The sequence below is a fragment of the Ruegeria sp. BC8 genome (assembly GCF_056535705.1).
On record NZ_JBQFIV010000002.1, the window covers coordinates 115,343 to 229,780 of the forward strand.

The 114,438-nt window shown below is 62.7% G+C and carries 103 protein-coding genes and 1 pseudogene (2 of these 104 only partly in view); 47 read left to right on the top strand and 57 right to left on the bottom strand.

Features of this window, described 5'->3' with window-relative positions; genetic code table 11:
• The 16 genes from ACR3EK_RS17785 to ACR3EK_RS17860 all read right to left on the bottom strand — a co-directional run.
• Positions 1-358: the 5' end (the start) of a nitrous oxide reductase family maturation protein NosD gene (locus ACR3EK_RS17785; protein ID WP_480634109.1), read on the bottom strand. Its footprint begins 899 nt before the window's first position; 358 of the gene's 1,257 nt are visible here — the first part of the coding sequence; its start codon is at positions 356-358; its stop codon lies beyond the left edge, outside the window.
• Between the two features lie 3 nt (positions 359-361).
• Positions 362-2,269 (bottom strand): TAT-dependent nitrous-oxide reductase, encoded by a 1,908-nt coding sequence (gene nosZ, locus ACR3EK_RS17790; RefSeq protein ID WP_480634110.1) that lies wholly within the window; start codon positions 2,267-2,269, stop codon positions 362-364.
• A gap of 14 nt (positions 2,270-2,283) precedes the next feature.
• Complete coding sequence (locus ACR3EK_RS17795; RefSeq protein ID WP_480634262.1) at positions 2,284-4,458, bottom strand: 4Fe-4S binding protein; 2,175 nt, start codon at positions 4,456-4,458, stop codon at positions 2,284-2,286.
• The gene (locus ACR3EK_RS17800) at positions 4,455-4,919 is read right to left on the bottom strand and encodes a DUF2946 family protein (protein WP_480634111.1); all 465 of its coding nucleotides are present in this window, start codon (positions 4,917-4,919) and stop codon (positions 4,455-4,457) included. Before ACR3EK_RS17800 ends, ACR3EK_RS17795 begins: the two co-directional genes overlap by 4 nt.
• 97 nt (positions 4,920-5,016) lie before the next feature.
• Positions 5,017-5,280 (bottom strand): hypothetical protein, encoded by a 264-nt coding sequence (locus ACR3EK_RS17805; RefSeq protein WP_480634112.1) that lies wholly within the window; start codon positions 5,278-5,280, stop codon positions 5,017-5,019.
• Positions 5,237-6,790: a cytochrome D1 domain-containing protein gene (locus tag ACR3EK_RS17810; RefSeq protein WP_480634113.1), complete on the bottom strand. Its 1,554-nt coding sequence runs from the start codon at positions 6,788-6,790 to the stop codon at positions 5,237-5,239. Before ACR3EK_RS17810 ends, ACR3EK_RS17805 begins: the two co-directional genes overlap by 44 nt.
• Positions 6,765-7,979 carry a heme d1 biosynthesis radical SAM protein NirJ gene (nirJ, locus tag ACR3EK_RS17815; protein ID WP_170529792.1) on the bottom strand — a complete coding sequence of 405 codons (1,215 nt, stop codon included), beginning with the start codon at positions 7,977-7,979 and terminating at the stop codon, positions 6,765-6,767. The genes ACR3EK_RS17810 and nirJ overlap by 26 nt, the downstream gene beginning before the upstream one ends.
• A 5-nt stretch (positions 7,980-7,984) precedes the next feature.
• The gene (gene ahbB / locus ACR3EK_RS17820; protein WP_480634114.1) at positions 7,985-8,467 is read right to left on the bottom strand and encodes a siroheme decarboxylase subunit beta; all 483 of its coding nucleotides are present in this window, start codon (positions 8,465-8,467) and stop codon (positions 7,985-7,987) included.
• A complete protein-coding gene (locus tag ACR3EK_RS17825) occupies positions 8,464-8,916 on the bottom strand; it encodes an Lrp/AsnC family transcriptional regulator (protein WP_480634115.1) in 453 nt (150 codons plus the stop codon). Before ACR3EK_RS17825 ends, ahbB (ACR3EK_RS17820) begins: the two co-directional genes overlap by 4 nt.
• A complete protein-coding gene (gene ahbB, locus ACR3EK_RS17830; RefSeq protein ID WP_480634116.1) occupies positions 8,913-9,902 on the bottom strand; it encodes a siroheme decarboxylase subunit beta in 990 nt (329 codons plus the stop codon). The genes ACR3EK_RS17825 and ahbB (ACR3EK_RS17830) overlap by 4 nt, the downstream gene beginning before the upstream one ends.
• Before the next feature lie 3 nt (positions 9,903-9,905).
• Positions 9,906-11,054, bottom strand: coding sequence for a cytochrome D1 domain-containing protein (locus ACR3EK_RS17835; protein ID WP_480634117.1), 1,149 nt, complete (start codon positions 11,052-11,054; stop codon positions 9,906-9,908).
• On the bottom strand, positions 11,051-11,401 hold the full coding sequence (locus tag ACR3EK_RS17840; RefSeq protein ID WP_480634118.1) for a c-type cytochrome: 351 nt from the start codon (positions 11,399-11,401) through the stop codon (positions 11,051-11,053). The genes ACR3EK_RS17835 and ACR3EK_RS17840 overlap by 4 nt, the downstream gene beginning before the upstream one ends.
• On the bottom strand, positions 11,394-12,155 hold the full coding sequence (cobA, locus tag ACR3EK_RS17845; protein WP_480634119.1) for a uroporphyrinogen-III C-methyltransferase: 762 nt from the start codon (positions 12,153-12,155) through the stop codon (positions 11,394-11,396). The genes ACR3EK_RS17840 and cobA overlap by 8 nt, the downstream gene beginning before the upstream one ends.
• 213 nt (positions 12,156-12,368) lie before the next feature.
• Positions 12,369-12,776, bottom strand: coding sequence for a cupredoxin domain-containing protein (locus tag ACR3EK_RS17850; protein ID WP_480634120.1), 408 nt, complete (start codon positions 12,774-12,776; stop codon positions 12,369-12,371).
• Positions 12,777-12,830: 54 nt separating this feature from the next.
• Positions 12,831-14,618, bottom strand: coding sequence for a NapC/NirT family cytochrome c (locus tag ACR3EK_RS17855; RefSeq protein WP_480634121.1), 1,788 nt, complete (start codon positions 14,616-14,618; stop codon positions 12,831-12,833).
• Positions 14,619-14,763: 145 nt separating this feature from the next.
• The gene (locus ACR3EK_RS17860) at positions 14,764-16,440 is read right to left on the bottom strand and encodes a cytochrome D1 domain-containing protein (RefSeq protein WP_170359698.1); all 1,677 of its coding nucleotides are present in this window, start codon (positions 16,438-16,440) and stop codon (positions 14,764-14,766) included.
• A gap of 233 nt (positions 16,441-16,673) precedes the next feature.
• On the opposite strand from ACR3EK_RS17860, the gene ACR3EK_RS17865 reads away from it, so the two are divergent.
• A complete protein-coding gene (locus ACR3EK_RS17865) occupies positions 16,674-17,867 on the top strand; it encodes an NnrS family protein (protein WP_480634122.1) in 1,194 nt (397 codons plus the stop codon).
• A 5-nt stretch (positions 17,868-17,872) separates the two neighbouring features.
• Here ACR3EK_RS17865 and ACR3EK_RS17870 read toward each other — a convergent pair whose 3' ends face one another.
• Complete coding sequence (locus tag ACR3EK_RS17870) at positions 17,873-18,979, bottom strand: Hint domain-containing protein (protein WP_480634123.1); 1,107 nt, start codon at positions 18,977-18,979, stop codon at positions 17,873-17,875.
• Positions 18,980-19,223: 244 nt separating this feature from the next.
• Here ACR3EK_RS17870 and ACR3EK_RS17875 point away from each other — a divergent pair, with 244 nt between their 5' ends.
• From ACR3EK_RS17875 to ACR3EK_RS17900, 6 genes are read left to right on the top strand one after another with little or no spacing between them, the layout of a single operon-like run.
• Complete coding sequence (locus tag ACR3EK_RS17875) at positions 19,224-19,673, top strand: c-type cytochrome (RefSeq protein ID WP_005977183.1); 450 nt, start codon at positions 19,224-19,226, stop codon at positions 19,671-19,673.
• Between the two features lie 15 nt (positions 19,674-19,688).
• Complete coding sequence (locus tag ACR3EK_RS17880) at positions 19,689-21,056, top strand: cbb3-type cytochrome c oxidase subunit I (RefSeq protein ID WP_170341159.1); 1,368 nt, start codon at positions 19,689-19,691, stop codon at positions 21,054-21,056.
• Between the two features lie 5 nt (positions 21,057-21,061).
• Complete coding sequence (locus tag ACR3EK_RS17885) at positions 21,062-21,871, top strand: AAA family ATPase (protein ID WP_480634124.1); 810 nt, start codon at positions 21,062-21,064, stop codon at positions 21,869-21,871.
• 8 nt (positions 21,872-21,879) lie between these two features.
• A complete protein-coding gene (locus tag ACR3EK_RS17890) occupies positions 21,880-23,802 on the top strand; it encodes a nitric oxide reductase activation protein NorD (protein ID WP_480634125.1) in 1,923 nt (640 codons plus the stop codon).
• On the top strand, positions 23,799-24,347 hold the full coding sequence (locus ACR3EK_RS17895) for a cytochrome c oxidase subunit 3 (RefSeq protein ID WP_480634126.1): 549 nt from the start codon (positions 23,799-23,801) through the stop codon (positions 24,345-24,347). The genes ACR3EK_RS17890 and ACR3EK_RS17895 overlap by 4 nt, the downstream gene beginning before the upstream one ends.
• Positions 24,348-24,351: 4 nt before the next feature.
• Entirely contained in the window at positions 24,352-24,627 is a 276-nt protein-coding gene (locus ACR3EK_RS17900; protein ID WP_480634127.1) for a cytochrome C oxidase subunit IV family protein, read from the top strand.
• Between the two features lie 59 nt (positions 24,628-24,686).
• On the opposite strand, the gene hemA is transcribed toward ACR3EK_RS17900, so the two are convergent.
• A complete protein-coding gene (gene hemA, locus ACR3EK_RS17905; RefSeq protein WP_480634128.1) occupies positions 24,687-25,910 on the bottom strand; it encodes a 5-aminolevulinate synthase in 1,224 nt (407 codons plus the stop codon).
• 179 nt (positions 25,911-26,089) lie between these two features.
• Between hemA and ACR3EK_RS17910 the strand changes: the two genes are divergently transcribed.
• Positions 26,090-26,791, top strand: coding sequence for a Crp/Fnr family transcriptional regulator (locus ACR3EK_RS17910; protein ID WP_093963736.1), 702 nt, complete (start codon positions 26,090-26,092; stop codon positions 26,789-26,791).
• 10 nt (positions 26,792-26,801) lie between these two features.
• Here ACR3EK_RS17910 and ACR3EK_RS17915 read toward each other — a convergent pair whose 3' ends face one another.
• From ACR3EK_RS17915 to ACR3EK_RS17940, 6 genes are all read right to left on the bottom strand, one after another.
• The gene (locus tag ACR3EK_RS17915) at positions 26,802-27,797 is read right to left on the bottom strand and encodes an ABC transporter ATP-binding protein (RefSeq protein WP_480634129.1); all 996 of its coding nucleotides are present in this window, start codon (positions 27,795-27,797) and stop codon (positions 26,802-26,804) included.
• A 1-nt stretch (position 27,798) separates the two neighbouring features.
• Complete coding sequence (locus ACR3EK_RS17920; RefSeq protein WP_480634130.1) at positions 27,799-28,827, bottom strand: Gfo/Idh/MocA family protein; 1,029 nt, start codon at positions 28,825-28,827, stop codon at positions 27,799-27,801.
• Positions 28,824-29,663 (bottom strand): carbohydrate ABC transporter permease, encoded by an 840-nt coding sequence (locus ACR3EK_RS17925; RefSeq protein WP_170341176.1) that lies wholly within the window; start codon positions 29,661-29,663, stop codon positions 28,824-28,826. Before ACR3EK_RS17925 ends, ACR3EK_RS17920 begins: the two co-directional genes overlap by 4 nt.
• A gap of 14 nt (positions 29,664-29,677) precedes the next feature.
• Positions 29,678-30,592: a carbohydrate ABC transporter permease gene (locus tag ACR3EK_RS17930; protein ID WP_093963180.1), complete on the bottom strand. Its 915-nt coding sequence runs from the start codon at positions 30,590-30,592 to the stop codon at positions 29,678-29,680.
• Between the two features lie 68 nt (positions 30,593-30,660).
• Positions 30,661-31,911 (bottom strand): ABC transporter substrate-binding protein, encoded by a 1,251-nt coding sequence (locus tag ACR3EK_RS17935; RefSeq protein ID WP_480634131.1) that lies wholly within the window; start codon positions 31,909-31,911, stop codon positions 30,661-30,663.
• Between the two features lie 32 nt (positions 31,912-31,943).
• Complete coding sequence (locus tag ACR3EK_RS17940) at positions 31,944-32,837, bottom strand: N-acetylmuramic acid 6-phosphate etherase (protein ID WP_480634132.1); 894 nt, start codon at positions 32,835-32,837, stop codon at positions 31,944-31,946.
• Between the two features lie 157 nt (positions 32,838-32,994).
• Between ACR3EK_RS17940 and ACR3EK_RS17945 the strand changes: the two genes are divergently transcribed.
• From ACR3EK_RS17945 to ACR3EK_RS17975, 7 genes are all read left to right on the top strand, one after another.
• Complete coding sequence (locus tag ACR3EK_RS17945) at positions 32,995-33,882, top strand: glucosamine kinase nucleotide-binding domain-containing protein (RefSeq protein WP_480634133.1); 888 nt, start codon at positions 32,995-32,997, stop codon at positions 33,880-33,882.
• Positions 33,879-34,646 (top strand): GntR family transcriptional regulator, encoded by a 768-nt coding sequence (locus tag ACR3EK_RS17950; protein ID WP_480634134.1) that lies wholly within the window; start codon positions 33,879-33,881, stop codon positions 34,644-34,646. Before ACR3EK_RS17945 ends, ACR3EK_RS17950 begins: the two co-directional genes overlap by 4 nt.
• A gap of 8 nt (positions 34,647-34,654) precedes the next feature.
• Positions 34,655-35,686: an SIS domain-containing protein gene (locus ACR3EK_RS17955; protein ID WP_170359722.1), complete on the top strand. Its 1,032-nt coding sequence runs from the start codon at positions 34,655-34,657 to the stop codon at positions 35,684-35,686.
• The gene (gene nagA / locus ACR3EK_RS17960) at positions 35,683-36,834 is read left to right on the top strand and encodes an N-acetylglucosamine-6-phosphate deacetylase (protein WP_480634135.1); all 1,152 of its coding nucleotides are present in this window, start codon (positions 35,683-35,685) and stop codon (positions 36,832-36,834) included. Before ACR3EK_RS17955 ends, nagA begins: the two co-directional genes overlap by 4 nt.
• A 151-nt stretch (positions 36,835-36,985) precedes the next feature.
• Positions 36,986-37,903 carry a dihydrodipicolinate synthase family protein gene (locus ACR3EK_RS17965; protein ID WP_480634136.1) on the top strand — a complete coding sequence of 306 codons (918 nt, stop codon included), beginning with the start codon at positions 36,986-36,988 and terminating at the stop codon, positions 37,901-37,903.
• Positions 37,904-37,906: 3 nt separating this feature from the next.
• Entirely contained in the window at positions 37,907-39,403 is a 1,497-nt protein-coding gene (locus ACR3EK_RS17970; RefSeq protein ID WP_480634137.1) for an aldehyde dehydrogenase, read from the top strand.
• Complete coding sequence (locus ACR3EK_RS17975) at positions 39,400-40,740, top strand: NAD(P)/FAD-dependent oxidoreductase (protein ID WP_480634138.1); 1,341 nt, start codon at positions 39,400-39,402, stop codon at positions 40,738-40,740. Before ACR3EK_RS17970 ends, ACR3EK_RS17975 begins: the two co-directional genes overlap by 4 nt.
• Positions 40,741-40,782: 42 nt before the next feature.
• On the opposite strand, the gene ACR3EK_RS17980 is transcribed toward ACR3EK_RS17975, so the two are convergent.
• Positions 40,783-42,333, bottom strand: coding sequence for a trimethylamine methyltransferase family protein (locus tag ACR3EK_RS17980; RefSeq protein ID WP_480634139.1), 1,551 nt, complete (start codon positions 42,331-42,333; stop codon positions 40,783-40,785).
• 161 nt (positions 42,334-42,494) lie between these two features.
• On the opposite strand from ACR3EK_RS17980, the gene ACR3EK_RS17985 reads away from it, so the two are divergent.
• A complete protein-coding gene (locus ACR3EK_RS17985) occupies positions 42,495-44,120 on the top strand; it encodes a GMC family oxidoreductase (RefSeq protein WP_480634140.1) in 1,626 nt (541 codons plus the stop codon).
• 40 nt (positions 44,121-44,160) lie between these two features.
• Complete coding sequence (locus tag ACR3EK_RS17990; RefSeq protein WP_480634141.1) at positions 44,161-45,126, top strand: cation efflux transmembrane domain-containing protein; 966 nt, start codon at positions 44,161-44,163, stop codon at positions 45,124-45,126.
• Here the strand turns inward: ACR3EK_RS17990 and ACR3EK_RS17995 are convergent.
• The 5 genes and pseudogenes from ACR3EK_RS17995 to ACR3EK_RS18015 form a co-directional block, all read right to left on the bottom strand.
• Positions 45,120-45,785, bottom strand: coding sequence for a D-lyxose/D-mannose family sugar isomerase (locus ACR3EK_RS17995; protein WP_170359737.1), 666 nt, complete (start codon positions 45,783-45,785; stop codon positions 45,120-45,122). The genes ACR3EK_RS17990 and ACR3EK_RS17995 overlap by 7 nt on opposite strands.
• An 18-nt stretch (positions 45,786-45,803) precedes the next feature.
• Positions 45,804-46,730, bottom strand: a complete 927-nt coding sequence (locus ACR3EK_RS18000; RefSeq protein ID WP_480634142.1) for a carbohydrate kinase family protein — start codon at positions 46,728-46,730, stop codon at positions 45,804-45,806.
• A 39-nt stretch (positions 46,731-46,769) separates the two neighbouring features.
• Positions 46,770-47,813, bottom strand: coding sequence for a glucokinase (locus ACR3EK_RS18005; protein ID WP_480634263.1), 1,044 nt, complete (start codon positions 47,811-47,813; stop codon positions 46,770-46,772).
• Positions 47,799-49,097 (bottom strand): annotated as a pseudogene (locus ACR3EK_RS18010) (GH1 family beta-glucosidase); the annotation flags it as partial. The gene ACR3EK_RS18005 and the pseudogene ACR3EK_RS18010, both read right to left, overlap by 15 nt.
• A 2-nt stretch (positions 49,098-49,099) precedes the next feature.
• Entirely contained in the window at positions 49,100-50,131 is a 1,032-nt protein-coding gene (locus ACR3EK_RS18015; protein ID WP_480634143.1) for a LacI family DNA-binding transcriptional regulator, read from the bottom strand.
• 231 nt (positions 50,132-50,362) lie between these two features.
• Here ACR3EK_RS18015 and ACR3EK_RS18020 point away from each other — a divergent pair, with 231 nt between their 5' ends.
• The 9 genes from ACR3EK_RS18020 (at position 50,363) to ACR3EK_RS18060 (ending at position 61,511) form a co-directional block, all read left to right on the top strand.
• Positions 50,363-51,631: an ABC transporter substrate-binding protein gene (locus ACR3EK_RS18020; RefSeq protein ID WP_480634144.1), complete on the top strand. Its 1,269-nt coding sequence runs from the start codon at positions 50,363-50,365 to the stop codon at positions 51,629-51,631.
• Between the two features lie 63 nt (positions 51,632-51,694).
• Positions 51,695-52,702, top strand: coding sequence for a carbohydrate ABC transporter permease (locus tag ACR3EK_RS18025; protein WP_170359279.1), 1,008 nt, complete (start codon positions 51,695-51,697; stop codon positions 52,700-52,702).
• 10 nt (positions 52,703-52,712) lie between these two features.
• Positions 52,713-53,861, top strand: coding sequence for a carbohydrate ABC transporter permease (locus ACR3EK_RS18030; RefSeq protein ID WP_170391627.1), 1,149 nt, complete (start codon positions 52,713-52,715; stop codon positions 53,859-53,861).
• A 9-nt stretch (positions 53,862-53,870) separates the two neighbouring features.
• Positions 53,871-55,526, top strand: a complete 1,656-nt coding sequence (locus ACR3EK_RS18035; RefSeq protein ID WP_480634145.1) for an alpha-glucosidase — start codon at positions 53,871-53,873, stop codon at positions 55,524-55,526.
• 3 nt (positions 55,527-55,529) lie between these two features.
• Positions 55,530-56,612 carry an ABC transporter ATP-binding protein gene (locus tag ACR3EK_RS18040; protein WP_480634146.1) on the top strand — a complete coding sequence of 361 codons (1,083 nt, stop codon included), beginning with the start codon at positions 55,530-55,532 and terminating at the stop codon, positions 56,610-56,612.
• Positions 56,613-56,963: 351 nt separating this feature from the next.
• On the top strand, positions 56,964-58,088 hold the full coding sequence (locus ACR3EK_RS18045) for an extracellular solute-binding protein (RefSeq protein ID WP_170341229.1): 1,125 nt from the start codon (positions 56,964-56,966) through the stop codon (positions 58,086-58,088).
• Positions 58,089-58,212: 124 nt separating this feature from the next.
• A complete protein-coding gene (locus ACR3EK_RS18050; protein ID WP_093963159.1) occupies positions 58,213-59,325 on the top strand; it encodes an ABC transporter ATP-binding protein in 1,113 nt (370 codons plus the stop codon).
• 12 nt (positions 59,326-59,337) lie between these two features.
• Positions 59,338-60,258, top strand: a complete 921-nt coding sequence (locus tag ACR3EK_RS18055) for an ABC transporter permease (protein ID WP_170341829.1) — start codon at positions 59,338-59,340, stop codon at positions 60,256-60,258.
• Positions 60,255-61,511, top strand: coding sequence for an ABC transporter permease (locus tag ACR3EK_RS18060; protein WP_170435571.1), 1,257 nt, complete (start codon positions 60,255-60,257; stop codon positions 61,509-61,511). Before ACR3EK_RS18055 ends, ACR3EK_RS18060 begins: the two co-directional genes overlap by 4 nt.
• Positions 61,512-61,553: 42 nt before the next feature.
• Here ACR3EK_RS18060 and ACR3EK_RS18065 read toward each other — a convergent pair whose 3' ends face one another.
• The 10 genes from ACR3EK_RS18065 to ACR3EK_RS18110 form a co-directional block, all read right to left on the bottom strand.
• The gene (locus tag ACR3EK_RS18065) at positions 61,554-63,473 is read right to left on the bottom strand and encodes a beta-galactosidase (RefSeq protein ID WP_480634147.1); all 1,920 of its coding nucleotides are present in this window, start codon (positions 63,471-63,473) and stop codon (positions 61,554-61,556) included.
• Positions 63,470-64,330, bottom strand: coding sequence for an SMP-30/gluconolactonase/LRE family protein (locus ACR3EK_RS18070; protein ID WP_480634148.1), 861 nt, complete (start codon positions 64,328-64,330; stop codon positions 63,470-63,472). The genes ACR3EK_RS18065 and ACR3EK_RS18070 overlap by 4 nt, the downstream gene beginning before the upstream one ends.
• A complete protein-coding gene (locus tag ACR3EK_RS18075; RefSeq protein WP_480634149.1) occupies positions 64,327-64,932 on the bottom strand; it encodes a 2-dehydro-3-deoxy-6-phosphogalactonate aldolase in 606 nt (201 codons plus the stop codon). The genes ACR3EK_RS18070 and ACR3EK_RS18075 overlap by 4 nt, the downstream gene beginning before the upstream one ends.
• A complete protein-coding gene (locus ACR3EK_RS18080) occupies positions 64,929-65,822 on the bottom strand; it encodes a 2-dehydro-3-deoxygalactonokinase (RefSeq protein ID WP_480634150.1) in 894 nt (297 codons plus the stop codon). The genes ACR3EK_RS18075 and ACR3EK_RS18080 overlap by 4 nt, the downstream gene beginning before the upstream one ends.
• Positions 65,823-65,826: 4 nt before the next feature.
• Entirely contained in the window at positions 65,827-66,594 is a 768-nt protein-coding gene (locus tag ACR3EK_RS18085; RefSeq protein ID WP_170365985.1) for an SDR family NAD(P)-dependent oxidoreductase, read from the bottom strand.
• Positions 66,594-68,300 (bottom strand): IlvD/Edd family dehydratase, encoded by a 1,707-nt coding sequence (locus tag ACR3EK_RS18090; RefSeq protein ID WP_480634151.1) that lies wholly within the window; start codon positions 68,298-68,300, stop codon positions 66,594-66,596. Before ACR3EK_RS18090 ends, ACR3EK_RS18085 begins: the two co-directional genes overlap by 1 nt.
• A 55-nt stretch (positions 68,301-68,355) precedes the next feature.
• The gene (gene melA, locus ACR3EK_RS18095; RefSeq protein WP_480634152.1) at positions 68,356-69,696 is read right to left on the bottom strand and encodes an alpha-galactosidase; all 1,341 of its coding nucleotides are present in this window, start codon (positions 69,694-69,696) and stop codon (positions 68,356-68,358) included.
• 22 nt (positions 69,697-69,718) lie between these two features.
• A complete protein-coding gene (locus tag ACR3EK_RS18100) occupies positions 69,719-70,567 on the bottom strand; it encodes a carbohydrate ABC transporter permease (RefSeq protein ID WP_093963150.1) in 849 nt (282 codons plus the stop codon).
• A gap of 1 nt (position 70,568) precedes the next feature.
• Entirely contained in the window at positions 70,569-71,492 is a 924-nt protein-coding gene (locus tag ACR3EK_RS18105) for a carbohydrate ABC transporter permease (RefSeq protein WP_480634153.1), read from the bottom strand.
• A 91-nt stretch (positions 71,493-71,583) separates the two neighbouring features.
• Entirely contained in the window at positions 71,584-72,843 is a 1,260-nt protein-coding gene (locus tag ACR3EK_RS18110) for an ABC transporter substrate-binding protein (protein WP_093963148.1), read from the bottom strand.
• Between the two features lie 142 nt (positions 72,844-72,985).
• On the opposite strand from ACR3EK_RS18110, the gene ACR3EK_RS18115 reads away from it, so the two are divergent.
• From ACR3EK_RS18115 to ACR3EK_RS18140, 6 genes are all read left to right on the top strand, one after another.
• Positions 72,986-73,780 (top strand): IclR family transcriptional regulator, encoded by a 795-nt coding sequence (locus ACR3EK_RS18115; RefSeq protein WP_170367390.1) that lies wholly within the window; start codon positions 72,986-72,988, stop codon positions 73,778-73,780.
• The gene (locus tag ACR3EK_RS18120; RefSeq protein WP_170372752.1) at positions 73,777-74,835 is read left to right on the top strand and encodes an ABC transporter ATP-binding protein; all 1,059 of its coding nucleotides are present in this window, start codon (positions 73,777-73,779) and stop codon (positions 74,833-74,835) included. The genes ACR3EK_RS18115 and ACR3EK_RS18120 overlap by 4 nt, the downstream gene beginning before the upstream one ends.
• A 170-nt stretch (positions 74,836-75,005) precedes the next feature.
• Positions 75,006-75,965, top strand: a complete 960-nt coding sequence (locus ACR3EK_RS18125) for a dihydrodipicolinate synthase family protein (protein WP_480634154.1) — start codon at positions 75,006-75,008, stop codon at positions 75,963-75,965.
• A complete protein-coding gene (locus ACR3EK_RS18130) occupies positions 75,956-76,891 on the top strand; it encodes a 4-hydroxyproline epimerase (RefSeq protein ID WP_480634155.1) in 936 nt (311 codons plus the stop codon). Before ACR3EK_RS18125 ends, ACR3EK_RS18130 begins: the two co-directional genes overlap by 10 nt.
• A complete protein-coding gene (locus tag ACR3EK_RS18135) occupies positions 76,888-78,126 on the top strand; it encodes an NAD(P)/FAD-dependent oxidoreductase (RefSeq protein WP_480634156.1) in 1,239 nt (412 codons plus the stop codon). The genes ACR3EK_RS18130 and ACR3EK_RS18135 overlap by 4 nt, the downstream gene beginning before the upstream one ends.
• Before the next feature lie 7 nt (positions 78,127-78,133).
• Positions 78,134-79,159, top strand: coding sequence for a trans-3-hydroxy-L-proline dehydratase (locus tag ACR3EK_RS18140; protein ID WP_480634157.1), 1,026 nt, complete (start codon positions 78,134-78,136; stop codon positions 79,157-79,159).
• On the opposite strand, the gene ACR3EK_RS18145 is transcribed toward ACR3EK_RS18140, so the two are convergent.
• Positions 79,156-80,172 carry an Ldh family oxidoreductase gene (locus ACR3EK_RS18145; protein WP_480634158.1) on the bottom strand — a complete coding sequence of 339 codons (1,017 nt, stop codon included), beginning with the start codon at positions 80,170-80,172 and terminating at the stop codon, positions 79,156-79,158. The genes ACR3EK_RS18140 and ACR3EK_RS18145 overlap by 4 nt on opposite strands.
• 132 nt (positions 80,173-80,304) lie before the next feature.
• Here ACR3EK_RS18145 and ACR3EK_RS18150 point away from each other — a divergent pair, with 132 nt between their 5' ends.
• The 4 genes from ACR3EK_RS18150 to ACR3EK_RS18165 all read left to right on the top strand — a co-directional run bounded on the left by ACR3EK_RS18150 (position 80,305) and on the right by ACR3EK_RS18165 (position 83,494).
• Positions 80,305-80,994: a GntR family transcriptional regulator gene (locus tag ACR3EK_RS18150; protein ID WP_170359319.1), complete on the top strand. Its 690-nt coding sequence runs from the start codon at positions 80,305-80,307 to the stop codon at positions 80,992-80,994.
• Between the two features lie 66 nt (positions 80,995-81,060).
• Positions 81,061-81,630 (top strand): RNA polymerase sigma factor, encoded by a 570-nt coding sequence (locus ACR3EK_RS18155; RefSeq protein WP_480634159.1) that lies wholly within the window; start codon positions 81,061-81,063, stop codon positions 81,628-81,630.
• Complete coding sequence (locus ACR3EK_RS18160) at positions 81,627-82,358, top strand: hypothetical protein (RefSeq protein WP_480634160.1); 732 nt, start codon at positions 81,627-81,629, stop codon at positions 82,356-82,358. The genes ACR3EK_RS18155 and ACR3EK_RS18160 overlap by 4 nt, the downstream gene beginning before the upstream one ends.
• A 56-nt stretch (positions 82,359-82,414) precedes the next feature.
• Entirely contained in the window at positions 82,415-83,494 is a 1,080-nt protein-coding gene (locus ACR3EK_RS18165; protein WP_480634161.1) for a helix-turn-helix domain-containing protein, read from the top strand.
• Here the strand turns inward: ACR3EK_RS18165 and ACR3EK_RS18170 are convergent.
• Complete coding sequence (locus ACR3EK_RS18170; protein WP_480634162.1) at positions 83,467-84,357, bottom strand: LysR family transcriptional regulator; 891 nt, start codon at positions 84,355-84,357, stop codon at positions 83,467-83,469. The genes ACR3EK_RS18165 and ACR3EK_RS18170 overlap by 28 nt on opposite strands.
• Before the next feature lie 106 nt (positions 84,358-84,463).
• Here ACR3EK_RS18170 and ACR3EK_RS18175 point away from each other — a divergent pair, with 106 nt between their 5' ends.
• Positions 84,464-85,342, top strand: coding sequence for a phytanoyl-CoA dioxygenase family protein (locus ACR3EK_RS18175; RefSeq protein ID WP_480634163.1), 879 nt, complete (start codon positions 84,464-84,466; stop codon positions 85,340-85,342).
• A 37-nt stretch (positions 85,343-85,379) separates the two neighbouring features.
• Here the strand turns inward: ACR3EK_RS18175 and ACR3EK_RS18180 are convergent, their stop codons facing one another.
• Positions 85,380-86,684 (bottom strand): UDP-glucose dehydrogenase family protein, encoded by a 1,305-nt coding sequence (locus tag ACR3EK_RS18180; RefSeq protein WP_170367380.1) that lies wholly within the window; start codon positions 86,682-86,684, stop codon positions 85,380-85,382.
• A 161-nt stretch (positions 86,685-86,845) separates the two neighbouring features.
• Between ACR3EK_RS18180 and gmd the strand changes: the two genes are divergently transcribed.
• Both gmd and fcl read left to right on the top strand, forming a co-directional pair.
• Positions 86,846-87,970 (top strand): GDP-mannose 4,6-dehydratase, encoded by a 1,125-nt coding sequence (gene gmd, locus ACR3EK_RS18185; RefSeq protein ID WP_170341303.1) that lies wholly within the window; start codon positions 86,846-86,848, stop codon positions 87,968-87,970.
• A gap of 10 nt (positions 87,971-87,980) precedes the next feature.
• Entirely contained in the window at positions 87,981-88,958 is a 978-nt protein-coding gene (gene fcl, locus ACR3EK_RS18190) for a GDP-L-fucose synthase (RefSeq protein ID WP_480634164.1), read from the top strand.
• Positions 88,959-88,991: 33 nt separating this feature from the next.
• Here fcl and ACR3EK_RS18195 read toward each other — a convergent pair whose 3' ends face one another.
• The 8 genes from ACR3EK_RS18195 to ACR3EK_RS18230 all read right to left on the bottom strand — a co-directional run bounded on the left by ACR3EK_RS18195 (position 88,992) and on the right by ACR3EK_RS18230 (position 99,967).
• The gene (locus ACR3EK_RS18195; RefSeq protein ID WP_480634165.1) at positions 88,992-90,068 is read right to left on the bottom strand and encodes a DUF2793 domain-containing protein; all 1,077 of its coding nucleotides are present in this window, start codon (positions 90,066-90,068) and stop codon (positions 88,992-88,994) included.
• 255 nt (positions 90,069-90,323) lie between these two features.
• Complete coding sequence (locus ACR3EK_RS18200) at positions 90,324-91,760, bottom strand: mannose-1-phosphate guanylyltransferase/mannose-6-phosphate isomerase (protein WP_480634166.1); 1,437 nt, start codon at positions 91,758-91,760, stop codon at positions 90,324-90,326.
• A gap of 72 nt (positions 91,761-91,832) precedes the next feature.
• Complete coding sequence (galU, locus tag ACR3EK_RS18205; RefSeq protein ID WP_093963131.1) at positions 91,833-92,726, bottom strand: UTP--glucose-1-phosphate uridylyltransferase GalU; 894 nt, start codon at positions 92,724-92,726, stop codon at positions 91,833-91,835.
• Positions 92,727-92,943: 217 nt separating this feature from the next.
• Positions 92,944-94,749, bottom strand: a complete 1,806-nt coding sequence (locus tag ACR3EK_RS18210; protein WP_480634167.1) for an ABC transporter ATP-binding protein — start codon at positions 94,747-94,749, stop codon at positions 92,944-92,946.
• 1 nt (position 94,750) lies between these two features.
• On the bottom strand, positions 94,751-95,680 hold the full coding sequence (locus ACR3EK_RS18215; protein WP_480634168.1) for an ABC transporter permease subunit: 930 nt from the start codon (positions 95,678-95,680) through the stop codon (positions 94,751-94,753).
• 12 nt (positions 95,681-95,692) lie between these two features.
• Positions 95,693-96,616 carry an oligopeptide ABC transporter permease OppB gene (gene oppB / locus ACR3EK_RS18220; RefSeq protein WP_170367374.1) on the bottom strand — a complete coding sequence of 308 codons (924 nt, stop codon included), beginning with the start codon at positions 96,614-96,616 and terminating at the stop codon, positions 95,693-95,695.
• Between the two features lie 68 nt (positions 96,617-96,684).
• Positions 96,685-98,313: a peptide ABC transporter substrate-binding protein gene (locus ACR3EK_RS18225; protein ID WP_093963729.1), complete on the bottom strand. Its 1,629-nt coding sequence runs from the start codon at positions 98,311-98,313 to the stop codon at positions 96,685-96,687.
• Between the two features lie 418 nt (positions 98,314-98,731).
• Complete coding sequence (locus ACR3EK_RS18230; RefSeq protein WP_480634169.1) at positions 98,732-99,967, bottom strand: lytic murein transglycosylase; 1,236 nt, start codon at positions 99,965-99,967, stop codon at positions 98,732-98,734.
• A 139-nt stretch (positions 99,968-100,106) separates the two neighbouring features.
• On the opposite strand from ACR3EK_RS18230, the gene ACR3EK_RS18235 reads away from it, so the two are divergent.
• From ACR3EK_RS18235 to ACR3EK_RS18250, 4 genes are read left to right on the top strand one after another with little or no spacing between them, the layout of a single operon-like run.
• Entirely contained in the window at positions 100,107-101,069 is a 963-nt protein-coding gene (locus tag ACR3EK_RS18235; RefSeq protein ID WP_480634170.1) for a cytochrome ubiquinol oxidase subunit II, read from the top strand.
• A complete protein-coding gene (locus ACR3EK_RS18240; protein WP_480634171.1) occupies positions 101,066-103,156 on the top strand; it encodes a cbb3-type cytochrome c oxidase subunit I in 2,091 nt (696 codons plus the stop codon). Before ACR3EK_RS18235 ends, ACR3EK_RS18240 begins: the two co-directional genes overlap by 4 nt.
• Positions 103,153-103,785 carry a cytochrome c oxidase subunit 3 gene (locus ACR3EK_RS18245; protein ID WP_093963125.1) on the top strand — a complete coding sequence of 211 codons (633 nt, stop codon included), beginning with the start codon at positions 103,153-103,155 and terminating at the stop codon, positions 103,783-103,785. Before ACR3EK_RS18240 ends, ACR3EK_RS18245 begins: the two co-directional genes overlap by 4 nt.
• Complete coding sequence (locus ACR3EK_RS18250) at positions 103,778-104,104, top strand: cytochrome o ubiquinol oxidase subunit IV (protein ID WP_254435610.1); 327 nt, start codon at positions 103,778-103,780, stop codon at positions 104,102-104,104. Before ACR3EK_RS18245 ends, ACR3EK_RS18250 begins: the two co-directional genes overlap by 8 nt.
• 7 nt (positions 104,105-104,111) lie before the next feature.
• Here the strand turns inward: ACR3EK_RS18250 and ACR3EK_RS18255 are convergent, their stop codons facing one another.
• Positions 104,112-104,474, bottom strand: a complete 363-nt coding sequence (locus ACR3EK_RS18255; RefSeq protein WP_170341325.1) for a fluoride efflux transporter FluC — start codon at positions 104,472-104,474, stop codon at positions 104,112-104,114.
• Positions 104,471-104,842 (bottom strand): fluoride efflux transporter FluC, encoded by a 372-nt coding sequence (locus ACR3EK_RS18260; protein WP_244952444.1) that lies wholly within the window; start codon positions 104,840-104,842, stop codon positions 104,471-104,473. The genes ACR3EK_RS18255 and ACR3EK_RS18260 overlap by 4 nt, the downstream gene beginning before the upstream one ends.
• A 224-nt stretch (positions 104,843-105,066) precedes the next feature.
• On the opposite strand from ACR3EK_RS18260, the gene ACR3EK_RS18265 reads away from it, so the two are divergent.
• Genes ACR3EK_RS18265 through ACR3EK_RS18280 form a run of 4 tightly spaced genes read left to right on the top strand, consistent with a single transcriptional unit; the run spans position 105,067 to position 110,946 of the window.
• The gene (locus tag ACR3EK_RS18265) at positions 105,067-106,812 is read left to right on the top strand and encodes a thiamine pyrophosphate-dependent enzyme (RefSeq protein WP_480634172.1); all 1,746 of its coding nucleotides are present in this window, start codon (positions 105,067-105,069) and stop codon (positions 106,810-106,812) included.
• 24 nt (positions 106,813-106,836) lie between these two features.
• A complete protein-coding gene (locus ACR3EK_RS18270) occupies positions 106,837-108,417 on the top strand; it encodes an FMN-binding glutamate synthase family protein (protein WP_480634173.1) in 1,581 nt (526 codons plus the stop codon).
• Positions 108,418-108,472: 55 nt separating this feature from the next.
• Positions 108,473-109,018, top strand: a complete 546-nt coding sequence (locus tag ACR3EK_RS18275; protein WP_480634174.1) for an RNA polymerase sigma factor — start codon at positions 108,473-108,475, stop codon at positions 109,016-109,018.
• On the top strand, positions 109,015-110,946 hold the full coding sequence (locus ACR3EK_RS18280; protein WP_480634175.1) for a vWA domain-containing protein: 1,932 nt from the start codon (positions 109,015-109,017) through the stop codon (positions 110,944-110,946). Before ACR3EK_RS18275 ends, ACR3EK_RS18280 begins: the two co-directional genes overlap by 4 nt.
• 17 nt (positions 110,947-110,963) lie before the next feature.
• Here the strand turns inward: ACR3EK_RS18280 and ACR3EK_RS18285 are convergent, their stop codons facing one another.
• The 4 genes in view from ACR3EK_RS18285 to ACR3EK_RS18300 are tightly spaced (at most 5 nt apart) and all read right to left on the bottom strand, a layout consistent with a single transcriptional unit that may run on beyond the window.
• Complete coding sequence (locus ACR3EK_RS18285) at positions 110,964-111,620, bottom strand: ABC-type transport auxiliary lipoprotein family protein (protein WP_170365932.1); 657 nt, start codon at positions 111,618-111,620, stop codon at positions 110,964-110,966.
• A complete protein-coding gene (locus ACR3EK_RS18290; RefSeq protein WP_170444973.1) occupies positions 111,617-112,933 on the bottom strand; it encodes an MlaD family protein in 1,317 nt (438 codons plus the stop codon). The genes ACR3EK_RS18285 and ACR3EK_RS18290 overlap by 4 nt, the downstream gene beginning before the upstream one ends.
• Positions 112,934-112,938: 5 nt before the next feature.
• The gene (locus ACR3EK_RS18295; RefSeq protein WP_170341340.1) at positions 112,939-113,754 is read right to left on the bottom strand and encodes an ABC transporter ATP-binding protein; all 816 of its coding nucleotides are present in this window, start codon (positions 113,752-113,754) and stop codon (positions 112,939-112,941) included.
• A gap of 1 nt (position 113,755) precedes the next feature.
• Positions 113,756-114,438, bottom strand: the 3' portion of a protein-coding gene (locus tag ACR3EK_RS18300) for an MlaE family lipid ABC transporter permease subunit (RefSeq protein ID WP_480634176.1). 442 nt of this gene lie beyond the right edge of the window; only the last 683 of its 1,125 coding nucleotides appear in the window; its start codon lies beyond the right edge, outside the window — the gene reads right to left on this strand; its stop codon occupies positions 113,756-113,758.

Sequence of the window (114,438 nt, forward strand, 5' to 3'; positions counted from 1 at the left end):
TGTTTTCCACCACGGCCACGCGGGCCGTCTTGGTCAGCTGGATGCCGCTGTCGATCTCACCATGGTCCGACCCCGACCCGATCACGGTCAGGCCGCGCAGAGTGACGCCGGGCCCGGTCACGGTGATGACGCTACCGGTGCCCTGACCGTCGATGGTGGCCTGGCCCTGTCCGTCGATGGTGACGGGCCGGTCCAGAACCAAGCGTTCGGCATAGACGCCGGGGCTCAGGCGGAGGGTGTCTCCATCCGCCGCCTGCGCCAGTGTCTCGGTGATGGCCCCCGCCCGGTTGGGCACGTCCCAGTCCGCCGCCCAAAGCGGCGAGCCGAGCAGAAGCGGGATGAGCAGGGGCCAGCGCATGGGTCAGGCTCCCTGCGGTTCGACCAGCATCCGGCCGCGCATTTCCATGTGCAGCGCGTGGCAGAACCACTGGCAATAGAACCAGTGCACGCCCGGACGGTCGGCGGTGAAGGTGATCGAGGCGGTGGCCTGCGGCGCGACCTCGAAGGCGATGCCGTAGTTGCCCAGGCAGAAGCCGTGGGTCACATCGTCCACGTCATCCAGGTTGGTGACGTAGATCGTGACCTCGTCGCCCTGTTTGACGGTGAACTTCTCGAGGCTGAAGGTCGGGGCCTGCGAGACCATGTAGACCCGCACCTTGTTGCCGTCGCGGATGGGCTCTTCGGCGCCTTCCTCCAGATCGACGCCATCGGCCTCGGCCTGTTTGCGCGCATCTTCCCAGGTCGGGTCGTTGCGGTCCCAGACGTTGACCGGGTTGACGATGTCGCGGCGCACGATGATCGAGTCATGCGGCTCGGCAAAGGTCGGGCCGTCATGCACCACCTTCATCTCGTCGGTCGAGATGTCGATCACCTGCTCGTTCTCGGGCTTGAGCGGGCCGGTGTTCAGGAACCGGTCTTTCGAGAACTTGTTCATCGAGATCAGCCACTTGCCGTCCGCGTCTTTGGTCTCACCCATCGAGGTCGAGTTGTGGCCCGGCTGGTAGTGCACGTCGACCTTCGAGATGATCGGGTCCACGTCCTCGCCATTATAGGCGCGGATGGCCTTGTCGATGTTCCATTTGACGATCTGGCTGTCCAGGAACAGCGTGGTGAAGGCATTGCCCTGACCGTCATAGGCGGTGTGAAGCGGGCCAAGGCCCAGCTGCGGCTCGCCCACGATGCACGAGCGCGGATCGGCGTCGCTTTCGAACAGCGCGTCCAGCTTGGTCACGTCCATGATCGACACGGTCGGCGACAGCTTGCCGTTGATGCAGACGTGCTTGCCGTCCGGAGCGGTGTTGATGCCGTGCGGCGAGTTCGGGATCGGGATGTAGCGGGTGTACTTCTTGTTCGACCCCTTGCGTCCGTCCAGAACCTTGACGCCCTTGATCTCCTGATAGTCGCCCGCGGCGATGCCGGCCTCGATTTCCTTGAGGTTGAAGACAACGACGTGGTCCATCTCGCTCTCGGTCATCTCGGCCAGGTTCATGCCCATTTCCGAGTTGTACGAGGTCGAGAAGGCGTATTTGCCCTGATAGTCGCAATCGGTGTTGTCGAGGTTGCCCGACACCATCACTTGCCAGGCGATCTCCATCGTGTCACCGTCGATGGCGGTGAAGATGTTGACGTATTGCGACGGATCGTCCAGCACGCTGCCGTCGTTGATCAGCGGGGTTTCGTCCTCGCCATTGGCAAAGACATAGCCGGTGCGCGGGAATTTCTGCGGGCGGAGACCGTGGATCGCCTTGGCGTTGGGGATCTCGATGATCTTGTCGCATTTCATCACGTCGCAGCGCACGCGGGCCAAGCGTGTGTTGGCCTTGTCGTTCATGAACAGATAACGGCCGTCATAGGTGCCGTCGGTGAACGACATGTGCGGGTGGTGCAGGTCGCCGTTATCATAGGTTTTCATGCCGCGCTTGGCCAGGAACTCCTTGGTTTCCGGCAGAAGGCCTTCGGTCATGATCTTCAGCGACTCGTTGGTCTGGCCCCATCCGGTGGCCGAGCAGCGGTTGAACACCGGCACCCGCATCAGTTCGCGCATGGACGGGAAGCCCATGATGCGCAGCTCGCCAGTCTGGCCCGAAGACCAGAAGCCGTAATATTCGTCCAACTCGCCTGGCGCCAGTTCGACCTTGGCCGCGGCGCTGGCCTGTTTGGCGGTCATCACCGTGGACCCAAGGCCGGTTCCGGCCAGCACGGCCCCGGTGGCCGTGGCCCCCAGCATCCCGCGGCGGGTGATGTTCAGTTTGGTGTCGTGGTCCGACATGGTCGTTCCTCCTTTTAGGAAACGGTTTGCGGTTTGGCGTTCGGATGGTTCGCCGGTGGTTGTCCGAGGGGGGTCTTGATCTTGACCGACCCGGTCTTGGCCCGCCGTTTCAGTTGGCGGATGACGACGGGACATTTGCTCTCGGACTGGTAGAGCACCTGACAATGCAGGCAGGTGACGCACTCGTTCGGGTTGATCTCACCGGCGGGGTGGATGGCCTGAACGGGGCATTCGTTGGCGCAGGTCTGACAGGGGTTGCCGCAATCCTTGTAGCGGCGCAGCCAGTCGAACATGCGGATACGGGCGGGGATCGCCAGCGCCGCGCCCAGCGGGCACAGATAGCGGCAATAAAACCGTTCGATGAACAGGCCGATCACCAGCAGACCCACGGCAAAGACCACGAAGGGCCAGTCGCGCATGAATTTCAGGATGATCGCGGTCTTGAACGGCTCGACCTCGGCGTATTTCTCGGCCAGAGGGATCGACACCATGCTCAGGCCGAACAGCGCCAGGAAGATCATGTACTTGATCGGCCACAGGCGCTCGTTCAGGCCCCAGGGTAGGGTCCATTGCGGCACTTTCAGCGCGCGGGCGATCTTGTTGGTCAGCTCTTGCAATGCGCCGAAGGGGCACAGCCAGCCGCAATAGGCCCCGCGCCCCCAGAACAGCAGCGCGGCGGCCACGGCGAACCATTGGATGAACACCAGCGGGTCCAGCAGGAAGGCATCCCAGGTGAAACCGCTGCGCAGGCTGCCGGCCAGCGCCATGATGTTCACCACGCTCAGCTGCGCATTGGCGTACCAACCGATGAAGAACAGCGTCATCGTCAGGAACCCGATGCGGAACCAGTAAAAGACCCGCGCGTTCATCGTGGCGTGGAACTGGAAGAAGAAGGTGATCGTCAGCACCAGCAGCATGGCTCCCAGCACGGCGATCTCGATCTGGCGGTCCTTCCAGATGCGCTGCCACAGGGCTGACTTGGCGGCGGCCTCGCCGGTGGCATCGTCCACGACCTTGGGCGCGGGCGCGACCGGCAACAGGTACTGTTCGGGCAGAATGTAGCCCAGATCGAAGGTCAGGAAGGTCTTTTCCACCGCGCCGATGGCCCGCTGCACCAGCAGTTGCAGGCGGAATGGCTCGGTCGGGTCGAACTCGGCATCGGCAGGGATCTTGAAGATGTCCAGCTCGGTAAAGCTGGGCGCGTCCTCGGCGGCCACCGTGCCCAGGCGGCGATGCTGACGGTCGAAGAACCGCACCGAATTGTCGCCCTGGATCAGTTGGATCCGGTCGAAGATCCCGCCGCGCACATAGCCCGAGCCCTTGAAGCTGTACTTGCCACGGCCCAGCACCAGGATGGCGTGTTCGCCCTCGTCCAGCCAATTGACCAGGTTCTGGTACTCGGCCTCGCCCAGCAGCGACTTGCCGATCGAAGGCACCGAGACCAGCGCCACATGCATGTCGATGAAGGTGTCCTCGGGGTTGCCCTTCTCGGGGCGTTTGATCGCGCGCTGGTCGCCGGTGGCCTCGAAGGCGGCGTTGACCTGACCCACGTCCAGCGTCAGCCGCCGGATCGAGCCGTCGCCCGAGAGCGTGGCCCAGTCATGGGTGTCGGCCTTGGCCATGTCGACTTCGCGCTTGGGTCCGTCCGCCTGAACCTCGGACAGCCCACCCAGACCCATGGCACGGGCCACCTTGATCCCGGCGCGCACGACGCTGTCGTCGATGACCATCACCGTCACCGTCGCACCCGAGATGATGTCCAGATCATGCCCCTCGCCGCCGGTCTCGACCTCGCGCTTGAGGTCCAGCCCGGCATAGCCTTCGGTCAGCTCGACCATGCGCGCGTTGGGAATGCCGATCAGAACGATGGGTTCGGAATGTTTGACCAGCTTGACGCCGGTCAGCACCGCATCACCGTCGATGGCGGCGACGACGTGAATGGGCTTGCCGGAATAGCCGGTGGTGCCCACGAAATCGGATGTGAGAAAGGCCCAGGCGACGGTTTCACCGCCCTTCAGCACCGGGGCCACCGGCACGTCTTCACGCACCGGACCAATGGCATCGGCACCGGGCGCCAGTTCGGCGGGTTCGATCTCGGGCAGGAAGCTGGCCAGGCTGTCGGCCCGCGCGCCAAGCGCCAGCAGGCAGAACAGGACAAGGGCAACAAGGAAATGGGCTGCGCGGGTCACGACCACGGCGCACCTCCTTCAATTCGGGTTGACGCCATGGACGCGCGCGGCGCGCGTTCGGTTCTGATTTCGGGCGCGGCCGGGGGCGCGCGGGTTTCGGGCCACAGCCGTCGGGACTCGTACGGTTCGATCAGATCGGGAAATTTACACCGTGTGATCTGTACAAATTCGGGCTGCTGCAGCTGCGGCAGGTCCGGGACCGGTGCCGCCGCCGCAATTGCGCACAGGGCGCAATCGGCACATTTCGGGCAGGGCGCGGTCGGGTCGCCGGTGTCGTCTTCCAGGTCCACCTGGACCCAGACCGCTCCTGCCTCCGAGCAGATCTCCATCCAGGTGCCCTGGCCGGGACTCGCCAGCGCTGGCCCAAGCACCTGTAACATCAAAAGAAAAATGCCCGCCAGCCCGGCTGCCACGCGTGTCGCGCGGACAGGGAGGCTGTGGTTTTGGCGGGCGGCGGGCATGGAGACTCCGACTCGGATTTGATGTTGCCCGAGTCGTAAGGGATCGCGGATACCGGCTACTTGACTTCGGTTAGGCGCCGCGAAATTCCGGCCTTGCTCAGCCCTCGGCCTCATCCATCAGCCGCCGCACCCAGCGCCCCGCCAGCCAGCTGGCCGGAACCCCAAGGGGCACACACCAGATCAGCGCGGCCACCGGTGTCACGGCGCCGAAACCCAGCGCATGGGCGATCAACCCGGCCAGAAACAGGTTGATGGAGACGGTCAGCGCCGTCGCCGGATACAACAGAATGGCCAGTTTCCAGACCGGCCAGCGCCCGTCAGTGGCTGGTGCCTTCCGAGAAGGTGATCTTGTTCCAGACATTGTATTTCCCCGAAGGTTTGCGCATCGGCAGGCGTTTGATTTCCTCGAGCGTCTGCGCGTCATAGACGATCACCGCGCCGTCATCCTCCCAGACCGACACCAGCGAATGGGCGCCGTCGCGGGTGAATTCCACATGCGCCACGGTCTTGCCCGGCGCAGGCCGCAGGGTTTTGACGATCTCGAGGCTCTGCTTGTCGATCACATGCATCGCATCCTTGTTGGGGCCGAAGAACACGTCGGCCCAGACATAGGGCGAGTTCTCGTGGCTGCGCATAAAGAAGCCCGGGCCTTCGGTCTCGATCCGCTTGATCGTTTCCCATGTGCTCATGTCGATGACCGAGATGGTGCCTTCGGTCAGGTGCGGCGTGGCCATCACCGTGGTGCCATCGCGCTGCCAGGTGATGCCCGAGCCCAGATGCGGCATGCCGGGCAGGTCCAGATCCGCCACTTTCTGCCCGATCACAAGGTCGATAACCTGACCGCCCTTGCCATCGCGCGACGCGCCCATGACGTATTCATAGCTTTGGTCGAAAAAGAAATCGTCCAGATAGTCGGGCGTGGTGATCTTGCGGACGGGGAAGGGGTCGGGGTTCTTGAACTGCCCCTCGATCCGGAAATCATGGCCCAGCCCAAATTGCGGCGGGTTGTCGCCGTAGAACACTTCCCAGATCTCGGGCACGTCCTTGAGCGCCAGCACGAAGCTTTCGCGCGGCGGGGCCTGGTACACGGCCGAGACCCGGCTGGGTTTGCCCTGCTTGCCCTTGACCTCGACCACCTTGGCCACCGACAGATCCTCGGTCGACAGCAGGGTCAGGCTGTTGGGCAGATAGTTCGCCACGGCCAGCCACTTGCCGTCGCCCGACATGGCGATGTTGCGGCTGTTCAGGCCGGCGCGGATGCGGCCCACCTGTTTCAGCGCCCAGATGTCGTATTTCTGGACCCAGCCATCCCGCGACATGATGAACACATAGCGCCCGTCGGGGCTGAACTTGGGGCCGCCATGCACGGCAAAGGGGGTTTCGAACCGGTCCAGCACCTCGAACGTGTCGCCGTCCAGAACGCTGACATGGTGATCGCCGGTTTCCACAACCAGCGTGATGTTCATCGGGTCGCTGTCCCAAACCGGCGCATCGACCGGTGCGTAATCGGCATCCAGCGTACGGCTGGCCATGATCTGTTCGGCATCCCATTGGGGGTCGATCTCCAGCGGAGATTTCAGCCAGCCCGCCAGTTCCTCGATCTGCAGCGCGTCCAGTTCGTGTGCGAAGGCGGGCATTTGGGTGGCCGGGCGCCCCTCGGCGATGACGGCGGCCACGCGGGGGCCGCGCATGCGTTTGAGCGTTTCGGGGATCAGTGCCGGACCGACGCCGCCCAGCCGCGCCTCGCCATGGCAGCTGGCGCAGTGCTCGGCGTAATCTGATTGAGCATCAGCCCAAGCCGTTCCAGCCAACAACACCGAGCACAAAGTACCGAATTTGAGTGCCTTAAAAGAACTGATGCGCCGGATCATGGCTTTTCCCCCGGAAAGGCGTGACCTGCAGGCGCTCGCCGGCACCGTCCACGCCGATTTCATCATTGGTCAGGTAGCAGGCCGGGTCTTCGGCCCACGGGTCGCCGGTCAGTTGCAAGGCCCGGATGCGGGTATTGCCGCCGCAGACATCCTGCAACCGGCAGGCGCCGCACCGTCCTTTCAACGGGCGCGGCCGCGTGCGCAGCAGGGCCAGCATCGGGTCATCCCCGGTCCACAACTCGGAAAACGGAGTGAGCTTGACGTTGCCGACCGTGTAGTCCGACCAGTAGGTATCGGGATGGACGCGGCCAAGGTTGTCGATATTGGCCACGCCCAGACCGCTGGAATTGCCGCCCCAATGGGCCAGATGTTCGCGCACATGCGCGACGGTATCGGCGTCGAACCGGGCGGCGGCCCAGTTCAGGAAATACCCAGCATCCGCGTCGTTGTTGCCGGTCACGATGTCCAGCGGGCGTCCGCCCGAGGCGGCCTCCCATGCGCGGTTCAGCAACAGGTCGAGCCCCTGCCGGGTGCGCTGATGTTCCGCGTCCTCGCCCCGGTTCTTGTCGCCGCGCCCGGCATAGACCAGATGCGAGAGATAGAACTTGTCCACCCCCTCGTCGTCGCACAGTTTCAGCAGGTCGGGCAGGTGGTGCTGGGTGCCTTCGGTCAGGCAGAACCGCAGGCCCACCTTGATGCCGCGTTTCTTGCATTCGCGCACGCCGCGCAGGGCGTCATCAAAGGCGCCCTCGACCCCGCGGAACCAGTCATTCGTGGCCCCGATACCGTCGAGCGAGATGCCGACATAGTTGAAGCCCACATCGGCGATCATGTCGGCCGTTTCGTCGTGGATCCGCGTGCCGTTGGTCGACAGGGCCAGCATCGGCACCAGCTGACGCGCGCGTCGGGCGATGTCGAAGAAATCGAACCGGTCCAATGGCTCCCCGCCCGAGAGGATCAGGGCCGGGACGCGAAACTGGCCCAGATCCTCAAGGGTGACCATGGCTTGCTCGTGGCTGAGCTCGCCCGGGAAGGCCACATCCGCAGACACGGTGTAGCAATGGCGGCATTTCAGGTTGCAGCGCCGGGTCAGGTTCCAGATCACCACCGGCTTCACCGGTCCGGGGCGGCGTTTGCGCACCGGCGTCGGGTTGACAAGCTGCTGCATGTATTCGGTCAGGCGGAACATTGGTCTCAGCCTTTCGCTTTCAGGCGCAGCCCGGTTTTCTTCAGGATGCGCGTGGAATAGAGGATGTCGCTGCCCCGGCAGGCCGGTCCAAGGATTGCGGCGATCCGGCCGCGTTTCTGTTCGACCTCATCGGGCGAGCTGCCGTGAACCATGGCGAACAGGTTGTAGGGCCAGTCGGGCAGAGCGCGGGGCCGTTCGTAGCAATGGGTGACAAAGGGTAGCGCTCCGATTTGCGCGCCGAGTTCGCCGATCAGGTCGTCCTGCACGTCCCAGACCGTCATGCCGTTCGATGTCATGCCCAGCTTGTAGTGGTTGGGGGCCGCGGCGATCCGCCGGATCACTCCGCGCGCCTTCAGCGCGGCCAGCCGATCCAGCAGGGCGGCTTCCTCGATCCCCAGATCGTCGGCGACCTGCGCATAGGGCGCGGGCACCAGGGGCAGCCCGCCCTGCAGCGCCTCGATGATCCGCCTGTCGGTTGCGTCGATCATGCTGCCACCCGGAAGCCGATGAAAAATTCCTGCAGTTTCGGGAACCGGTGAACCGTGAGTCCCGTCTCGCGTTCGATCGCGTCGGCCGTGGCGGTGATCGCCTCGGGCGTTTCGGTCGCCAGAACGAACCACATGTTCAGCCGGTGCGTGCGTTCATAATTATGCGCCACCTCAGGGTGCGCATTGACTTTGGTCAGGACGGTTTCAAACTCGGCCTCGGGCACCGCCATGGCGCACAGGCAGAAATCCCCTCCCATGGCGGCGGCGTCGAAGAACGGGCCGAACCGGGTGATGACCCGATCGGCCTTCATCCGCGCCAGCCGATCCAGCAGGTCCTGCTCGGTGATCCCCAGTTCAGCCGCTACGTCGGCATAGGGGCGGGGGGTGAGCGGCAGGTCTTCCTGCAATCGGTTCAGCAGGCGGCGGTCGGTGTCGTCCAGCGGGGTCATGCGGCGGCCTCTTTCGGTTTGATCAATGCGCCGGTCTGCTTGAAGCAGCGGGTCGAGAACAGAACCTTGTGCGCAGCGCCCGCCAGTTCGGGCAAGGCGGCGGCGCCGGCCAGGATACCCCGCGCCTCGGAGCGCGACCGGGCGTGGATCATGGAGTAGAGCCGATAGGGCCATACGCCCTCGACCGGCTGGCGTTCATAGCACAGGGTCACGCCGGGATGCGCGGCCAGTGCGGGGCCCGCGTGGTCGATCCGGTCGGCGGGCAGGTCCCACACGACCATGGCGTTGGCCGACCACCCCAACGCCCGATGCCGCACGATGACCCCAAGGCGTGAGATGACGCCTGCTTTGTGCAACCCCCGGATACGGTCCATCACGTCTTCGGGGGCCCGGTTCAGGGATTGGGCCAGCGCCGCATAGGGATCGGCCATCAGCGGCAGCCCCGCGCTGAGCGCCTGCAGGATGTCGCGGTCGCCTTGCCGCAGAACGCTCCGGTCGACCGCACGCGGCCGTGGCACCCGGCGCGAACAATCGGACATGCGAAAACCCAGATCGACGTTGAACGGGCGGACCAGACGCAGGTCCAGCACGCGCAGCCCGGTGCGGTCGCTGATCCGGGCCAGGGTGGCGTCCACATGCGCTCGGTCGGGGCCAGTGGCTACGAACCACAGGTTCCAGTCATCCTCGCGCTGGTAATTGTGGTTCACGCCCGGCTCGGCGTCGATCAGGGCGGCGATCTGTTCCACCTTGTCCTCGGGCGCGGCGACGGCGGCCAGCGTGCTGGCCGAGGCCACGCCGGGCGCGACCGTCGCGCCGACGCGGGTGATGCGCCCGGCGGCGCGCATGCGGTCCAGGCGGTCGATCACTTCGGCCTCATCCAGCCCCAGCGCCGCGGCCAGCACTTGGAACGGCCGGTCGGTGACGGGAAAATCGCGCTGCCAGTCATCCAGCAGCCTTCGGTCGATCGGGTCGGTGATATGGCACATCGCTTACAGCCCCGTTCTGTGCGCACGCGCGGTGAAGAAGATGCCCGAGGGGCTGTCGGCCGGGATTTCCCGCAGCTTTTCAAAGCTGTGGGTGTCATAGACCATGATCTTGTTGGCATCGCGCACGCTGATCCAGACCTCGTGCCCACGCGGGGTGAACTCCATGTGCAGCACCGCCGGGCCGGGTTTGAACTCGTGGATGACCTGTTTGCTGACCGTGTCGATCACCTGGATTGTGTCGTTCAGCGGGTGGGCGAAGTTCACCCAGACCTTCCGGCCGTCGGGCCGCGCCATGGCAAAGACGGGCTGGCCATACGTCTGGGTGCGCCCGGTTTCCGTTAGTGTGTCGGCATCGACCCAGAGCACCTGGTGATGGCCGACGGCCGGCAAGACGAATTCGGCGCCCGTATGCGCCCAGCCTTCCAGATGGGGCATCTTGTAGACGGGCATCTCTTGTTGGCCGCGCCCATATCCGGGCAGTACCCGGATCGGTTCGGGGGTGTCTGCCCACAGGTCCAGCGCGGTCAGCCCGTCCTGCCCGAACAGGCCGGTGATGTAGGTGCGGCCATTGGCGGTGATCAGCGCGTCATAGGGGTTTTTGCCCATGTCGGTGATCTTGGTGATCTGTGGGTCGGTGCCGCGCGCGAAATCGGCGATCCAGGTTTCGCCCGTATCCCACATGGTGAACACGAAACGGCGGCCGGGCGCATCGACCAGGCCGATGGTCTTGCTGCCGGTGGGGATGTCGGCCACCAGATCCAGCGTGTCGGCGTCAAAGACGCGCACCCCGCCGGGTTCATAGTTCGACACCGCCACCAACGTTCCGTCGTCAGAGATCGCCCCGCCGATGGCGTTTCCGGCCTGCACGACCCGCTTGGCGATCTGACGGGTCACGATATCGACCTTGGTCAGCCCACCATCGCGCCCGAACACATAGGCGAAGCGTTCGTCGGCCGAATAGACCAGCGAGGCATGGGACAGATCGCCCAGTCCTTCGATCCGGGCCAGCGCGGCGCGGTCGGACTGATCGACCAGCAGGACCGAGCCGGTGGCCCGTTCGATCACCAGCCCCAGGTCTCCGGTGGCGGTGGGTTCGGCATGGGCTGCGGTCACCAGCAACGAGGCCGCGAGGCTAAGGACAAACTGTTTCATTGCGCCTCCGGTTTCAGCAGATAACGGGCGATCCATTCGGCCTCTTCCTCGCTGATGAGGGGCCGCCACGGCGGCATGGCCGTGTCGGGGATGCCGTCCAGGATTACGCCGGTCAGGATTTCGGGGTCATAGTGCTGCAGGTTTCCCGCGCGCAGATCGGGGCCCAACCCGCCTTTCAGAGTCAGGCCGTGGCAGGACCCGCAATCCTGATGCAACAGACGCTGCAGCGCGTTGGGGTCCAGCGTGTCGGCGGCAAAGGCCGAAGTGGCCACCAGCACGGCGGCGGTCAGCACCGCGCGCCCGGGCCAGTCCCGGCGGGCTGGGTCAATGGGCAGAGTTCTAGCCATGAGCGTGCTCCAGCAGCTCGGCAACCGGCCGTTCGGCATAGAGCGACACGACCTTGCCGATGATGAACAGGGTGGGGGCGGCCAGACCGGCCGCGCGCACGTCGGCGGCGACACGGTCCAGACGCGAGACAAGGCGGCGCTCGTCCGGGGTGGTCGCCTTGCCGACGGCCAGGACGGGGGTCGATCCCGGCAGGTTCTCGGTCATCAGGCCCATGGCGATCTGGCCGATATTTGCGACGCCCATGTAGATGACCAAGGTGGTGTCAGGGTCCGCCAGGCGCTTCCAGTCGAGGTCCAACACCTTGTCGGCCTGACGATGGCCGGTGACATATTGCACCGATGTGGCCAACCCGCGATGGGTCAGCGGCACGCCGGTCGAACAGCTCGCCCCCTGCGCCGCGGTTATCCCGGGCGCGTATTCCACGGCAATGCCATGGTCCATCAGAAACGCCGCCTCTTCCGAGCCGCGGCCAAAGATCATCGGATCGCCCCCCTTGAGGCGGGCAACCCTGTGGCCCGCGAGGGCCTGTTCCAGCAGGATCTGGTTGATCCGGTCCTGCGGCACGGTATGGCATTTGGGCGCCTTGCCCACGGGGATCAGCCGCGCACCGGGGGCGTGCATGGCCAGGATCTCCTCCGAGACCAGACGGTCGTAGACCACCACATCCGCCTCGCGCAGCATACGCAAGGCGCGCAGGGTCATCAATTCGGGGTCTCCGGGTCCGGCGCCGATCAGAAAAACCTTACCGCTCATGGTGCAATCTCGCTTGGTCTGAATGTCATCGGGACCCGGGTGTTCCGGTAGGTTCCGAGCGCGGACAGAGCGGCGGATCGGGACGTTGCTGGGATGGCCGGGCGTGTCATGGCCGCAGACTGGCGCATTCGCAAAGAGGCCTCCTTGACATAAGTTAAGGAGCGCGGGATTTGCGCCCGCGCTCCTTTAGTTTGCCTGTATGTCTGCCTGCGTTCAGGGCTCGACGGTGACCATGCCGACCATGTTCTGCGTTTCCCAATGCGGGCCGCACAGATAGTTCTGCGGGCCGGGTTCAAGGAACGTCATCTCGACCGATTCCTCGGGGAAGATGCGGTCGGATTCGGGCCGGCTGCCGTCCTTCAAAAGCACCGAATGGCTGGTGCGCTTGTCCACGTTGACCCAGCGCACCGTGGTGCCGGGCTTGACCGTGATCTGGGCCGGGCAGAAGTGGTACTTGTACATCAGCACCACCTCGGCATCCAGCACGGCGTCGGAAGGATCGCCGAAGAGTTCGACATAGCTTTCCTCGGCCTCGGCGCAGATCTGGTCGGCTTCATCGGCTAGGGCTGGCAGAACCATCGCCAGGGTCAGGACTGCGGTCAGAAGGGGCTTGGTCGTCATGGTCGCGTGTCTCCTCGGCCGTGGAAAAGGGGCCGTATCGCCGGCCCCTTTTCGTTACTGTTTGACCACGTTGATGTCGGCGCTGTCGTCATCCAGCGCGAGGCTGGTGTTCAGCGTGACGTGGTGGAACCGTGCGGCCGAGTGGTCATCGTGGATGGCAAAGCCCACCGTGTAGGTCTTGCCCGGCTCCAGCGGCACGTCGCCCGGTGCGCCCGAGTTCAGCGGCCGCGAGAACACCACCGTCCACATGCCGCCCGACAGGCTGGCCGAGGCCGAGATCTCGCCATCGTTGACCGCGCGCTGTTCCAGCAGATAGCCATTGGTGGCGCTGCCGTCGGCATAGACGCGCATCAGGTCAAGGAATGTGCCGTCCTGCAGGTATTGCGCGATCTGCTCTTCGGCCTGCAGCTTGTCCCAGCCGCCTAGCGGCTTGCCGCGCCGGCCTTTGACTTCGACCTCGGTGCGGCTTTCGCTGATGTACTTGGTGACGGTGTCCTTGGCCGTCAGGCGTGCGGCCACGTCCGGGTTGGCGGCGATGGTTTCGGCATCGGGCGCAAAGGGCATATAGGTGTTGTCGGCGTGGCACGAGGCCCAGCACCCCACCTGTTCGCCCAGCTCGATCCCGGTGCCGGTGATCATCATGGCGACCTTGATCGGGTTGTCCGGGTCCATCTTACCGCCGTCGACGAAGGGCGCGGGATTGTGGCCCGCATCCGCCCATTGCAGCCGGATATACAGGTTTTCGTCGTCATGCGCGGCCTGAATCGTAGCGTCGATCACCCCGCGCTTGCCGGGGATGGGGGTCGGTTCGAGATCACCGCCAGCGACGATCTTGTTGCCGATCGCGTCCAGCTCCTTGGCGTGGCAGGTCGAGCACTGGTCGCCACCCTTGGTCAGCGGACGGGCGCCGCCATGGGTCTTGCCGTTCTGCACCCATTCGAAAGAAGCCTGTCCCGGATAGAACAGCTTCAGGTCGGTGCTGGCCACGGCGTTCCAGTCGATGTTGCCACCAACGTCGCTGCCGCCCGAGGCCGCGGCGTCGGTTGCTGTGCCATCGGCCTTGGCGCGTTCCTCGGCCAAGGCGGTGTCGACCGCTGCAGCGATCTGCGCCTGCACCGCCTCCTGCTGGGCTTTGCGGGCGGCTTTCTCGGCTTCGGCCTCGGCGGCCTCCTTGGCTTCGATCCGTTCCAGGCTGGCCAGGTATTCCGGCGGGATCGGACGGGCGAAGGCCGGGTTCGGGGCTTCGAGCTCTTCCAGAAAATCTTCGGGTGCGCGGTCACGGATGTTCGAGTGTGCGATACCCTTGTGGCAGTCGATGCAGGTCTGGCCGACCTCCATCGCGTTCAGGTGCTGCTGCCGCGCGCGTGGCTTTTGGAACTCGGGCATCATCGACTCGAAATCGTGGCAGTTGCGGCATTCGCGCGAGTCGGTCTTTTTCATCCGCTGCCACTCGTTCATTGCCAGATGGATGCGCTTGGCCTCGAATTTCTCGGGCGTGCTGATCGAGCCGACCATCTTGCCGTACAGCTCTCTCGAGGCTTTGATCTTGCGGATGATCTTGTGTGTCCAGTCCTTGGGCACGTGGCAGTCCGAACAGACCGCGCCCACGCCCGAGCGGTTCACGTCATGGATCGTGCCCTTGTACTCGGTGTAGATATAGTCGCGCATCTCATGGCACGAGACACAGAATTTCTCGGTGTTGGTGGCTTCCATGGCGGTGTTGAACCCGCCCCAGAAGATGATGCCGGCGACAAAGGCCGCGGCGATGCCGGCCACGGGCATTCCCCACAGGAAATACCGGCGCCAGATCGGTTTTTTCTTTTCCGGTTCGGACTGGGTCATGTCCAGGCTCCGTTTTGGCTGTCATGTCTGGCCTTGGATTTCAGGCCGGTTGGAATGGCGGTTGGGATGCCGGGCAGGGCGCCGCGGACAAACGTGGAAAGGGCGGGCGAGGGGCCCGCCCTTTCCTGTGCTTGCTGCCAACCCGTCAGGTGACGTGGTTCGAGCGGTTGTAGACGTTGAACTTGCCGGTCGGCGCATAGAGCCCGTCGATGCGGCCGATCTCTTCCAGCGTCTTGGCGTCGAAGATCACGATCTGACCGTTGGGTTCCTTGGAGTCCGACAGGTTCCACTTGGAGACCCAGACCTCGGTGCCGTCGGCATTGAATTCAAAGTGAACGGCGGCACTGCCTTCGTCCTCGGTGATCTGGATCGTTTTCACGATCTCGCCGGTCTCTTTCGAGATGACCTGCACCGACTGCTGGATTTCCGGCTCGGGGTGTTTGGTCTGGTCAGCCCAGATGTAGTCCGAGTTCGGGTGGGTGCGGACAAACAGGCCGGGGCCGTCCGTCTCTACTTCGTAGCAGACCTTCCAAGCCTGATCCGGGTGGCCTTCGGGGTCGTTGCCCCAAACGGTCACGGTACCCACACCCAGGTGGGTCGTGCCGGCAACCGGTCCACAGTTCGGATCGACCCAGTTTGCGCCCGGTCCGGGGTGCGGCAGGGCAGCGGTGTCGATCATCGCCTCCAGCTTGTGGGTCTCGGTATCGACGACCACCATTTTGTTCGACGCGTTCGCGGCGATCTGGAAATAGCGGCCCGTCGGGTCAAAGAACCCGTCATGCAGGAACTTGGCGCTGTCGATCTTGTCGATGCGCAGGTTGTCGAGGTCCGTGTAATCGACCTGCCACAACTGGCCCAACTCTTTCACGGCGACGATCCAGGTCGGTTCGTTCGGTGTCGTGTAGATCGCGGCCACGCGGCTTTCTTCGACATAGTCGCCGTCCACGTTCACGCCGCGGGTCGAAACGACCTTGAGCGGTTCCATGGTTTTGGCGTCAACGATCGCGAAGTGCGGCGGCCAGTAACCACCACCGATGACGTATTTGCCATCGCCGGAAACTGCGACGTCGCGGGCGTCATAGGCGATCTTGACCTCAGAGACCAACATCTTGTCCGGCGTCTGCCAGAGGTCGATTTTGGTCATCTTGCCGTCGCGACCCATGGTGTACCAGAAACGGCCGGGATGTTCCGGTTCGGTCAGGCTGTGGTGTTCGGACGCTTTCAGAACGTGCACGGCATAGCCGGTGGGGATGTGGGTCAGCACCTCTTTGGTGTCGCCGTCGATTACGGCCACCTTGCCCACGTCACGTTCGATCACGACGAAGAAGTTCTCCCAATTGCGACCATGCAGAGGCTCGGTCGGATAGTCTGCCTCTTCGACATAGACCTTGCGGGTCGCCTTCATCTGTTCCAGCGACATTTCCGGCGGCTTGGGCGGGTCCATCATGATGTAGGTCGCCATGTCGCGGATCTGCTCCTCGGTCATGATGTCCGAGAAGTTGTTCATACCGCCTTCGGTGCCCCACGCGATGATCTTTTCAAGGCGCTCCTGGCCCAGTTGCAAGGTGCCGCCTTCGGTCACGGTGCCGTCGGCTGCGGTTTTCTTCCAGTGTGGCTCGAGGTTCTTGCCGGTGGCGCCCTTGCGCAGCACGCCGTGGCAGCCGGCACATTGTTCGAAGTAGAGCTGTTTCGAAGCCTCGAAGGCTTCGTCGCTCAGGGTTGGCTCTTCGGCGAATGTCGGAGCAGCGACGCTGCCCAACAACATGGCCAGACCGACCCTGAAGGCGCGGCCGGTGGTGTAATGGCTGATTCCAAGTGACATGATCACTCTCCGTTTGCTGGTGAGGCAGGCCGGACACTGCGCCGGGACGGGCGTCTTCTCCTTGACGAAAGTCAACGGAGGGGGTGTTCAGACGGAAATGACGCGGAAAAAAGCCATGAAAATAAGTGCTTTTTGGGGTCATGTTTTCGCCGACGCTTGATTTTGGTTAAGGGGCGCGGGTCCGCCGGTTGCTAGTGCTTGGCCATCGAACAGCTTGGCCAAGGAGAGCAGGCATGCCATCGGCAATCACGCGCGTTATGGGTGAGGGGTTCCGGGTCTTTTTTCTGTTTGCAGGTCTTTACGGCGTGTTTGCCGGTCTGGCCTGGGGGGGGTGGCTGGCAACGTTGGCCGGGATTGAAATGTGGACCGAAGCGCCCTCTGCCATGAGCCCGCCGATGTGGCACGCGCACGAGATGATTTTCGGCTATGCCAGTGCCGCACTGGGCGGGTTCTTTCTGACCGCCGTTCCCAACTGGACCGGTGCCCCCGAGGCGCAGCGTTTGTTTATTGCCGTTGCAGCGGCGCTGTGGCTGGCCGGGCGCGTGGCACTGTGGTTTTCAGGTATGATCGACCCGGTGATTGTCGCGGTGCTCGACCTCGCCTTCGTGCCGGTTCTTGCGGCCAAGATCGCCACCCAGCTGATCCGGCGTCCCAAGCCGCAGAACATGATCTTTCTTCTGTTGTTGGCCTACATTTGGGTTTCAAATCTGTTGACCCATCTGGACTGGATCGGTGTGACGGCCGGAACCTTGGATGTCGGCCTCCGCACAGGACTGCTGGCCTTGTGTTCCATGATCGCCATTTTGGGAGGTCGGATCACTCCGGCCTTTACGCGCAACGCAATGAAGCGCGCAGGCGTGCCCGAAGCTGAGTGGCCTGTCAGTCGTGATTGGATGGAAAAAACCAACATGGTGCTGGCCCTGCTGCTGCCCGCTGTGATGCTGATCTTCGGGGCCGGGCACGCGGTCGCGATTTTGGCGCTGGTCCTCGGAGCGATACAGGGCTTGCGCCTGTCAGGTTGGCGGGGGGCTTGGGCTGTCCGGCAGCCGATTCTGTTTGCGCTGCATCTGGCCTTGGGGATGCTGGGCCTTGGACTGGTTCTGTGGGGAATGGGCTTGTTGGGCCTCGGCAGTGAACTTGGTGCGCTGCATGTGTTGGGCATCGGCTGCGTCGGTGGCATGACGCTGGCGGTCATGAGCCGCGCGGCGCTTGGCCATAGCGGACGGGCGCTGGTCGCCCCCGCGCCGGTGGTCGTCGCCTACGGAGCTATGGCTCTGGCTGCGATTCTGCGCTGGATTGGGTCCGGGTTGGACGCGCAATTCTTGACTGCCATGCTGGTTGCCGACGGGCTGTGGATCAGCGCGATGGCGCTGTATGTGGTGGCGATGTGGCCGGCCTTGGTGGGTCCGCGTGCGGTACCGTCCTGAGCGGCTCAGGTCCGGTCGATCAAAGGTCGCGCGTTTTTGACATGCCGATGGATCATGTGCCGCGCACGCTTGCCGGTTTCGGGAATGGGCCGAGCGGCGATCGGGACATGATCCGGGTCGTCAAGCTCGGGGAAAATCTCGAAGATCTCGTCTCGGGCATCGCGGCCAATGCTTTTGAGTGCTTCGGGCCCGGTGTACAGGCTTTCCGACGGAGCCCCTTCGGCGGTCACGATTTCATGGCGGTCGAACAGAATGTGGTAGTACGTCACGCTGCTGACGGTTTCATCGGCATGAACGCCGGGAACGCCGACCAGCTTGTGGGCTGGGATCAGCACCTCTTGGGCGTCGAACATGCGCACGGCAATCGCCGAGCGAACCAGCATCCGGTGCTGCGGAGAGACCCGCAGGTCACGCCGCGGCAGGCCGGCCCCCAGCGCTCCGGCTGACACGCAGATCGGACGCAGGCGTGGGTTGGCCTGCAAATCGATCGACGTCAGGATGCGCGAGCCGATCCAGCGAATCGGTTGCGGGCCGTGATCGAGCGTCAGAACCAGGTCGCCTTCGGCCAGATCTTCTATCGCCTTGGCGCCGGTGGGTGTTTCGATCAGCGTACCGGCGGTAAAACAGGGCACGTCGACAATGGCTGTGGGATCGGTGGTGTCCGGAGCGTTTGAAGGGGTCACATTCGAACGAATGAAGGAATAGGCGGTACCGGGTACCAAAGGTTCGGACGTGATGTATCCGACAAGATTTCCTTCAACCTCGACCCGGAAAACATCGATCGTACCGCCGCCCGGTTTGGTCAGGGCATAGGATTCTTCCAGATAGATAGCGCCGGAATCAAAGGTGGTTGATCCGTCAAGGCTGGTGACGACGCCTGTCTGTGTCAGGTCATCGCCGACTTCGTTGTTGAAACGGTCGCCGTTGAAATCAGTTCCGTTGTCCGGATCTCCGTTCACGAGCGTTCCACCGGCCGCGTCGGTTACGTCAAATACCCGGCGATCGGTGTTCGGATCATAGCCTGAACTCAGAGTGATGGTACCGGAGTTAAACCCGGTAAAACTAAGTGAAATCACCCCTGGCGCGTAGCCGATATAGGAATAGTTCGCCATCTCTTACTCGTTCACTCGCTCAATCAAAGACACCGGAACAGCACATCACGGACCCGGAAACTCCATCTGACTTCGCACCCTGATAACAGCGGTTCAAGGCGATTTCGGGGCATTTCACGCTTATTTTAAGGGAATGTAGCCTATTGGCCGAGTGCCAGGACAGAGTCTTGACTTTCGTTAAGGCGGCAAACCGCCCATCCCGCCATTGTCCCCCCACCAGCAAAGCGGCGCAAAGGAGAGCGCAATGCGAGAAGTCATGACCAAGAGCATGGCCCGCAACATATTCTATGGCGGGTCACTGTTCTTCATTTTAATCTTTCTGGCCCTGTCGGCCCACTCACACCTGTACATCGTCAATTCGCCGAACTCGGCGAAGCTGGATGAGAGCGTGATCCGGGGCAAACACGTCTGGGAAAAACACGCCTGCATCAACTGTCACTCGATCATGGGTGAGGGTGCCTATTTCGCCCCGGAGGTCGCCAACGTGATGACCCGCTGGGGCGTTCTGGACGACCCGGAATCGGCCTTTGAATCCCTCAAGGGCTGGATGGAGGCGCAACCCACCGGCATTCCCGGTCGCCGGCAGATGCCAAGGTTCAACCTCAGCGACGAAGAGATCCGTGATCTGGCCAACTTCCTGATCTGGACGGACAATATCGACGCTCAGGACTGGCCCCCGAACGACGCGGGCTGAGAAGGGAACGGAGCAATGAAATACGAATCCCAAAAAGTGGCCTATGCCTATTTCGCATTCGCAATGGGCCTGTTCGCGATCCAGGTGATCGGCGGTCTGCTGGCCGGCTGGATCTATGTATCCCCCAACTTTCTGAGCGAGCTTCTGCCGTTCAATATCGTGCGGATGCTGCACACCAACGCGCTGATCGTGTGGTTGATCACCGGCTTTTTTGGCGCGGCCTATTTCCTGATCCCCGAAGAGGCCGAGCGCGAGATCCACTCGACCAAGCTGGCCTATATCCAGCTGGCGATCCTGATCTTGGGTACGCTGGGTGTGGTGCTGACCTATGTCTTCAACCTGTTCGAAGGCAACTGGCTGCTGGGCAAAGAGGGGCGCGAGTTCCTTGAACAACCCAAATGGGTCAAGGCCGGCATCGTCGTGGCGGCGCTGATCTTCCTCTACAACGTGTCGTTGACCGTTCTGAAGGGCAAGAAGACCGCCATCACCAACATCCTGCTGCTGGGCCTCTGGGGTCTGGCGCTGCTGTTCCTTTTCGCCTTCTACAACCCGGGCAACCTGAGCCTCGACAAGCAGTACTGGTGGTACGTCGTTCACCTGTGGGTCGAAGGCGTGTGGGAGCTGATCATGGCCTCGATCCTGGCCTACCTGATGCTCAAGCTGACCGGAGTTGACCGCGAGGTGGTCGAGAAATGGCTGTATGTCATCGTCGCCGCCGCGTTGTTCTCGGGCATTTTGGGCACCGGCCACCACTACTACTGGATCGGTACGCCGGGTTACTGGCAGTGGATCGGGTCGATCTTCTCAAGCCTCGAGGTGATCCCGTTCTTTGCGATGATGGCCTTTGCGTTCGTCATGGTCTGGAAGGGCCGTCGGGACCACCCCAACAAGGCCGCGCTGCTGTGGTCGCTGGGCTGTGCCACGCTGGCCTTCTTCGGCGCAGGCGTCTGGGGCTTCCTGCACACGCTGCACGGGGTGAACTACTATACCCACGGTACGCAGATCACGGCGGCGCACGGGCACCTGGCCTTCTACGGCGCCTATGTCTGCCTCAACCTGGCGATCTTCACCTATGCGATGCCGATCCTGAAGAACCGTGATCCGTACAATCAGGTGCTGAACATGGCCTCGTTCTGGCTGATGACCGGCGGCATGGTCTTCATGACCTTCGTGCTGACCTTTGCCGGCACCGTCCAGACGCACATGCAGCGCGTGGTGGGTGACTACTACATGGATGTGCAGGATCAGGTCGCGATCTTCTACTGGATGCGCTTCGGCTCCGGTCTGGTCGTGGTCATCGGTGCGCTGCTGTTCATCTACTCGATCTGGGTTCCGCGCAAAGAGGTCATCGAACCCGGCGTCGTGGAAACCCCGGCGGAGTGATGGATATGGACGGCTCCATGAAACTGGGAACGGGGGCGGCAGACGCCCCCTTCTACCTGCCCCAGGGCGACGAATGCGACGTGTTCGCCGCCGCCTATACCAACAAGCTGCCGGTCCTGCTGAAAGGGCCGACAGGTTGCGGCAAGACCCGCTTCGTGTCCCATATGGCCGCCAGTCTGGGTCGGCCGCTCTATACCGTGGCCTGCCACGACGACCTGGCCGCGGCCGACCTGATCGGGCGCTACCTGCTGAAAGGCGGCGAGACCGTTTGGGTCGACGGCCCCCTGACCCGCGCGGTGCGCGAGGGCGCGATCTGTTACCTGGACGAGGTGGTCGAGGCGCGCAAGGACGTGACCGTGGTGCTGCACCCGCTGACCGACGATCGTCGGATCCTGCCGATCGACCGCACCGGGGAAGAGCTTGAGGCCGCGCCCGGCTTCATGCTGGTGGCCTCCTACAACCCCGGCTATCAGAACATTCTGAAAACCCTCAAACCCTCGACCCGGCAACGGTTCATCTCGCTGGAATTCGACTTCCCCGCGCCTCAGATGGAGGCCGAGGTGGTCGCGCAGGAAAGCGGACTGCCGCTGGACCGCTGCAAGCCGCTGGTGCGGCTGGCGGGCAAGCTGCGCGGGCTCAAGGGTCAGGACCTCGAGGAAGGCGTATCCACCCGCCTGGTCGTCTATGCCGCGACTCTGATCGCGCAGGGCATGTCCACCGACCGCGCCATCCTTGCCGCCATGATCGAACCTCTGACTGATGACGAGGATATCAAACGCGGGCTCCTCGATCTTGTCACCGCCGTCTTTGGGTGAGGCCGGCGATGGTCAGGATCGACTTTGAGCCATGGGAACCCGAAGAAACCATCGGGAAACTGTGGCACAGCCTTGCCAGCCGCCTTGATGCACCAGAGGTGCACGAAGGAGCCGCGGTCGACCTGTCGCAGGTCGCGGGGCGGCTGGCCGTTCTTTTCCGGGGGTTGGGCGGCAGTCCGGGCGTCGAACTGCGCCCGGTTTCGCCCGAGCTCTCGCGCCACCGGCTGGGCTGGCGGCGCAAGCTGGCCACCGAGGTCGAACTGATCCCACGCGCCAGTTTCGACGGCGAGGTCCTGCGCCTGCCCGACCGGCTGGCGGTGTTTCCCGCACGCGAGGCCAATGGCGCGCTGTATGTCTGGCTGGCGGCGGTGGCCGCCCATGCCGGAACCCGCATCGACGAGGACGATCCTTTGCGCGCCGATCTGCGCGCCCTGCAGGCGGCCCGCGCGATGGTCGCCGCAACGCTCGAGGACGCGCCGGGCCTGTGCCCGCTTTACACCGAACTATGCAAGGGCGTGCTGTATCAGCGCAATCTGCCCGGCCTGCCCCCGGCCGAGGCCGCCGTCGAAGACCTGATCCGCCGGATGCTGGGTGATCCGGCGCCCCTGTCCGCCCGCGCCCAGGCCTATGACGCCCTGGGCGACGACGTGGCCGCCCCGCGCGGGTACCAGCCGTTCCGCCCGGTGCCCCTGTGGCCCGAACTGCGCGCGGTCGCCTTTTCCGAACACACGGAGGTCGAAAGCCGCGACACCGACGGCCCACCCGAGGAATCGGGGGAAAAGACCCACCGCGCCCGCCGCCGCAAATCCGACCAGGCCGAGCGGCAGGACAGTCTGATCCTGCACAAGTTCGAGGCGATCCTCAGCTGGGCCGAATTCCTGAACCTCAACCGCCGGATCGACGATGACGATCCGGACAACGCGAAAAAGGCCGCCGACGATCAGGACGAAATCGGGCTGGGCCAGATATCGAAGGCGCCGCCGACGCGGCTGAAGCTGCATCTCGATCTCGCGCCCGAAGACGTGAACCGCGAGCGCCTTTCGGGGCGTGTGCTGTACCCGGAATGGGATGTGCGGACGGGGCAGTATCTGCCCGATCACGTCAACGTTCTGACTTCGGATGCCGAGATTCGCGAGGATGCCGCCGATTTCGGCAAGGACCCGGCCACCGCCCGCCGCATCCGCGCCGTCAAACGCCAGTTCGAGGCGCTGCGTCCCGGCCGGGTGATGACCCGCGGCCATCTGGACGGCGACCAGCTGGATATCGAGGCCGCCGTGCGTAGCGCCGTGGACCGCCGCGGCAATGGCGAAAGCAACGAGCGCATCTGGATGCAATCCCGTCCCGAGGCGCGCGACCTGGCGGTGTCGATCCTGCTGGATGTCAGCCGATCGACCGAAAGCGCGGTCGCGGGGCGTGCGGTGATCGATATCGAACGCGAGGCACTGGCGGCGCTGGCCTGGGGTCTGAACGCCTGCGGCGACGATTTTGCCATCCACGCCTTCAGTTCGCTGAAACGCCAGCGGGTCTATGTGCAGCGCTGCAAAAAGTTCAGTGAGCCCATGACCGCCACCGTGGAGCAGCGCATCGCGTCGCTGCGGCCGGGCCATTACACGCGGCTGGGGGCGGCGATCCGGCATGCCTCGGCCGATCTGTCGGCGCAGGCCCGCAAACGTCGGCTGCTGCTTGTGATCACGGACGGCAAGCCCAATGATCTGGACCACTACGAGGGCCGCCACGGCATCGAAGACACCTGCATGGCCGTGCGCGAGGCGCGCCGGGCGGGGCAGTCGGTGTTTGGCGTGACCATCGACAAGACCGGCAAAAGCTGGTTCCCGCGCATGTTCGGGCAGGGCGGGTTCGCGGTGATCCCCGACCCCAACCGCCTGACCATGGCCCTGCCGCAGATCTATCGCCAACTGGTCGGCGCATGAGCGATACATCCCTGATCGACGAGCTGCCCGGCGAATTGCTGATGTGGGTTCTGATCGTTTCGGAACTTTTGGTGTTCGGGGCCGGTCTCATCGCCTTCATGGGCGTCCGCCTGACCGACCCGGCAGGCTTTGCCGAGGCGCAATCGCATCTCTACCGCACCGGGGCCGCGCTCAATACGGGGGTTCTGGTCACCTCGGGTTTTTTGGCGGCGCAGGCGCTGTGCTGGCGACAGGCGGCGCGCCGCGGCGCCGCGCGGCTGGCCCTGATCGGCGCAGCCCTGCTGGGCGTGATTTTCCTGATCATCAAGGGCGCGGAATATGCCGGCAAGGCCGCGCAGGGCATCAGCTACGAGACCCACCCGTTTTTCCTGTTCTACTACCTTCTCACCGGGTTCCATGCCGCGCATGTGCTGGCCGGGGTCGCCATTCTGCTGCTGGTCGCCTGGCGCGACGATCCCCGCAATATCGAGGCCGGCGGTCAGTTCTGGCACATGGTCGATCTGGTCTGGATCCTGCTGTTTCCGGTGATCTACCTGTTGGGGTGACGCGATGCCGTGGTTTTTCTTTGCCCGAGACACCCATGCGGATCGCCTGACCCCCGCCTGGGCCGGCCTGATCGCGCTCAGCCTGGCCTCGGCCCTGCTGACCCTCGTTCCCGTTGGGCCTCGGCTGGTCGGGGGCGGCATTCTGCTGCTGGCCTTGTTCAAGGCCCGCATCATCCTGGCGCGGTATCTCGACCTTGAACGCAGCCCGGCCTGGCTGCGGGGCTTCACGATGGTGCTGAGCAGCTTTGCGGCACTGATCTTCGCGCTCTACCTGGTCTGAGGCAAAAAAGAACCGCCGCGCACAGGGGCACGGCGGCTTGCCAGTTCAGGGACAGAAATCTATTGCGCGGCCATCGGCATGCGGGCGATCTGGCACCGTTGCCACAAAGCCGACAGCGCGCCGACCAGATGGTCGATATCGGCATCGGTATGCACGGGCGAGGGCGTGATGCGCAGCCGCTCGGTTCCTTTGGGCACGGTGGGATAGTTGATCGGCTGGATGTAGATGCCGAATTCTTCCAGCAGCGTGTCCGAGATGAACTTGCACTTGACCGGGTCGCCCACCATCACCGGGATGATGTGGCTGGGGTTGGGCAGATGCGGGATGCCCTCGGCGTCGAGCCGGGCGCGCACCTGGGCCACGCGCGCCTTCTGCAGGTCGCGTTCCACATTCGACTGCTTCAGATGCCGGATCGAGGCCGCCGCCCCGGCGGCGATCGCCGGGGGCAGGGCGGTGGTGAAGATGAAGCCGCTGGCAAAGCTGCGCACGAAGTCGCACAGCGCGGCCGACGCGGCGATATAGCCGCCCACCACGCCGAAGGCCTTGCCCAGCGTGCCCTCGATCACGGTCAGACGGTGCATCAGACCCTCGCGCTCGGCGATGCCGCCGCCGCGGGGACCATAGAGGCCGACGGCATGGACCTCGTCCAGATAGGTCATGGCGCCGAATTCATCGGCCAGGTCGCAGATTTCCTTGATCGGAGCGATGTCGCCGTCCATCGAATAGACCGATTCAAAGGCGATCATCTTGGGCGCCTCGGGGTCGGCGGCGGCCAGCTTGGCGCGCAGGTCGTCCAGATCGTTGTGCTTCCAGATCACCTTCTGCGCCCGCGAATGGCGGATGCCCTCGATCATCGAGGCATGGTTCAGCGCGTCCGAGAACACGATCAGGCCGGGGATCTTTGCCGCTAGCGTCCCCAGCGCCGCCCAGTTCGAGACGTAGCCGGAGGTGAACAGCAGCGCCGCCTCTTTCCCGTGCAGGTCGGCCAGTTCGTGTTCCAACAGGACGTGGTCATGGGTGGTGCCGGAAATGTTGCGGGTGCCGCCCGCACCGGCGCCGCAGCGGTCCAGCGCATCATGCATCGCCGCCAGAACCGACGGGTGCTGGCCCATGCCCAGATAGTCGTTCGAACACCAGATGCGCACGTCCCGTGCCGCCGCGCCATCGGTCTGGCGGGCATTGGGAAAGGCGCCGCATTTGCGCTGCAGGTCGATGAAGACACGATAGTTGCCCTCGGCCTTCAGGTCGCTGAGGCTCTGGCTGAAAAAACGCTCGTAATCCATGTCTCGATCTCCCCGGAAAACTGGCTGTTGGCGGGCAGACTATGGGCGCGCGCACGCCGGGAACATGACAATAGTCAAGCGACGCCGGGAAAAGGGTGGTGCGCGGCGCGCGGGTTTGGCATAGGCTGGCGCAGGGATGGATGAGCCGGGTTTGCGGCCGGACAAAAGGGGATGCCTTCGTGGCGCATGAAGCACAAAAAGCCATTGCGCGGCAGTCGCTGCTGCTCAAGAGCCTGCCGGATCAGCATGTCGAAACTCTGCTGAGCCACGCAATCTGGCGCCAGTATGACCGTGGCGAGACGATCTTTGTGCAGGAGGAAAGCGCCCAGGCCGTGCATGTGGTGCTGGCCGGATGGGTCAAGCTGTTCCGCATGTCGCCCACCGGGGCCGAGGCCGTGGTCAGCGTTTTCACCCGCGGCGAAAGCTTTGGTGAGGCGGTGGCGCTGCGCAACGTGCCCTATCCGGTTTCGGCCGAGGCGGTCTCGGCCTGCGAGATCATGCACATTCCCAGCCCGGTGCTGATTTCCTTGATGAAGACCGACCCCGAGATCGGGATCTCGATCCTGGCTTCGACCTTCACACATTTGCATTCGCTGGTGTCCCAGCTGGAACAGCTCAAGGCCCAGACCGGGGCGCAGCGGGTGGCCGAGTTCCTGCTGAACCTGTGTGACTGCGACGAAGGCGCCTGCGAAGTCGAGCTGCCTTATGACAAGATGCTGATCGCCGGGCGTTTGGGCATGAAACCCGAAAGCCTGAGCCGTGCGTTTTCGCGGCTCAAGGCGGTGGGGGTGAAGATCAACCGCAACCACGCGGAAATCTCGGACATTCCGCAGCTGCGAGATTATGCCGACAGCGACCCGGCCGACAATTGGGGGCGCTGAACGCGCCCGGTCAAACCCGCAACCCGTCCTCTCCGAAGGTCAGTGCATTGGCCGGATCATAGTCGATGCCGACCTGCGTCCCCGGGGACACCTGATGCTGACCAAAGGCCCGAACGGTAAAGGGCTTGTCGGTACCGATATCGACCAACACGTTGGTATCTGCGCCAAGGTTTTCCACGTGAACGACTGTGCCTGACAGCGGACCCGTCTGCCCAAGGCGAGCGTATTCAGGGCGAATGCCGATGAGTTGCTGGCCAGATCCACCGATCCGATCAGCGGGCACGAAATTCATCGCCGGAGACCCGATGAACTCGGCCACAAACCGGTTGGCGGGGTTGTTGTACAGCTCCATCGGGCTGCCGATCTGTTCGACCCGGCCGTCCCGCAACACGACGATCTTGTCCGCCAAAGTCATCGCCTCGGTCTGGTCGTGTGTCACGTAGATCATGCTGGCGTCGATCTGGCGGTGCAGGTTTGCGATTTCGACCCGGGTGTTCAGGCGCAACGCGGCATCCAGGTTCGACAGCGGTTCATCGAACAGGAACAGTTTGGGGTTGCGCACGATCGCGCGGCCGATCGCGACGCGCTGGCGCTGACCGCCGGACAACTCGGCCGGGCGACGTTCAAGATAGGGATCCAGCGACAACATGCGGCTGGCTTCGGTGATGCGGCGCGCGATTTCGTCCTTGGGATGCCCGGCCTGCTTCAAGCCCAGTTCCATGTTCCCCCGAACAGTCAGATGCGGATACAGCGCATAAGACTGGAACACCATTGCGATGCCGCGCTTGGCGGGTGGGACCTCGTTGACGGTCTGGCCATCGATTTCGACCGTTCCCGAGGTCGCCTCTTCAAGCCCCGCAATCACGCGCAGCAGGGTGGACTTGCCGCATCCCGAGGGGCCTACAAAGACCACGAATTCGTTTTCCTCGACGGTCAGGTCGATGTTTTTCAGCACGTTTACCTGTCCGAAGGACTTGCACACATTGGTCAGTTTCAGGGCGGTCACGTCACGTCTCCTTCAGGTCGACCGGCTGGCCGGATCGAATGCTTTGGTCGGCGGCAAGGCAGATCCGCAGGGATTGCACCGCGTCATTCATATGGCGGGTCAGGTCGATGTCCTGCGCGATGGTTTGCAGCATGTAGGCTTGTTCGGCGTCGCACAGTTCCTGGTGGCCGGGTTCGCCATCCATCTCGATCATGGTGTCGCCGCTGGCTTTGTGCACCAGAATGCCGCCTACCTTCGTGTGGCCGTCCACATCGTCGGATGCGCCCTTGTTGCCCTCGGTTATGGAAACCGCGCCATTGGGTGAAACGATATCTTTCACGAAGAACGCCGTTTCGGACATCATAGGACCCCAACCAGCCTCGTACCAACCAACCGAGCCATCTTCGAACACCACCTGGAACTGGCCGTAATTGTACATGTCGGGCGCGATCTCATCCGACAAACGCAGGCCCATGCCGTTGACCCGAACGGGCCGGGCATCGGTAATCTGGCACATGACGTCGACGTAATGCACACCGCAGTCCACGATGGGTGAGGTGGTTTGCATCAGCGCCTTGTGCGTCTCCCATGTCGGGCCGTCGGACTGCTGATTCAGGTTCAGGCGAAAGACATAGGGGCCGCCCAGGTCGCGCGCCTCGGATATCAGCCGCATCCAAGAGGGGTGATGCCGAAGGATGTACCCAACCACCAGCTTGCGGTTGGCTTCAGTGGCCTTCTCGACGACACGGCGTGCGTCCGCGACGGTGGTGGCCAAGGGTTTCTCGACGAACACATGCGCACCGGCGTCCATTGCGGCACAGGCATAATCGGCATGGCTGTCGGAATAGGTGGCAATCACGGCCAGATCAGGGTTGGTGACCGCAAGCGCCGTATGGAAATCGGTGAAGACCGGATACCCCTGCAAATCCGGGTGATCCACTGTCCCGGATCGGTTCACCAGACCCACGATCTGGGCGTCGGGATGGTGATGATGCGCCAGCGCGTGGCTGAGACCCATGTTGCCCAAACCTGCGATCAGAACCCGGATCATTTGACCGCCCCCGAAGTGATCCCGCGGATCAGTTGCCGCGAGAAGATGACATACAGAACCATGACCGGCAGGATCGCCATGCTGAGCGCGGAAAGCACCGCGTTCCAGTCGGTGACGAACTGCCCGATAAAGACCTGGCTACCGAGGGTCAGGGTCTTGGTCTCTTCGGCCGGGGCCAGGATCAGCGGGAACCAAAGATCGTTCCAGATAGGTATCATGTTGAACACGGCCACGGTCGCCATCGCCGGACGTACCAGCGGCAGAACAAGGCGGAAGAAGATGGTATATTCGCTCAGCCCGTCGATGCGGCCTGCATTCTTGAGGTCGTCGCTGACTTGCCGCATGAATTCGGACAGGATGAATACGGCCAGCGGCAGGCCCTGTGCGGTGTAGACGAGGATCAGCGCCATCAGCGTGTTGACCAGACCGGTCGCCACCATCATGTCCAGGATCGCAACCGTGCCGATGCGGATTGGAATCATGATGCCCAACGCAAGGTACAGGCCCATCAGCGTGTTGCCCTTGAACCGGTATTCGCTGAGCGCGAAAGCCGCCATTGCACCGAACAGCAGGATCAGGAACAGCGACACGACGGTGACAATCATCGAATTCTGGAAATACAGGAAGAAGTCGCCCTGTTTCATCACCGTCTGGTATCCGATCATCGAGAACGAGTCGGCATCCGGCAGCGCCAACGGTTCACGGAAGATCGCCTTTCGCGATTTGAAGCTGTTGATCACGATCACGAAGACCGGAAACAGGGCGATCAGCGTATAGAGGATCAGCGCGCCATGCATGGCTGCGATGTTGAAGCGGTTTCTGCGGGCTTTGTTCATTCTCCTCGGGCCCCTCAGAACTGATACCGGCGGATGCGGGTCTGGATCAGGAACAGATAGATGCAGACCCCCGTCAGGATGATGGCGAACATGCCCGTTGCGATGGCCGATCCCATATGCGGGTCACCGAGCTGCAATTGGAACCCGAAGAAGGTCCGGTACATGAACGTGCCAAGGATGTCGGTCGAGAAGTCCGGCCCCGCCAGAGCACCTTGGGATGCGTAGATCAGGTCGAACGCATTGAAATTACCGACAAACGTCAGGATCGAGATGATGCCGATCGAAGGCAGGATCAGCGGCAGCTTGATCTTCCAGAATGCGGACATGCCGGTGATGCCTTCGACTTCGGCAGCCTCGAGGATCTCTTCGGGGATCGACAGCAGGGCGGCATAGATCAACATCATCGGAATGCCCACGAACTGCCAGACCGAAATCAGGGCCAGCGTGGTCAGCGCGTATTCCTCTTTGCCCAGCCAAGGCGCGAACAGAGATTTGAGTCCGACCGCGGCCAGCATATCGGGGGCGATGCCCCAGATCGGCGACAGGATCAGCTTCCAGGCGAAGCCAACGATCACGAAGGACAGGATCGTCGGGATGAAGATGGCCGAACGGTAAAACGCCGCAAAGCGCAGGCGTGGGTGGCTGAGGATCGCCGCCAGTGCGATCCCGATCGGATTCTGCACCAGCATGTGGATGAAGAAGAACCAGAAATTGTTGCCCAGTGCGTTCCAGAACGCATCCGACCAAATCGGGTCGCCGAACAGGGTTCGGAAGTTGTCCAGGCCTACGAACACTCGGGCCTGATCGACCTCGGTGTAAAGCGCCAGCCGCAGCGTGTTGAACAGCGGAAAGACCATGACGGCCGAGTAGACCAGCACTGCGGGTGCCAGAAACACCACGATGTGCCATTTGATCCGGCGATTGCCCATGTTGTTCCTCGAAAGCTCAGGGTGGCTCTGGCCGCCTGGCCAGAGCCGTTTGCGTCACGAAAGACGGGTTACTGGTGCGGGGCGTACCAGCTGGCCAACCCGTCCTGCAGGCGCTTGCCGGCGTCCTCGGGCGATTCTTCGCCCTTGATCACCTGAGCCGATGCGTTCCAGGTCTCGTTCTCAAGGTTGGGCGTTCCACGCGACAGGATCTGATAGGTGGACCGGATGGTCGAGTTGCACTCGTTCCGCCAGCTCACGAATTCCTGTGCCAGTGGGTCCTCCATCGCTACATCGAAGCTGGAGAGAGAGAAGAAGCCGGGCAGGGCGTTTGCATAGATCTGCGCGAATTCCTCGGACCCGACCCAGTTCAGGAAGGTGCGTGCCGCATCGGCGTTGGGCGACGCTGCGTTCAGGCCAATGGCGATGTCGGTGTGATCCGAGATATAGCACTCGTCCCCGGCATTCTGGACCGGCGGCTTGAAAGCGCCCTTCTCGAAATCGGCCAGGTTGTTGAAGCCGCTGATCTCCCAGCTGCCGGCCGGATAGATGGCGGCGCGGCCCAGCGTGAATAGGTTCTGGCTGTCGGGATAGGTCTGCGCTTCGAACCCGTCGCCCAGATAGGCGCCCCATTTGGCCAGCTGGCGGTAGGGGGCGACCCACGGCTCGTCCGTCAGTTTCTGAGAACCTTCGATCAGGGCGAGGCGACCTTCTTCGCCCTTCCAGTAGTTCGGCCCGATGTTGTTGTAACCCATGGTGGCGGCTTCCCACTGGTCATTGGTGCCCATGGCCATGGGGATATAGGTGCCGTCTTCCTTGATCTTGTCCAGAACGGCAAAGAACTCGGTTTCAGTTTCCGGAACCGACAGGCCCAGCTCGTCGAACGCGTCCTTGTTGTAGATGAACCCATGGATCACCGAGGCCATTGGCACGCAGAAGGTGGCCGAGCCGTCATCGGTCTGCCACGCTGATTTGGCGACGTCCGAGAAATTCGCCATTCCTTCCAGATCAGAAAGATCGGCCAGCTTGCCTGCCTCGTACAGGCCAAGTGAGGTGTCGAAGGGACGGCAGGTGATCAGGTCTCCGGCCGAACCGGCATCCAGTTTGGCGTTCAGGGCGGCGTTGTATTCCGCGGGTGCCGACGGGGTGAACTTGATCTTGATGTCGGGATGCTTGGCCTCAAAGGCCGGGATGATCTTTTCCTGCCACAGGGCCAGGTCGTCGTTGCGCCAGCTCTCGATGGTCAGCGTGGTTTCGGCCATTGCCGCACCGGCCAGGGCCGATGACGCCAGAAGCACGGCGGTCAGTGTGGTTGTTCTCATGATGTATTCTCCCTTTTGGTCTTCTTCTTGGTTCAAATCTGGTTCAACGCAGGGCGCAGATGGCCGCCCGATGCCGTCAGCAGGTCACTGGCCTGCGCCGGTGTTGCGGCGCCGGCGGCCAAAAGTACGGCAAGCTTCAGGTTGCCTTCGGCACGATCCAGGGCATCAGCGGCGTGCTGAGCTGTGGCGCCGGTTATGTTCCGGATGATTCCTTCTGCGCGCTGACGCAGCTTGGCATTGTCGGCCACCACGTTGACCATCATGCCGTCATGCACATGGCCCAACCTGACACCCATGAGGGTCGAGAGCATGTTGAGCGCCGCCTTTTGCGCGGTTGCGGCGCCCAGTCGGGTCGATCCGGCAATGACTTCGGGCGGGGTGTTCAGGCAAATTGCGCAATCGGCGTGCTCGAACAGCAAAGCGTCGGCGTTGTTGGCAATGCAGATGGTTTTGGCGCCGCGGGACCTTGCAATTCCGGCAAAGGTCAACGGGTAAGGCGTGGTGCCGCTGGCGGATATCGCGATCACCGTGTCCGTGGGGCGGAGGTCGGCGGCTGCGATTTCGGCAGTTCGGGTGTCATCTTCGGTGTGACCCGGCATCTCTGCCCCGGTCGGTATGCCGCCGGCCATGCAGATGGCGATCGACTCTGGAGTCAGGCCGAATGTCCCCGGTATCTCCGCCCCATCGGCCAAGCCCATCAGCCCGGACGACCCGGCGGCGGCATAATAGAGCCGCCCCCCGGTGCGGATGGTTTCTGCCATCAATGCCGCACCTCTTGAGATATCCTGAAGGCATGCATCCAGCCCGTTCAGTGCGGCTTTCTGCGCATCCAGCAGCAGGCGCAGAACTTCGGCGTCCGGGCGCAGGTCCAGTCCCTCGGATTCGTCGCGCAGCATTTCGGTTTGCGGCAGCATGTGCGGCGTCATGTGATTCCCCTTTGGCATCGAAGATAATACCTATATAATACCTTTTGTCTACCATTCGTTTTAAATCGCGAAATATCGACCGATAAGCATGAAAAATCACGATCTCGGCACACAAGAGGTCTTTTTTTCAGACAAAAGGTATCGTAAAGGTATCTATATGGATGAGTCCCTCCAATATCTCATTGCAATTGACGGTGGCGGTACACGCTGCCGGTTTGCCATGGTCGGCCCCACCGGGCGGCATGATCTGATTCTGGGAAGCGCCAATGTCTATTCCGATCGTGCGGCGGCTATCTCAACGCTGAATGCCGGGCTGCGGGCTCTGGCCGAGCGTGCTGCGATGCCCGAAGCGGCTTTGACCGGGATTCCGATCTACGCAGGGCTGGCTGGCGTGACCGACGCGGACACCGGTGCTGAAATCGCACGGCACCTGCCATCGCGCATTGTGCAAGTCGAGGATGACCGTCGCTCGGCCGTGGTTGGGGCGTTGGGTCCGGTCGATGGATGTTTGATCGGGATCGGCACAGGATCGTTCCTGGCCCGGCAAAGTGATGGCGAAATCCGGTTGCTTGGCGGATACGGCGCGCTCATCGGTGATGATGCGTCCGGATATTGGCTGGGAAAGCAGTTGCTGCGGCGGGTGTTGCTTGCAGCGGACGGAATAATCCCCGACAGCGCGCTGATGCGGTCCATACGCAGACGTTTTGACGATGACCCGATGCAGATCGTGCGATTTGCGGGGCAGGCGCGGCCGGCCGAAATCGCAGACTTCGCGCCCGAAATCATTGCGGCGGCTCAAAAAGGCGATGTGGCGGCCGTAGCCCTGATGCGCGAGGGCGCCGACTATGTCGCTGCAGGGCTTCAGGCCCTTGGTCGCGATGCTGCCGAGCCGGTCTGTGCAGTGGGCGGGGTGGCATCGCATTACATCGACTATCTTTCCACCCAGGTGCAGAGCGCGATGATCGAGCCGGCGGGCACCGCCCTTGACGGGGCGCTGCAGCTCGCCGCACAGCTGGCCGAGCGCGCCAGATTGGGGGCAGCATGACCGCCGAAACGATCGAAACTTTCCTCAGGGCCGGTGACTGGATGCAGCAGGCCGTGGGGCCTCGGTACGTTCGGCTGCGCAAGCGGATCGAAGAGGGCATCGAGAATGGTCTGCTGGCGGAAAGTGCACCGCTCCCGGCCGAACGCGAGATCGCAAACCTTACGGGCCTTTCTCGCGTCACCGTGCGCCGGGCGATGCAGGATCTGGTAGATCGGGGAATCGTCATTCAGCGCCAGGGCTCGGGCAGTTTCGTGGCCGACGGAACGCCTCGGGTCGAGCAATCCCTGTCACGGCTGACCTCGTTCACCGAGGACATGAACCGACGCGGTCTTGAATCCTCTAGCGAGTGGCTCGAGCGCGGTGTTCACACTCCGTCGCCCGAGGAGGTGATGGCGCTGGCCCTGTCCTCGGGCGAAGCGGTCGCGCGCATCTCGCGCCTGCGTATGGCCAACGATCGGCCCATGGCGATCGAACGGGCCTCGCTGCCGATCGACATTCTGCCGCGCCCGCAGGAGGTCGAAGCCTCATTGTACGAAGTCCTGGAACGGGATGGAAACCGGCCGGTACGGGCGCTCCAGCGGATTTCGGCGATCAATCTGGACATCGCCGACGCGGGTTTGCTTGGGGTCGAACCCGGTGCGGCCGGGCTTCGCATCGTTCGTACATCATACCTGTCCAATCGGCGGGTCGTTGAATTCACTCGGTCGATCTATCGCGGCGACGCCTATGATTTTGTCGCCGAATTGCGGTTGGCCAACAGCTAGGACACATCATGCAACAGCAGATCACCCGGATGCGCCGGGAAATTGATGAAATCCCCGTGGCCGTAGAAAGGCTTCTGAGTCGGGGCCAGACCGACATTGAGGCGGTCGCCTCGGTTGCCCGCGAACTGGACCCGACATTTGTCGTGACGGTCGCACGCGGGTCTTCCGATCACGTCTGCACCTATCTCAAATACGCGTCGGAGATCCTATTGGGTGTGCCGGTGGCCTCGGTCGGGCCGTCGATCGGATCGATCTACGACTCGGTTCTGCGCATGCGTCAGGCGATGTGCCTGTCGGTGTCGCAATCCGGCAAAAGCCCTGACATCGTGGCCATGGCTCGCAATGCCCGGCGCGACGGCGCATTGACAGTAGCGTTGACCAACGACGCGGCTTCACCGTTGGCCGAAGTCAGCGATCACGCCATAGATATACAGGCAGGCCCCGAACTGAGTGTTGCGGCCACCAAGACATTCGTCACATCGGCGGTGGCCGGCTTGTGGCTGTTGGCAGAGTGGGGGCAGGATGCGGCGTTGCTGGCGGCGTTGCGCGACCTGCCCGAGCAGCTGGATCAGGCGGCCCGGATCGATTGGCCCGAAGTGCGTGACGCTATCGGTGCTCACCCGTCATTGTTCACGCTTGGCCGAGGTCAGGCACTGGCTGTATCGAACGAAGCTGCGCTGAAGTTCAAGGAGACCTGCCAGTTGCACGCTGAAAGCTATTCCTCGGCCGAGGTTCTGCACGGGCCGGTGTCCATCGTCGAGGACGGTTTTCCGGTACTCAGCTTTGCAGCGGCAGATGCGGCGGAGCCTGCGTTGGCGGAGGTGGCCGACGCAATCAGCGCCAAGGGTGCCCGTGTCTTTGCGACCACGGACAGGGTTACTTCCGCGACCCGCATTCCGCATGTCCGCACGGGGCATTCCCTGACTGATCCGCTGAGCCTGATCGTCTCCTTCTACGCGATGGTCGAGGCCTTTGCCGCCTCGCGCGGGATCGATCCGGACGCACCGCGGCATCTGAACAAGGTGACGGAAACCGTATGACCAGCGAACTGCAGGCTCTGGCGGGCGCGGACATTCTGACCCCTGCAGGTATCCTGCAGGATCATGCCCTTCTGTTCGCGGAAGGGCGTATCGAGGGCGTGACGCCTGTCTTCGAAACTCCCGGAACAGCGAGGGTGTCGCGGCTGGACGGTGGCCTGCTGGCTCCGGGCTTCATCGATCTGCAAGTGAATGGCGGCGGGGGGGCGATGTTCAACAACGCCCCAAATCTGGAAACGCTCCGCACCATGTCGCGGGCGCATGCCCGTATCGGAGCAACGTCGATCTTGCCAACGCTGATCACGGATACGCCTGAGGTCACGCGCCAAGCCATTGCGGCCACGATCGCGGCCGTGAACGAGGGTGTTCCCGGCATTGTCGGGCTTCATCTGGAAGGCCCGCACCTGTCCCAAGCCCGCAAGGGTGCACATGATGCTGCCCTGATCCGACCGATGGCGCAGGCTGATCTGGATTTGTTGCTGGACACAGCCGCGCAGTTGCCGGTTCTCAAGGTTACGGTGGCGCCGGAAAGCGTGACCGATGATCAGATACACGCCATGACCCAAGCGGGGATCGTCGTCTCGCTGGGCCATACGGATGCGAGTTTTGAAACCTGTCAAAAAGCGGCTCAGGCCGGCGCGCGTTGCGTCACACATTTGTTCAATGCTCAGAGCCAGATGGGTAACCGAGAGCCCGGCGTCGTAGGCGCAGCGTTGGCGCTTGGCGAGCTGTCTGCGGGCCTGATCGCTGATGGAATTCACGTCCATCCGGTTTCAGTGCGCAATGCCATCCGGGCCAAAACAGGGCCGGGTTGTGTTTTCCTTGTCAGCGACGCGATGGCGACCGCCGGGTCTGATATCGACAGCTTCCTGCTGAACGGCCGTCAAATCTTGCGCGACGGCAACCGGTTGACCCTCGCCGATGGAACGCTCGCCGGTGCGCATCTCGAGCTGTTGGACGCGGTTCGCAACGTGGTTGCATTCGCGCAACTGCCTTTGCAAGCTGCTTTCGACATGGCGACTCGGTTGCCTGCGGATTTGATCGGCAGATCAGATCTTGGCCGTTTGGCGGCCGGTGCCCGCGCCACTGTGCTGCATGTCTCCGACCACGGGCTGCTCCAGGTCTGGCAGGAAGGTCACGCACTCAGCTGACGGTATTCAGGCCGACTTATGGTCGACTGATTTTTTCGACATGTCGGACCCTGGGCCGTTCATGTCGGGAATCTACATTGTGCACATCTTGTATTTTTCTTAGCTTTGGTGTCGGGCGCAAGCTTCACGCGTGCCCGGCAAGAGGATTGAGATGACGCCCGTGTTCAGATTTCAGGGGATATATACCCCGGTGGTGACGCCCTATGCGGATGATTTCAGCGTCGATTGGGATGCCTTGGCCGAGGTGATCGAATACCTGGTCGAGAATGGCGTGCACGGTCTGATCTCGGGCGGGTCCACCGGCGAAAACTATGCCCAGACGGTCGATGAAAGGCTGGAACTGGCGCGTTTTACCCACCAGCGTTTGAAGGGTCGGCTACCTTTGGTGGTCGGGACCGGTGCGATGCTGACGTCGGATTCGATCGCGTTGGCCCAAGGCGCGCGCCAGATCGGGGCCGATGCCATCCTGCTGGCCAGCCCGCCCTATTCGGTGCCGACCGACCGGGAAAACGCCCTGAATGCGCTGGCCATCGACAAGGCGGCGGATTTGCCGGTGATGCTGTACAATTATCCGCACCGCACCGGCACGATGATGGGGGCGGAGTTCCTCGACCGTGTGGGGCGCAGCCGCAATTTCTGCGGCATCAAGGAAAGCTCGGGCGACATCAACCGCTTACACATGCTGGCGCGGGACTATCCGCATATCCAGCTGGGCTGCGGCATGGACGATCAGGCGCTGGAATTCTTCGCCTGGGGCGCGCCGTTCTGGGTCTGTGGCGGGTCGAATTTTCTGCCGCGCGAGCATGTGGCGCTTTATGAGGCCTGCGTGTTGCAAGGCGATTTCGCCAAGGGCCGCCGGATCATGTCGGCGCTGATGCCGTTGATGCGAGTGCTCGAACAGGGCGGTAAGTTCATCCAGACCATCAAGCATGGGGTCACGATGAACGGCATCCCGGCGGGCGCGGTTCGGCCGCCTCTGAAGGGGCTGAACAAGGATGACAAGCGCGCGCTGGAACAGGTGACCCGCGTGTTGAAACGCAAGATCGCAGACATCATGGCGGAGGGCTGAGGCATGGGCTTGCTGACACGGGACGAATACGCATCCATCGCCGCCGGGCTGGACCTGCCCACCGGCGCTTTCATCGACGGCGGCTATCGCCCGGCGATCTCGGGCGCGGTGTTTCCCACGGTGAACCCGGCCACAGGCGCGGTGCTGACCGAGGTCGCGGCCTGCGCCGCCGCCGATGTGGACCTGGCCGTAGAAAAGGCGCGCGAGTCCTTCGACGACGGCCGCTGGTCGCGCCTGCACCCGTCGGCGCGCAAAGATGTGTTGATTCGCCTGGCCAAGCTCATGACCCGCAATGCCCGCGAACTGGCGGTGATGGAAAGCATCGACAGCGGCAAGACCATCTTTGACTGCGAAACCGTGGATGTGCCCGAGGCGATCCACTGCCTGAAATGGCACGCCGAGGCAATCGACAAGATTTACGATCAAGTCGCGCCCGCCAGCGACGACCACATCGCGATGATCCTGCGCGAACCGATCGGGGTGGTTGGGCTGGTGCTGCCGTGGAACTTCCCCTTGCTGATGCTGGCCTGGAAGATCGGCCCGGCGCTGGCGGCAGGGTGCTCGGTGGTGGTAAAGCCGGCGATGGAAACCCCGCTGACCGCGCTGCGTCTGGCCGAACTGGCGGCCGAGGCCGGGCTGCCGCGCGGGGTTCTGAACGTGGTTCCGGGTGGCGGCGCCGAGGTGGGCGAACCCATCGGGCGGCATATGGATGTCGACATGGTGTCCTTCACCGGCTCGACCGTAACGGGCAAGAAATTCCTGTCCTATGCCGCCGAAAGCAACGCCAAGGAGGTGGTGCTGGAAATGGGCGGCAAGAACCCGGCCATCGTGCTGGAGGATGCCGAGAACCTCGACCGGGTTGCCGCCCATGTGGTGAACGGGGCGTTCTGGAACATGGGCGAGAACTGCTCGGCCACGTCGCGCCTGATTGTGCACCGTGCGGTCAAACCCGAGTTGCTGGAGCGCGTCGCCCATCATGCCCGCCAGTGGAACGTGGGCGACCCGCTGGACCCTGCAACCCGGCTGGGCGCGCTGGTCAGCAAAGACCATTTCAACAAGGTCTGCGGCTATCTGGACAAGGCGCCGTCAGTCCTTCTGGGTGGCAAGGCCGAGAACGGGTTCGTCGAGGCAACCGTGGTCGAGCTGCCGGACAATGACGCGCCGCTGGCGCGCGAGGAAATCTTTGGGCCGGTCCTGTCGGTGATCGAGGTCGCGGGGTTCGATGAGGCCATCGCGATGGCCAATGACACGCCATATGGGCTGTGCGCGTCGCTATTCACCGCCAATGCCAAGCGTGCCCTGCGCGGTGCCCGCGCGATCCGGGCCGGAACCGTGACGGTGAACAGCTTTGGCGAGGGCGACATCTCGACCCCGTTCGGCGGCTACAAGCAGTCGGGCTTTGGCGGGCGGGACAACGGGCTGCATGCGCATGACCAGTACACGCAGCTGAAGACGCTGTGGATCGACCTGTCGGATGATGCCGACGAGGCGGTGGATTGACGCGTTTCACCGCTTGCCGCCTGCCGGTTCAGCGCGGCCCGGCGGCGTGGAATGCCCTGCTGGGCCCGCAACCTCCCGCGCGGCAGCTTTCAGGCAATATCACCGCCGATTTCACCATCGTGGGCGCCGGTTTTGCCGGGCTGTCTGCTGCGCGGCGTTTGCGGCAACTGGCGCCCGATGCGCGGATCGTGGTGCTTGAAGCCGGGCGTGTGGCGGAAGGCGCGGCGGGGCGCAACTCGGGCTTCATGATCGATCTGCCGCATGATCTGGCCTCGGACGACTATGCCGGGGCGGGCGATGACCGGGCGATGATCAGGCTGAACCGGCAGGCTATCGCCTTTGCCCGTGCGGCGGTCGAGGAATACGGCATTGACCCCAACTATTTCGATCCGGCGGGCAAAGTGAACGGCGTGGCCAGTCCGGCGGGACATGCGCACAACCAAAGCTATGCCCGCCATCTGGACAGCCTCGGCGAGCGGTCCGAGATGCTGGACCGGCAGCAGATGCAGGAACTCACTGGGTCCGGGCACTATGTCTCGGGGCTGTACACGCCGGGCACGGTCATGCTGCAGCCTGCGGGCTATGTGCGCGGTTTGGCGGCGGGGTTGGCGGCCGATGGGGTGCAGATTTTTGAAAACAGTGCGGTCACGGGGTTCCAGCGCGACGGGGCGGGCTGGCGCGTGCAGACTGCGCAAGGGCAGGTGTCGACCGGTCGGCTGATCCTGTCGGTGAACGGCCATCTGGAAAGTTTCGGGGTGGAGCGTGGCCGGCTGATGCAGCTGTTTCTGTTCGCGGCGATGACGCGAGAACTGGAGGCCGATGCCCTGGCCCGGGTGGGTGGCCAGCCGCGCTGGGGCGTGACTCCGTCCGATCCGATGGGCACCACCATGCGCCGGATCGACACCGGGCAGGGCGGCAACCGGATCATCACCCGCACCTGCGCCGTGCTGCGCCCGGGCATGGAGGCGCGGGCAGCGGACCTGCGGCGCGCAGCTGCTGTGATGCGGCGCAAATTCGACCGGCGATTTCCGCAGCTGCGGGGCATCGCGATGGAGTACGAATGGGCCGGTCATCTGTGCCTGAGCCTGAACGGCGTCTCTGTCACCCGCGAGATCGAGACCGGCGTTTATTCCGCCTGCGTCCAGAACGGGTTGGGTACCGCGCGCGGCACCCTGACCGGGATCGCCGCGGCCGAAACGGCCTGTGGCGTGCGGTCCGGGATCAGCGAGCATTTCGGAGCCGAGGACCGTCCCAAACGCCTGCCGCCCCGACCGTTGTCTGAGGTCGGCGCCAACATGGTGCTGCGCTGGAAGGAATGGCGCGCGCGCAACGAATGAAAAAGGCCCGCCTGACAGGCAGGCGGGCAAGTGGAGTGTTTCCTAACAGTGCTGGTTCAACTCGTCGGCGGCGGGGATCTCCCGCTCGCGCCGGGCGATGTAGTCGCGCAATGCCTCGTCGGTGGCCGGGTCCAGGCGGGGCTCTTGATACTCGGCCAGCAGCTTGCGGGCGTGGTTCAGGGCGCGCTCGGTGATCTCGACCTCGCCCTCGGCCACCCATTGTTCGATCGAGTTGTTGTCGAACAGTTCGGGCATGAAGAACGCCTCCTGGAAATTGTCCTGCGTGTGCGGATGGCCCAGGTAATGCCCGCCGGGGCCGATATCGGATACGGCCGCAACGGCCTCGTCGAAATCGTGCCACTTCGGGCCCTCGGCCATGCGGTAGGCCATGGCGCATTGCTCGGCATCGACAACGAACTTGGCGGTCGAACAATGCATCCCGGCCTCGTTCCAGCCCGCCGAATGCCAGATATAGTTGGCCCCGGCATGGATCACCGCCGACAGCGTGGTGGCGGATTCATATCCCGCCTGCGCATCGAATGTCTTGGCCCCGCCCAGCGTGTTCGAACTGCGCCACGGCACGCCGTAGTGCCGGGCCATCTGGCCGATCATGAAGTTCATCAGGCTGATCTCGGGCGTGCCCGCCATCGGCGCGCCGGACTTCATGCTGACGGTCGACAGGTAATGCCCATAGATCGCCGGACAGCCACGCCGGATCACCTGCGTATAGGCCAGCGCGCTCAGCGCCTCGGCGTTCAGCTGCGCGACCGTCGCCGGCACGCTGGCCGGCGTGTTGGCCCCGCCCAGCACGAAGGGCGAGCACAGCACCGGCTGGTTGCGGCGGCAGAAGGCGCGCATCGCCCCCAGCATGGTCTCGTCCCAGACCAGCGGCGAGTTGCCGTTGCAGTTGCCGGTGGTGACGGGGTGATCCTCCATGAACTCTTCGCCGAACAGGATCGCGCACATCTCCATCACGTCCTCGGCGTTTCTGGGCGAGGTGGTCATGCCCATGAAGGTCTTGTCGGAATACTTCATCGACGAATAGGTGATGCGCAGGTGGCGTTGGCTGATCGGGTGATCGTAGGGCTCGACGATGTGGTGGGCGCTGGAATGCAGCGCGGGCAGCATGTGGCTGAGCTTGTGGAACATCGCCAGATCGTCCAGCGTCGGGTTGCGGCGCACGTCGTCGAGGTCGCGCAGAAACGGCGCGCCGGTCATCGGCACGAAAATCGCGTGCGGACCGCCCAGGCGCACATTCTTGCGCGGGTCACGGGCGTGATAGATGAAGTCCGAGGGGATCGTCGCGATCAAGTCGCGGACCAGCCCGCGATCAAGATACACCCGCTCGCCTTCAACTTTGGCTCCAGCCGCCCTCCAGTCAGCCAGCGCGATCGAGTCGCGGAACTGCACGCCCACGTTTTCGAGGATGTCCATCGAGGCCGCGTCGATCCGCTCGACCTGTGATCCGTCCATCACCTCGCACAGCGGGATGTTGCGGGTCAGGCCCGGCAACATGTCAAAGCAGGGTGCGGTGCGCAGGGCGCGGCGGGCGGCGCGGCCTCCGGTGCGGACGCGGATGGCGGTCTGGGTCATTCTGGGCCTCCTTTGCCACCAGTCTGGCCGCCGACCGGGGGCGCGACCTGCAGGATTGCGAAATACTGTTGCGGAATGCGACATCGGACCCGTGCATTGCCCGCAACAGCTGCTAAGCTGCGCTCCGCATGATCAGGAACAATGCACAGAGCAGACCGAGAATGAATTCCGCCACATCTGAAACCGCCCGGCTTGAGGGTGAATACGACTATATCATCGTAGGCGCAGGTACCGCAGGCTGCGTGCTGGCCAACCGGCTGACCGAGAACCCTAAAACACGGGTTCTGCTGCTCGAGGCGGGCAAGTCGGACAACTACCACTGGGTCCACATCCCGGTGGGGTACCTGTACTGCATCGGCAATCCGCGCACCGACTGGATGATGAAAACCGCGCCCGAGCCGGGGCTGAACGGGCGGTCGCTGGTCTATCCGCGCGGCAAGGTGCTGGGCGGGTGCAGCTCGGTCAACGGGATGATCTACATGCGCGGGCAGGCGGCCGACTATGACCATTGGCGGCAGCTGGGCAACACGGGCTGGGGCTGGGACGACGTGCTGCCCTATTTCCTGAAATCCGAAGATCATCACGCCGGCGGCAGCGAAATGCACCGGGCCGGCGGCGAATGGAAGGTTCAGAAACAACGGCTGAGCTGGGAGATCCTGAAGGCCGTGCAAGCCGGCGCGCGTGAGATCGGCATCCAGCCGCGCGCCGATTTCAATGACGGCAACAACGAAGGCTCGGGGTTTTTCGAGGTCAACCAGAAGAACGGCGTGCGCTGGAACACGGCCAAGGGATTTCTGCGCCCCGCGATGAAACGGCCCAACCTGCGGGTCCTGACCGAGGCCGAGACGCTGGGCCTGATCCTCGAAGGCAAGACCGTGCGTGGCGTGCGCTTTGCCCGTGGCGGCATCGAATACCGGGCCCTTGCCCGGGCCGAGGTTCTGCTGGCGGCGGGGTCGATCAACTCGCCCAAGCTGCTGGAGCTGTCGGGGATCGGCGACCCTCAGGTGCTGGCGGCGCAGGGGATCGCGGTTCAGCATGAAAGCGCGGGCGTGGGGGCGAACCTGCAGGACCACCTGCAGATCCGAACCGTGTTCAAGGTGCGGAACGCGAAAACCCTGAACACCATGGCCAACAGCCTGTGGGGCAAGGCGCGCATCGCGGCGCAATACGCCCTGACCCGGTCGGGTCCGATGGCGATGGCGCCCAGCCAGTTCGGCATGTTCACCAAGTCCGACCCGATGCTGGCCACGCCGGATCTGGAATATCACGTGCAGCCGCTGTCGACCGACCGGCTGGGCGACCCGCTGCATCCGTTCCCCGCGATCACCGTCTCGGTCTGCAATCTGCGGCCCGAAAGCCGGGGCCACTGCCACATCACAACACCCAATCCGAAGGCCCAGCCCGAGATCAGGTTGAACTACCTCTCGGCCGAGCGTGATCGGCAGGTGGCGGTCAAATCCGTACAGCAGGCCCGGCAGGTGATGGCGGCGCGGGCGCTGGCACCGTATCACCCGCAAGAGGTTCTGCCCGGTCCCGAGATCAACGACCAACAGGGCCTGCTGGAAGCGGTGGGCGATATCGCCACGACGATCTTTCACCCGGTCGGCACCTGCCGCATGGGCAGTGACGCCGCCGCGGTGGTCGATCCAGGGTTGCGCGTTCGGGGTCTGGAGGGGCTGCGGGTGGTCGATGCCTCGGTCATGCCGAAGATCGTCTCGGGCAATACCGCCTCGCCCGTGATCATGATCGCGGAAAAGGCTGCCGACATGATACGTGGACGGGCATGAGCACGGCACAGGGGCTTGCGCCTTGGCCTGCCGGACATAAATGACCGCCAGCCTCATCAACCGAGAAGCTGAACCGATGCAGGACACATTGATTTTTGAACGCCGGTCGCTGAACGCGGCAAAATGGGCCAGCCTGTTCATGGCAGGCGCCGGGGTTGTGGCCGGGTTGCTGGCAAACTCCGATGCGCTGTTGCTGGACGGGCTGTTCTCGGGACTCAATTTCGCAACGGCTGTGGTGGCGGGATGGGTCGCCGCCTCGATCCGGCGCGCCCCGGACCAGAACCGCCCCTTCGGATACGAGATCGACGAATCCGTCTTCGTGATGTTCCGCAGCCTGCTGCTGTTCGGGATCATCGTGATGGCAGCCGGTTCGGCGGTGAACCGTCTGCTGGCCTATGCCAGGACGGGCGAAGCCGCGCCGGTGGTTCTGGAATGGATCCTGATCTATGCCGGGTCGATGGCGGCGATCTGTCTGGCGCTGTTCGCCTATCATCGCTGGAACTGGCGCCGCACGGGAAAGACCAGCGATCTGCTGCGGGTCGAGTCCCGGGCCGCGATGGTCGACGGGGTGCTGAGCCTTGGGGCCGGGGCGGCGTTTTTTGCGATCACCCTGCTTGAGGGCGGGCCGCTTGCAGGTCTGGTTCCGGTGTCGGATGCGCTGGTGGTGTTGCTGCTGTGCTTGGCGCTGCTGCCGCAGCCCATCAAGGTGTTTCTGGGCGCGCTGCGCGATATCGTTGGCGTGGCGCTGCCGGCCGATGCCCGGTCCGAGATCATTGGGCAGGCCCGCCGGATCTGTGCAGACAGCCCGTTTCAGGTGCTGGACGTGGCGACGGTGCGCAGCGGGCGGGCGCTGTTCCACCTTGTCTATCTGAAACCCGCCGAACCCGTGACGATCGAAGCCTTCGAGGCCATCCGCGACCGGCTGGCCCAGGCCGCAAGCCCGGGCCGGGTCGCGTTGACGCTGGCCTCGGATCCGCCCTTTGGCGCGGCCCCGCGCGTTCAGTAATCGGCGACCAGCAGGAATTCGGGCGCGGTGTCTTCCTCGATCGTGGCAAAGCGCGGGATCGGCTGTTCGAACACGTTGTCGGTGCGGTCGTCATTGACGGTCGAGACCTCGCCGATCAGACAATCGCCCTTTTCCGCCCAGAAGGCGTGCCAGATGCCGGGCATCAGCGTGACGCTTTCGCCCGGTTTCAGGCGCAGATGCTCGCCCGGCTGGATGGTCACCGGGCAGGCGTCGCTGGGTACGGTGACAGGGGTGTCGCGGTCGATGCTGCCATCGGGGGCCGAGGCGTAGATCTCCATCACCAGATCGCCGCCGCCGCGGTTGATGATGTCCTCGGCCTTGACGATGTGGCGATGCATCGGCGACAGCTGTTTGTCACGCGAAATCAACAACTTCTCGGCATAGAGCATGCCCCGTCCTGCGCTCAGGTCCTTTTCGTCGCCATTGCGCAGGGTGAACAGGAACAGGCCCAGTTCGTCGAACCTGCCCTGGCCGTAATCGGTGATGTCCCAGCCAAGGCCACGGGCGCGGATGCCGGCGGCCTGCGGGCTGCGCATCTGCTCGGGCGTCCAGTCGGCAAAGGGCGGCAGCGCAAAGCCGAACGAATTGATGAAGGCCTGCGCCTCGGCCTTGATGCGGTTGATCTCGGATCGTTTCATATCGGTGCTTTCGATGACTTACAGCTCGTGTGCCCAGGGCGGGTTGGCCCCGGCGCGGGATACGGTGACGGCAGCAACCTTGCCGCCCAGTTCCAGCGCGGCGCGCAGGTCGTCGGGCGAGATCGCACGGAGCGCCTGTTTGGTCAGCAGCCCGGTGCGGTGCAGTTGCGCCAGTACCCCGGCGTTGAACGTGTCGCCCGCGCCCACCGTGTCGACCACCTGAACCGGCGTGACCGGCACTGAAACCGTGCGGCCATCGGCCAAATACCCGGTCGCGCCCTGGCTGCCGCGCGTGACGATCACCACGGCGGGGCCGGCCTGCAGCAGCAGCGGCACCTTTTCTTCCAGCGTTTCAGGGCCGGGGACGATCCAGTCCAGATCTTCGTCCGAGACCTTGACGATGTCGGCCTGCGCGATCATCCGGTTCAGCCGGGTGCGATAGCGGGTCTGGTCCTGGATGAAGCCGGGGCGGATGTTGGGGTCGATCATCACCGCGCGCTCGGCCCCGTGACGGTCCAGCAGGGCGGCATAGGCATCGGCGCAGGGCTCGCAGGCCAGGCTGATGCCGCCGAAATACAGCGCCGAGGTCGCGGTCAGCTGGTCCGGCATGTCCTCGGGGCGCAGCATCCGCCCGGCCGAGTTTTCATCGACGAAGGAATAGGTGGCGTGCCCGTCCTGCAGTTGTACGAAGGCCAACGTGGTCGGACGGTCCGAAAGAACAACCTGCGAGCCATCCACATGACTGTCTTTCAGGGCCTGCGCCAGTTGCTGGCCGAACATGTCGCGCGACAACCCGGTCAGCATTCCGGCAGGCGCACCCAGCCGGCCCAGGGCGATGGCGGTGTTGAACACCGCGCCACCCGAATGCGGCACGAAACCTTGCGCGCCCGAAACCGTCGGCTCCGCGATCATGTCGATCAGGGCCTCGCCACAGCACAGGATCATGTCCCGGCTCCTTCCTTCTGCAAAGATCTGGCGGTGAGTTTACCGCGCGAGCGCATTTTTGCAGAAGTTGTTAGCGCCAACAATGCCAAATTCAGCCTGTTCCGACACATAAACGCCAAAGCCTTGCCGCAGCGCGTCGAACCGGCCGCCGGCGTTGAAGGCGGCCAGGAAGTCGTCGCCGAACAGCCAGCGGTTCTTCTCGGCCACGCCGCCCACGAGGAAGACGCCGCCGGTGGGCATCACGGTCACGGCCATGTCGCCCATCACGGCACCCAGATGGGTGGTGAAGATCTGCGCGGCGCGCATGGCGAGCGGATCGGACCCGTCGCGTGCGGCCTGCAGGATGTCCTTGGCGGGCAGGGCGGGCGTGTCGGGTTGGCCAGCAGCCATGCCCACGGCGCGGTACAGGATCGGCAGGCCCGTACCGCTGAGGAACATCTCTGCCTCGAGCGTCAGGCTGTCGCCAAAGAAACACTCGGGCGCGATCCGGCGGGCGGCTTCGAACACGTCTACTTCGTCAAGGGTGCGGGGCGACAGGCCGACATGGCCGCCTTCGCCCGAGACGGTGTGATAGTGGCCTTCGGAATACAATAGCGCGCCGACGCCCAGCCCGGTGCCGGGGCCGACCACCAGTCGGGTGCCCTTGGGCGGGGTCGGGTCGCCCTGCAGGGCCTGCACGTCATCGCCCGTGATCTCGGCCACCGACCAAGCGGCGGCGGTGAAGTCGTTGATGACGAAGGTGTGGTCCGCGCCGGTGGCCGAGGCGATGTCAGTCTCGGACAGGTCCAGATTGGCATTGGTCAGACGGATCGTGCCATTGCGCACCGGGCCCGCGCCCGCGGCGACCACGGCGCGCGGCGGCGTTCCGATCTCGGCGCACAGGTCGTGCAGGGCGGCCAGAAACTCGGGCAGGGTGCCGGTGGGTGATTTGCGCAGATCGGTGAGCGTGCCATTGGTGACGACCCCCAGCCGCGTGTTGGTGCCGCCGATATCGGCCACTAGGTTCCAGTGGTCGTGCATCGCGCCCCTGGGCTGCGCCATCGGAACCGAGACCGGATCGCCGTGGGCCAAAGCGGCTTGCATCGCTCGGAACGAGGCCTTGGGGCGGCGTTCCAGCGTGTCGAAATCGACATCGACCAGGCCGAACCGCTTTTCGTATCCCAGCGCCCATTCGTAGTTGTCCAGCAGCGACCAGATGAAATAGCCCTTGACCGGAACCCCTTGATCCAGCGCGTCCTGAACCGCCGCCAGATGTTGATTCAGATAGTCGATGCGGTCGTCATCCTGCTGCCGCTCGGGGCTGGCCATGCCATTTTCGGTGACATAGATCGGCAGATCGCCCGTGTAGTCCCGGGCCGTACGGGTCAGGAACCGGGTCAGCGCGCTTGGCTCGATCTCCCACCCCATCTGTGTCTTGGGCAGAGGGCCAGGCACCTCTTGCAGGCTGGGCCAGGGCGTGTCGGCGGGCGCGATCAGCTTGCGGGTATAGTAGTTCAGCCCGCACCAGTCGACCGGCGTGCCGATCGTGTCGAAATCGTCCTGCCAACCATCGGGCAGGTGGGCCTGCAGCCCCTGCAGGACGTTCTCGGGGTAGGCCTTGTTGAACACGCCGCCCAGGAAGAACCGGTTGTAGATACCGTCATACAGATCGGCGGCCGCGCGGGCCTCGGGGGTGTTATCGGCAGGTTCGGCCCATTCCAGGTTGAACACCGCGCCCAGGTTCGACATGCCAAGGCCTCGCATCGCCTGAATCGCGCGGCCGTGGGCCAGAAGGACGTGATGCATGGCGCGGGCCGTGGCGCGAATGTCGCGCAGGCCGGGGGCATGGTGGCCTTCGAAATGGCTCAGCCAGCTGACGCACCAAGGCTCGTTGATCGGGGCGACGCTGTACATGCGGTCGCCGATGCGGCCCATGATGATCTCGGTGAAATCGGCGAACCAATCGGCGATGTCGCGGTTGCGCCAGCCGCCCTGATCGGCCAGGGCTGAGGGCAGCTCCCAATGATACAGGGTGGCGCAGGGGCGGATGCCGCGTTCCAGCAGGGCGTCGGCCAGCCGGTCATAATAGTCCAACCCGGCCTGGTTCACCGGACCGCGCCCTTCGGGCAGCACGCGCGCCCAGCTGGTGGAAAAGCGATAGCAGTCGAACCCGGCCTCGCGGATCAGGTCGAAATCCTGTTCGAACCGGTGCAGGTGGTCGCAGGCCAGATCGCCGTTTTCGGAACGCACCACGTTGCCGGGCGTGGCCGCGAAACTGTCCCAATGGGTCGGGCCGGCGCCGCCCTGTGCGTGGCCTTCGATCTGATAGGCAGAGGTTGCGACACCAAAGAGAAAGTCTTTGGGGAAATCAGCGCGGGTGTACTTCATGTTCAGAACCTGTTGGGGGCGGGACCAGTCGAGCCGCCGACTACCAGTTCGGCCTCGAGCAATCTAGTCTTGGCCGGGTCGTGGGGCGCGCGGATGCGCTCGATCAGCATCTCGGCGGCCAGTTCGCCGGCGTGGCGCACCGAAGACCGGGTGGCGGTAAAGATCGGAACGTCCTGCCCGTTCTTCAGATAGGACAGGTCGTCGTCATGTGCGATCACCGACACGTCGCGGCCCATTTTCAGCCCGGCCTCGTCCAGCGCGCGCCGCACCCCGATCGCCGAGATCATCGACGAGGTCAGGATCGCGGTCGGCGGATCGTCCAGCCGCAGCATGTCGCGGGTTTCGTGATGGCCATAGACCTCGGTCATTTCGGCGCTGCGCATCAGGGCCGGGTCGGGCAACAGGCCGGCCTGTTTCAGCGCCTCGAGATACCCGTCGCGGCGCCTTTGGGCAAAATCCATGTCTTCCAGACCGTTGATCAACGCGATCCGCCGGTGGCCCAGGTCGATCAGAAACCGGGTGGCCCGCAGGAACGAGCTTTTGTTGTTCACGTCGATCCAGTCATAGGGCACGCTCACGCCGGTCGACCGGCCATGCACGATGAACGGCACCTGCATGCGGGTCAAAACCTCGATCCGCGGCTCGTTCACCTTCGGGCCCTGCAGCACCACGCCGTCGACCGCACCGCGTTGGAACAGGCTGCGATAGGCGTCTTCGATCGAGGTGTCGTCGGCATTGGTGAACATCATGTCGTAGCCGTGCTCGGCATATTTCTTGACCGCGCCGGCGACGAAATCGCCGAAGATCGGGTTTACCATCTCGTGGCGCGACGAGCTGGGGATCACGTGGCCGATCACCATCGAACGACCCGTCGCCAGCCCCTTGGCGCGCGCGTTCGGCCGATAGCCATGTTTGGCCGCCGCCGCCTGAACCCGCATGCGGGTCTCTTCATTCACCTCTGGGTAACCGTTCAGCGCGCGGCTGACCGTCGTCTGCGACAGACCCAGGATCTGAGAGAGCTGTTTGAGGTTCATAGCGGTTTCAAAACGCTTTCAATGCTTGTGTGCGCCCTGTTGTGTGGGGATTTGCGGCTTGCGTCAAGTTGTTTCGCCATTCTTTGCTATATGTCAAGAAAACATGGACACGGACGGCCCATGTCAAAATCTAGCCATTGACAGGGCCAACATGTTAGCGGATAACGGCCGCATTCAAAGCGCTTTGAAAACTGAGTCTCACACGCGCGGATACAGTTGGGAGGAAAATCAATGAAACACTCGCTTTTGGCAGGTGCGGCCACGTTTGCCCTGATGGCGGGCGCGGCCCAGGCCGAAAAGGTCACCGTGTTCGGCCCGTGGCTTGGCCCGGACCAGGAGAATGTCGAAAAGGTGCTGGACGGCTTTGCCGCGGCCACCGGTCATGAATATGCCTATGTCGGGTCGGACAGCTTCGAGCAGCAGATCCGCATCGACGCCGAGGCCGGGTCGGCCCCGAACATCGCCGTGTTCCCCCAGCCGGGTCTTGCAGCCGATATGGCCAAGGCCGGGTTTCTGACACCGCTTGCTGACGGGACCGCCGACTGGATCCGGGACAACTATGCCGCGGGCCAGTCTTGGGTCGATCTGGGCACCTATGCCGGCCCGGACGGTCAGGACCACCTGTACGGCTTCTTCTACAAGGTCGATGTGAAATCGCTGGTCTGGTACGTGCCCGAGAACTTTGAGGACGCGGGATATGAAGTTCCGACCACGATGGAAGAGCTCAAGGCCCTGACCGACCAGATCGTCGCCGATGGCGGCACGCCCTGGTGCATCGGTCTGGGGTCGGGTGGCGCAACCGGCTGGCCTGCGACCGACTGGGTTGAGGATATGATGCTGCGCACCCAATCCCCCGAGGATTATGACGCGTGGGTTGCCAACGATCTGAAGTTCAACGATCCCAAGGTCGTGGCCGCGATCGAGGAATTCGGCGCATTCGCCCGCAATGACGACTACGTCGCCGGTGGGGCCGGTGCGGTTGCAACCACGGATTTCCGCGACAGCCCCAAAGGCATGTTCAGCTCGCCGCCGCAGTGCTACATGCACCGTCAGGCCTCGTTCATCCCGGCCTTCTTCCCCGAAGGCACGGTCGTGGGTGAAGATGCCGATTTCTTCTACTTCCCAGCTTATGAAAGCAAGGATCTGGGCAGCCCGGTACTGGGCGCTGGCACCCTGTGGGCGATCACCAATGACAGCCCCGCAGCGCATGACCTGATCGCCTATCTGCAGACCCCCGAGGCGCATGAGACCTGGATGGCGCTCAGCGGCTTTTTGACCCCGCACAAGGGTGTCGATACCTCGGCCTTCTCGGATCCGACGCTGAAGAAGATGAACGACATTCTTCTGGGTGCGACCACCTTCCGTTTTGACGGGTCTGACCTGATGCCGGGCGCGGTTGGCGCAGGCACGTTCTGGACGGGCATGGTCGACTATGCCGGTGGCAAACCCGCGCAAGACGTGGCGGACGAGATCCAGGCGTCTTGGGACGCGATCCAATAAAGCCATGAAACCGGGCAATCCGACCTCAGGGTTGCCCGACCCATTGTCGCCAGGGAGGGTGACATGCATCCCGCATTGCAAGGTCTGCTGACGATCGCCATCGGCGTATCCGGCTGTGTTGGTTACTTCTACTTGTCCAACCAGTTTCTGGACAAGATTCTGTTCCCGCCGCGCGGCCCGAACGCCGGACGCAACATCAATCGGGCGAACATGGTCCGGCCATGGTTGTTTCTATTGCCCGCTCTGGTCGCGCTGGGGCTGTACCTGGCCTACCCTGTGGTGGAAACGCTACGCCTGTCCCTGACCGACCGGGTGCCCGGCGGCGGATACGAGTGGGTGGGTCTGGACAACTACGCCCAAATGATGGGAGAGCCCAAATTCTGGGAAGCGATGCGTAACAACATGCTGTGGCTGATCGTGGTCCCGGCGCTGTCGACAGCATTTGGCCTGTTGGTCGCCCAGCTGACCGACCGCATCCGATGGGGCAATGTCGCCAAATCTCTGATCTTCATGCCGATGGCGATCTCGTTCGTGGGCGCATCGGTGATCTGGAAGCTTGTCTATGACACCCGTCCGGTCGAGCAGGACCAGATCGGCATGCTGAATGCCCTGTACATCTTCTTTGGCGGAACTGACCCGCAGACCTGGCTGACCATTCCGTTCTGGAACAATTTCTTCCTGATGATCGTGCTGGTCTGGATTCAGACGGGCTTTGCTATGGTGATCCTGTCGGCTGCCCTGCGCGGCATTCCCGAAGAAACGGTCGAGGCCGCCATTCTGGATGGCGCAAGCCCGTTCCAGATCTTCTTCAAGATCAAGGTGCCGCAGATCAAGACCACGATTCTGGTGGTGTGGACAACGATCACCATTGTCGTGCTGAAGGTCTTCGACATCGTGTTCGCCATGACCAACGGCCAGTGGGAGACACAGGTCTTGGCCAACTACATGTTCGACAAGCTGTTCCGCGCCAACGACTGGGGCGTGGGTTCGGCTTCGGCCATGGTGATCATGCTGCTGGTGACGCCGATCCTTGTCTGGAACGTGCGCAACGCGCGCAAGGAAATGGAATAGGGGGTGCGTCATGAGTGAGATCGCAGGAACCCGCCCGGCGCTCAGATGGGCCGTACATGCCTCGGTTCTGTTCCTGGTGGTGCTGTGGGTGGTGCCCACGCTGGGCCTGTTCATCTCGTCGTTTCGCACGGCGGACCAGATCGCGACCAGTGGTTGGTGGCGGGCGATTTTCCCCTCCGAGCAGAACCTGACGCTGCGCAGCGCCGCGCCTGACACGCAGGTGCAGGAAAACGGACTGTACGTGATCGAGGGCAACCTGTTCGACGCGGGCACCAAGGCGCGCATCTCGAAATGGGGCATCAGCTCGCGCGAGATCGATGCGTTTGAGCCGGGCCAGACGGCCGAGCTGCGCAAGGGCGGTACGATCACCGTTCAGGCCAATGGCGACTACCGGATGGAGAACACCGAGGAATTCACTGGCAGCCGTGGGTCGCGCGTCTTCGTGACCGCCGAACTGCCGCCCGAATTCACGCTGGACAACTACCACAAGGTCCTGCTGGCCGAGGACAGCACTGACAGCATGGCCAAGGCGTTCTTCAACACGTTGACAGTCACGATTCCGGCCACGATCATTCCGATCCTGGTGGCGGCTTTCGCGGCCTATGCGCTGGCCTGGATGGATTTCCCGGGCCGTGCGCTGTTGATCGCCGCGGTGGTCGGTCTGCTGGTGGTTCCCTTGCAGTTGGCGCTGATCCCGCTGCTGAAATTCCACCTGAACATAGGCATCGGCAAAGGGTATCTGGGCGTCTGGCTGGCCCATACCGGCTTTGGCATGCCGCTGGCGATCTATCTTCTGCGCAACTACATGGCCGGGCTGCCCCGCGACCTGATCGAGAATGCGCGGGTCGATGGCGCCACCGAATTTCAAATCTTCACCAAGCTGATCCTGCCGCTGAGCTTTCCGGCGCTGGCCTCGTTCGCCATCTTCCAGTTCCTGTGGACATGGAACGACCTGCTGGTGGCCAAGGTGTTCCTGATCGACGCATCCGGCGAGACTACCGTGATGACCAACAGTATCGTCGAGCTTCTGGGCACCCGTGGCGGCAACTGGGAAATCCTGGCCACGGCCGCATTCGTGTCGATCGCGGTGCCGCTGGTCGTCTTCTTTGCAATGCAGAAATACCTGGTCCGCGGATTGCTGGCCGGTTCAGTCAAATAAGGGCGTGTGATGAACGTGCAGAACAACGTGGACCTCAAGCACTCAACCAAGACGGCGTCCGACTGGTGGCGCGGCGGCGTGATCTATCAGATCTACCCGCGCAGCTTTCAGGACAGCAACGGCGACGGCATCGGAGACCTGCGGGGCATTACCCAGCGGCTGGATTACATCGCTGGTCTGGGGGTCGATGCGATCTGGATCTCGCCCTTCTTCAAGTCGCCGATGAAGGATTTCGGGTACGATGTCAGCGACTATCGCGCCATCGATCCGATGTTCGGCACGATGGAGGATTTCCAGACGTTGCTGGACCGCGCCAATGGTCTGGGTCTGCGGGTGATGATCGACCTGGTTCTGTCGCATACCTCGGACCAGCATCCGTGGTTCGTCGAAAGCCGCAGCAACCGCGAAAACCCCAAGGCCGACTGGTATGTCTGGGCCGACCCCAAGCCTGACGGGACCCCGCCCAACAACTGGCTGTCGATCTTCGGCGGCTCGGCCTGGCAGTGGGATACGCGCCGGCAGCAGTATTACCTGCACAACTTCCTGACCTCGCAGCCGGACCTGAATTTCCACAACCCCGATGTGCAGGACGCGCTGCTGGACGTGGCGCGGTTCTGGCTGGACATGGGCGTTGACGGGTTCCGACTGGACACGATCAACTTCTACTTCCACGACGCGCAACTGCGCGACAACCCGGCGCTGCCGCTGGATCAGCGCAACGCAACCATCGCGCCGATGGTCAACCCCTACAACCATCAGGACCACCTGTATTCCAAGAGCCAGCCCGAAAACATCGCCTTCCTGGAACGGCTGCGCGCCCTGACCGATCAATATGACGGTCGCGCCTGTCTGGGCGAGGTGGGCGACGCACAGCGCGGGCTTGAGATCATGGGCGAATACACCCGTGGCGACAAGCGTATGCACATGTGCTATGCCTTTGAATTTCTGGAAAAACGCCGCCTGACGGCAGAATACACCAAGCATGTGTTCGACCAGCTCCTGTCCAAGGCCGGCGACGCCTGGCCGTGCTGGGCGTTCTCCAACCACGACGTGCAGCGCCACGCCTCGCGCTGGGATCTGGATGAGGCCGGCATCCGGCAGCACGCGGTTCTGATGATGTGCCTGCGCGGCTCGGCCTGCCTGTATCAGGGCGAAGAGCTGGGCTTGCCCGAGGCCGACGTGCCCTTTGAGCGCCTGCAGGACCCCTATGGCATCGAGTTCTGGCCTGAATACAAGGGCCGCGACGGCTGCCGCACGCCCATGGTCTGGGCTGCGCAGGACGAACAGTCGGGCTTTACCACCGGTGCGCCCTGGCTGCCCGTCAGCACCGCGCAGGCCGAGCGCGCCGTGGACCGGATGGACGCCGACCCGCAGTCGGTGCTGAACCACTATCGTCGTGCCATCGCCTTGCGCCATGAATATCCGGCGCTGATGTCGGGCACCCAGTCCGACATGCGCGAAACCGGCCCGATCCTCAGCTTCCTGCGCGAGGATGATACCCAGCAGGTGTTCTGCGCCTTCAACCTGGGCGATGGCGCCGCGGAAATCGACCTGCCCGAAGGCAACTGGCGCTGCATCGGTCAGGATCTGGGCGCAGTCGAGGCGCAGGGCAGCGCCACGCTGGCGCCCTCGCAATTCTGCCTGATGGTCCGAGAGAAAGGGTAACCCATGTCCGAGCTCAAGCTGACCGATGTCGCCAAGACCTATGGCAATGTCGATGTCCTGAAGGACATCAACCTCGAGATCCAGCGCGGCGAGTTGATCGTGTTCGTCGGCCCCTCGGGCTGCGGCAAGTCCACCCTGCTTCGGATGATCGCGGGGCTGGAACGTATTTCGGGCGGAACGCTGGAGATCGAGGGGCAGGTGATGAACGATGTGCCCCCGGCACAGCGGGGCATCGCCATGGTGTTCCAAAGCTACGCGCTGTATCCGCACATGACCGTGCGCGAGAACATGGCCTTTGCCCTGAAGATCGCCAAGATGCCCACCGATCAGATCGACGCGGCGGTAAACCGCGCGGCGCAGATCCTGCAGTTGGAACCGTTTCTGGACCGGCTGCCCAAGGCTCTGTCGGGCGGTCAGCGTCAGCGGGTCGCCATCGGCCGGGCCATCGTGCGCGACCCCAAGGTCTATCTGTTCGACGAGCCGCTGTCGAACCTGGATGCCGCCCTGCGGGTGGCCACGCGGATCGAGATCGCGCGCCTGAAAGAGGCGATGCCCGACAGCACGATGATCTATGTCACCCACGATCAGGTCGAGGCAATGACCCTGGCCAGCCGGATCGTGGTTCTGGCCAACAAGGGCATCGCGCAGGTCGGCACGCCGCTGGAACTGTACGAGACGCCCGACAATGAATTCGTGGCCCAGTTCATCGGCTCGCCCGCCATGAACCTGCTGCCGGGCACGATCACCGGCACCGGTGCCACCACGACCGTTGCGCTGGACTGTGGCGGCACGGCAGTTTCGGCCATTCCGACCCGGGACGCCGACGCCGGCAAGAAGGTCAATGTGGGCGTCCGGCCCGAGGACCTGGTGGTGGCCGATGGTAACCCCATCCTGACCGGGACCGTGGACTTTACCGAAGCGTTGGGCGAGGTGACGTTGCTCTATTTCGCGAAAGCCCCCGGCGCCGAGTCGGTGATCGGCAAACTGCCGGGCATCCATCGTGGCTTGCGTGGCCAGACGGTTTCGGTGACTGCCGCGCCGGAGAAGATCCACCTGTTCCATGACGGCCGGTCAATGCGCAAATAGCTCGGACCTCGTCGTGATTCTGGTCTGAATTTGTCGCAAATCGATTTTTGCGGCTGAAATGATGCGCATCTATTTGGCGGATGCGCAAAAAATTCGCGTGATCTCCCTGTGTGACATGAGGCCAGTTCCGATGCGCCGTTAGGTATCGTCGGCCCTTTTGATATATGATCCTTGCGCGAATTCCCGCAGAGTCGCGCCCTGTTTGGGCAGGCTCCGGGCTTGGGCTTCCGAGGGAACTGGACCTAAGAATTTCGCAAACTGTCACTTTTTGGACTGACGGGGCGACCGCAAAACTCTAACGTGACGCACGGATAAAAAACAAAACTCAGTCCAAACACGGGAGAAACACGAATGACCAAATCGTCAAACTTCAGCCGTCGTACGGTGTTGAAAGGGGCCGGCGCAGCTGCGCTGGCGGCACCTCTGTACAGCAAAAGCGCCCTTGCATCTTCGGGCGAAGTCAACATCCTGATGTGGTCGGATTACCTGCCGCCCAGCTTCATCGAAGAGTTCGAAACCCTGACCGGGATCAAGGTGAACTACACCGGAATTGGCTCGAACGAAGAGATCATCAACAAGATGAAGGCCACCAAGGGCCAGGGCTTTGATATCGTTTCGCCGACCAACAACCGCTCGCTGCAGTGGGAGCCGCTGGAGCTTCTGCAGCCGTTCGACATGAACAGGGTCCCGATCGACAAGGTCAACCCGGCGATGGCCAAGATCGGCACCGATGCCTGGAACTTTGGTGACAGCGGCGCGCATTGGCTGCCGCATATCTGGGGTACCGAAGGCATTGCCTATCGCACCGACCTGTGGCTGCCCGAGGGCGACGCTCCGTCCTATGGTGACGTCTGGTCGGAAGAAAACGCCGGCAAGACCATGGGTCGCGCGCATTCGATGATGTTGGGCGCGGGTCTGTACATGGAGCGCATCGGCGAGATGGAGCCCGGCTCGGTCTGGGCCGCATATGGCGACGAAGACACCATGCGCAAGGTCTGGGGTCAGATCACCGACTGGTGCATCGCCCGCAAGGACCGGATCAAACTGATCTGGAACGATGCCGACACCCAGAAGAACGGCCTGCTGAACGAAGGGGTTGTCGTCGGACAGACTTGGGATGGTCCGCCGCTGGCACTGAAATCCGCGGGCGAACCGGTGCACTACCAGGCTCCGGTCGAGGGTGCGATGGCTTGGGTCGACGGCATGTCGATGCCGACCGGCGCAACCAATATCGACCAGGTCTACGCCTTCATCGACTTCGCCTATCAGGCCAAGCCGGCCGGTGTCGCAATCGACAGCCACGGCTACAACTCGCCGGTTCTGGGTGCCGACCAGTATTCGGGCGACACCTACAAGAAGAACTTTGCCGAGGCCTATCCGGGCGACTCGCTGGCCAACCTGAACCCGTGGCCTGCCGAAGCACCGTGGTATGCCGAGACCCGGACCGAGTTCGTCAACAAGTTCAAGAGCGCCTGATCGCCTTGAGATCGCGCCCCTCGCGTTGTCGCGCGGGGGGCCTTTGGACCCCGCACGCGTTTGCCCCGCGTGACGGACAACGATGCGGTGCGGCCTGAGGCTGCATCACAGGGAGATACCAAAAATGAGTGCAGGGATCGGAGTTGATCTGGAAAACCTGTGGATCCGCTTCGGCGATTTTGTCGCTGTGCGAGATGCGAACGTGAACATCAACGGGGGCGATTTCTTTTCGTTCCTTGGGCCTTCGGGCTGCGGCAAGACCACGATCCTTCGAGCGGTCTCGGGGTTCCTCGAGCCCAGCGAAGGCAATGTCCTGATCGGCGGCAAGAACATGAAGGGCATCGGGCCGAACAAGCGTCCTACTGCTCTGATCTTTCAGAACCTCGCGCTGTTTCCGCTCATGAAGGTCTGGGAGAACATAACTTTTTCGATGGAGATCAAAGGGGCCAGCGCCGCCGAGCGCCGCAAACGCGCGGACGAGCTGCTGGACATGATCGCCCTGCCGGATCAGGGCGACAAGCTGCCCAGCGAATTGTCGGGCGGTCAGCGCCAAAGAGTGGCCATCGCGCGCGCTCTATGCGCCGAGCCAGACGTGCTGCTGTTGGACGAACCGCTGTCGGCGCTGGATCTCAAGCTGCGCCAGCACATGCGCACCGAGCTGCGCGAAATCCAAAAGCGTGTGGGCATCACATTCATATACATCACCCATGACCAGGGCGAGGCCCTGACCATGTCGGACAACATCGCCGTGATGCGCGCTGGCGTGATCGACCAGATCGCCGATGGCAAGACCATCTACAACGACCCGACAACCGCTTTTGCCGCCTCGTTCGTGGGCGAAAACAACGTCTTCCGCGGCAAGGTCAAAAGAGTGATGGGCGAAGAGGCCCTGATCTCGACCAACCGGTCCGGCGATCTGGTGGCGCGGATATCGACCGCCAATCAGGGCAAGTTGGCCGAAGGTGACGACGCCATGATGTTCATCCGACCCGAGGCGTTCTCGATTGCACCCGAGGGGACGAGCGGCGATCACTTCGTCACGGCACGGGTGACCCACGAGGAATTCGAAGGCAACGTCTTCAACATCTTCACCGAAGGGGAGGGTGGCAAGGAGATCAAGGTCTCGATCCCGAACCACGGGCAGTCGTTCAAAGATCACACCGGGCAGAACATCACGCTGGAATACGAAACCCGCAACGCGGTCGTCGTTCCGGCGGGTGAGCTGGCTGCGGAATAAGGAGGCCCGACGATGCCTGGCTTCCTCAGGGACTTCTTCAACCGCAACGGTTTCGGCATGGGCCTCGCGATTCTGGGACTTGTCCTGTTCTGGACGATCGGCCTGATCATCCTGCCGCAGCTGTCGATGCTGGACTTTTCCTTCCGTCCCAACCTGCCGCCCCCGGAAATCGGCGGCCCCAAGGACGTGTACACGCTGGAGAACTACAAATACCTGATCTACGGGCCGGAAGGCGGTAGCCAGTCCTACAACGCCGTTGATCTGCGCGTTTTCTTCCGGACGTTGATCGCCGCGGTCTGCGTGACGATCTTCAACCTGATCATTTGCTATCCGATTGCCTATTACCTGGGTCAGTCCAAGGGCAATCACATCCGTATCTTCGCGATCATGCTGATCATCCCCTATTGGATCAACGAGATCCTGCGTGCCTTTGCGCTGCGTATCATCTTCGGAGAGACGGGTGTTTTGAACACGCTGTTCGTCGGATTGGGGATCTGGGACACGCCGTTCGATTTCATTCGCAACGACATCGCGCTCTATGCGGGCCTCGGCTACGCGTACATCCTGCTGATGATCTTCCCGATGTACAACGTCATCGAAAGCCTGGATGGAAACCAGATCGAAGCGGCGCGCGACTTGGGCGCTCCGTGGTGGCGGATCCACTGGAGGGTGGTCATTCCCTATGCCAAGCCTGGCATCAGTTCTGGCTGTACGATGGTGTTCATGCTGTCGGCCGGTGCGCTGGCCGCACCTCAAATCCTGGGTGGGCCGTCCAGTCTGTGGTTCACGCAACTGATCTATCAGCAGTTCAATGACAACAACGACTGGCCACAAGGCGCAGCCTACGCCATCGTTCTGCTGGTCACCTGTATCCTGTTCGTGCTGGCAATGATGCGCCTGTTCAAGGTGAACATGGGGGATATCGGGAAATGAACATGTCCTTCCTCCGTATCAGCATCTGGGTCTATCTGGCGATCTTCTTCGCCTACCTGCTGGGTCCCCTGGTGATCATGTCGATCACCGCCTTCAACTCGTCCGGTTTCCCGCGCATGAGCCCGTGGGAATGCCTGACCTTCCAGTGGTTTGGCGAGTTGTTTCAGGACCAACGCATCCTGAACGGCATCAAGAACTCGTTGATCATCGGCGCGGGAACCGTGGTTCTGTCGGTGGCGATGGGCTTGGCCGGAGCGCTGATGTTGACCCAGATCTGGCCCAAGCTGCGCGCCACCTACTATACGATCATCATCGCTCCGATCCTGATCCCGGGCGTTGTTCTGGGTATCTCGACGCTGGTCTTCTGGGACCGGATCAACCGGATGCTGGGGCTGGGCGCCGACAGCTTTTTGTCGAACGGTATTTTCCTGACCGTGATTGGCCAATCCACCTTCATCGCCAGCTATTGCATGTTGGTTCTGGTGGCCCGGCTGCAGCGATATGACCTGGCGCTGACCGAGGCGGCACTGGACCTTGGCGCAACGCATGCACAGGCGTTTCGCAAGATCCTGCTCCCGTTCATGCGCCCGGCGATTGCTTCGGCGGCGGTGCTTGCGTTTCTTGCCTCGTTCGAGAACTACAACACCACCACCTTCACGTTCGGCGAATACCCGACACTGACAATCGAACTGGCTCAGAAGGTGCGCTACGGCATTACACCTGCGATTTCGGCGCTGGCCTTTATCATCGTGGCGCTGACCGTGTTCTTCGCCCTGTTGAACGAAGCCAAGTTGAAGCGTCAGGAACTGGTCGCTGCCGCGCGCAAGGAAGCCACGGTCGAGGAGCTGGCGGGCAAGATCAAGTTGCCCAGCTTTTTCTCGGGGAACATGGCGGCCGTGCTGCTGGTCATGTTTGCCGTGGCAACGATCACTGTCGTCGGGACGGCCATGGCCTACAACCCGGCCCAGTGCATCGCGGACGTCAAGGAAGAAAAGCGTCTGGAAGCCGAGCAGCGCATTCAGGAATTGCGCAAGCAACGCGAGGAGCAGCGCAAGCAGCGCGAGGCCGAGCAAGGCGACGCGCAGCGATCCACGCCCAAACCGTCGAACAACAGCGGTTTTGGCAATGTGTTCGCTCCGAACACATTGGGTGGTCAGGACGACGAAAGCTCAGCCGAGCCTGACGATCAGCCTTCGGGCAACAGTGGGTTCGGCAACGTCTTCGATCCAAACAGTCTGAAGACCGACGAGTAGGAAGAAGCGCCTACCAGAGCACCACATCCGCCCGGTTCAGGTTCATTCCTGGCCGGGCGGATTGCGTTTCAGGATGGCGACCCCGCAGGCAGCGATGCTGTGGCCGTTCCAATCCACCGGTGTGGCGTTGTAGTTGATCAGGAAGTCATGGGTCGCGGTTTCGCGCCGCCGCAGGCCGGGCGGCATCGGGTGTAGGGTCAGCCCGACCTTCTGCGCGGCCATTCCAACGATCCGGTCCCACAGGTCTTCGTCCGGGAAGCCGGCCAGATACCAAAGCTGGTCACTGCCCTTCAGCGCCGGGGTTCCGTCCGCAAAGGTCAACAGATCGGGCGCGTCGCCTGTCAGCCGCTCGACCCAATGTTGCGCGGCACCGCCGTCCTGAACCGGGCGGGTGATCTCGGGCGGTAGGGATTCCACCAGCGCCACGTCGCAGTCCAACGCCTGCAGGCCGGGGCGGCCTTGGGCCGGGATCTGGAAATCAGCCGTGATTGCTCCGGCGCGCGGGCCCAGAACCGTCAGTTTCGCAGCCGCCCGCAGGCGGTCGGCCAGCGCGTCGTCCAGCGTGGCCAGCCCGGGGGCGAGGATCAGATCATAGTCGGCGTCGTCCAAGCCCGAGGTCGGCACGACATCGACCGACAGCCCGGCGCGGCGCAGGGCGCGATAGGCGGAAAACACCAGCCGGAAATAGTTGAACCCCGCGCCCTGCGGCTGGGTCGCCCAGGCCCAGTCCGACGGGTAGTCGAACAGGATGGCCACCCGCGCCTGCACCGGTTCCACCGGTCCCAGCGCGGCCAGATCCGCGGCCGTCTGCTGCGCCTCGGCCAGACCGGGGGCGGGGTGGTTGTTGGGCGTCAGCAAGCCCGCGTGCATCTGTTCCTGCGCAAAAGGCGCCTGCCGCCAGCGGAAATAGCTGACCACCTCGGCCCCGTGGGCCACGGCCTCGAGCGACCAGAGCCGCACCATGCCCGGCAGGGGAGCCGGGTTGTAGGGTGCCCAGTTCACCGGTCCGGGCTGTTGCTCCATCACCCACCAGCGGCCGTGTCCGACGGCGCGGTACAGATCGTGGTGAAAGGCCTGCATGTCCGGGTCGCCCTGCTGCAGATAGGCCGCCTTGTGCGTCGCGTCCGCCTCGAGCCGGTCGGACAGGAACCCGATCGGGTAGCTGTCCCAAGTGGCGATATCCAGATCGGCGCCCACCTCGAAATGGTCGAAATCCAGGATCCGGCCCATGTAGTTGTGCAGCAGCGGCGCGTCGGTCAGCGGCCGCAGCGCCTGAACCTGGGCCCGGTTGAAGGCCACCACCTGATCCGAGCTGAACCGGCGGAAGGCCAGCACATGCGCCGGGTTGGGTTCGGTCACGGTCAGGTTGGGCAGGTCGATCTGACCGAAATCGCCGTATTCCATCGACCAGAACACGTTGCCCCAGGCCGCGTTCAGCGCCGCGACCGAGCCATAGCGTTCGGCCAGCCAGCGGCGGAAAGCCTGCCGGGCAGGCTCGCTGTAGCTGACGGTGGTGTCGTGGCAACCATATTCATTGTCGATCTGCCAGGCGGCCACATGCGGGTTGTGGCCAAAACGTTCGCCCATGATCCGGGCGATGCGGACGCACTCATCGATGTATCCGCGATGGCTGAAACAGTAGTGCCGGCGCGAGCCGAACTTGCGCGGCTGCCCGTTTTCGTCCACCGCCAGCATGTCCGGGTGCCGGTCTAGCATCCAGCGCGGCGGCGTGGCGGTTGGGGTTCCCAGCACCACCTTCAGCCCAGCCGCACCAAGGGTCTCGATGGCCTGATCCAGCCAGTCGAATGTCAGCCGGCCCGGTTCCGGCTCCATCCGGCTCCATCCGAATTCGCCGATCCGGACCCAGCGCAGACCGGCCTCGGCCATGCGCGCGGCATCTTCGGCCCACATCGACTGGGGCCAATGTTCGGGGTAATAGCAAACGCCAAGTTCGGGGTTCATAGGATGACTCTGTGTTCTGCCTGACCTTGGCCCGCGTTTTCGGCGGCAAAGGTCATTCCGTTGGTGGGGTGCGATGCGATGGTGTCCGCATCCAGCCCTTCACGGGCCGAGGTGCAGAACAGCGTCGTCAGATCCGGTCCGCCGAAAGCGGGGCACGAGGTATGGGCCGCCGCGAAACGCACCGCGCGCAAGAAGGTTCCGCCGGCGTCATAGGCCGCGACCCGCGCCGCGCCCCATTGCGCGAGCCATAGGTTGCCCGCGGCATCGACGACCGCGCCATCGGGGTTCAAACCCTCGGCGCGCAGGTCTAGAAACACCGCGCTGTCGCCCTCGGGCCAGCCGGTTTCGGGGTTCAGACCCCAGCGCCGCACCTGCCCGGTGGCCGTGTCGCAGAAATAGGCGCAGGACCGGTCGGGCGCGAAACTGATCGCGTTCGAGATGGTCACGTCCGGAACCAGCTGCCGCAGCTCACCCCGCCACAAGCGATAGATCGCCCCCGCGCCCCGTTCCGCGCGCTTGCCCATGGTGCCGATCCAGAACCCGCCCCACGGATCAGCCCGCCCGTCATTCGAGCGGGTCACCGGGTTGTTGGCCTCAAGCGTGACGATGCGGTCCTTGTGACCGGTCTCAAGCCCGAACCGCCACAGGCCGGTTTCCGACGCGATCAGCAGCGTGTCGCGGTCGATCCAGCCTGCGGCCGAGACGTGCTCGGCAAAATCCCAGCTTTGCGGGCCATCCGCGTCGCGGGTCATCAGGCGCTTGTTGACGATGTCGAACCAGAACAGCTGTTGCCGTTCGGGGTGCCACAGCGGGCCTTCGCCCAACGCGCACGGGCGGTCGTCAAAGACGTGGCTCATCGCGCGGCCTCGTCAAAGGCGGCGACGATCCGGCGGGCGTTTTCGGCGATCTGGTCCACGGACATTCCAGGTTTGAACAGGGCCGACCCGATGCCGAACCCGTCGGCCCCGGCCTTGAGCCAGTCGCCGAAATTCTCGGGCCCCGCGCCGCCCACGGCATAGACCTGCGTGCCCTTGGGCAGGATCGGGCGCATCGCCGCCAGCCCCACCGGTCCGGCCATCACCCCGGGAAACAGTTTCAACCCGGTGGCCCCGGCCCGTAGGGCGGTAAAGGCCTCGGTCGGGGTATAGACCCCGGGCCAGCTTTGCAGACCCAGATCCACCGTGCGCGCGATCACCTCGGCATCGCAATTTGGCGACACGATCAGCTTGCCACCCACGGCGGCCACCTGTTTGACCTCGTCCACGGTCAGGACGGTTCCGGCGCCGACCAGCGCGCGGTCGTCGATCGAACGGGCCAGACGGCCGATGCTGTCCAGCGGGTCGGGCGAGTTCAGCGGCACCTCGATCCGGTCGATCCCTGCGTCCAGAATGGCCTGGCCGACGGCCTCGGCCTGTGCCGGGTCTAGCCCGCGCAGAATGGCGATGATGGGGCGGCTCATGCGGTTTGCCTCGTGAGGGTGCGGGCCTGCAGCAGACCGGCCAGCGTGGCCTGGGTCGCGTCGGCGGTTTCGACGAACGCGCCCTGTTGCTGCAGCGCGGTGGCATAGATGTGCGACAGGGCCTCAGCCCCGATGATGGCCAGTTGCTGGCCCAGCCAATAGGGGCGGGTGGCGGCCAGTTCGGCACCGATCAAAACGCCGGACAGGCGGGCGCGGGCGGTAGCCGGATCCTGCCCGTGCAGCAGGTCGGCGGCGCGCAGCCCGAACAGCCGCCCGGCCAGTTGCTCGGGCTTGGACAGCGTGTCCGCCACGGCCGTGGCAAAGGCCTCGTCGTCCCAGCCTTCGCCCACCGAGTGTTTCAGCACCGAGTGCTGGCCCAGCAGATCAAACAGTTCACCCGTCATGAAGGTGCGGAAGCTGACGACCTCGCCGGCGCTGACCTGCACCCATTTGGTGTGGGTGCCGGGCAGGCAGATCACGCCATCCCAATGTGGGCGCGTGGACAGGTAGCCGGCGATCTGGGTTTCCTCGCCGCGCATCACGTCGGCGGGGTCGTCCTGTTTCAGGCCGGGTACCACGAAAGCGCGGATGCGTGGATCGGTGCCGGGCACGCGCACCGGCACGGTCGAGATCGGCTTGGTCGGAACCGCCACATAGGGCGCCTCGACCCAGCCTTGCCGGGCACCGACCATACCGCAGGCGACCACGTCGACGGGCGCTGCGCCAAGCCAGCCCTGGACCAGAGTCAGCAGCGCGTCCTGGAACTGATCCCGACCCAGCGTCGCCATGCCCCGGTCGCATTGGGCGTGGTCCAGCACCGTGTCGCCCTGCATCGCCCAGGCGCGCAGATGCGAGGTGCCCCAGTCTACTGCGATCCACTCGGTGTTCATGTGCTTACCCCGTTGTGACCACGCCGCCATCGACGACCATGCATTGCCCGGTCATGGCGCGGCTGGCCGTCGATGCCAGGAACAGCGTCGGCGCGATCATGTCGTCCGGGCTCAGATGTTCCTTCAGGCATTGGCGATCCATATGCGCGGCCAGATCCTCGGGCGTGGCCCACATGTCCAGTTGTTTCTGCGTCAGCACCCAACCGGGCGCCAGCGCGTTGACGCGGATGTTCTTCGGCCCCAGCTCGCGCGCGAGCGAGCGGGTCATACCGGTGATTCCGGCGTTGGCCGTCGTATAGATCGGATAGCCTGCATTGCCCATCATGTAGCTGATCGAACTGAAGTTGATGATCGACCCGCCGGTTTCGGCCATCTGGCGCGCGGCCTGCTGGCAGGCAAAGTAATAGGCCTTGAGGTTGACCTCGATCATCCAATCCCAAAACTCGGTCGTGGTTTCTTCGAGGCTGTGGCGCTTGTCGTTCGCCGCATTGTTGACCAGCACGTTCAGCGGACCGTGGGCCTCGGCAGCCTTGGTCATTGTTTCGTGCAGCAGCGCGGTGTCGGTCATGTCGCCCTGCAGGAACAAGGGCGCGCGGCCGTGTTTGGCGCGCATCTCTTCGACGAATGCGCTGGCGTCGGACCGGCCGATAAAGGCGACCTTGGCGCCTTGGGCCAGGAACCCGTCTGTCAGGGCCGCGCCCACGCCCGACCCGCCGCCGGTGATGAAGACGGACGCGCCGTCGAGGTCATGGAAGGTTGCTGGCTGGGTCATCAATGGCTCTCTCTGGTCACAAGGCGGGTGTCCTTGCCCACCAGGAAATCAAGGTCAGCGCCGCGGTCGGCCTGAAGGACATGGTCGATATACAGTTTGGCATAGCCGCGGGTGTAATGCGGGTCGTCGGGCTGCCAATCCGCGCGGCGGGCGGCCAGTTCCTGTTCGTCGACCAGCAGTTCCAGCTCGCCCTTGCTGGCCGAGACGCGGATGCGATCGCCGGTTTTCACCAGCGCCAGAGGACCGCCCGCCTGCGCCTCGGGGCTGACATGCAGGATCACGGTGCCGAAGGCGGTGCCCGACATGCGTGCGTCGGAAATGCGGATCATGTCACGTACGCCCTGTTTCACCAGTTTGGCGGGGATCGGCATGTTGCCGACCTCGGGCATGCCCGGATAGCCCTTTGGCCCGCAGCCTTTGAGCACCAGGATGGTCTCGGGCGTCACAGGCAGGTCGTCGCGGTCGATATTGGCCTTCAGGTCCTCGATGCTGTCGAAGACATAGGCCCCACCTTCCGTCTCCAGCAGGCTGTCTGTGGCGGCCGAGGGTTTCACGATGGCCCCGTTCGGCGCCAGGTTGCCGCGCAGAACGCGCAGCCCGGCGGCCGGTTTCACCGGATCGTCAAAGGCGTGGATCACGTCACGGTTGAAGCATTCCGCGCCCTCATAGTGGGCCGAGATGTCCTTGTTCAGAACGGTGCGGGCCGGGCGCAGATGCGATTTCAGCTCGGACAGGACCACCGGCATCCCGCCGGCATAGCAGAAATCTTCCATCAGGTATTTGCCCGAGGGCATGCAGTTGACCAGCAGCGGAATGTCCGAGCCGATCTCGAAATCCTGCAGGGTCAGGTCCACGCCCACCCGGCCGGCCAGCGCCAGCAGGTGCACCACGGCGTTGGTGGACCCACCCACCGCGGCATTGGCCAGAATGGCGTTCTCAAACGCCGCCTTGGTCAGGATGTCCGAGGGTTTGAGGTCCTCGTCCACCATTTCGACGATGCGTTTGCCGGTCATGTGCGCCAGCGCCATCCGGCGGGCATCGACGGCGGGCAGGGCGGCGTTTGTGGGCAGGCTCATGCCCATCGCCTCGACCAGCGACGCCATGGTCGAGGCCGTACCCATGGTCATGCACACGCCCTTGGACCGGCTCATGCCGGATTCGGCGTTCATGAAATCCTGCAAGGTCATCTCGCCGGCGCGCACGGCTTCCGAGAATTTCCAAACATCGGTGCCCGAGCCGATATCCTGACCGCGATACTTGCCGTTCAGCATCGGCCCCGAGCTGACCACGATGGTGGGCAGATCGACCGAGGCCGCGCCCATCAGCTGGCCGGGCGTGGTCTTGTCGCAGCCGCCCAGCAGCACCACGCCGTCGATGCCATAGGCGCGGATCGATTCCTCGACATCCATGGCCAGCAGGTTGCGGAACAGCATGGCGGTGGGCTTCATCTGGGTTTCGCCCAGCGACATCACCGGGAATTCGACCGGAAAGCCTCCGGCCTCCCACACGCCGCGCTTGACGCCTTCGGCGAGGTCGCGCAGGCCCGAGTTGCACGGCGTCAGTTCCGACCATGTGTTGCAGATGCCGATGATCGGGCGTCCGTCGAACGCATGATCGGGAAAGCCCTGGTTCTTCATCCACGACCGATGGATGAACCCGTCCTTGTCGAGCTTGCCGTACCAGTGCTGTGAGCGGCGTTTCTTCATGTCTTTGTTTCTTTTTCGTATTGGGTCGTGGTTTTCTTGTGTGTTTGCCGGATGATCAGGCCGCGCGGGCCGGACGGCACCAATCCGGCAGCCAGTCGGCATGGGCGGTCAGCAGGTCACTGACCAGGCTGCGGATCTGGCGCAGGTCCAGTTCGGCAGCGGTGTGCGGGTCCATCATGGCGGCGTGATAGATGTGTTCGGGGTTTTCCTCGACCAGGGCGCGCACGGTCAGTTCCTGCACGTTGATCTGGCTGCGCATCAGGGCGACCAGCTGCGGCGGGATGCCGGTCACGACCGAGGGCTGCACGCCGTTGCTGTCGACCAGGCAGGGCGTTTCGACCGCGGCGCCCAGCGGTAGCTGCGGGATCTGCCCGGTATTGGGCAGGTTGCCATAGGCGACATAGGGCGTGTCGGTGACGATTGCGTTCATCAGGTCGGCGGCGAATTCGTGGCTGCGGATCACTTCGATGTCGCGCCCGTCGGTCAGGGTCTTGGCCTGTTCCTTCCAATTCGCGACCTGCTCTTCGCAGCGGGTGGGGTATTCGTCCAGCGGGATCTGGAACTGGTCGATCAGGTCCTGACGCCCATCCTTGATGAACCACGGGACATACTCGGCCAGGTGTTCCGAGCTTTCGGTGCAGAAATAGCCCAGGTGATCCATCACCTCGTATCGCACCTTGTTCGGACAGCGCGGCATCAGCAGCGGCGCTTTGGGCAACTGGCCCGCGTTATAGCCCCGGCGCAGCGCCGGATACAGGTCGCGGCCCTGATGTTCCAGCCGCAGGAAGAAGGCCACGTGGTTCACGCCCGCAACGCGATAGCGGATTTCATCCTTGGGCAGGTCCAGGTCATGGGCCAGCTCCTCGACTGTGTTCTGGACCGAGTGGCACAGACCCACATGTTTCAGCGCCGGGAACCGTTCGGCCAGCGCCCAGGTGTTGATGGCCATCGGGTTGACGTATTGCAGCAGCGTGGCATTCGGGCACAGCTGCGCCATGTCCCGGGCCACATCCCACAGGACGGGCACGGTGCGCAGGCCGCGCATGATGCCGCCCACGCCCAGCGTGTCGGCGATGGTCTGGCGCAGGCCATATTGCTTGGGGATCTCGAAATCGGTGACGGTGCAGGGTTTGTAGCCGCCGATCTGGAAGGCGGTGATGACGAAATCGGCCCCGTCCAGCGCCGCGCGGCGGTCGGTATGGGTGGACACGGTCGCGCCGGTCCCGACCGAGCGGATCATGGCGCGCGCGACGGTTTCGCTCTCGGCCAGACGCTCGGGGTCGATGTCCATCAGGGCAAAATGGCTGTCGGCCAGCGACGGGGTCAGCAGGGCATCGCCCACGATATTTTGCATGAAAATCGTGGAACCTGCACCGATGAAGGTGATCTTGGTCATGACTGTAAACCTTGACTAGGCGTTATTTTACGGCACCGAGGGTCAAACCCGCGATGAAGTGTTTCTGCATCAGAAAGAACATGGCCACCGGCGGCAGGGCCGCGACGATCGAGCCGGCACTCATCAAGTGATACGCTGCGCGGAACTGCGCGTTGAAGCTGGTGATGCCGGCGGTGACGGGTTGGCTCTCGGCCCCCTGGGTCAGCACGACGGCCCAGAAATAGTCATTCCAGATGAAGGTGAAGATCAGAACGCTGAGCGCGGCGATTGCGGGTTTCATCAGCGGCAGGACCACGTACCAGAAGATGCGCCATTCGCTGATGCCCTCGACCCGGGCGGCCTCGATCAACTCAAAGGGCAGGGCGCGGATGAAGTTGCGCATGAACAGGGTGCAGAACCCCGTCTGGAACGCAATGTGGAACAGTACCAGCCCGGTTTTCGTATTGTAGAGCCCCAAGTCCAGCGTCAGGTCGCGCACCGGCACCATCAGGATCTGGAAGGGTACGAAGTTGCCGGCCACGAACATGAAGAAAATCCACAGGTTCGACTTGAACTTGTAGATCCCCAGCGCGAACCCGGTCATGCAGCTGAGCGCCACCGCGCCGATCACCGTGGGAACCGTGATCAGGAACGAGTTCAGCAGATAGCGCGGCATGTCCGAGTTGAAGAAGACCTGACCATAGTTCCTGGCGCCTTCAAAGCTGGAGGGTAGGCCCCAGTAGTTGGCGTTGGTGAAATCCGCCTCGGGCTTGATGGAAAACAGGGCCACCGCCAGCAGAGGGCCGAGCCACAGCAGAAGGGCGACCGGCAGCATTGCCTGATAGGAAATCTGCGCCGCGCGGGGTTGTTTTTCGATCGGTTTGGGAAACATCTCAGTGCCCCTTTTCTTCGCGGTACATTGACCACAGGAAGTAGGCGATGAAGCACAGCATGATCAGGAACAGGATCACGGCGATGGCCGCGCCATAGCCCATGCGGAACCCGTACTCCGACAAGGCGACTTCGAACATGTAATAGGCCAGCACGCGGCTTGACCCGAACGGCCCGCCCTGCGTCATGATCGAGATCAGGTCGAACGAGCGCAGCGCGCCGATAATGGTCACCACGAAGGCGATGAAGGTCGCCGGGCGCAGTTGCGGCAGGATGATATGCCACAGCATCCGCCCGCCCTTGGCGCCGTCCAGCCGGCCGGCCTCGATCTGTTCGGGGTCCACGGCGTTCAGGCCGGTCAGATACAGGATCATGCAATAGGCGGTCTGCGGCCAGAGGCCCGCGAAAATGATGCCGTAGGTTACGAAGCGTTCATCACCCAGGACGTTCAGCGGACCCAACCCGACCAAGCCCAAAAGCTCGTTCAGCAGTCCGAAAGTGGGGTCGTAGAACCAGGTGAAGACCAGCCCGACTACGACCTGGCTGATGACGAAGGGAAAAAAGAACAGGGATTTGTACAACCGGATTCCCCAGACCGTCTGGTTGAGGAACAGTGCGATGAATAGGCCTGCCGGGATTGCCAGCAGGTACATGATCAGCCAGATCAGGTTGTTCTTCAGCGAAACATAGAAGGCGTCACGGTCGACCCATTCCCAATACAGGTCCTCATAGTTGCGAATACCGACATATTCGGCCGCGCCCAGCCCGTCCCATTCGTAGAGCGACAGGTTGAAGGACTGGAATACGGGGATGATCACGTAGACCATGAAGAACAGCACGCCCGGAGCCAGAAACAGCCAGGGTGCGATACGTTGCTGATTTCTGTGGAACCAGCTTTCGTGTTCGGTGACGTCGACAGCGGTCATGGTCAATCCCGGTTTGGAATGGGCAGGACGGGATCGTGCCCGTCCTGCGTTTGGCTATGGTGTGGCCGGTGTTGCCCCGGCCACAACCCGATCAGTTGTCGTAGATGCGCTGACGTGCGCGTTCCAACTTGGCCAGGATGCTGTCAAGGTTGTCCGGCTTGACCATGAATTCCTGGAAGCCTTCCATCGACACTTTGGCCATTTCCGCCGGCGCGTCGCGGTCCCAGAACTGGGCGACGCCGCCAGGGCTGTTGGTCGACAGCATCTTGAAGCCTTCCTGCAGGAACTTGTCGTCATCAACCGAGGATTTGGCGTTGACGGGCAGTTGTCCGAGGTTCTTGCCGTTGTTGATTTCGGTCTGCTCGTCAGCCGAAACAACAAAACGCAGGAACTCGCGCGCGGCTTCTTTGTTCGACGCGTTCGCCGGGATGTGGAACGTGTCGGTCGGCGCATCTTCGGCCAGCTCGACATCGGGGTTGATCGCGACGAACTGGTAGAAGTCCAGCTGGTCGTCGGTCAGACCGGCCTCGCGCAGCGGAGCCACCGCGAAGTTGCCCATCAGATAGGCCGCGGCGTCACCCTGAACCATGAAGGGCAGGGCCTCTTGCCAGCTGTAGGTCTGGTGGTTGTCGATGAACGCGCCCATGTCGATCAGCTGCTTCCAGTTGGCGAAGGTCTGCTTGACCCGGTCGTCTTCCCAGCTGACCTCGCCATTGGCCAGTTGCTGGTGGAAGTCAAAGCCGTTGGTGCGCATGTTCAGGTAGTCGAACCAGCCGCCAGCCGTCCACAGGAACTTGGTACCGATGGTATAGCAGGCGCGACCCGAGTCGACGATCTTCTGGCAGTTGGCCAGCTCTTCTTCCCAGGTGGTCGGCTCGGACAGGCCCAGCTCGTCAAAGATGTCTTTGCGGTAGTAGACGCCCCACTGATAGTAGGTGTAGGGCACGCCCCACTGCTTGCCGTCGATGGTCATCGCGCCCTTGGTCGAGGCCAGGTTTTCGGCGATTTCCGGCTCGGCCCACAGGTCCGATACATCTTCGAACAGTCCGGCCTCGACATAAGGCTTCATGCGGTTGGCCGCGTACCAGGTCGCGACGTCGGGCGTGTCCGCCGTCAGGAAGTTGCGGATCTGGGTCTTGTACGCCTCGCGGTCGATGACCGTGGTCTCGATCTCCAGACCCGGGTGCTGTGCCGCGAAACGTTCGATCATCGCTTCCATCGTCGCGCGCGGCGCCGGATTCGATGTGTCGAGGAAGATTCGCAGCTCGCCGGTCAGTTCTGCCGAAACGGGCGCTGCAAGTGCCACACTGGCCGCCAAAGCCGCCGCAGTGCGCTTGAACATGGAATGCATGGTTTCCTCCCTTAGCTTCCATTTTACGGTTCCAAATAGTGAAACCAAGTTTTATATATTGAAAACTACACATCGAATCGGCTAGGCTTGTCAATACCCTCGCGGCCCGTCCGCAAGGGGAAGTGGAGGAGAAATCAGACCCGTGGCAGGTGACGGAACCATCGGCAAGGCATGTGACGTGCTGGAACAGGTCGCGGCGTTCGGCCGGCCTGTGCGGTTTGCCGAATTGCTGGAAAGCAGCAGCTTTCCCAAGGCGTCCCTGTACCGGTTTCTGCAGTCGCTGACCAATCAGGGCATGTTGTCTTACGACCCAGACCGGCAGACCTACTCGCCGGGGCTGCGGCTGGTGCGGCTGGCGCATTCGGCCTGGACGCAAAGCTCGCTCGCGCCGATCGCGCGGCCGATCCTGGATGGGCTGAGCCTGGAAACCGGCGAGACTGTGCACCTTGCGCAGCTTGATTCCAGTCAGGTTCTGTATGTGGACAAGCGCAATGCCAAAAACCCGGTCGAGATGTATTCCGAGGCCGGAAAGGTTGGTCCGGCCTATTGCACCGGTGTGGGGAAGGCGATGCTCGCCTTTCTGGATGACGACCGGCTGGACAAAGCGATTTCGCAGCAAAGCTTTCACCGCTTTACCGACAAGACGCTGACCTCGGAGGCGGTGCTGCGGGCGGATCTGGCCCGGATCCGCGAACGGGGGTTCGCCATGGATGATGAAGAGCACGAGCCCGGCATCATCTGCGTGGCCTGTCCGATCCTGACATCGGGCGGGCGGGTACTGGGGGCGATCTCGATCACCGGATCGACCCAGCGCATGGATTTTGACCAATTGAAGAAATGGGTCCCTCGGGTGCGGCGTTCGGCCGACCAGATCGGGTCCGAAGCCGAAGCATGGCGGTTCCCCGAGGGCCGCAAGGACAGGATGCAAGCATCATGACAGGCGTTACCCTGAAGGGCGCAATCAAGCGTTATGGCCAGACTCAGGTCATTCACGGCATTGATCTGGAAATCGAGGACGGCGAGTTCTGCGTTTTTGTCGGGCCGTCGGGCTGTGGCAAATCCACCCTGTTGCGGATGATCGCCGGGCTGGAAGAAACCACCGAGGGTGAAATCCGCATCGGTCAGCGTGACGTGACCCACATGGACCCGGCCAAGCGCGGTGTCGCGATGGTGTTCCAGACCTACGCCCTGTATCCGCACATGTCCGTGGCCGAGAACATGGGCTTTGGTCTGCGCATGAACGGTGTGCCCAAGGCCGAGATCGACAAGAAGGTCGCCGAAGCGTCGGAAATCCTGAAACTGGAGCAGTATCTCAAGCGCAAGCCCAAGGCCTTGTCGGGTGGCCAGCGTCAGCGGGTCGCCATCGGTCGGGCCATCGTCCGCGGCCCCGAGGTTTTTCTGTTCGACGAGCCGCTGTCGAACCTCGATGCCGAACTGCGCGTGGAAATGCGAGTCGAGATCGCCCGTCTGCACCAGGAGATCGGCGCGACGATGATCTACGTCACCCACGACCAGGTCGAAGCTATGACCATGGCCGACAAGATCGTGGTGCTGCGCGATGGCCGGATCGAGCAGGTGGGCGCTCCGATGGATCTGTATCGGGACCCCGACAACCGGTTCGTGGCGGGGTTCATCGGCTCGCCCGCAATGAACTTTCTGGAGTGCGATGTCGTCGAAGGAACGGTGCGCCACCCGGCTCTGACGGACTCGATCCCCGTCACCAATGGCGTGCCGACCGATGCCAAGAAGGTGGTCCTGGGAATCCGCCCGGAACATATTGCCGTGGATCGGTCCGGCGACACCTGTACCGTCGATCTGACCGAGGCGCTTGGCGGCGTATCCTACAGCTATTTGCTGACGCCCAACGGCGACAAGCTGATCGTCGAAGAGCGGGACGACCAACGCAGCAAAACGGGAGAACGGATCGGAATCTCGGTTCGGCCCGAACGCGCCATGCTGTTTGACCCGGAAAGCGGGATGCGGTTGCGCTGAACCGTTGTTCAATTGGAAAATGTAAACGCGCCGGGCCCTCTGCCTCGCGCGTTTTCCTTTTGCCAGACGAATCCTATGGATTTTGGATACAAAATCCGATACTGCGGGGTTGAGACAATAGATTTGAACGCCCGGCGATGGACGCGGGCAACTTGGAAAGGATCGGCCACATGTCACCCGACGTCTTTACCGGCACCATGCCCGCGCTCATGACCCCATGCACCGCCGACCGCCAACCCGACTATGACGCCCTGGTGCGCAAGGGGCGGCAGATGATCGAGGCGGGCATGTCTGCGGTGGTCTATTGCGGGTCGATGGGCGACTGGCCGCTACTGACCGACGCACAGCGGATGGAAGGGGTCGAGCGGTTGATCGGCGCGGACCTGCCCGTGGTGGTGGGCACCGGGGCGGTCAACACGCAATCCGCCGTGGCGCATGCAGCGCATGCGCAAAAGGTAGGTGCAGCGGGGCTGATGGTTATCCCGCGGGTCCTGTCGCGCGGCAGTTCGGTCACGGCGCAGCGCAACCATTTCAAGGCCATCCTGTCGGCGGCACCGGATATCCCGGCGGTCATTTACAACAGTCCGTATTACGGGTTCGCCACCCGCGCCGACCTCTTCTTTGCGCTGCGAGCCGAGCACTCCAATCTGGTGGGCTTCAAGGAATTCGGTGGCAAGGACGATCTGCGCTATGCGGCTGAGAACATTACCAGCCGTGATGACCAGGTGACGCTGATGGTGGGGGTCGATACGGCGGTCTACCATGGCATCGTCAATTGCGGCGCAACCGGCGCGATCACTGGCATCGGCAACGTACTGCCCACAGAGGTTCTGCTGCTGACCGCTTTGTCGAAAAAAGCGGCTACTGGCAATGCCGAGGCCCGCCAGCGCGCACAGGAGTTGACAGAGGCCATCCACGTGCTGTCCAGTTTCGATGAAGGCCCCGATCTGGTTCTGTACTACAAGCACCTTCTGGTTCTGAACGGCGAGGATGAATACCGCTTGCACTTCAACGAAACTGACGCGCTGACCGATGCGCAGCGCCACTATTGCGAACAGCAGTACAGCTTGTTTCGCGCCTGGTTTGCAGACTGGTCAAGGCAAGGCGGGGTGATTGCCGCGTGCATGTGATCGACAGCCATACCGGCGGAGAACCGACGCGCGTGATTCTGGACGGCGCGCCCGATCTGGGCAGCGGTCCTCTGTCCGAACGCGCAGGGCTTTTGGCGACCCAGCACCGCCCGTTCTGGCGCTCGGTCATGCTGGAGCCGCGCGGTCAGCCAGCGATGGTGGGGGCGCTGCTGGTGCCTTCGGTCGATCCGTCCTGCGTGACCGGGGTGATCTTCTTCGACGTGGATGCGGTGCTTGGCATGTGCGGGCATGGCACGATTGGGTTGACCGTGACGCTGGCCCATCTTGGGCGGATCGGTGTTGGCATCCACCGGATCGAAACCCCAGCGGGAGTGGTCACGGTGGAGCTGCACGATCCCAACACAGTGACAGTAACCAACATCGAAAGCCGGCGGGTGCATCAGGCCGTGACGATCGAGGTTCCGGATTTCGGGCCGGTTACAGGTGATGTGGCCTATGGCGGCAATTGGTTCTTTATCGTCGATCCCAGCCCGGTGCGGGTCGAGCCCGCGAACATCCGGCAACTGACCGATCTGGGCGTCGCCATTCGGCAGGTCTCGGTCGCGCAGGGCGTGGGCGGCGAAGCGGGCGAGCCGATCGATCATGTGATTTTTCAGGAGACCGCGCCGGCCTCCGGCGTCCACAGCCGAAACTTCGTTCTGTGCCCCGACGACGCCTATGACCGCTCGCCCTGCGGCACAGGCAGTTCGGCGCGGTTGGCCTGTCTGGCGGCCGACGGGCGCTTGGCGCCGGGTGAAGAAATCGTGCAGGCTAGCGTCATCGGCAGCCCCTATCGGCTGTCCTATCAGCCGGGTCCGAACGGCGGGGTGATCCCCTCGATCACCGGTCAGGCTTTCGTGATGGCCGAAAGCCGCTTGATTTTTGATCCCGCCGATCCATTCCGTTCGGGTATAGAGATCACATGAAGAAAGATGTCATCGTCATAGGTGCCGGCGTCGTTGGTATCAGCGCGGCGCTGGAATTGCAGCGTCGGGGTTACGCCGTGCAGGTGTTGGACCGCGAAGGCGTGGCCGCGGGCAGTTCAGCGGGCAATGCCGGAGCGTTCGCCTTCCCCGAAGTCGAACCGCTGGCCACGCCGGGGATCATGAAGAAGGCCCCCAAATGGCTGCTCGATCCGTTGGGGCCGCTGTCGATCCCGCCCGCTTATGCCCTGCAGATCGCGCCGTGGATGTGGCGGTTCTGGCGAGCCAGCCGCCCCAGCCGATACCAGGCGCTGGTCGCCGCGCAGGCCAACCTGATGCGCCTGTGCCAGGCCGCGACCGAACGGCAGATCGCCGACACGGGTGGCGAGGCGATGATGCAGCGCGACGGGCAGTTGCAGTTGTACGAAAGCGCGGCCGAGTTCCGCGCCGCCTTACCCACGTGGGAGTTGCGTCGCCAGCATGGCATCGCCTTCGATCTGCTGGAAAGCCCCGAAGCGATCGCCGAGATTCAACCCGGGCTCAGCCCGCGTTTTACTCATGCCGGGTTCACGCCGCACTGGTGGAATACCGTCGATCCCAAGCGCTGGGTCGAGCATCTGGCACAGGTGTTCCGCGACCGTGGCGGGGTGATCGAAACGCGCCCCGCACGCGCGCTGGAGCTGTCGGACACGGGCGTCTGGGTGCGCTTCGATCAGGGGGCGGCGGATGCCAGCAAGGTCGTGGTGGCCGCCGGGGCGTGGTCGCACCACCTCACCCGAACGGTGGGCGACCGGATCCCGCTCGAGACCGAGCGGGGCTACAACACGACCCTGCCGCCGGGCGCGTTCGACCTGCGGCTGCACCTGGCGTTCTCGCGTCATGCCTTCGTGGCCAGCAAGATCAACGGCGGTGTGCGCATCGGCGGCGCGGTCGAACTGGGCGGGCTTGACCTGCCGCCCAATTTCAAACGCGCCGATACCTTGCTGAACAAGGCGCGCCAGTTCCTGCCGGGGTTGAAGACCGAAGGCGGGACGCAGTGGATGGGGTTCCGCCCCTCGCTGCCCGACAGCATTCCGGTGATCGGGCGGTCTTCAAAATCGCCGAACCTCGTCTATGCTTTCGGGCACGGCCATCTGGGCCTGACCCAGTCGGCCGGGACCGCGGAGCTGGTGGGGGCGCTGATCGACGGCACCGATCCGGCCATCCCGGTCGATCCCTTCGCCGCCACCCGGTTCTGATGACATCATGCGCAGCAGCAAGATCATCCACGTGATCTCGGCCCATGCCGAGGGTGAAGTGGGGGATGTGATCGTCGGCGGTGTCGCCCCGCCGCCCGGCGACACGATCTGGGCGCAACGCAGCTTCATCGCCCGCGACCAGACCCTGCGCAACTTCGTGCTGAACGAGCCGCGCGGCGGGGTGTTCCGCCATGTCAACCTGCTGGTGCCGCCCAAACATCCTGATGCCGACGCCGCCTTCATCATAATGGAGCCCGAGGACACGCCGCCCATGTCCGGCTCGAACGCGATATGCGTGGCGACAGTGCTGCTGGACGGGGGCATCCTGCCGATGACCGAACCGGAAACCCACCTGACGCTCGAGGCGCCGGGCGGGCTGGTGCGGGTGCGGGCCGAATGCCGCAACGGCAAGGCAGTACGGATCTACGTCCAGAACCTGCCCAGCTTTGCCGACCGCCTCGCCGCGCCGCTCGAAGTCGCAGGGCTGGGGACCCTGACGGTGGACACCGCCTATGGCGGGGACAGTTTCGTCGTGGTCGACGCCGCGGCGCTGGGGCTGCGCATCACCGAGGACGAGGCCGCCGACATCGCCCGTCTGGGGGTGGCGATCACCGACGCTGCCAATGCGCAGCTGGGCTTTGCGCATCCCGAAAACCCGGATTGGAACCACATCTCGTTCTGCGCGTTCTGCGGACCGCTGGCCGAAACAGAAACCGGCCTGACCGGCCGATCCGCGGTGGCGATCCAGCCCGGCAAGGTCGACCGCTCGCCCACCGGTACCGCCGTTTCGGCCCGCATGGCGCTGATGGCCGCGCGGGGGCAGTTGTGGCCGGGCCAGAGCTTTGAGGCGGTGTCGATCATCGGCTCGCGGTTTTCCGGCCGGATACTGGGTACGGCCCAGGTCGGAGACCGCCCGGCCATCCTGCCCGAGATCTCGGGCCGCGGATGGATCACCGGCATCCACCAGCACATGCTGGACCCCGACGACCCCTGGCCGCAAGGCTACCGCCTGCGCGACACCTGGGGTGCCTAGTCCAGAAGGGCCAGCAGGTCGCGGTGCAGTTGCGCGGATACTTCGGCATATCCCCGGGTGGTATTGCGCGCGCGGGCGGCAAAGCGGCGCTGCGACGGCAGCCGCGCGCCCTGATCGAGGATATCGGCGAACAGGCGCTCGGCCCGCGCGTCGTTGGCCTGCCGCCGCCCGCCGCTGAACTGGTCGGGGTCGAAGGCGATGATGATGTCGCCGTGGTATGGCGCGCCGCCTGTTCCTTTGGCGAACTCCATGCTCTCGAGGCTGGTCAGGTCGTCGATCAGCGGGCCGGCCAGAAGCTCGATCATGATCGACAGGGCCGAGCCTTTGTAGCCGCCGAAGGTCAGCATCGCGCCGTCCAGCGCCGCCTGCGGATCGGTTGTGGGGTTGCCGTCCCTGTCGATCGCCACGCCTTCGGGCAGAGGTTTGCCCGCACGCTTGTACAGCTCGATCTCGCCGCGGGCGAAGGCGCTGGTGGCGAAATCGAAGGTGAACGGGTCCTGGCCCATGCGGGGCCAACTGAAGGCCAGCGGGTTGGTGCCCAGGCTGCCGCGCGTGCCACCCGCAGGGGCCACCCAGGAATGGCTGGGCACCATCGCCATGGCCGCAAGCCCCTCGGCCGACAGGGCCTCGACCTCGGGCCACAGCGCCGAGAAATGAAAACAGCGGTTGATCGCCATGGCCGCGATCCCGTGGGTGCGGGTCTTCTCGACCAGATGCGGCAGGCCTTTCTGGAACGCCAGCAACGACATGCCGCCCTGCGCGTCGACACGGACGATGGCATTGTCCGAGGGGGTGACCCGGGGCTGCGCATGGCCGTCGATCTTGCCGGCCTGCATGGTCTGGGCGCACATGAACAGGCGAAACAGCCCGTGCGACTGGCAATCGTCCATCTGGCAGATGGTCAGCAGTTCCGCGATCGCCTTCGCGTGGTCAGGGCCATAACCCACATGGGACAGAACCTTTAGGCTCAGATCGGTCATTTCTTTTGGCGTCAGCCGTACCGTTTCGCTCATGTTCCGTTCCTGGGTTTGATCTCGGTTGCCAAAGGGGTAGCGGGGAACCCTAGCCCTGTTCAACCCGATAGACGGTTGGAAAAGCGGCTCGGGGCGGATATTTGAATCCAAAATGCAAATGCGGACAGACCCTTGGCAGCAAAACGCGCAATCACCCGTCAAAGCCTTCCCGATGCAATCGCGTCCGACTTGCGTGAACGCATTCTCAGCGGTGATCTGGCGGAAGGCGAGACCATCCGTCAAGAGGCATTGGCCGAAGACTATGATGTGTCGCGCATGCCGGTGCGCGAGGCGCTGAAACAGCTTGATGCCGAAGGACTGGTTCAGCTGACGAACAATCGCGGGGCGCGGGTCACGCGCCATTCTCTGTCCGAGATCGGCGAGATCTTCGACCTGCGGTCGCTGTTGGAGACCGACCTGTTCCGCCGGGCAATTCCGCAGATGACCCAATCTGACTTTGCGCGCTGCGAACAACTGCTGGAGCAGATGGAGGCGTCGTACGACGCCAACGACGTCAGCCGGTGGGGCGCGTTGAACTATCAGTACCATTCGGCCCTCTATGCGGCCGCGAACCGAAGCCTGACCAACGAGCTGCTGCACCGTGTGAGCCTGCAGTCGGACCGGTACATCCGAATGCATCTCAGTGTAATGCAACAACGCGAACCGGCCCGCAAAGAGCATCGCGAATTGCTGCGGCTTGCCCGGGATGGGCAGGTCGAGCAGGCCTGTGCGCTTCTGTCCGCGCATATCGGACGAACCAAGGATCAACTGCTGGCGCTGGTGGCCGCCAAGCGAGCGTCCGAGGAGGCGGTCGGACGCTGACGCCAAGCGACCGGAAAGAAAGCGTTTTCAATTCTTCTCGGTCTGTGCCAGTTCTGGCGTCGCGGGATGCGTGCCGAAACATGGATCGACCAAGTGCCCAGTGATGACCTCAACAGTTCGGAACAGGCCGTGCGTCAGGCGATTGGGGCGTATTCCAGACGCGTCTGGCGGTTTGCGCTGGCTCTGTCGGGGGCGCAGGATGTTGCCGACGACTTGACCCAGGCCACTTGCCTGCGCGCGTTGGAGCGCAGCCATCAGGTTACGCATACTGATCGGTTGGATTCGTGGCTGATGACGATCTGCCGGTCAATCTGGTTGAACGAGCTGCGGGCGCGGACCGTGCGCAAGTCTCAGGGGTTGGCCGCAACGCCGGACGCCGAATTGATCGCGCCGGGTACCGACGCCGAAATGAATATTTTTGCGCGGGAAGTGTTTACACAGGTGATGCAACTGCCCGAGGCGCAACGCGAAACGGTCATGCTGGTCTTTGTCGAGGGCTACAGCTATCGCGAGGCCGCCGCGTTGCTGGAGGTTCCGATTGGTACGATCATGAGCCGGCTTTCCAATGCCCGCAAGAAACTGCAAGCTGCGATGCCGCAGGATTACGGTGCGTCCGACCGACGGAGGGACTCATGACCTTTTCCGACGATACGCTTAAGTCCTACCTGCAAGGCTCATTGGGGTCTGAGGAGAGCGATGCCATCGAGGACGCTGTTGAGAATGATCCGGAACTGGAGCAGCGCCTGATGGATCTGGATCCGATCGCGCCGGTGGTTCGCGAGGTGTTCCGAGACATTCCCGCCGCCGCGCCACAAGTTGAACTGCCGCCTAGGGTTCCGGCTTTGGCGGGGCTCTGGCGCCTGTTTGGCGTCGCGGCTGCCGCGGCCGTGTTGGCCGTATCTCTGACCATTTGGCTGACCCGCCCACAGCCGATGGGATGGGCAGAACAGACGGCCTTATACCAGTCGCTTTACACGGCGGATTCGATTGCAACGCTGGAATACCCGCCGGCGCTCGTCGACGCCCAGATCTCATTGGCCGAAGAGAAACTGGGCCGCCCGCTGAACCGGGATTCGCTTGAAGGTTTGCCGGGGCTGGAACTGAAGGCCGCGCAGGTATTGTCTTTCAAGGGCAAACCATTGGTTCAGATCGTTTTTGCCGACGCTGATGGCAATCCCTTTGCGCTGTGCGTGATCCGCCAGGGCGATGGCGCGCCGAATTCAGAGTTGAAGCAGGAAGTCCTGAGCGGGCTTGCAACGGCCCGGTGGGCGCGCGACGGATACGGATACATGCTGTTGGGGAACCGGCCGGACAACGATTTGACCGTGCAGCTGGATTACCTGGCCCAGACATTCGCCGGCTGAGCCGCCTTGCGCGAAACCTCTTGTGAACCGGTGCGATTGGCCGAACAATGCATGGCATGACGACCAAGGCCACGAACCCGGACCCGAACGAGGACGATGTCCTGGACGGGCCGCGCAGCATCTATGACGTCGATCCGCCGGACGACGAAGACCTTTGGTTTCTGCCGCCCGAAGATGCAGCGGCGCCCGAGGACATGTTGCCGCCGGGTCCGCGTGCCGATCGGGGCGCTTTGTTTGATCCGCGGGACTGGCGCGTAGCTCAGGCAGAAGTGGCGCAGGGCTTGGCGGATCTGACCTTGACCTTCGGGTCCTTGGACGAGCGGTTGCGCAGTGGTCCAAAGGGATGGACCCACCGGCTGGCCCTGATGGACGTATCCGATCTGGGGTGGTGGACCGGTGACCGGATCAGTGTTGATCGGCTTGCCCTGTGGACCGGATTGCGTATCGGAGCCACCGGGGACGATGTGCAAGCATTGTTTCGGGCGGGTTGGGCGGTTCGGCGACTGACTTCGGGCGCAGGGCCGTCGGACGGCGGCTGGCAATCGGGACTGGCCGCCTTTCTGGACCGGATGGCTCAGGGGATAGACGAAGTCCCAGAGGCGGTCGCAGATTTGGCCGAAGTGATGGATAGCGCACAAGCTCTGCACCCTGTTACGCAGTCGGCCATTGCCTTTCACGCGTGGCGCGCGCTGTCGCAAGGAATGGGACAGGATACCGAAGCAGCGGTGATCGCTGCGCGGCATGCGGCCACGATGGGTCGGGGCGGGGCACTGTTCATGCCGCTGGCACTGTCGGGCCCCGGGGCGCTGCGCGGCATCGGCACACCAGAGGAAAAACTCAACGCTTGGGTTCGTGGGGCAGGGCAGGCGGCCTTGGCCGCGCTGCTGCATTTGGATCGCGTCAGCGCGTGGGAGGCCCGGGCACGCGAGGCCACCAAGGGTCTCAGCGGGCGGACGCCGCCGGTCCTGATCGATGTGCTGACCGCATGGCCCATGGTATCTGCGCCATTGGCCGAGGAGTTGACGCAGGCATCGCGTGCAGCCGTGCAGCGCAATCTCGACAAGTTCACCGAACGTGGGTTGATCCGCGAAGTGACCGGGCAGGGCCGTTATCGGGTTTGGGCTGCCGCGCTGTAGTCCAACAACCATTCACGGAACGCGCGCGCGGGTGGCCGCAATGTGGCCCGTGAAGGGTAGATCAGGTGGTAGGCATCCCGGCCCGGCACGGCCACCTCGGGCAGACATGGCACCAGGCCAGACATCCGCATGATCCGGTCAGACGCGGGCGCGCGGGCCAGGGCGATCCCGACCCCTTGCGCGGATAGCTCGGCCGCCATCACTGAGTTGTCCGCGAAGAAATACTGAGCCTGCCCGGTCGGCAGCCGCAGGGCTTCGAACACGTGCGGCCAACTGGCCCTGTGGGTCGAAACCTCGATCAACGGAAACCGGGCCAGATCCAGCGGAGTGCTGATCTGGTCGGCAATGTCCGGTGGTGCCACGGGAAAAAGGGTCTCGGTCAACAGCATGTCACCTTCGGCGCCGAACAGCGTCGGGTTGCCGAACACGATCTGCAGGTCGGTAAAACGATTGGCGAAGTCGGCCATCCGGTTCCCTGTCGTCAGGGACAGGTTGATCTGAGGATGGGATTTTTGGAACTGGGTCAGGCCCACCGCAAGCACCCCTTGCGCGAACAACAACACGGATTGGACATACAGCCGTTGGTCCCGGGTCTGGCCGAACAGGCCGGTAGTGGCTGAGTCCAGCATCACCAGCGATTGCTGCACGACCGGCAGGTACGCCCGCCCGGCCTCGGTCAAAGTGACGGCATGGGCATGGCGATGAAACAGCGGCGTGCCCAGACGAGTTTCCAGCGCCTTGACCTGTTGGCTGACAGCGGCGGCCGACATGTTTAGCTGGGCGGCAGCACGGGCAAAGCTTTCGGTGCGGGCCGCGGCCTCGAAAACGCGCAGCCAGTTGAGAGAGGGGATGCGGGTCGACATGGCAATCAGGCTAAGCTGAACTTGTCCTGACAGGCAAGGCTTTGCGTTCTCGTCGCAAGACCGGTTCGGCTAGGCTGTGCGTGAACCGATCCGAAAAGGTGCACCCATGCCCGACATCCAAGACCTGGCCCGGCACAAACTGACCCCATCGCAAGCAGCGCAATACTGGGAAGACGGCTTCCTGTTTCCGCTGGATATTCTGTCTGCTGACGAGGCCGCGCAGGTGCGCTCGGAACTCGAGCAGATTGAACGCGACTGGATGGCCGCCGATCTGCCTCTGCCGCTGAATACCTACAAGCGCGTGAACTCACACCTCGTCATGCCTCTGGCGGCGCGACTGGCCATGGATCCGCGTATACTGGATGCCGTCGAAGGCGTCTTGGGTCCGGACATCATGATCTGGTCGGCCGAGTTTTTCATCAAAGAGCCGCGCACCGTCCAGACAGTTGGCATGCATCAGGACCTGACCTATTGGGGGATGGGCGAGACCCCGGATCAGGTTACGGCCTGGCTGGCCCTGTCGCCGGCAACCGAGGAAAGCGGCTGCATGGATTTTGTCCGGGGAAGTCACAAGAACCCAATACTTCCGCACAATGATACCTATTCCGAGACCAACCTGCTGTCGCGCGGGCAGGAGATTGCGGTCGAAGTGGCCGAGGAAGACAAAACCAATATCGAACTGGCGCCCGGGCAGATGTCACTTCACCACGGGCTGACCATTCATGGCTCGGGTCCGAACCGGTCGGACGATCGGCGTATCGGGATGGCCATCCGCTATATCAGCCCGAATGCGAAGCAGTTGGTGGCGGACCGCGACTACGCGATGGTCGCGCGCGGAGAGGATCGGCAGGGAAACTTCATCCATGTCGATCCGCCCGCCACCCTGTTTTCCGACGAGTCGCTTGCCCTGTACGAACAGGTGCGCCGCGATCTGGGCAAGGCGCTGGCAGCTGGGGCCAAGGCCACCGTTCCACTCTATGATTGAGCCGGGTTCGAAACTCAAAGGCCAGGGGATTGGACGCCTAGCGCCCAACCCCGACATAGGTTTCGAAACCAGATTTCTTGACCTTGTCGCGTGAATAGATGTTTCGCAGGTCGACCATGCGTGGAGATTTCATCTCAGCGGCCATCTGCGTCAGGTTCAGCGCGCGGAACTCGTTCCATTCGGTCAACAGAACCACTGCGTCCGCGTCCTTGGCTGCGGCATACGGGTCTTCGACCCACTCTACACCCGGCAGCAGAGCCTCACCCTCGGATCGGCCCTGAGGGTCGACCACGCGAACTTTGGCGCCGCCACCGATCAGGGCGGGCACGATGGTCAGTGATGGAGCATCGCGCATGTCATCGGTGTTGGGTTTGAACGTCACCCCAAGAACCGCCACGGTCTTGCCGTTGAAACTGTCGTCGCAGGCTTCGCGGATCTTTTCGATCATGCGTTTTTTGACCTCGTCATTCACGCGCATGACGGTTTCGGTGATCTGCATTGGAAAGGCATGTTCCTGTCCGATCCGCGCAAGCGCCGCGGTGTCCTTGGGAAAGCATGATCCGCCGTAGCCGGGGCCGGCATGCAGGAACTTGTTTCCGATTCGCCCATCCAAGCCGATGCCGCGCGCCACTTCCTTGACGTCGCCACCGACCCGCTCGCACAGGCCAGCGATTTCGTTGATGAATGTGATCTTGGTGGCGAGAAAGGCATTTGCCGCATATTTGATCATTTCGGCGCTTTCCAGATCCGTCGTCAGGATCGGAAAATCGCGCAGGTAAAGTGGGCGGTAGATTTCGGCCATCACCTCGGCGGCGCGGTCGTTTTCGACCCCCACAACGACGCGGTCCGGACGCATGAAATCGTCGATCGCAGCGCCTTCGCGCAGGAATTCCGGGTTCGAAGCGACATCAAAATCAGCCTTGGGGTTGGCTGCTGCGACAACTTCCTGAACCTTGCGGTTGGTCCCGACCGGAACCGTGGATTTGGTCACCACCACGGTGTAGCCATCCATCGCATGGGCGATTTCCTCGGCCGCTGCCATCACATAGGTCAGATCCGCATGGCCGTCGCCGCGGCGGGTTGGAGTCCCTACAGCGATAAAGACGGCATCCGCGCCCTTCACCGCATTCGCCAGATCGGTGGTAAAGCTCAGCCGGCCGGCGGCCACGTTCTTGGCCATCAGAACATCCAGTCCCGGTTCGTAGATCGGAACCTTTCCGTCCTGCAGCATCTGGATCTTAGCTTCGGCCTTGTCGACGCAAATGACGTCATGGCCGAAATCCGAGAAGCACACACCCGACACCAGACCTACATATCCGGTGCCGATCATCGCAATACGCATTATTCAAATTCCCTTGTTACCAATGCCACCTCGGGCGGCCACACATTCGGAGAAACTTCCGCCGGTTTCAATGCCTGACAGTGGCCTCGGGTTGCATTCCATGACATCTTGCTGTTTTTGGGGCGACAAATGGGCGTCCATGAAACTGGTGGAACAAACTGATGACCAAAAAAGCGCTGATCACCGGAATTACCGGACAGGACGGGTCTTACCTGGCCGAATTTCTGTTGGCAAAGGGCTATGAGGTTCACGGGATCAAGCGTCGGGCATCCTCGTTCAACACCCAGCGGATTGACCACATTTATCAGGACCCCCACGAGCCTGATCCGAAGCTGCGGCTGCACTACGGCGATTTGAGCGATACCTCGAACCTGACCCGCATCATCCAAGAGGTTCAGCCCGACGAAGTCTACAATCTGGGTGCCCAATCTCACGTGGCCGTCAGTTTCGAGTCTCCGGAATACACCGCGGATGTCGATGCCATCGGCACCCTGCGTCTGCTTGAGGCGATCCGGTTCCTGGGACTTGAGAACAAGACCCGGTTCTATCAGGCGTCAACTTCGGAACTTTATGGGCTGGTCCAGGAAACTCCGCAGCGCGAAACGACCCCGTTCTATCCCCGCTCGCCCTACGCGGTGGCCAAGCTGTATTCGTATTGGATCACGGTCAATTACCGTGAGGCGTACGGGATGTATGCCTGCAACGGAATCCTGTTCAATCACGAAAGCCCGCGCCGCGGCGAAACCTTTGTCACCCGTAAGATCACGCGTGGTCTGGCCAACATCGCCCAGGGCCTGGAGAAGTGTCTTTACATGGGAAATATCGACAGCCTGCGCGATTGGGGCCATGCCAAGGATTACGTGCGGATGCAGTGGATGATGCTGCAGCAGGACAAGCCCGAGGATTTCGTTATTGCCACCGGCAAGCAGTATTCCGTACGCCAATTCATCGAATGGTCGGCGGCCGAGCTTGGGCTCACCTTGGAGTTTTCGGGCAGCGGTGTGGACGAGGTCGCAACGGTGACGGCGATCGACGGCGACAACGCCCCAGCGCTGAAACCCGGCGACGTGATCATGCGGATCGACCCGCAGTATTTCCGCCCAGCCGAGGTGGAGACGCTGCTGGGTGACCCGTCGAACGCCAAGGCCAAGCTGGGTTGGGAGCCGGAGCTGACCGTGCAGGAAATGTGCGCAGAGATGGTGCTGGAAGACCTCAAAACCGCCAAGCGTCACGCCTTGTTGAAAGAGCATGGGTTCGAATTGCCGGTCAGCCTGGAAAACGGCTGAGGAGGCAGAAATGCGCAGGATCTACATCGCCGGACATCGTGGCATGGTGGGTGGAGCAATCCTGCGCCAGCTCAAGGCGCGCCAGGCCGATGGCGAGGCGCTTGAACTGGTGACCCGAACCCATTCCGAATTGGATCTAACCGATCAGACGGCCGTCCGCGCCTTCATGCAGGCCGAGCGCCCAGACGTAGTGATCCTGGCCGCTGCCAAGGTGGGCGGGATCCACGCCAACAACACATATCCTGCAGATTTCATTTACGAAAACCTGATGATCGAGTGCAACGTGATCCATCAGGCTTTTGCGGCTGGCGTACGGCGTCTTCTGCAGCTGGGCAGTTCCTGCATCTACCCGCGTGAGGCTGCGCAGCCGATGCGCGAAGACGCGTTGCTGACAGGTGTTTTGGAGCCGACGAACGAACCCTATGCGGTCGCCAAGATCGCCGGGATCAAGCTGTGCGAAAGCTACAACCGTCAGCACGGGGTCGACTACCGGTCGGTCATGCCGACCAACCTGTATGGGCCGGGGGACAATTTTCACCCTGAGAACAGCCATGTTCTGCCAGCACTGATCCGCCGCTTCCACGAAGCCAAACGCGACGGGCTGGACGAGGTGCTGATTTGGGGAACTGGCAAGCCGCGGCGTGAATTCCTGCATGTCGATGACATGGCCGAGGCATCGCTGTTCGTAATGGATTTGCCGCAGGACGTGTATCAGGCCAATACGCACCCCATGCTGAGCCACATAAACGTGGGCTGCGGGCAGGACGTTTCGATTGCCGAACTGGCCGCACTGATCGCCAGAATTACCGGGTATTCCGGCCAGATCACGCAGGACACCACCAAGCCAGATGGTACGATGCGCAAGCTGATGGACGTTTCCCGGTTGGCCAAGATGGGCTGGAAGGCACGCATAGGTCTCGAAGATGGTATCCGCGAGACCTATGCTTGGTTCCTTGATCAATCGGCCGACGACCTGCGGGCCAAATAGGCACCCGGCCCAAAGACCGGGTGCGTTCGGTGATCAGAACCAGCGACCGATGGCCGCGACTGTCGGGCTTGTCGCTGCCGGATCTGACACCGCCGACAGAATTTGCCACGCTACCTGCGTTTCGGTCGGCAAATCGAAGCTGATGAACCGTCCCAGAGCATTACCGCTGCCGCTTAGGGTCGGAGTGCTGCCCACAGCAAAAGGCGCGGGGAAAGTCCAAGTATTCTGGGCGCTTGCAAACAGTGGCCCCATGCCGGCAGTACAGGCCACCGCACTCCCCGCGAGGGTGCAGATCTGGGTTCCGTCCGCGAAACGAACGAATTCGCCGTTTGCATTTGCGCCGCGTTCGATCACCGCGCCGGTCGGGGTCCCGTCAGACTGCGTCACCTGACCCACGAGGTTGCCGGGGCCGTATCCGTAGTCGGCTCGCATCAGCCGTCCGGGTGTTACATCTTCAGGGTTGGCTTGAACGGCCGCGCCACTGATCGTTCCCGATGTGGCATCCACGCGCACCACCTCGGTCCAAGAGCCGCCGTCCGGTGAAACCTTGATGGAAAAATCGGTGCTGCCCGCAAGGCCCATCTCAGCGTGGCCGGTCCAGTTGGACTGAAACAGGAGGGAGGCCGTGTCAGTCGCGCTCGCCTTGTTGATCTTCAACTGGTGGCCGCTCCCGTCGTGGCTCAGCAATGTGGCTGGGCCTCGTACCGACAGGCGGTTGGTCGGATCGTATCCGGTTGCGACCCCGACCCCGGCAAGGTTCGCAGTATTGACCGGAGGATCGACCCATCCGCCGTTGTCCCAGACCTTGAGCGCGGCGCCGGCTTGGTCCCAAACGCGCCATCCGTTTGCCGGCGTGACAAAGACCCAAGCATTGTCCAGCCAAGCCGCGAGTTGCCCAGGCTTCCCCGCCCAGGCGCCTGTCGGGCTGGCCCCCAAGCCGTAGATGGCACCTTGACCTGGTGCCGCAGGTGGAATGGTTTCATCCAGAGCCACAACACTCAGCTGCACGATCAGGTCCAGCTGCCGCAGCGCTTCGTTGTGGGTGACGTGTTTTTGCGCCTGTGAGGGTTGCAGAAACGGCAGATTCAAACGGGGGGTGATTTGGGACACGGGCGGGATCCTCCTTGGGCCATCGATTCACGGAATTCGCTGCGCGCCACCCTGCCGCGGATGGGATGAATCCCCGCTTTCACGTGCGAACGACACAAAAAGGATTTGGTTACTTGTGGATTTCCAAATACGAAACAAAGCCGCCCTTTTGGGGCGGCTGTGGATATTTTTAGTATGGAGGTCGGTCAGCTGATTCTGACCTGTACGCCCAAAGCGTGAACCGTTGGCGACCGGAGCCGCGGTGTTCAGCCAGGATCAGTTGCGGGCGTAGACATCCTCGTACCGGATAATATCGTCCTCTCCGAGGTAGGCGCCGGTCTGAACCTCGATCAGGACCATAGGCACCTTGCCGGGGTTTTCCATGCGGTGAACCGCGCCAAGGGGGATGTAGACAGACTGGTTTTCGCTGACCAGACGAACCTCGTCATCGATCGTGACCTTGGCGGTACCTTCTACGACGATCCAATGCTCGGACCTGTGGTGGTGGGACTGCAGGCTCAGGGCCGCGCCGGGGTTTACGTGAATCCGTTTGACCTGGAATCGTTCGCCCACGACCAGGCTCTCGAACCAGCCCCAGGGGCGATGGTCGACCGGCAGAGCTTCGGCTTGCGGTGCCCCTTTGGCCTTCAGGGCGGCCACGGCCTGTTTGACATCCTGTGCCTTGTCCATGCTGGCCACCAGAACGGCATCCGGCATGGCCACAGCGATCATGTTCTCGAGCCCCATGGCCACGACTTCTTGGGAGGCTGACTCGGACCGGATCAACACGTTGTTACAGTCGATCGTCGTCACCTCACCGGTGGTCGCAACGCCGTTTTCGTCGGGGCTGCTCAGCTCCTGGACGGCCGACCAGCTGCCGACATCCGACCAGCCGGCGGCATAGGGAACAACGCTCAGGTTTTTGGCCCGTTCCATGACCGCGTAGTCGATCGATATGTCTTCGACTTTCCCCCAGGCCAATGCGTCCAGTCGCAGAAAGCCAAGATCGGCCTTCGCGTCCTCGACTGCAGTCTGTACCGGCGGCAACAATTTGGGTGCATGATCCTGGAATGCAGCGATGATGTCGCGCACCGCAAACAGGAAAATGCCGGAATTCCACAGGTAACTGCCATCGGAGATCATGGCCTTGGCCCGATCCAGATCGGGCTTTTCAACGAAATGGTCCAATGCGACCGCAGCACCTGTCGCGTCGGGCGCAGCGCTGAGCTTCAGATATCCATATCCGGTTTCCGGCCGGTCCGGAGTGATCCCGAACGTCACCAGATGGCGGTCCCTCTCGATGGCGGTCACACCTTGCGAAACCGCCGCGTGGAACGCGGATTTGTCGGGCACGACGTGATCGGACGGCGCCACCAGCATCAAAGCATCCGGGTCTACCTTCGACAGGTAAAGCGCGGCCGCCAAGACCGCCGGAGCCGTGTTGCGGCCCTCAGGCTCAATAAGGATAGGACCGGGGTCGACACCAATGGCGGTAAGCTGCTCGGTGACGATGAAGCGGAACGATTCATTGGTGAGTATCAGGGGCTTGGCGTACGGTGCGTCCTTGGGCCCTCGCATCCGGTCCGCACAGTCCTGCAACAGGCTGCTGTTTCCGACCAGAGGCACGAACTGTTTGGGATAGCTTTTTCGGGACAGCGGCCAAAGCCGGGTTCCGGAGCCGCCGCACAGAATGACAGGATAGATGGTGGTCATGACGAATGGGCTTTTCGGCTGGTTTTCTGACGTTTTATCGCAGTCATCACAGGGTGGGTGAAGGACCGCCGCTTATTGGGCGGCCCGACCTGTGGCAACAATATCATTCAGATAGGCGCTCAGGTCGTCGCGCAGGTCATTCCGGGCCAGGGCAAAGGCCACGGTGGCCTGCAGGAAGCCTGCCTTGGATCCGCAGTCGAAGCGTTGACCATCAAAGCGGTATCCGAAAACCGGGACACCGTTGCCGATGTCTTCGGCGATGGCATCGGTCAGCTGGATCTCTCCGCCGCTGCCTTTCTTCATTTGATTGAGGTTGTACAGCACCGACGGCCCCAAAATGTATCGACCGATGACCGCCATGTTCGACGGTGCCTCGTCGGCCTTGGGCTTTTCAACCATGCCGCGGGCGCGGATCACCTTGCCGGAACTGTCGGCGGCGTCCAGAATCCCGTACGAGCTGGTTTTTTCGGGTGCGACCTCCATCGCGGCGACCATGTTGCCGCCGGTTTCCTCATAGGCCTCGACCATCTGCTGCAGGCAGGGTTTGTCGGCCGCAATAACGTCGTCCGGCAGCATGACCGCGAAGGGTTCATCGCCGATCAGACGGCGAGCGCACCAGACGGCGTGTCCCAGCCCCAGAGCCTTGTGTTGGCGGATATAGGCGATAGCACCGCTTTCCATGTTGGTGTTCTCGAGAACCTCCAACAAATCATCCTTGCCTTTGGCCTTCAGCTCCTGCTCCAGCACGAGATTGTGGTCGAAATAGTCTTCGAGCGCCGATTTCCCGCGTGATGTGACGAAGATGAACTCGGTAATACCCGCAGCGCGGGCTTCGTCGATGGCATATTGAACGAGAGGCCGGTCAACCAGCGTCATGATTTCCTTCGGAACGGATTTCGTTGCCGGAAGAAACCGGGTGCCCAATCCTGCGACAGGGAAAATCGCCTTGGTGACCTTGCGTGACATGTGACCTCTCAAATTCAAAAACTTAGCCGCCGGACGTGGTGCATCCGGGGCTTCCTCTTAGGCTGCGAAACCGGATCAATCAATGATGCCCGAAAAAACAGGCCGAAAACGACCGAAGGGTGCCATTTGGTCATGGCAAAGTCAAAACACCCTGTTCCAATAACTCTGCCCTAACGGCAAGAACCCCGAAGCCGGTTGTCCGGCTTCGGGGACAGGATCAAGCACTCGCCATGATCGCTTCCAGCGGATCATGCTCGGCCACGAAGTGACCAGGCGCAATCTCGCTGAGCGCGGGAACATAGTCGGTCTGACCCGCCGCCAGACGGCTGGGCAGGAACCGCAGCGCCGCCTTGGGGTCCATGGGCGAGGGCAACTCGCCCGGCAGTTTCAGCCTTTGGCGGCTGCGCTCGACATCCGGGTCCGGGATCGGTACCGCCGAGATCAGCGACTGCGTGTACGGGTGAACCGGGTTCGCGCAGATCACCTCGCCATCGCCCAGCTCGACGATGCGACCCAGATACAGAACCATGATCCGGTTCGACACCGCGCGCACCACCGACAGGTCGTGGCTGATGAAGATCATCGACAGACCGAACTCCTGCTGCAGTTCCTTCAGCAGCTGCACGATCTGCGCCTGGATCGACACGTCCAGCGCCGAGACCGCCTCGTCGCAGATGATCAGCTTGGGTTTGTTGATCATCGCCCGGGCGATGCCCACGCGTTGGTTCTGCCCGCCCGACAACTCGTGCGGGTAGCGGTTGATCATGTTGGCGTTCAGGCCGACCCGTTCCATCATCTCGGCGACCATCTGCTTGCGCTCGCGCTCGGTCAGGTCCGGGCGATAGGTCTTCAGCGGTTCTGCGATCGAGGCGGAGATCGTCATCCGCGGGTCCAGGCTGGCCAGCGGGTCCTGGAACACGATCTGCAGATCCTTGCGGTACTTGTTCAGCTCGGCCCGTTTCAGCCCGACGATCGGATGGCCCAGCCAGCTGACATTGCCGGCGCTCGGCTCGATCAGCTGCAGCACGGCGCGGGCGAGGGTGGACTTGCCGCAGCCCGATTCACCGACCACGCCCAGGGTTTCACCCTTGCGAATGTCAAAGCTGACGCCGTTCACCGCCTTCAACGGCACCTTGCGGCCGAAGATGCCGCCCGGAACGTGGATCGGGAAATGCACCTTGACGTCATCGACCTTCAGCAGCGGTGCCTCGTCGGTCTCCACCGCCTTGGGCGCATCACCCGCGTCGATGCGGGGCATGGCCTCGATCAGGGTGCGGGTATAGTCGTGCTTGGGCGCGTGAAAGATCTCGCGCGTGTCACCGGCCTCGACGAACTCACCCAATCGCATGACCTGCACCCGGTCGCACATGCGGGCCACGACGCCCATGTCATGCGTGATCAGGGCGATGGCCGTGCCTTCGTCCTTTTGCAGACGTACCATCAGGTCCAGAATGTCGGCCTGAACGGTCACGTCCAGCGCGGTGGTCGGTTCGTCGGCGATCAGCAGCTTGGGATTGCACAGCATCGACATGGCGATCATCACCCGCTGGCGCATCCCGCCCGACAGCTCGTGCGGGAACTGGTCCAGACGGCGCGCAGCCTCGGGGATGCGCACGCGGTCCAGCCATTCCAGGCACCGTTGCCGCGCGGCCGAACCCTGCAGGCCTTCGTGCACCTGCAAGACTTCGCGCATTTGCTGGCCAACCCGCAGATGCGGGGTAAGGGCGGTCAGCGGGTCCTGAAAAATCATGCCCACGTCATCTCCGCGGATCTGGTTCAGCTTGTTCACGGGCAGGTTCAGAATTTCCTGCCCGTTCAGCAGCACCGACCCGGTGGCCCGGCCCGCCGGCGGCAGCAGCCCCATCGCGGCCATGAAGGTCTGGCTTTTGCCCGACCCGCTTTCGCCGACGATGCCCAGGCATTCGCCCGGAGCGATGTCAAAGCTGATGTTCTTGACGGCCTCGACCACCCCGTCGGGCGTGTCGAACTGAACGCTCAGGTTCTTTACGGAAAGCAGGCTCATGTCAGCGGTCCTTCGGATCCAGTGCGTCACGCAGGCCATCGCCGATGAAGAACATCGTGATGATGATGGTGACGTAAAATGCCAGGGGGTACATCAGTTGCCACAACGTGCCGTAACCCATGGTTCCGGCGCCCTCGGCGATCAGACGACCCAACGAGGTATAGGGTTCGGAAATCCCCAGCCCCAGGAACGAGATGAAACTTTCCGTCAGGATCATCTCGGGCACCAGCAGCGAGGCATAGACGATCACCACGCCCAGCAGGTTGGGCAGGATGTGGCGGTACATGATGGTGAACTCGCTGACACCGGCGGCACGGGCGGCCTCGATGAACTCGCGGTTCTTCAGGGTCAGGGTCTGGCCGCGCACGATCCGCGCCATTGTCAGCCAGCCCACCGCACCCAGCGCGATGAACAGCATGAAGAACGACCGCCCCGCCACGACCAGCAGCAGGATGATGACCAGCGTGGCCGGAATGGCCAGCAGGATGTCGACGAAGCGCATCATCACGCCATCGACGCGCCCGCCGATATATCCGGCGGCGATGCCATAGCACGTGCCCACGATCAGCGCGGTGGCCGCCCCGATCAGACCCACCAGCAACGAGGTTGTGGTGGCCTGGATGACCCGGCTGTACAGGTCGCGCCCCAGATCGTCGACGCCGAAATAGTGCCCTGTCTCGATGGACGGCATTCCCATGCCGGCCACGTCGCCCATGACGTTCCAGTCGATTTCCTCGTTGCTCCAGTCGGCAAAGTAGGGCCCGATGATCGTGAACAGAACGATCAGGCCCAGGATGAACACGCTGGCCATGGCGGCCTTGTTGCGGACAAAACGCATCCGCGCGTCCTGCCAAAGCGAACGTCCCTGAATGACCGTGTAATCGGTGATGTCTTCGGCCAGATGGGCGGCTTTCTGAGATTTTCCAAGCATTTGCCTGCCCCCTCAGTAACGGATTTTCGGATCGAACCAGGCATAGGCCAGGTCGGTCAGCAGGTTCACCAGAACGGTCAGCACGCCATAAAGGATCGTGACCCCCAGCAGCACGGCATAGTCGCGCGACAGGGCCGAACCCACATAGGCCTGCCCCAGCCCACCGGTCGAAAAATAGATGTCAACGAAGACCGAACCGGTCAGCACATAGACGAAGACCGGCCCCAGATAGGACACCACCGGCAGCAGCGTGGGTTTCAGCGCATGGCGCCAGATTACGGTCCTGGTGGGCAGGCCCTTGGCCCGCGCGGTGCGGATGAAGTTCGAATTCAGAACCTCGAGCATCGACGACCGCGTGATCCGCGCGATCGAGCCCATGTACGACGTCGCAAGCGCAATGACGGGCATGATCAAATATTGCCATTGGCCCCCGTTCCAGCCGCCGCCCGGCAGCCAGCCCAGCCACAGGGTGAAGGTCAGGATCAGGATCGGGCCCATGATGAAGTTCGGCAGCGCTTGCGCGGCGATGCCCAGACCCACGGCGAAATAATCGATCCAGCTGTTGTGGCGGATCGCGGCGGCGATGCCCAGCCCGACGCCCACCAGCGTGGCCACGATGAAGGACAGCATCCCGTAGGTCAGCGAAATCGGAAAGCCCTGCGCGATGATGTCGTTCACGTCGCGGTCCTTGAACTTGAAGGACGGGCCGAAATCGAAATGCACCACGATGTTGTACAGGTAATCCCACAGCTGTTTCCACAGCGGCTGGTCCAGCCCGTAGCGCGCCTCGATATTGGCCAGAACCTGCGGCGGCAACGGTCGCTCCGAGGTGAAGGGCCCGCCGGGCGCGAAGTGCATCAGAAAAAAACTGGCGACGATCAGCAACAGGATCGTCGGAACGGCGATCAGCAGTCGCCGGATGACATAGGCAAGCATTTCATGCCCCCAATTATTGGCCCTGCCCCAGAGCATGTCCGGGGCAGGGCGCGATCAAAGGATGATGATTACTCGGCGATCTTGTAGAGGTTCTTCGAGTACCAGTTCTGCTCGACGTTGTTCACCGGCCAGTTCCCCACGTCGCTGTCCATCATGTAGACACCGGCGTAGTGGTAGATCGGGATTACAGGGGTTTCCTGTGCGATGATCCGCTCAACCTCGGTGTACAGCGGGGCCGGATCGTCCGAGGTTTTGGCCTGAGCCAGCAGCTCGTCGACCTTGGCATTGTTGTACTTGCCGTCATTGTAGCCGGAATCCGACTGCAGCAGGTCCAGGAAGGTCGAGGCTTCGTTGTAGTCGCCGCACCATGCGCCGCGGGCCAGTTCAAAGTTCTGGTTGCCGCGCTCTTCCAGGAAGATCTTCCATTCCATGTTGGCCAGCTCGACCTGCGCGCCCAGCTTCTGCTTCCACATCTGGCTGAGGGCCACGGCGACTTTCTTGTGCGCCTCGGAGGTGTTGTAGACCATCGCGAAACTCAGCGGGTTGTCGGGACCGTATCCGGCCTCGGCCAGCAGTTCCTTGGCCAGCTCGTCGCGCTCGGCTTGCGTCATCGACGCCATTTCCACGACCGGCGGGGTGAACCCTGCGGTGGCTTCGGGCACGAAGGTATAGGCTTCGGGCTGACCGCCGGCCAGGATGTTCTCAGTGATGATCTTACGGTCAACCGCCAGCGACAGGGCCTGACGCACGTTCGGGTCCTTGAAGGCCTCGGGGCCGCCGTCGGACAGGTTGAACGTGTAGTAGTAGTTGCACAGGCGCGGGAAGCTGATCGCCTCGTTCGGGTATTCTTTCTTCAGGCGCGGAAACTGGCCTGCGGGCACCTCGGTGCGGTCCAGCTCACCGGCCAGATAGCGGGTCAGGGCCACGTTTTCATCGTTGATGACCAGCGCCACGACCTTGTCGATGATGGTGTTGTCGTTGTCCCAGTACATCGGGTTGCGCTCGCGCACCGAGCGTTCGTTGGGCAGGTGCTCGGTCAGGACATAGGCGCCGTTCGAGACGATGTTGCCGGGCTTGGTCCATTCATCGCCGAACTGCTCGATGACCTTCTGCGGGGCTGGGAAGGTGGTCGAGTGCGTGGTCATCTGCGGGAAATAGGGCAGCGGCGCGCTCAGTTTCACTTCCAGCGTGTGGTCGTCGATCGCCTTGACGCCCAGGTCGTCGACCGGCTTGTCGCCCGCGATGATCTCGGCGGCGTTCTCGATCGACATCAGTTCCATGAACCAGGCATAGGGCGAGGACAGGGCCGGATCGACGGCGCGTTTCCACGCAAAAACGAAATCATGTGCGGTGACCGGATCGCCGTTCGACCACTTGGCGTTGTCGCGCAGGGTGAAGGTGTAAACGTCCTTAGTTTCGTTGGTGGTATAGCCGGTGGCCACGCCCGGAACCAGGTTGCCGTCTTCGTCCTGGTTCATCAGACCTTCGAACAGGTCGCGGACAATCTCGGCGCCCGACACGTCCTCGACCACCTGCGGGTCGACCGAGCTGTGCTCGTCCAGCACGCGGTAGACGAAGGTCTGGTCATCGGCCAGCGGCTCGCCGGTGACCGGATGGGTGCCCGCGGCCAGCGCGGCTCCGGTGATGAAGGTCGAGCACAGCAGGCCCGCCACCGAGTTTCGAAGGATGGTGTTCATGATCTTCTCCCAATTATTGTGGCGGCGGTCTGCGCATCCATATGGGATGGCGTCCGGCGGCCCTGGTTGCCCGACATCCGCTGGGACCCGGTTCTTTTGAATTTTGGGTTGTGCCAATTCGCAAGGAACACTGCGTCGCAGCTTTCTGGATTGCAGTCGGTGAAGTGGATGCAAGAGCTTCCTCTCGCTGGCCGAGACCGTGCCACTATTTTGGGCAGGGTTAAAGCCTTCCCATGAGTCCGGATCGCCTAAAGGTAGAAAGAAACTTCGTGACGCGTGGTCGCCGAAATTTTGTAACGATGGCGTGTATCGTTGCGATATTTTCGTGCCCAGGCCGCTCGGATTGCAGCCCGAGGCGCGATCTGTTTCGGCAGAATACCGCCGCCCGCTTTCGCCCAAACAGGCGAATCGCCAGCGGTCAGGGACGCAACCGCGACTTCATGCCGGCTTCGGGGAAACAGGTGGGGCGCTGGCCTGTTTCTTCCTGCCAGCGGCCGATCGACCGGCGGGTTTTGTATCCCGGGAGCCCGTCGGCACCGCCCACGTCGTGCCCCATCGCGATCAACGCCAGCTGCATGGTCGCGATATCCGACCGGTAGAGACCGCCCACCTTGCCCCAGCGGCCTTTGAAATCGCCCACGCCATACTGAATGCGATCGCCCACATGGCCCACGAACAAGGCGTAGAGGTCGCTCATGTTGTAGTCTTTGAGAACGTAGAAATTGGGCGTTACGACAAAGGCCGGACCATTCCGGCCAGCCGGCATCATCAGGTAGCCCTCGCCGCGCAGCTCGTGTTCGGGGAAGGGGCGGCCCGATACGCGTGTGATGCCCATGGCGACCCAGTCGCGGATCGGGCGACCCTGATCGGGACCCTCAAGCGCGCAGGACACAGACGCCGGTACGGTCACCTCGAACCCCCAATCGCGGCCGCTGACCCAACCGTGCCGCGCGAGGTAGTTTCCGATCGATGCAATCGTGTCGTCAGCCGACCCCCATATGTCGGCCCGGCCGTCTGCATTGCCGTCGGCCGCGTGGTTCAAAAAGCTGGTCGGCATGAATTGGGGCTGGCCCAACGCGCCGGCCCAGCTGCTTTTCATCGCGCGGCCGTTCACGTGACCAGCCTCGACGATCTGCAGCGCGGCGATCAGTTCGCCGGTAAAATACTCCGCGCGGGTGCTCATGAATCCCTTGGTGGCCAGCACCTGGATTGCGTCATGCCGGATCGGAACCTGCCCATAGCCGCTTTCTCGGCCCCAGACCGCAAGGATGATCCGGGCGGGAACGCCGGTCTGTTCCTCGACCCGGCGCAGCGTTTCCTCATGACGCTTGGCCATACGCCGACCGCCGGCGGCGGCACCCTGAACCGAATTTGCGTTGAAATACCGGCCGGGGGACCCGAACTCGGCTTGCCTTTGCTTTTTGGGCGTCCGCGCCGGAGAGCCCGGCGGAACAAGATCGGGCAGTTCCCAATTCAGGCGAACCCCGTCGGTTGCGCTGTAAAACGTGCGGCGCGATACACCCTGCGCCCGGGCCAACGGCCAGACCTGTTTCTGCAACCAGTCCTGAAACTGCCGCTCAACCGCGGCTCGGTCCTGCGCGATCGCCGCGCCGGAAAACGCGATCAGTCCAATCAGAATAAGCAGTAAACGCATGACACAATGACTGACCCGACCCACTGGTCAAGTCAACTCGATGGTGAGGTGGTTCCCGGCTGCCGGGGAAAAACCTTGTGAAATCTGCTGACTCTGCCGATAGTTGCACCAACCTAAGGTTTGATGAGGGCGATCCGGCGTGAGCGGAAACAGGACGATACCTGCGGTACTGACAGCGCTGATCGTGGTCGTAGTGTGGTTGGGCGCGGCGCAATCGGCTCTGGCCAGCGACAGTTTCATGGATCCTCAAGGCCCTATTGCGGCGGTCCAAAAAACACACCTGGTGCGCGCAACCGCGTTGATCCTGATCGCGGTCATTCCGGTTCTGGTTTTGGTCCCTTTGATCGCTCTGCGCTATCGCCGCCGCGCGCAAAGCCCTGCTGCCTATCGGCCAAAATGGGATTTCTCGCCCATGCTGGAAACCGCGATGTGGGGTGTGCCGGTGGTGATCGTGGCGCTGCTGTCCTTTTATCTTTGGAAAGCAACCCACCGACTGGACCCCTACGCGGCCCCGTTCGGCGATGAACCGGCCCTGCGCGTGCAGGTGGTGGGGCTGGATTGGAAATGGCTGTTCATCTACCCTGATCTGGGTATCGCGACGGTGGGTGAGTTCGGGGTACCGACAAAACGACAGGTCGCCCTGACACTGACGACGGATACGGTGATGCAGTCGTTCATGGTTCCCGCCTTGGCGGGGCAGATCTATGCCATGCCGGGGATGACGACCCAATTGCATCTCGTGGCTGATGCCCCCGGACAAATGCAGGGCGAAAACACCCAGTACAACGGGCGCGGCTTCACCAAGCAAAAATTCCAGACGGTCGCGATGCCGCCCCCGGACTTCGACTCGTGGGTCGAGCGTGTTCGGCAGAATGGTATCGTTCTGGACCCGGCAACCTATCGGACACTGGCCATGCGGACGGACCGGGACGAGGTTCAGGCCGCGCTTGGCACCGCGCAGATGCCGGACAATGCGCTGTATTTCCGTCTGGATGATGGCGATCTGTTCCACAGCATTCTGGGTCGGTATCACAACGGGCAACCTCTGCCGCAGGATCAGCAACCGGGAACCGCCCAATTCGGCCAGGAGGACAAGCAATGACATCTGCCGAGTCCGGTTTCTTCGGCCGTCTGAACTGGGATGCCTTCCCCATCGCCGGGCTGATCCAGGATCCCAACACGAATGAAATCGTGGCCAATGCCGCGGCGGGCGTGGTGATCGTGGGGGTGGTCGCAGTTCTGGGACTGCTCACATGGTTTCGCCTGTGGGGGCCGCTGTGGCGCGACTGGCTGACCAGCGCGGATCACAAGAAGATCGGCATCATGTATATCGTCTTTGCCATCGTCATGCTGGCGCGCGGCGTTCTGGAAGGCGTCGTGATGCGCGCCCAACAGGCGGCCGGGCCGGGCGAAGGGTTCCTGGAAGCCGAACACTTTGCCGAGCTGTTCAGCACCCACGGCACGATCATGATCTTCTTCGTCGCGGTGCCGTTCGTGTTCGGACTAGCGAATTTCCTCGTCCCGCTGATGATCGGCGCGCGCGACGTGGCCTTTCCGGTGATGAACCAGATCAGCCTGGGCCTGACGGTTTCGGCGGGGATGATGCTGATGGTCAGCCTGGTGGTGGGTGAGTTTTCCACCGGCGGATGGACGGCCTATCCGCCCTATACCGGCGCGGCCTTCAATCCGGGTGTGGGGCCGGATTACTGGATCTGGGCGATCGTGGTGTCGGGCATCGGCACCACTCTGACGGGGATCAACTTTGCCGTCACGATCTACAAGCTGCGCGCGCCGGGGATGAAGTTCATGCGGTTGCCGATGTATTGCTGGACGATCATCTGCAGTTCGATCCTGATCGTGTTCGCCATGCCGCCTTTGGGGGTGGCGGCGCTGTTGCTGGCCGCCGACCGGTATCTTGATTTCCATTTCTTCACCAATGACCTGGGCGGCAACATGATGAACTATGCCAACCTGTTCTGGCTGTTCGGTCACCCCGAGGTCTATCTGCTGGTTCTGCCCGCCTATGGCATCTATTCCGAGGTCTTCGCGACCTTTTCGGCAAAGCGCCTTTACGGCTATAACTCGCTGGTGATCGCGACCATGTCGATTGCGGTACTGTCGTTCACCGTCTGGCTGCACCATTTCTTCACCATGGGCCAAAGCGCCCTGATCAATGCGGTGTTCGGCATCGCCACGATGCTGATCGCCATTCCCACCGGCGTTAAGGTCTATGACTGGATGGCCACCCTGTATCGCGGCCGCATCCGGTTCTCGGTGCCGATGCTGTACGGGCTGGCCTTTTTGATGCTGTTCGTGATCGGCGGGCTCAGCGGGGTGATCCTGGCCAATCCGACCGTCGATTATCAGGTGCACAATACGCTGTTCCTGGTCGCGCATTTCCACAACGTGTTGCTGCCGGGTGTCCTGTTCGGCCTGCTGGCGGGCTACAACTACTGGTTTCCTAAGGCCTTCGGCTTCCGCCTGGACGAGGCCTGGGGGCGGATATCGGTCGTGCTGTGGACGGTGGGCTTCATGCTGACTTTCCTGCCGCTGTATTTCGTGGGCTTGATGGGTATGCCGCGCCGCTCCTACAGCTGGGAGGATCCGAGCTTTCATCCCTACATGATCACGGCCGTCATCGGCGCGCTGGTCATTCTGGCGGCTTTGCTTTCGGTCGTCGTGCAGCTGTGGGTCAGCATCCGGAACCGCGAACAGAGCCGCGTTCCGGTTGGCGACCCCTGGGACGCCCGCACGCTGGAATGGTCGATCCCCGCGCCGCCGCCGCCGTACAATTTCGCGATCATCCCGCATGTCACGGACCGCGACGATTTTGCCGCCGCGAAAGAGCGTGGCGAGGCCTACCCGCACCCCGACCGGTACGAGGACATCACCATGCCGCGCAACACCGGCATCGGTTTCGTGCTCTGCGTGCTCAGCGGTGTGTGGATGTTTGCGCTGGTCTGGTGGATCTGGTGGCTGGCGGCGCTGGTGACCGTGATGATGATCCTGTCGTTCATCCTGTGGACCTTTCAGACCGATACCGAAGAAGTGGTATCTGCTGAAGATGTGCGCAGGCAGCACGAGGCCTGGCTGGACCTGGTCCGCAACGCGACCCCTGTGAACCGGGATCACGAAGGTGCTCCAGAAAACACCGGGCTTGCCCGACCGGATCTGGAGGCGGCGACATGAAGCCTGCACCAACCCACAGTTACCCCGGTCTGAACCTTGGGCGGCGTCATGCCAGCGCCCACAAGGCGACCGAAGTGGTGACCTTCGGTTTCTGGGTCTTTCTGATGAGCGACCTGGTCTATTTCGGGCTGATGTTCGGCGTCTACATCACCATGATCGACGCGCAGGCCGGTGGTCCCGGCCCGCACGAGTTGTTCGATCTCTACAGCATCTTTGCCCAGACCCTGATCCTGCTGACCAGCAGCCTGACTGTTGGACTTGCCATGCTGGCGCTGAAATACAACCTGCCGCGCGGTCGGATCGTCCTGTGGTTCGGGGTTACGCTGCTGCTTGGGCTGAGTTTTCTGGTCCTCGAGATCCGCGATTTCATGTCGATGGCGGAAAAGGGCGGCATCCCGCAGCGCAGCGGCTTCCTGTCCGCTTTCTACGGGCTGGTGCCTCTGCACGGGCTGCATGTGGCTGCGGGCTGTGTGTGGCTGGTCGTTCTGGGCATTCAACTGCGGGTCATGGGGATGACCGACCTCGTGATCTCGCGCGTGGTGCGGCTGGCCCTGTTCTGGCACTTCCTTGACCTGATCTGGATCGGCATCATCACCATCGTGTATTTCGGAGGGCTGACCTATGGATAAACGGTCCGAGATGCACAGGCGTGAGCGGCGCCGGTATGTCGTCGGCTATGGCGGCTCGCTGTTGCTGACACTGATCGTGTTTGCGATCGCCTACTGGTTCGGCATCGAGACCAAGGGTGTCTATCTTGCAATTGGGCTGTTGGGTTTGGCGCAGCTAATCGTTCAACTGGTCTATTTCCTGCATATCGACCGTCGCCGCAGCAGCCGCGAAGATCTGGATTTGGTCCTGTTCTCGACGCTGGTTCTGCTTATCATCATTCTTGGAACGGTCTGGATCCTGGGCAATCTGGCAATGCGGATGCACATGCCGGGTATGTAGCGACCGGCTAGCCCATCACCCACAGTCCCAGCCACAGGGCCAGCCAGCACAGTCCGAGGCTGAGCAGGATGTTTCCACCCGCAAGGACAATCGTCCGCTCGCGCTGCAGTTCAAGAGACTGGTAGGCAAAGCTGGAGAATGTCGTGAACCCTCCGCAAAAGCCGAAAACCAGGCGCTTTTCTTCTTCGGCCATCTCCACGGGCCCGCCGAGGTACCCGATCCAAAGCCCCAACAACAGGCTGCCCAATACGTTCACGACCAGCGTCGAGACCGGGAGGTCGTGGGTGATGGCCCGCGCGACCCAGTGGCGAAGGACTGCTCCCAGTCCGCCGCCCAGCCCAAACACCGCATGCAGATACAGGTCGGTCATTCGGCCCGCCCTCCTGAGTGGCGGCGGCGTCCGATTGCCTCGCCCAGAATGGCCGCGCCCAAACCACAGATGACTTCGGCCGCCAACGGGAAGATGACCGACCAGCCGTCGGTTTCAGCGATCCGTTCCAGTTCGGCGGCAAAGGACGAAAACGTCGACAATCCGCCGCAGAAACCAACGGCCCCGAGGTGCAGAACATGGGCATGCACCCGGCCCCGTATGGCGTAGAGCCATCCCAGAATGAAACAGGCCACGACATTGATGCCGAAGGTCGATGTCAGCAACGGCATCCCCGGAATTTCCAGCGCAAACAGTTCGCGCAGGATCGACCCAGCCGCTCCTCCGACAAAGACGGCGGCGTACATCATGGGCTTCCCCGAAACTGCCGCCTGAGTTTTGGCCAAGGACGCTTCTCCGCCTGTGGGGTTTGGATTTGGATAGCGGCTGTGCCGCCCGGGTTCAACCGCCGCAACCAAGCCACCGCAAATCCGCCCGATGCTTGGGGTGGCAGTACAAAGGCTTGCAATCAAAGGGCAACCTGCCCACGATCTATCGGGACAGGCCCGATGGGGTCGGAACCAGAGGGCAGGTCATGACGTCGAATTCCGTGTGCAAGGTATTGCTGGATATTCTCGCGGATGCCGGAGGGCGCCAGATCTTCGGCGTGACGGGCGATGCGCTCAACCCCCTGCTTGAAGCCATGCGCGGGGATGGCCGGTTCGAATGGATCGGGGTCAGGCACGAGGAAAACGCAGCCTATGCAGCCTATGCCCAGGCGCATCTGACCGGCGGGATCGGGATTTGTGCCGGAACCGTCGGTCCCGGAGCGCTGCACCTGATCAATGGACTGTACAACGCCCGACGTGAGGGTGCAGGGGTCGTGGCGATCACAGGTCAGGTCGCTCATCGGGAGCGCGGGACCGGATACCACCAGGAAGTCAATCTTGAGAAAGTGTTCGAGGATGTCTGCGGCTACCAGGCCGTGATCAATTCGCCGGACCAGATGCCGCGACTGGCTCAGATCGCCGTGCAACGCGCCTTGATCAACCGCGAGGTCGTGCGGATCGAATTGCCCATAGACGTGTCCGAACAGCAGGTGCCCAGCTTGCACCAACTGCACCCGATCCTGAAAACGCCATCAACGCTGATCCCGCCCGAATCCGAAATCGACCGTGCGGCCAAGATCATCAACGCGGGCAGGAAAGTCGCTCTTTTCGCCGGCGTGGGATGCAGAGAAGCCAAAGACAAGGTTCTGGCTCTGTCCGAACGGCTGAACGCGCCGATCACGCATTCCCTCAAGGGCAAGGACATTTTTGACTATGATGATCCCAACGTGGTCGGGATGACCGGGTTGATCGGCAATCCCGGCGGGTATCATGCAGTGCGCGACTGCGATGTGCTGGTGATGCTGGGGACGGACTTCCCATACGAGTGGTTCCTGCCGGAAAACGCGAAAATCATCCAGATCGATCGCAACGTCGAACATCTGGGACGCCGCGCGCCCATCGCATCGGGATTGCTGGGAGATGTGGGCGCGACGCTGGATCTGCTCTTGCCAAAGCTGGCCGCAAAGGACGACAGGGCGTTTGCCGATCGTCAAGTCAAGCTGTGTACGAAATGGCTGGCGCAGCAAGACCGCGACTCCAGTCTCGAGCGCGACACCGAGCCACTCCACCCGCAGCTATTCGCGCGGCAGGTCTCCGACAAGGCTGCCGATGACGCGATATTTGCAATGGATATCGGCGAATGCACGGTCTGGGTGGCGCGTCAGACCCGGATGAAAGGCGGACGGCGCATGGTGGGGTCGTTCAACCATTCGTCACTGGGGTCCGGGTTGCCTTCGGCGTTGGGAGCCGCCGCGCTGGATCCGCAGCGCGAGGTTTGGGCGTTCTGCGGGGACGGCGGTTTTGGCATGTCCATGCAGGATTTCGTGACTGCCGTGCGATACGAGTGGCCCATCAAGGTGCTGGTCTTCAACAACCAGACGCTCGGCTTCGTGAAGATGGAGATGGAGGTGGCGGGTTATCCGCTGAACCCCGCTGCTACCGATCTGGTGAACCCGGACTTTGCGGAATACGCGAGGGTTTGCGGTGGGGATGGGGTCCGTGTGGAACATGCGGCTGACATCCCCGAGGCCGTCGCGCGGGCCAAAGCCAGCCGAAAGCCATTCATCATCGATGCCATGGTCACACCCGGCGAGTTGGTCATGCCTCCGCATATCGATACCAAGATGGCCTGGGGTTTCGGCATGTCGAAACTGAAAGAAGGCATCCTGCTGGCCAAGGGTGAACACGCGCAGTGGGACAACTGGGTCAAGGAACTCAAGGCCAACCTCTGACCGGTTGGCCCAAGGGAGAGCAAGATGATCGTACGTCGAATATATTATGTCGTGACCTATGTGGTTCTGCCTTTGACCGTGGTCTGGGGTTTGTACTGGCCTCCGGCATTCTGGCTGCTGATTTTGCTGGTCCCTTACGCGTTGGTCGGGCTGTACGACATGCTGACCACCAAACACAACGTACTGAACAACTATCCGGTTCTGGGCCATTTCCGGTATATGCTGGAGTTCGTCAGCCCGGAAATCCGCCAGTATTTCGTGGAAACCAACGAAAGCGGGCGGCCCTTCAATAGGATCATTCGCGCGCTGGTGTATTCACGAGCAAAGGGACAGGTCGACACTCAGGCCTTTGGAACCCAGTACGATATCACCGAAGTCGGGTATCACCGGGCCAACCATTCGCTTGCGCCCAAGGACGTTCCGGAAAGCGAAGAGCGTGTGATGCTGGGCGGTCCTCAGTGTGAAAAGCCCTATCTCGCATCCCGGCTGAACGTTTCAGCGATGAGCTTCGGAGCACTCAGCGCCAACGCAATCCGCGCCCTGAACGGCGGGGCCAAGGATGGCGGTTTCGCACACAACACGGGCGAGGGCGGGCTATCGCCGCACCATCTTGCCGAAGGCGGCGATATCATCTGGCAGATTGGCACCGGATACTTCGGTTGTCGGACGGCAGAGGGCGGCTTTGACAAGGACAAGTTCGCCCAGAATGCCCAGAAGGATGTCGTGAAGGCGATTGAGATCAAACTGTCCCAAGGCGCGAAACCGTCCCATGGCGGTGTTCTGCCGGCGGCCAAGGTCGATGAAGAGATCGCTCTTATTCGTGGCGTACCCGTGCATCAGGATGTGATTTCGCCACCCATTCACTCGGCCTTTGACGGGCCAACGGGCCTTATGCATTTTCTGCAGCACCTGCGCGAAATGTCCGGGGGCAAACCGGTCGGGTTCAAGCTGTGCATCGGCAACCGGTCCGAGTTCATGGGGATCTGCAAGGCCATGCTGGAAACGGGCATTCTGCCCGATTTCATCACCGTGGACGGGGCCGAGGGCGGGACCGGCGCTGCGCCTGTGGAATTTACCAACCGTTTGGGCGTACCGTTGAACGAAGGGCTGATCTTCGTGAACAACTGCCTGCGCGGAGTAGGCTTGCGGGACAAGATCCGGGTGATCTGTTCAGGCAAAGTGGCAACCGGCTATGACATGATTGAGAAATTCGCGCTTGGGGCCGACATGTGCAATGCGGCGCGGGCGATGATGTTCGCCGTGGGCTGTATTCAGGCCCTGCATTGCAATACGAACCGCTGCCCGTCAGGCGTCGCAACACAGGATCCCATTCGCGGCCGCGCGGTCAACGTGCCGCAGAAACGCAAGCGGGTTCACCGCTTTCATGACGCCACCCTGGAAAGTTTTCGCGAAATACTGGGTGCAATGGGGAAAGAGCGCGTATCTGACCTCGGCCCATCCGATATCTACCGCCGAATTGCCAACGAGCGCGAGTGCTCATACGCGGAACTTTACACCTTTATCGAGCCAGGTGCCTTGTTGAAAGATTCAGTGCCGCAGGAATTTGCAGCGGATTGGCAGAAGGCGTCGGCCAGCCATTTCTGATTTTTTTCTCGAATGGTCCAAGGATCCGCTCCTGTCCTGCGTCTGAATAGTCAGAATGAGCAAACAGACATCGGATGAAGAATTGGCCCATGGGGCCGCCAACGGGGACGCGGAAGCGTTCGCGACGCTGCTTTGGCGGCACTATGACCGCGTGTTCCGGCTGGCCTTTCGGCTGACCGGCAGCGCCGAGGTCGCCGAAGATCTGACGCAGGACATATGTGCCGCCTTGCCCGCCAAAATTGTCGGCTTTCGAGCGAGTTCAAAGTTCACGACCTGGCTGTATCGGGTCGTCTGCAACGCGGCACACGATGCGCGGCGTCGAACGGCCAGCCGAAACCGTGCAGCAATCGGCTGGGGCGATGTGGAAAAGATGCGGCGCGCCGAAGCCGTCGAGACGGCCGAGGCCCTGTCATGGCTGCAACGGGCCATGCAGAGCTTGCCCGAAGATCTGCGTCAGACACTGGCGCTGACGCTGGATGATGAAATGACCCATGCACAGGCCGCCGACGTGCTGGGCGTGTCCGAGGGCACGGTCTCATGGCGCCTGTCCGAAGCCCGAAAGCGCCTGCGCGCGATCAAACAAGAGGAGCTTGCCCAATGAGTGATGAGCTCGATGATCTGAAAACACTGATGGATGCCGCAACGCCTGCAGCAGATGAAAAGCGGCGGGCCGTCAATTTGGAGCTGGCCAGAAAAAACTTTGCTGATCTCCAAGGATCCCGACCCGGTACGCGTCCCAATGTCAAGCGAGGCCCGTTGGCCCGCGTGACAGAAGGAACCAAAGCCATGTTGAATGCAATTTCGACCCGCGGCACGCTGGCCGCTTCAACAGCCATCGCTGCCGTGGCACTGATCATGATCGTGCCGCAGACACGGGACGGTGTGCTGTCCCCCAGGTTCGGTACCGAGACCCGGGTGATCGGCCAGCCGCAGGCGGTTCGGCCAACCGGTCGATCAGACGCTGAAACGGCCGAGATGGATCTCGAGGAACCCGTTGTCGAAGCGCCGATGGTTGTGGATGAAGCCCGGGAACCTCTGGCAAAACGCAGCCTTCTCTCGCAAGGCCGCCTCGCCGACAGCACAGTGGCCCCTTCGGTTTCGAGCGACGCTTTTCACCCGCCAGCGCGACCCGAGCAGTCGTCCGAAGAATTTGCAAACGCCGAAACCAACTCACTCAAGGTCACCGCGGAAGAACCGATTTCGACGTTTTCGATAGATGTCGATACCGCATCTTACGCCATCGTCAGGTCCTCGCTTTTGGCTGGTCACTTGCCCCCGCGTGACGCGGTGCGGATTGAAGAAATGGTAAACTATTTTCCCTATTCCTATCCGGCGCCGGACGGCGCGGTGCCGTTTCAGCCAAGCATCACGGTCATGCCCAGCCCCTGGAATACCGGTACTCGACTGGTCCATATTGGCATTCAGGGAACGCTTCCGGTGATCGAGGAGCGTCCGGCGCTCAATCTTGTCTTTCTCATCGACACCTCGGGCTCGATGCAGGACGCCAACAAGTTGCCCTTGTTGAAACAGTCCCTGCGCCTGATGTTGCCCGAGTTGCGACCCGAGGATCAGGTGTCGATCGTGACCTATGCCGGCAGTGCGGGCCAGGTTCTGGAGCCGACATCTGCAGCCGATCAGGCCAAGATCCTGCGGGCGCTCGAACACTTGGACGCGGGCGGATCCACAGCGGGACAAGCCGGGCTTCAGCAAGCCTATCAGGTTGCTGCAGACATGGCCGCCGAGGGCGAGGTGACGCGAGTCATTCTGGCCACGGACGGGGATTTCAACGTTGGCCTGTCCGATCCCGAAGCTCTCAAGGAGTTTATCTCTGACAAGCGCGACAGCGGAACATATCTGAGCGTTCTGGGTTTCGGGCGCGGTAACCTTGATGACGCGACGATGCAGGCCCTGGCCCAGAACGGAAACGGACAGGCGGCTTACATCGACACGCTGGGTGAGGCCCGCAAAGTGCTGGTTGACCAACTGACCGGTGCGCTGTTTCCGATTGCCAACGACGTCAAGATTCAGGTCGAATTCAACCCTGCCCAAATCGCCGAATACCGCCTGATCGGATACGAAACCCGCGCTTTGCGCCGCGAGGACTTTTTGAATGACACTGTTGATGCGGGCGACATAGGTGCTGGCCACAGCGTGACCGCGATTTACGAAGTCACGCCGGTCGGCTCCAACGCAATTCGCAATGCACCGCTACGGTATGGAAACACCGCCCCCGCTTCGGGCAGTGATGAAATCGGCTATTTCAAGCTGCGGTACAAAACACCCGGCGACACGCGCAGCCAGTTGATCGAGCAACCGATCTTGGACGGGCAGGGCCGCCAGACGGACGACGTGAGGTTTTCCGTCGCGATTGCAGGTTTCGGCCAGTTGTTGCGCGGCGGCACTTACCTGTCCGACTGGAGCTATGATGATGCAATCGCGATGGGCAACACGGCCCGTGGGGCCGATCCTTTCGGGTACCGGACCGAAGCCGTGACCCTGATGCGTCTGGCGCAATCCCTGTCAAAATAAAGGGTGGGCAATCCGTGTCAGTTCAACGACGGGCGCGGATTGTTGGCAGCGTGCGAATGAATCTTCCGCACGCTCCACTCAACTGCGTCGCGCATGGTTTTGCCCAAGGCGGTGTCAAAAGCCGTAACAAGATCCGGCGTCTCGTCGCTGGTCGAGACAACGGCTTCCTGGAACGAGCTTGAAGCGATGATCTTGTCTTCGAACTCGTCGATGATCTTGATGTTCATTCGCACTTCGATCTTTACGGTTTTCGAGTTTTCGGTTTCTCCGACGACAATCCCCTGGAACTCGCGCAGGTCCGGAACGATGACATAGTCGGCGCGCAGGCCGACCGTCGAACGGCCCACGGCGGCGACGCGACCGCTGTTTTCAAAGCTTTCGACCATCAACGCCTGAACGATCAAAGGTGCTCGGTCCACCCACCGGGCACGCGGCAGATACTGAACCTGCAGGGGCGTCGGCTGCACGGCAATCTGGTCGGTGTTCACCGCAGCGGTGGCAGTGGGTTCCTGGATGACGATCTGTTTCTGCACCCGGGGCAAAGACTGCGAGAACGTGCTCTTGGGGGTCAGCAGATACAGGTCGTTCGGTTTCGAGGCCTGTTTCAACGTGCCAAGACCGGCACATCCGCCCAGCGTCGTGATTGCAAGGGTCAGAAGAAGGGGCCTGATCATTGACGGAACTCCGATGCTTGGGTGCCCAGAAGGAAACGCGCGGGGTCGCGCTCGACCTTGTCGACAAGACGGTCCAGGCTGATGACAAGGCGTTGGGATTCTTCCACGAAACGAACGAATTGAGGCAGTCCGACCCGCAGGAAGTCTGAAACCTGCCGGCGGTTTTGTTGAACGATGCCGTCGATCGTTCCCAACAGGTCCGATGCCGATTGCGACGCGCTCAGAACGTCCGCTGAAATCTGGTCGATCTTGTCGGTCACGTTCGTTACCGTTTCGGCCACTTTGGTGGCGGCGTTTCGGATGTCGTCAACAACCTGTGCGACATCTTCGTCCATCACGCGATTGGCCGAGTCGAACGCGCGTTCTGCGGATGCCAGAGTTCCTTTCGCCGTATCCATGGCCGAGGTCACCGAGTCGAGCGTTTGGTTGGCGTTTGCAAACGTGTTGTTCACTGTTGCCATGGTGACCGCGGCTTCATCCGACAGCCCGATCAGGCGGTCCGCGAGTTGCGACCCGCGCTCGATGAAGGGGCGGACGTCGTCTTCGATGACCTTGTTGGCCGTGGCCAGCGTCTGGTTCGCGCTGTCCAGTGCGGTTTTTGCCGATTCCGAGGCCGTTTTGATGCTGTTCAGCGTATCAGTTCCGGTGGTCAGCGTGGTTTCTGCGGTATCGGCCAACTGATCCAGGCGTTTGGTGAAGGCCCCGATGTCCTTTGCCGCGCCGCCCAGATCGCTGGACAGGGATTCAAAATCGTTCAGGGTCTTGTCCAGCCGGCCCGAGGCCGAAGCCAGGTTGTCGAGGATATCCGACACGGCTTTGCGATTGTTGTCATCCACCACTGCGTTCAGGTTCTCCAGCAAGGTCACCGCCTCGTCCAGGACCTTGGGTGCGCCTTCGAACAGGGATTGGATGGCGCTGCGCTTGCTTTTGATGACACTGTTCTGCGGCAACCTCTCGGCATCGGGCGACCCGCCCGACAGCTCGACATAGCTGACGCCGGTCACCCCCAGCGACTGTAACTGTGCGATCGTGTCCGTGGTCACCGGAATGCCTGCATCAACCTCAAGCCGGACCCTTACTTTGGACGGGTCATCGTCATCCAGGTCCAGCGAAATCACCTGTCCCACCGGCAGACCGTTATAGCTGACGCCACCGGCGGCTGACAGGCCCGATACGTTGTCGAACAGCACGTCATAATACGCGTATTGGCGCGTGACTTCGAACTTGGCCAGCCACAGGAAGAAGCCGAACGCGCTGAGGATGCCCGCAAGTGTAAACGCGCCGATCAGGATATAGTTCGCCCGGGTTTCCATCGCCTCTACCTGTCCTGCCCCTTCTGTTGCGCCGCGCGGGCCCGGGGGCCTGTGAAGTACTCTTGCACCCAAGGGTGGTCGACCTTGGTCATGTCTTCAATCGGACCTTCCACCAGCACGCGCTTTTCTGCAAGAACCGCAACGCGGTCGCAGATCGCGTACAGGCTGTCCAGGTCATGTGTTACCATGAAAACGGTCAATCCCAAGGCCTGTTGCAATTCTCCGATCAATTCGTCGTAGGCCGCGGCGCCGATGGGATCCAGCCCGGCGGTGGGCTCGTCTAGAAACACGATCTCGGGATCCAATGCCAATGCTCGGGCCAGCGCGGCCCGCTTGCGCATCCCGCCTGACAGCTCTGACGGGAACTTGCCGCAACTCAACTGTGGCAGCCCCACAAGGCTGATCTTGAGGCTGCCGAGCGCCCGCATCAAGCTCTCGCTCAGGCCGGTGTGTTCGCGCAACGGGGCCATGACGTTCTGAAGCACGGTCAGAGAGGAAAACAGTGCCCCGTCCTGAAAGGCGACGCCCCAGCGTTTCTCGATGCGGCGTCGGTCGGCCTCGGGGCCGTTCAGCACGTCGACACCCAAAACTTCGATACTGCCTGCCGCGGGTTTGTTCAGCCCGACGATGGTGCGCAGAAGGACGGACTTGCCGGTCCCGGACCCGCCGACAATGCCCAGCACTTCGCCGCGCCAGACATCCAGGTTCAGGTCGTCATGCACCACCTGCGGACCGAACTGGTTGCGCAGATTGCGCACACGGATCACCGCTTCGCGTTGCGCGTCCAGCTTGGCGGTCGATGTCTGAGCGGATCCATCCATGTCAGACACCGATCTCGGAGAAGAAAATGGAAAACAGCGCGTCGATGGCAATTACCATGAAAATCGACTGAACAACCGACGCGGTGGTGCGTTGGCCGACGCTTTGGGCGGAACCCTTGACCTGCATTGCCTGCCAACAGGCGATCACCCCGATGACCATGGCAAAGAAAGGCGCCTTGATCAGCCCAACCGCCAGATGCCAGACGCTGGTGTTTTCCTTCAGGCGCGTAATGAACATTCCGGGGCTGACGCCCAGATCGATCCAGCTCATCAGGGCGCCGCCAAAAAGGCCTGCGATGTCGGCCACGAAGCCCAGGATCGGCAGCATGATAAGCAGTGCAAGAACCCGTGGAATGACGAGCACCTCGATCGGGTCCAGACCCAATGTGCGCATGGCGTCGATTTCTTCCTGCACTTTCATCGAGCCGATCGAGGCCGTGAAGGCCGAGCCGGATCGACCAGCCACGATGATGGCGGTCAGCAGGATACCCAGCTCGCGCAGTACCGAGATCGAGATCAGCTCGACCACGAAAATTTCCGCGCCGAACTGTTTTAACTGGGTGGCCCCCTGAAAAGCCAGAACCACGCCGATCAGAAATCCCATCAACGCCACGATGGGCAGGGCCTTGAACCCGGTTTCCTCCATCTGGGACACGACCGCGGCGCGGCGCAGGCGCCACGGCT

Bases quoted from the DNA above. Each gene is read 5' to 3' on its own strand.
- nosZ (WP_480634110.1), bottom strand. From the start codon at position 2,269: ATGTCGGACCACGACACCAAACTGAACATCACCCGCCGCGGGATGCTG.
- ACR3EK_RS17800 (WP_480634111.1), bottom strand. From the start codon at position 4,919: ATGCCCGCCGCCCGCCAAAACCACAGCCTCCCTGTCCGCGCGACACGC.
- ACR3EK_RS17805 (WP_480634112.1), bottom strand. From the start codon at position 5,280: ATGTCTGGAACAAGATCACCTTCTCGGAAGGCACCAGCCACTGACGGG.
- ACR3EK_RS17810 (WP_480634113.1), bottom strand. From the start codon at position 6,790: ATGATCCGGCGCATCAGTTCTTTTAAGGCACTCAAATTCGGTACTTTG.
- nirJ (WP_170529792.1), bottom strand. From the start codon at position 7,979: ATGTTCCGCCTGACCGAATACATGCAGCAGCTTGTCAACCCGACGCCG.
- ahbB (WP_480634114.1), bottom strand. From the start codon at position 8,467: ATGATCGACGCAACCGACAGGCGGATCATCGAGGCGCTGCAGGGCGGG.
- ACR3EK_RS17825 (WP_480634115.1), bottom strand. From the start codon at position 8,916: ATGACCCCGCTGGACGACACCGACCGCCGCCTGCTGAACCGATTGCAG.
- ahbB (WP_480634116.1), bottom strand. From the start codon at position 9,902: ATGTGCCATATCACCGACCCGATCGACCGAAGGCTGCTGGATGACTGG.
- ACR3EK_RS17835 (WP_480634117.1), bottom strand. From the start codon at position 11,054: ATGAAACAGTTTGTCCTTAGCCTCGCGGCCTCGTTGCTGGTGACCGCA.
- ACR3EK_RS17840 (WP_480634118.1), bottom strand. From the start codon at position 11,401: ATGGCTAGAACTCTGCCCATTGACCCAGCCCGCCGGGACTGGCCCGGG.
- cobA (WP_480634119.1), bottom strand. From the start codon at position 12,155: ATGAGCGGTAAGGTTTTTCTGATCGGCGCCGGACCCGGAGACCCCGAA.
- ACR3EK_RS17850 (WP_480634120.1), bottom strand. From the start codon at position 12,776: ATGACGACCAAGCCCCTTCTGACCGCAGTCCTGACCCTGGCGATGGTT.
- ACR3EK_RS17855 (WP_480634121.1), bottom strand. From the start codon at position 14,618: ATGACCCAGTCCGAACCGGAAAAGAAAAAACCGATCTGGCGCCGGTAT.
- ACR3EK_RS17860 (WP_170359698.1), bottom strand. From the start codon at position 16,440: ATGTCACTTGGAATCAGCCATTACACCACCGGCCGCGCCTTCAGGGTC.
- ACR3EK_RS17865 (WP_480634122.1), top strand. From the start codon at position 16,674: ATGCCATCGGCAATCACGCGCGTTATGGGTGAGGGGTTCCGGGTCTTT.
- ACR3EK_RS17870 (WP_480634123.1), bottom strand. From the start codon at position 18,979: ATGGCGAACTATTCCTATATCGGCTACGCGCCAGGGGTGATTTCACTT.
- ACR3EK_RS17875 (WP_005977183.1), top strand. From the start codon at position 19,224: ATGCGAGAAGTCATGACCAAGAGCATGGCCCGCAACATATTCTATGGC.
- ACR3EK_RS17880 (WP_170341159.1), top strand. From the start codon at position 19,689: ATGAAATACGAATCCCAAAAAGTGGCCTATGCCTATTTCGCATTCGCA.
- ACR3EK_RS17885 (WP_480634124.1), top strand. From the start codon at position 21,062: ATGGACGGCTCCATGAAACTGGGAACGGGGGCGGCAGACGCCCCCTTC.
- ACR3EK_RS17890 (WP_480634125.1), top strand. From the start codon at position 21,880: ATGGTCAGGATCGACTTTGAGCCATGGGAACCCGAAGAAACCATCGGG.
- ACR3EK_RS17895 (WP_480634126.1), top strand. From the start codon at position 23,799: ATGAGCGATACATCCCTGATCGACGAGCTGCCCGGCGAATTGCTGATG.
- ACR3EK_RS17900 (WP_480634127.1), top strand. From the start codon at position 24,352: ATGCCGTGGTTTTTCTTTGCCCGAGACACCCATGCGGATCGCCTGACC.
- hemA (WP_480634128.1), bottom strand. From the start codon at position 25,910: ATGGATTACGAGCGTTTTTTCAGCCAGAGCCTCAGCGACCTGAAGGCC.
- ACR3EK_RS17920 (WP_480634130.1), bottom strand. From the start codon at position 28,827: ATGATCCGGGTTCTGATCGCAGGTTTGGGCAACATGGGTCTCAGCCAC.
- ACR3EK_RS17925 (WP_170341176.1), bottom strand. From the start codon at position 29,663: ATGAACAAAGCCCGCAGAAACCGCTTCAACATCGCAGCCATGCATGGC.
- ACR3EK_RS17930 (WP_093963180.1), bottom strand. From the start codon at position 30,592: ATGGGCAATCGCCGGATCAAATGGCACATCGTGGTGTTTCTGGCACCC.
- ACR3EK_RS17935 (WP_480634131.1), bottom strand. From the start codon at position 31,911: ATGAGAACAACCACACTGACCGCCGTGCTTCTGGCGTCATCGGCCCTG.
- ACR3EK_RS17940 (WP_480634132.1), bottom strand. From the start codon at position 32,837: ATGACGCCGCACATGCTGCCGCAAACCGAAATGCTGCGCGACGAATCC.
- ACR3EK_RS17945 (WP_480634133.1), top strand. From the start codon at position 32,995: ATGGATGAGTCCCTCCAATATCTCATTGCAATTGACGGTGGCGGTACA.
- ACR3EK_RS17950 (WP_480634134.1), top strand. From the start codon at position 33,879: ATGACCGCCGAAACGATCGAAACTTTCCTCAGGGCCGGTGACTGGATG.
- ACR3EK_RS17955 (WP_170359722.1), top strand. From the start codon at position 34,655: ATGCAACAGCAGATCACCCGGATGCGCCGGGAAATTGATGAAATCCCC.
- nagA (WP_480634135.1), top strand. From the start codon at position 35,683: ATGACCAGCGAACTGCAGGCTCTGGCGGGCGCGGACATTCTGACCCCT.
- ACR3EK_RS17965 (WP_480634136.1), top strand. From the start codon at position 36,986: ATGACGCCCGTGTTCAGATTTCAGGGGATATATACCCCGGTGGTGACG.
- ACR3EK_RS17970 (WP_480634137.1), top strand. From the start codon at position 37,907: ATGGGCTTGCTGACACGGGACGAATACGCATCCATCGCCGCCGGGCTG.
- ACR3EK_RS17980 (WP_480634139.1), bottom strand. From the start codon at position 42,333: ATGACCCAGACCGCCATCCGCGTCCGCACCGGAGGCCGCGCCGCCCGC.
- ACR3EK_RS17985 (WP_480634140.1), top strand. From the start codon at position 42,495: ATGAATTCCGCCACATCTGAAACCGCCCGGCTTGAGGGTGAATACGAC.
- ACR3EK_RS17990 (WP_480634141.1), top strand. From the start codon at position 44,161: ATGACCGCCAGCCTCATCAACCGAGAAGCTGAACCGATGCAGGACACA.
- ACR3EK_RS17995 (WP_170359737.1), bottom strand. From the start codon at position 45,785: ATGAAACGATCCGAGATCAACCGCATCAAGGCCGAGGCGCAGGCCTTC.
- ACR3EK_RS18000 (WP_480634142.1), bottom strand. From the start codon at position 46,730: ATGATCCTGTGCTGTGGCGAGGCCCTGATCGACATGATCGCGGAGCCG.
- ACR3EK_RS18005 (WP_480634263.1), bottom strand. From the start codon at position 47,813: ATGCAAGCCGCTTTGGCCCACGGCGATCCGGTCTCGGTTCCGATGGCG.
- ACR3EK_RS18015 (WP_480634143.1), bottom strand. From the start codon at position 50,131: ATGAACCTCAAACAGCTCTCTCAGATCCTGGGTCTGTCGCAGACGACG.
- ACR3EK_RS18020 (WP_480634144.1), top strand. From the start codon at position 50,363: ATGAAACACTCGCTTTTGGCAGGTGCGGCCACGTTTGCCCTGATGGCG.
- ACR3EK_RS18025 (WP_170359279.1), top strand. From the start codon at position 51,695: ATGCATCCCGCATTGCAAGGTCTGCTGACGATCGCCATCGGCGTATCC.
- ACR3EK_RS18030 (WP_170391627.1), top strand. From the start codon at position 52,713: ATGAGTGAGATCGCAGGAACCCGCCCGGCGCTCAGATGGGCCGTACAT.
- ACR3EK_RS18035 (WP_480634145.1), top strand. From the start codon at position 53,871: ATGAACGTGCAGAACAACGTGGACCTCAAGCACTCAACCAAGACGGCG.
- ACR3EK_RS18040 (WP_480634146.1), top strand. From the start codon at position 55,530: ATGTCCGAGCTCAAGCTGACCGATGTCGCCAAGACCTATGGCAATGTC.
- ACR3EK_RS18045 (WP_170341229.1), top strand. From the start codon at position 56,964: ATGACCAAATCGTCAAACTTCAGCCGTCGTACGGTGTTGAAAGGGGCC.
- ACR3EK_RS18050 (WP_093963159.1), top strand. From the start codon at position 58,213: ATGAGTGCAGGGATCGGAGTTGATCTGGAAAACCTGTGGATCCGCTTC.
- ACR3EK_RS18055 (WP_170341829.1), top strand. From the start codon at position 59,338: ATGCCTGGCTTCCTCAGGGACTTCTTCAACCGCAACGGTTTCGGCATG.
- ACR3EK_RS18060 (WP_170435571.1), top strand. From the start codon at position 60,255: ATGAACATGTCCTTCCTCCGTATCAGCATCTGGGTCTATCTGGCGATC.
- ACR3EK_RS18065 (WP_480634147.1), bottom strand. From the start codon at position 63,473: ATGAACCCCGAACTTGGCGTTTGCTATTACCCCGAACATTGGCCCCAG.
- ACR3EK_RS18070 (WP_480634148.1), bottom strand. From the start codon at position 64,330: ATGAGCCACGTCTTTGACGACCGCCCGTGCGCGTTGGGCGAAGGCCCG.
- ACR3EK_RS18075 (WP_480634149.1), bottom strand. From the start codon at position 64,932: ATGAGCCGCCCCATCATCGCCATTCTGCGCGGGCTAGACCCGGCACAG.
- ACR3EK_RS18080 (WP_480634150.1), bottom strand. From the start codon at position 65,822: ATGAACACCGAGTGGATCGCAGTAGACTGGGGCACCTCGCATCTGCGC.
- ACR3EK_RS18085 (WP_170365985.1), bottom strand. From the start codon at position 66,594: ATGACCCAGCCAGCAACCTTCCATGACCTCGACGGCGCGTCCGTCTTC.
- ACR3EK_RS18090 (WP_480634151.1), bottom strand. From the start codon at position 68,300: ATGAAGAAACGCCGCTCACAGCACTGGTACGGCAAGCTCGACAAGGAC.
- melA (WP_480634152.1), bottom strand. From the start codon at position 69,696: ATGACCAAGATCACCTTCATCGGTGCAGGTTCCACGATTTTCATGCAA.
- ACR3EK_RS18100 (WP_093963150.1), bottom strand. From the start codon at position 70,567: ATGTTTCCCAAACCGATCGAAAAACAACCCCGCGCGGCGCAGATTTCC.
- ACR3EK_RS18105 (WP_480634153.1), bottom strand. From the start codon at position 71,492: ATGACCGCTGTCGACGTCACCGAACACGAAAGCTGGTTCCACAGAAAT.
- ACR3EK_RS18110 (WP_093963148.1), bottom strand. From the start codon at position 72,843: ATGCATTCCATGTTCAAGCGCACTGCGGCGGCTTTGGCGGCCAGTGTG.
- ACR3EK_RS18120 (WP_170372752.1), top strand. From the start codon at position 73,777: ATGACAGGCGTTACCCTGAAGGGCGCAATCAAGCGTTATGGCCAGACT.
- ACR3EK_RS18125 (WP_480634154.1), top strand. From the start codon at position 75,006: ATGTCACCCGACGTCTTTACCGGCACCATGCCCGCGCTCATGACCCCA.
- ACR3EK_RS18135 (WP_480634156.1), top strand. From the start codon at position 76,888: ATGAAGAAAGATGTCATCGTCATAGGTGCCGGCGTCGTTGGTATCAGC.
- ACR3EK_RS18140 (WP_480634157.1), top strand. From the start codon at position 78,134: ATGCGCAGCAGCAAGATCATCCACGTGATCTCGGCCCATGCCGAGGGT.
- ACR3EK_RS18145 (WP_480634158.1), bottom strand. From the start codon at position 80,172: ATGAGCGAAACGGTACGGCTGACGCCAAAAGAAATGACCGATCTGAGC.
- ACR3EK_RS18155 (WP_480634159.1), top strand. From the start codon at position 81,061: ATGCGTGCCGAAACATGGATCGACCAAGTGCCCAGTGATGACCTCAAC.
- ACR3EK_RS18160 (WP_480634160.1), top strand. From the start codon at position 81,627: ATGACCTTTTCCGACGATACGCTTAAGTCCTACCTGCAAGGCTCATTG.
- ACR3EK_RS18165 (WP_480634161.1), top strand. From the start codon at position 82,415: ATGACGACCAAGGCCACGAACCCGGACCCGAACGAGGACGATGTCCTG.
- ACR3EK_RS18170 (WP_480634162.1), bottom strand. From the start codon at position 84,357: ATGTCGACCCGCATCCCCTCTCTCAACTGGCTGCGCGTTTTCGAGGCC.
- ACR3EK_RS18175 (WP_480634163.1), top strand. From the start codon at position 84,464: ATGCCCGACATCCAAGACCTGGCCCGGCACAAACTGACCCCATCGCAA.
- ACR3EK_RS18180 (WP_170367380.1), bottom strand. From the start codon at position 86,684: ATGCGTATTGCGATGATCGGCACCGGATATGTAGGTCTGGTGTCGGGT.
- gmd (WP_170341303.1), top strand. From the start codon at position 86,846: ATGACCAAAAAAGCGCTGATCACCGGAATTACCGGACAGGACGGGTCT.
- fcl (WP_480634164.1), top strand. From the start codon at position 87,981: ATGCGCAGGATCTACATCGCCGGACATCGTGGCATGGTGGGTGGAGCA.
- ACR3EK_RS18200 (WP_480634166.1), bottom strand. From the start codon at position 91,760: ATGACCACCATCTATCCTGTCATTCTGTGCGGCGGCTCCGGAACCCGG.
- galU (WP_093963131.1), bottom strand. From the start codon at position 92,726: ATGTCACGCAAGGTCACCAAGGCGATTTTCCCTGTCGCAGGATTGGGC.
- ACR3EK_RS18210 (WP_480634167.1), bottom strand. From the start codon at position 94,749: ATGAGCCTGCTTTCCGTAAAGAACCTGAGCGTTCAGTTCGACACGCCC.
- ACR3EK_RS18215 (WP_480634168.1), bottom strand. From the start codon at position 95,680: ATGCTTGGAAAATCTCAGAAAGCCGCCCATCTGGCCGAAGACATCACC.
- oppB (WP_170367374.1), bottom strand. From the start codon at position 96,616: ATGCTTGCCTATGTCATCCGGCGACTGCTGATCGCCGTTCCGACGATC.
- ACR3EK_RS18225 (WP_093963729.1), bottom strand. From the start codon at position 98,313: ATGAACACCATCCTTCGAAACTCGGTGGCGGGCCTGCTGTGCTCGACC.
- ACR3EK_RS18230 (WP_480634169.1), bottom strand. From the start codon at position 99,967: ATGCGTTTACTGCTTATTCTGATTGGACTGATCGCGTTTTCCGGCGCG.
- ACR3EK_RS18240 (WP_480634171.1), top strand. From the start codon at position 101,066: ATGACATCTGCCGAGTCCGGTTTCTTCGGCCGTCTGAACTGGGATGCC.
- ACR3EK_RS18245 (WP_093963125.1), top strand. From the start codon at position 103,153: ATGAAGCCTGCACCAACCCACAGTTACCCCGGTCTGAACCTTGGGCGG.
- ACR3EK_RS18250 (WP_254435610.1), top strand. From the start codon at position 103,778: ATGGATAAACGGTCCGAGATGCACAGGCGTGAGCGGCGCCGGTATGTC.
- ACR3EK_RS18255 (WP_170341325.1), bottom strand. From the start codon at position 104,474: ATGACCGACCTGTATCTGCATGCGGTGTTTGGGCTGGGCGGCGGACTG.
- ACR3EK_RS18260 (WP_244952444.1), bottom strand. From the start codon at position 104,842: ATGATGTACGCCGCCGTCTTTGTCGGAGGAGCGGCTGGGTCGATCCTG.
- ACR3EK_RS18265 (WP_480634172.1), top strand. From the start codon at position 105,067: ATGACGTCGAATTCCGTGTGCAAGGTATTGCTGGATATTCTCGCGGAT.
- ACR3EK_RS18270 (WP_480634173.1), top strand. From the start codon at position 106,837: ATGATCGTACGTCGAATATATTATGTCGTGACCTATGTGGTTCTGCCT.
- ACR3EK_RS18275 (WP_480634174.1), top strand. From the start codon at position 108,473: ATGAGCAAACAGACATCGGATGAAGAATTGGCCCATGGGGCCGCCAAC.
- ACR3EK_RS18280 (WP_480634175.1), top strand. From the start codon at position 109,015: ATGAGTGATGAGCTCGATGATCTGAAAACACTGATGGATGCCGCAACG.
- ACR3EK_RS18285 (WP_170365932.1), bottom strand. From the start codon at position 111,620: ATGATCAGGCCCCTTCTTCTGACCCTTGCAATCACGACGCTGGGCGGA.
- ACR3EK_RS18290 (WP_170444973.1), bottom strand. From the start codon at position 112,933: ATGGAAACCCGGGCGAACTATATCCTGATCGGCGCGTTTACACTTGCG.
- ACR3EK_RS18295 (WP_170341340.1), bottom strand. From the start codon at position 113,754: ATGGATGGATCCGCTCAGACATCGACCGCCAAGCTGGACGCGCAACGC.